94 protein-coding genes, 2 tRNA genes, 1 pseudogene and 1 riboswitch (2 of these 98 only partly in view) are annotated in these 115,343 nt (G+C 64.1%); of the genes and pseudogenes, 46 read left to right on the top strand and 51 right to left on the bottom strand.

The annotated features are described in order from the left end of the window. Positions 1–634, bottom strand: the 5' end (the start) of a protein-coding gene (locus ACNHGR_RS16810) for a NupC/NupG family nucleoside CNT transporter (RefSeq protein ID WP_475287542.1). 680 nt of this gene lie to the left of the window's left edge; 634 of the gene's 1,314 nt are visible here — the first part of the coding sequence; its start codon is at positions 632–634; the stop codon falls past the left edge of the window. Positions 635–828: 194 nt separating this feature from the next. Here ACNHGR_RS16810 and ACNHGR_RS16805 point away from each other — a divergent pair, with 194 nt between their 5' ends. The 3 genes from ACNHGR_RS16805 to ACNHGR_RS16795 are packed head-to-tail and all read left to right on the top strand — an operon-like array spanning position 829 to position 3,828. Then, on the top strand, positions 829–1,728 hold the full coding sequence (locus tag ACNHGR_RS16805) for an intradiol ring-cleavage dioxygenase (protein ID WP_184269602.1): 900 nt from the start codon (positions 829–831) through the stop codon (positions 1,726–1,728). Positions 1,729–1,741: 13 nt separating this feature from the next. Beyond that, positions 1,742–2,509: a response regulator gene (locus ACNHGR_RS16800; protein ID WP_184269600.1), complete on the top strand. Its 768-nt coding sequence runs from the start codon at positions 1,742–1,744 to the stop codon at positions 2,507–2,509. Next, complete coding sequence (locus ACNHGR_RS16795; RefSeq protein ID WP_475287539.1) at positions 2,506–3,828, top strand: ATP-binding protein; 1,323 nt, start codon at positions 2,506–2,508, stop codon at positions 3,826–3,828. Before ACNHGR_RS16800 ends, ACNHGR_RS16795 begins: the two co-directional genes overlap by 4 nt. 11 nt (positions 3,829–3,839) lie before the next feature. Here the strand turns inward: ACNHGR_RS16795 and ACNHGR_RS16790 are convergent, their stop codons facing one another. The 7 genes from ACNHGR_RS16790 to typA all read right to left on the bottom strand — a co-directional run bounded on the left by ACNHGR_RS16790 (position 3,840) and on the right by typA (position 8,519). Next, positions 3,840–4,307, bottom strand: a complete 468-nt coding sequence (locus ACNHGR_RS16790) for a MarR family transcriptional regulator (RefSeq protein ID WP_184269598.1) — start codon at positions 4,305–4,307, stop codon at positions 3,840–3,842. Continuing rightward, positions 4,285–4,722, bottom strand: a complete 438-nt coding sequence (locus ACNHGR_RS16785; protein ID WP_475287537.1) for a hypothetical protein — start codon at positions 4,720–4,722, stop codon at positions 4,285–4,287. Before ACNHGR_RS16785 ends, ACNHGR_RS16790 begins: the two co-directional genes overlap by 23 nt. Before the next feature lie 119 nt (positions 4,723–4,841). Then, positions 4,842–5,186 (bottom strand): hypothetical protein, encoded by a 345-nt coding sequence (locus ACNHGR_RS16780; RefSeq protein ID WP_056687147.1) that lies wholly within the window; start codon positions 5,184–5,186, stop codon positions 4,842–4,844. A 67-nt stretch (positions 5,187–5,253) separates the two neighbouring features. Then, positions 5,254–5,745, bottom strand: coding sequence for a helix-turn-helix domain-containing protein (locus ACNHGR_RS16775; protein ID WP_184269594.1), 492 nt, complete (start codon positions 5,743–5,745; stop codon positions 5,254–5,256). A gap of 228 nt (positions 5,746–5,973) precedes the next feature. Next, positions 5,974–6,375 carry a DUF805 domain-containing protein gene (locus tag ACNHGR_RS16770; protein ID WP_475287534.1) on the bottom strand — a complete coding sequence of 134 codons (402 nt, stop codon included), beginning with the start codon at positions 6,373–6,375 and terminating at the stop codon, positions 5,974–5,976. A 79-nt stretch (positions 6,376–6,454) separates the two neighbouring features. After that, positions 6,455–6,622 (bottom strand): hypothetical protein, encoded by a 168-nt coding sequence (locus ACNHGR_RS16765; RefSeq protein WP_184269590.1) that lies wholly within the window; start codon positions 6,620–6,622, stop codon positions 6,455–6,457. Positions 6,623–6,701: 79 nt separating this feature from the next. Beyond that, positions 6,702–8,519: a translational GTPase TypA gene (gene typA, locus ACNHGR_RS16760; RefSeq protein WP_475287532.1), complete on the bottom strand. Its 1,818-nt coding sequence runs from the start codon at positions 8,517–8,519 to the stop codon at positions 6,702–6,704. A gap of 160 nt (positions 8,520–8,679) precedes the next feature. Here typA and ACNHGR_RS16755 point away from each other — a divergent pair, with 160 nt between their 5' ends. Further along, the gene (locus ACNHGR_RS16755) at positions 8,680–9,915 is read left to right on the top strand and encodes an aminotransferase class V-fold PLP-dependent enzyme (RefSeq protein ID WP_475287530.1); all 1,236 of its coding nucleotides are present in this window, start codon (positions 8,680–8,682) and stop codon (positions 9,913–9,915) included. A 222-nt stretch (positions 9,916–10,137) separates the two neighbouring features. Continuing rightward, complete coding sequence (locus ACNHGR_RS16750) at positions 10,138–11,688, top strand: S10 family peptidase (protein WP_475287528.1); 1,551 nt, start codon at positions 10,138–10,140, stop codon at positions 11,686–11,688. A 34-nt stretch (positions 11,689–11,722) separates the two neighbouring features. Here ACNHGR_RS16750 and ACNHGR_RS16745 read toward each other — a convergent pair whose 3' ends face one another. Beyond that, entirely contained in the window at positions 11,723–12,418 is a 696-nt protein-coding gene (locus tag ACNHGR_RS16745; RefSeq protein WP_475287526.1) for a DUF899 family protein, read from the bottom strand. A gap of 165 nt (positions 12,419–12,583) precedes the next feature. Here ACNHGR_RS16745 and ACNHGR_RS16740 point away from each other — a divergent pair, with 165 nt between their 5' ends. The 3 genes from ACNHGR_RS16740 (at position 12,584) to ACNHGR_RS16730 (ending at position 14,795) form a co-directional block, all read left to right on the top strand. After that, complete coding sequence (locus ACNHGR_RS16740) at positions 12,584–13,795, top strand: toxic anion resistance protein (RefSeq protein WP_184269580.1); 1,212 nt, start codon at positions 12,584–12,586, stop codon at positions 13,793–13,795. A 115-nt stretch (positions 13,796–13,910) separates the two neighbouring features. After that, complete coding sequence (locus ACNHGR_RS16735; protein ID WP_475287524.1) at positions 13,911–14,621, top strand: hypothetical protein; 711 nt, start codon at positions 13,911–13,913, stop codon at positions 14,619–14,621. Between the two features lie 18 nt (positions 14,622–14,639). Continuing rightward, positions 14,640–14,795 (top strand): hypothetical protein, encoded by a 156-nt coding sequence (locus ACNHGR_RS16730; protein ID WP_184269576.1) that lies wholly within the window; start codon positions 14,640–14,642, stop codon positions 14,793–14,795. Between the two features lie 261 nt (positions 14,796–15,056). Here the strand turns inward: ACNHGR_RS16730 and ACNHGR_RS16725 are convergent, their stop codons facing one another. Both ACNHGR_RS16725 and ACNHGR_RS16720 read right to left on the bottom strand, forming a co-directional pair. Continuing rightward, positions 15,057–15,929 (bottom strand): SMP-30/gluconolactonase/LRE family protein, encoded by an 873-nt coding sequence (locus ACNHGR_RS16725; protein WP_475287521.1) that lies wholly within the window; start codon positions 15,927–15,929, stop codon positions 15,057–15,059. Next, positions 15,929–17,074, bottom strand: coding sequence for an aldose epimerase family protein (locus ACNHGR_RS16720; protein WP_475287520.1), 1,146 nt, complete (start codon positions 17,072–17,074; stop codon positions 15,929–15,931). Before ACNHGR_RS16720 ends, ACNHGR_RS16725 begins: the two co-directional genes overlap by 1 nt. Positions 17,075–17,198: 124 nt before the next feature. Here ACNHGR_RS16720 and ACNHGR_RS16715 point away from each other — a divergent pair, with 124 nt between their 5' ends. Beyond that, positions 17,199–18,503, top strand: coding sequence for a sugar MFS transporter (locus ACNHGR_RS16715; protein WP_184269569.1), 1,305 nt, complete (start codon positions 17,199–17,201; stop codon positions 18,501–18,503). A 271-nt stretch (positions 18,504–18,774) separates the two neighbouring features. Here ACNHGR_RS16715 and ACNHGR_RS16710 read toward each other — a convergent pair whose 3' ends face one another. Then, positions 18,775–19,539 (bottom strand): FadR/GntR family transcriptional regulator, encoded by a 765-nt coding sequence (locus ACNHGR_RS16710; protein ID WP_184269567.1) that lies wholly within the window; start codon positions 19,537–19,539, stop codon positions 18,775–18,777. 203 nt (positions 19,540–19,742) lie between these two features. On the opposite strand from ACNHGR_RS16710, the gene araD1 reads away from it, so the two are divergent. The 7 genes from araD1 (at position 19,743) to ACNHGR_RS16675 (ending at position 31,194) form a co-directional block, all read left to right on the top strand. Next, a complete protein-coding gene (gene araD1, locus ACNHGR_RS16705; RefSeq protein WP_475287517.1) occupies positions 19,743–20,735 on the top strand; it encodes an AraD1 family protein in 993 nt (330 codons plus the stop codon). Positions 20,736–20,744: 9 nt separating this feature from the next. Then, positions 20,745–21,671: a Gfo/Idh/MocA family protein gene (locus ACNHGR_RS16700; protein ID WP_475287515.1), complete on the top strand. Its 927-nt coding sequence runs from the start codon at positions 20,745–20,747 to the stop codon at positions 21,669–21,671. A 48-nt stretch (positions 21,672–21,719) separates the two neighbouring features. Continuing rightward, complete coding sequence (locus tag ACNHGR_RS16695; protein ID WP_475287513.1) at positions 21,720–23,288, top strand: alpha-N-arabinofuranosidase; 1,569 nt, start codon at positions 21,720–21,722, stop codon at positions 23,286–23,288. A gap of 147 nt (positions 23,289–23,435) precedes the next feature. Next, positions 23,436–24,470 carry an arabinan endo-1,5-alpha-L-arabinosidase gene (locus ACNHGR_RS16690; protein ID WP_475287511.1) on the top strand — a complete coding sequence of 345 codons (1,035 nt, stop codon included), beginning with the start codon at positions 23,436–23,438 and terminating at the stop codon, positions 24,468–24,470. A 38-nt stretch (positions 24,471–24,508) separates the two neighbouring features. Continuing rightward, positions 24,509–25,933, top strand: a complete 1,425-nt coding sequence (locus ACNHGR_RS16685) for a family 43 glycosylhydrolase (RefSeq protein WP_475287509.1) — start codon at positions 24,509–24,511, stop codon at positions 25,931–25,933. A gap of 253 nt (positions 25,934–26,186) precedes the next feature. Further along, positions 26,187–29,042: a TonB-dependent receptor gene (locus ACNHGR_RS16680; protein ID WP_475287508.1), complete on the top strand. Its 2,856-nt coding sequence runs from the start codon at positions 26,187–26,189 to the stop codon at positions 29,040–29,042. Positions 29,043–29,157: 115 nt separating this feature from the next. Further along, positions 29,158–31,194 (top strand): MGH1-like glycoside hydrolase domain-containing protein, encoded by a 2,037-nt coding sequence (locus ACNHGR_RS16675; protein WP_475287507.1) that lies wholly within the window; start codon positions 29,158–29,160, stop codon positions 31,192–31,194. A 136-nt stretch (positions 31,195–31,330) separates the two neighbouring features. On the opposite strand, the gene ACNHGR_RS16670 is transcribed toward ACNHGR_RS16675, so the two are convergent. After that, on the bottom strand, positions 31,331–32,086 hold the full coding sequence (locus ACNHGR_RS16670; protein WP_475287505.1) for a hypothetical protein: 756 nt from the start codon (positions 32,084–32,086) through the stop codon (positions 31,331–31,333). A 193-nt stretch (positions 32,087–32,279) separates the two neighbouring features. After that, a complete protein-coding gene (locus tag ACNHGR_RS16665; RefSeq protein WP_184269550.1) occupies positions 32,280–32,582 on the bottom strand; it encodes a hypothetical protein in 303 nt (100 codons plus the stop codon). 428 nt (positions 32,583–33,010) lie between these two features. On the opposite strand from ACNHGR_RS16665, the gene lptB reads away from it, so the two are divergent. Both lptB and rpoN read left to right on the top strand, forming a co-directional pair. Continuing rightward, complete coding sequence (gene lptB / locus ACNHGR_RS16660) at positions 33,011–33,793, top strand: LPS export ABC transporter ATP-binding protein (protein ID WP_184269548.1); 783 nt, start codon at positions 33,011–33,013, stop codon at positions 33,791–33,793. Between the two features lie 45 nt (positions 33,794–33,838). Beyond that, positions 33,839–35,374: an RNA polymerase factor sigma-54 gene (gene rpoN, locus ACNHGR_RS16655; RefSeq protein WP_475287502.1), complete on the top strand. Its 1,536-nt coding sequence runs from the start codon at positions 33,839–33,841 to the stop codon at positions 35,372–35,374. A gap of 174 nt (positions 35,375–35,548) precedes the next feature. On the opposite strand, the gene ACNHGR_RS16650 is transcribed toward rpoN, so the two are convergent. Further along, positions 35,549–35,872, bottom strand: a complete 324-nt coding sequence (locus ACNHGR_RS16650; RefSeq protein WP_475287500.1) for a hypothetical protein — start codon at positions 35,870–35,872, stop codon at positions 35,549–35,551. A 468-nt stretch (positions 35,873–36,340) separates the two neighbouring features. Between ACNHGR_RS16650 and ACNHGR_RS16645 the strand changes: the two genes are divergently transcribed. The 9 genes from ACNHGR_RS16645 to ACNHGR_RS16605 all read left to right on the top strand — a co-directional run bounded on the left by ACNHGR_RS16645 (position 36,341) and on the right by ACNHGR_RS16605 (position 43,555). Further along, positions 36,341–37,192, top strand: coding sequence for a D-amino-acid transaminase (locus ACNHGR_RS16645; protein WP_475287498.1), 852 nt, complete (start codon positions 36,341–36,343; stop codon positions 37,190–37,192). A gap of 243 nt (positions 37,193–37,435) precedes the next feature. Beyond that, positions 37,436–38,455: a MarR family transcriptional regulator gene (locus tag ACNHGR_RS16640; protein ID WP_475287496.1), complete on the top strand. Its 1,020-nt coding sequence runs from the start codon at positions 37,436–37,438 to the stop codon at positions 38,453–38,455. Between the two features lie 60 nt (positions 38,456–38,515). Then, a tRNA-Val gene (locus ACNHGR_RS16635) sits at positions 38,516–38,591 on the top strand. Positions 38,592–38,952: 361 nt separating this feature from the next. Then, a complete protein-coding gene (locus tag ACNHGR_RS16630) occupies positions 38,953–39,180 on the top strand; it encodes a zinc-finger domain-containing protein (protein ID WP_184269542.1) in 228 nt (75 codons plus the stop codon). A 43-nt stretch (positions 39,181–39,223) separates the two neighbouring features. Further along, positions 39,224–40,666 carry a metalloprotease TldD gene (gene tldD, locus ACNHGR_RS16625; RefSeq protein ID WP_475287494.1) on the top strand — a complete coding sequence of 481 codons (1,443 nt, stop codon included), beginning with the start codon at positions 39,224–39,226 and terminating at the stop codon, positions 40,664–40,666. A 92-nt stretch (positions 40,667–40,758) separates the two neighbouring features. Beyond that, a complete protein-coding gene (locus tag ACNHGR_RS16620; protein ID WP_475287492.1) occupies positions 40,759–41,334 on the top strand; it encodes a DUF924 family protein in 576 nt (191 codons plus the stop codon). A 158-nt stretch (positions 41,335–41,492) separates the two neighbouring features. Then, positions 41,493–41,831 carry a P-II family nitrogen regulator gene (locus ACNHGR_RS16615; RefSeq protein WP_004209785.1) on the top strand — a complete coding sequence of 113 codons (339 nt, stop codon included), beginning with the start codon at positions 41,493–41,495 and terminating at the stop codon, positions 41,829–41,831. A 13-nt stretch (positions 41,832–41,844) separates the two neighbouring features. Then, positions 41,845–43,191 (top strand): ammonium transporter, encoded by a 1,347-nt coding sequence (locus ACNHGR_RS16610; RefSeq protein ID WP_184269536.1) that lies wholly within the window; start codon positions 41,845–41,847, stop codon positions 43,189–43,191. A 178-nt stretch (positions 43,192–43,369) separates the two neighbouring features. After that, complete coding sequence (locus ACNHGR_RS16605; RefSeq protein ID WP_184269530.1) at positions 43,370–43,555, top strand: hypothetical protein; 186 nt, start codon at positions 43,370–43,372, stop codon at positions 43,553–43,555. Between the two features lie 26 nt (positions 43,556–43,581). On the opposite strand, the gene ACNHGR_RS16600 is transcribed toward ACNHGR_RS16605, so the two are convergent. The 4 genes from ACNHGR_RS16600 to crtY all read right to left on the bottom strand — a co-directional run bounded on the left by ACNHGR_RS16600 (position 43,582) and on the right by crtY (position 47,885). Continuing rightward, the gene (locus ACNHGR_RS16600) at positions 43,582–44,532 is read right to left on the bottom strand and encodes a phytoene/squalene synthase family protein (RefSeq protein WP_475287490.1); all 951 of its coding nucleotides are present in this window, start codon (positions 44,530–44,532) and stop codon (positions 43,582–43,584) included. 124 nt (positions 44,533–44,656) lie between these two features. Next, complete coding sequence (locus tag ACNHGR_RS16595; protein WP_475287488.1) at positions 44,657–45,238, bottom strand: LOG family protein; 582 nt, start codon at positions 45,236–45,238, stop codon at positions 44,657–44,659. A gap of 5 nt (positions 45,239–45,243) precedes the next feature. Then, a complete protein-coding gene (locus ACNHGR_RS16590) occupies positions 45,244–46,737 on the bottom strand; it encodes a phytoene desaturase (protein ID WP_475287486.1) in 1,494 nt (497 codons plus the stop codon). Then, a complete protein-coding gene (crtY, locus tag ACNHGR_RS16585; protein ID WP_475287484.1) occupies positions 46,737–47,885 on the bottom strand; it encodes a lycopene beta-cyclase CrtY in 1,149 nt (382 codons plus the stop codon). The genes ACNHGR_RS16590 and crtY overlap by 1 nt, the downstream gene beginning before the upstream one ends. Positions 47,886–47,947: 62 nt before the next feature. Here crtY and ACNHGR_RS16580 point away from each other — a divergent pair, with 62 nt between their 5' ends. Together ACNHGR_RS16580 and dmeF are read left to right on the top strand one after the other, a co-directional pair. Further along, a complete protein-coding gene (locus ACNHGR_RS16580) occupies positions 47,948–48,220 on the top strand; it encodes a metal/formaldehyde-sensitive transcriptional repressor (protein ID WP_184269519.1) in 273 nt (90 codons plus the stop codon). After that, on the top strand, positions 48,217–49,248 hold the full coding sequence (gene dmeF, locus ACNHGR_RS16575) for a CDF family Co(II)/Ni(II) efflux transporter DmeF (protein ID WP_475287482.1): 1,032 nt from the start codon (positions 48,217–48,219) through the stop codon (positions 49,246–49,248). The genes ACNHGR_RS16580 and dmeF overlap by 4 nt, the downstream gene beginning before the upstream one ends. Before the next feature lie 65 nt (positions 49,249–49,313). On the opposite strand, the gene ACNHGR_RS16570 is transcribed toward dmeF, so the two are convergent. The 4 genes from ACNHGR_RS16570 to ACNHGR_RS16555 form a co-directional block, all read right to left on the bottom strand. Continuing rightward, entirely contained in the window at positions 49,314–49,904 is a 591-nt protein-coding gene (locus ACNHGR_RS16570) for a histidine phosphatase family protein (protein ID WP_475287480.1), read from the bottom strand. An 11-nt stretch (positions 49,905–49,915) separates the two neighbouring features. Next, a complete protein-coding gene (gene kdsB / locus ACNHGR_RS16565; RefSeq protein WP_475288458.1) occupies positions 49,916–50,725 on the bottom strand; it encodes a 3-deoxy-manno-octulosonate cytidylyltransferase in 810 nt (269 codons plus the stop codon). Continuing rightward, positions 50,722–51,681: a KpsF/GutQ family sugar-phosphate isomerase gene (locus ACNHGR_RS16560; RefSeq protein ID WP_475288457.1), complete on the bottom strand. Its 960-nt coding sequence runs from the start codon at positions 51,679–51,681 to the stop codon at positions 50,722–50,724. Before ACNHGR_RS16560 ends, kdsB begins: the two co-directional genes overlap by 4 nt. Before the next feature lie 352 nt (positions 51,682–52,033). Further along, positions 52,034–53,035 carry an NAD-dependent epimerase/dehydratase family protein gene (locus tag ACNHGR_RS16555; RefSeq protein ID WP_475287478.1) on the bottom strand — a complete coding sequence of 334 codons (1,002 nt, stop codon included), beginning with the start codon at positions 53,033–53,035 and terminating at the stop codon, positions 52,034–52,036. Positions 53,036–53,219: 184 nt separating this feature from the next. Here ACNHGR_RS16555 and ACNHGR_RS16550 point away from each other — a divergent pair, with 184 nt between their 5' ends. Together ACNHGR_RS16550 and ACNHGR_RS16545 are read left to right on the top strand one after the other, a co-directional pair. After that, the gene (locus ACNHGR_RS16550) at positions 53,220–54,362 is read left to right on the top strand and encodes a GNAT family N-acetyltransferase (protein WP_475287476.1); all 1,143 of its coding nucleotides are present in this window, start codon (positions 53,220–53,222) and stop codon (positions 54,360–54,362) included. After that, on the top strand, positions 54,359–55,228 hold the full coding sequence (locus ACNHGR_RS16545; protein ID WP_475287474.1) for a cupin-like domain-containing protein: 870 nt from the start codon (positions 54,359–54,361) through the stop codon (positions 55,226–55,228). The genes ACNHGR_RS16550 and ACNHGR_RS16545 overlap by 4 nt, the downstream gene beginning before the upstream one ends. Here ACNHGR_RS16545 and ACNHGR_RS16540 read toward each other — a convergent pair. The 3 genes from ACNHGR_RS16540 to bla are packed head-to-tail and all read right to left on the bottom strand — an operon-like array spanning position 55,206 to position 57,802. After that, a complete protein-coding gene (locus ACNHGR_RS16540) occupies positions 55,206–56,273 on the bottom strand; it encodes a GNAT family N-acetyltransferase (RefSeq protein ID WP_475287472.1) in 1,068 nt (355 codons plus the stop codon). The genes ACNHGR_RS16545 and ACNHGR_RS16540 overlap by 23 nt on opposite strands. A gap of 51 nt (positions 56,274–56,324) precedes the next feature. Continuing rightward, complete coding sequence (locus tag ACNHGR_RS16535) at positions 56,325–56,690, bottom strand: DUF962 domain-containing protein (protein ID WP_184269510.1); 366 nt, start codon at positions 56,688–56,690, stop codon at positions 56,325–56,327. 56 nt (positions 56,691–56,746) lie between these two features. Further along, positions 56,747–57,802: a class A beta-lactamase gene (gene bla / locus ACNHGR_RS16530; RefSeq protein WP_184272364.1), complete on the bottom strand. Its 1,056-nt coding sequence runs from the start codon at positions 57,800–57,802 to the stop codon at positions 56,747–56,749. Positions 57,803–57,924: 122 nt separating this feature from the next. Here bla and ung point away from each other — a divergent pair, with 122 nt between their 5' ends. Further along, a complete protein-coding gene (gene ung / locus ACNHGR_RS16525; RefSeq protein ID WP_475287470.1) occupies positions 57,925–58,638 on the top strand; it encodes a uracil-DNA glycosylase in 714 nt (237 codons plus the stop codon). Positions 58,639–58,752: 114 nt separating this feature from the next. Next, positions 58,753–59,106: a glycine zipper 2TM domain-containing protein gene (locus tag ACNHGR_RS16520; RefSeq protein ID WP_184269508.1), complete on the top strand. Its 354-nt coding sequence runs from the start codon at positions 58,753–58,755 to the stop codon at positions 59,104–59,106. A 183-nt stretch (positions 59,107–59,289) separates the two neighbouring features. Here ACNHGR_RS16520 and rpoZ read toward each other — a convergent pair whose 3' ends face one another. Next, positions 59,290–59,634 (bottom strand): DNA-directed RNA polymerase subunit omega, encoded by a 345-nt coding sequence (gene rpoZ, locus ACNHGR_RS16515; RefSeq protein WP_007708529.1) that lies wholly within the window; start codon positions 59,632–59,634, stop codon positions 59,290–59,292. A gap of 126 nt (positions 59,635–59,760) precedes the next feature. Here rpoZ and ACNHGR_RS16510 point away from each other — a divergent pair, with 126 nt between their 5' ends. Continuing rightward, entirely contained in the window at positions 59,761–60,963 is a 1,203-nt protein-coding gene (locus ACNHGR_RS16510) for a phospholipase D-like domain-containing protein (RefSeq protein WP_475287468.1), read from the top strand. A gap of 41 nt (positions 60,964–61,004) precedes the next feature. Here the strand turns inward: ACNHGR_RS16510 and ACNHGR_RS16505 are convergent, their stop codons facing one another. The 7 genes from ACNHGR_RS16505 to ACNHGR_RS16475 form a co-directional block, all read right to left on the bottom strand. Beyond that, positions 61,005–61,370, bottom strand: coding sequence for a hypothetical protein (locus ACNHGR_RS16505; protein ID WP_184269505.1), 366 nt, complete (start codon positions 61,368–61,370; stop codon positions 61,005–61,007). 172 nt (positions 61,371–61,542) lie between these two features. Continuing rightward, entirely contained in the window at positions 61,543–62,103 is a 561-nt protein-coding gene (locus ACNHGR_RS16500) for a hypothetical protein (RefSeq protein ID WP_184269503.1), read from the bottom strand. Beyond that, on the bottom strand, positions 62,096–63,448 hold the full coding sequence (locus ACNHGR_RS16495; protein ID WP_475287466.1) for a sensor histidine kinase: 1,353 nt from the start codon (positions 63,446–63,448) through the stop codon (positions 62,096–62,098). Before ACNHGR_RS16495 ends, ACNHGR_RS16500 begins: the two co-directional genes overlap by 8 nt. Beyond that, positions 63,441–64,151 carry a response regulator transcription factor gene (locus ACNHGR_RS16490; RefSeq protein WP_184272362.1) on the bottom strand — a complete coding sequence of 237 codons (711 nt, stop codon included), beginning with the start codon at positions 64,149–64,151 and terminating at the stop codon, positions 63,441–63,443. The genes ACNHGR_RS16495 and ACNHGR_RS16490 overlap by 8 nt, the downstream gene beginning before the upstream one ends. 254 nt (positions 64,152–64,405) lie before the next feature. Then, positions 64,406–65,236 (bottom strand): sulfite exporter TauE/SafE family protein, encoded by an 831-nt coding sequence (locus ACNHGR_RS16485; protein ID WP_184269499.1) that lies wholly within the window; start codon positions 65,234–65,236, stop codon positions 64,406–64,408. A gap of 324 nt (positions 65,237–65,560) precedes the next feature. After that, positions 65,561–66,676, bottom strand: coding sequence for an alanine dehydrogenase (gene ald / locus ACNHGR_RS16480; RefSeq protein ID WP_184272360.1), 1,116 nt, complete (start codon positions 66,674–66,676; stop codon positions 65,561–65,563). A gap of 111 nt (positions 66,677–66,787) precedes the next feature. Beyond that, a complete protein-coding gene (locus tag ACNHGR_RS16475) occupies positions 66,788–67,678 on the bottom strand; it encodes a peptidylprolyl isomerase (protein WP_475287463.1) in 891 nt (296 codons plus the stop codon). A gap of 151 nt (positions 67,679–67,829) precedes the next feature. Between ACNHGR_RS16475 and ACNHGR_RS16470 the strand changes: the two genes are divergently transcribed. Continuing rightward, positions 67,830–67,920: transfer RNA gene (locus ACNHGR_RS16470), tRNA-Ser, on the top strand. A gap of 54 nt (positions 67,921–67,974) precedes the next feature. Here ACNHGR_RS16470 and ACNHGR_RS16465 read toward each other — a convergent pair. Next, entirely contained in the window at positions 67,975–68,460 is a 486-nt protein-coding gene (locus ACNHGR_RS16465; protein ID WP_475287461.1) for a group I truncated hemoglobin, read from the bottom strand. A 20-nt stretch (positions 68,461–68,480) separates the two neighbouring features. Further along, positions 68,481–69,353: a DUF3034 family protein gene (locus ACNHGR_RS16460; RefSeq protein ID WP_184269493.1), complete on the bottom strand. Its 873-nt coding sequence runs from the start codon at positions 69,351–69,353 to the stop codon at positions 68,481–68,483. A gap of 126 nt (positions 69,354–69,479) precedes the next feature. Here ACNHGR_RS16460 and ACNHGR_RS16455 point away from each other — a divergent pair, with 126 nt between their 5' ends. After that, the gene (locus tag ACNHGR_RS16455) at positions 69,480–70,103 is read left to right on the top strand and encodes a cupredoxin domain-containing protein (protein ID WP_475287459.1); all 624 of its coding nucleotides are present in this window, start codon (positions 69,480–69,482) and stop codon (positions 70,101–70,103) included. 47 nt (positions 70,104–70,150) lie between these two features. Beyond that, complete coding sequence (locus tag ACNHGR_RS16450; protein ID WP_475287457.1) at positions 70,151–72,424, top strand: putative bifunctional diguanylate cyclase/phosphodiesterase; 2,274 nt, start codon at positions 70,151–70,153, stop codon at positions 72,422–72,424. Between the two features lie 21 nt (positions 72,425–72,445). On the opposite strand, the gene ACNHGR_RS16445 is transcribed toward ACNHGR_RS16450, so the two are convergent. Both ACNHGR_RS16445 and ACNHGR_RS16440 read right to left on the bottom strand, forming a co-directional pair. Further along, complete coding sequence (locus ACNHGR_RS16445) at positions 72,446–72,760, bottom strand: hypothetical protein (RefSeq protein WP_184269491.1); 315 nt, start codon at positions 72,758–72,760, stop codon at positions 72,446–72,448. Positions 72,761–72,935: 175 nt separating this feature from the next. Next, the gene (locus ACNHGR_RS16440; RefSeq protein ID WP_184269489.1) at positions 72,936–74,288 is read right to left on the bottom strand and encodes a hypothetical protein; all 1,353 of its coding nucleotides are present in this window, start codon (positions 74,286–74,288) and stop codon (positions 72,936–72,938) included. A 258-nt stretch (positions 74,289–74,546) separates the two neighbouring features. Between ACNHGR_RS16440 and ACNHGR_RS16435 the strand changes: the two genes are divergently transcribed. The 5 genes from ACNHGR_RS16435 to ACNHGR_RS16415 all read left to right on the top strand — a co-directional run bounded on the left by ACNHGR_RS16435 (position 74,547) and on the right by ACNHGR_RS16415 (position 84,172). Next, complete coding sequence (locus tag ACNHGR_RS16435; protein WP_184269487.1) at positions 74,547–75,548, top strand: hypothetical protein; 1,002 nt, start codon at positions 74,547–74,549, stop codon at positions 75,546–75,548. Positions 75,549–75,646: 98 nt separating this feature from the next. Continuing rightward, the gene (locus tag ACNHGR_RS16430) at positions 75,647–79,507 is read left to right on the top strand and encodes a glycosyltransferase family 2 protein (RefSeq protein WP_475287455.1); all 3,861 of its coding nucleotides are present in this window, start codon (positions 75,647–75,649) and stop codon (positions 79,505–79,507) included. Further along, positions 79,504–80,286 carry a glycosyltransferase family A protein gene (locus ACNHGR_RS16425; RefSeq protein ID WP_184269483.1) on the top strand — a complete coding sequence of 261 codons (783 nt, stop codon included), beginning with the start codon at positions 79,504–79,506 and terminating at the stop codon, positions 80,284–80,286. The genes ACNHGR_RS16430 and ACNHGR_RS16425 overlap by 4 nt, the downstream gene beginning before the upstream one ends. Before the next feature lie 68 nt (positions 80,287–80,354). Further along, positions 80,355–81,293, top strand: coding sequence for a hypothetical protein (locus ACNHGR_RS16420; RefSeq protein ID WP_475287453.1), 939 nt, complete (start codon positions 80,355–80,357; stop codon positions 81,291–81,293). Positions 81,294–81,631: 338 nt separating this feature from the next. Next, on the top strand, positions 81,632–84,172 hold the full coding sequence (locus tag ACNHGR_RS16415; protein WP_475287451.1) for a TonB-dependent receptor: 2,541 nt from the start codon (positions 81,632–81,634) through the stop codon (positions 84,170–84,172). A gap of 59 nt (positions 84,173–84,231) precedes the next feature. Here the strand turns inward: ACNHGR_RS16415 and ACNHGR_RS16410 are convergent, their stop codons facing one another. The 4 genes from ACNHGR_RS16410 to ACNHGR_RS16395 form a co-directional block, all read right to left on the bottom strand. Continuing rightward, complete coding sequence (locus ACNHGR_RS16410) at positions 84,232–85,572, bottom strand: sensor histidine kinase (RefSeq protein ID WP_475287449.1); 1,341 nt, start codon at positions 85,570–85,572, stop codon at positions 84,232–84,234. Further along, positions 85,569–86,240, bottom strand: a complete 672-nt coding sequence (locus tag ACNHGR_RS16405) for a response regulator transcription factor (protein WP_475287447.1) — start codon at positions 86,238–86,240, stop codon at positions 85,569–85,571. Before ACNHGR_RS16405 ends, ACNHGR_RS16410 begins: the two co-directional genes overlap by 4 nt. Before the next feature lie 103 nt (positions 86,241–86,343). Next, entirely contained in the window at positions 86,344–87,060 is a 717-nt protein-coding gene (locus ACNHGR_RS16400) for a CbtA family protein (protein WP_184269473.1), read from the bottom strand. A gap of 9 nt (positions 87,061–87,069) precedes the next feature. Continuing rightward, a complete protein-coding gene (locus ACNHGR_RS16395; protein WP_475287445.1) occupies positions 87,070–87,297 on the bottom strand; it encodes a CbtB domain-containing protein in 228 nt (75 codons plus the stop codon). A gap of 196 nt (positions 87,298–87,493) precedes the next feature. Between ACNHGR_RS16395 and ACNHGR_RS16390 the strand changes: the two genes are divergently transcribed. The 4 genes from ACNHGR_RS16390 (at position 87,494) to cobO (ending at position 94,005) form a co-directional block, all read left to right on the top strand. Next, positions 87,494–88,060: a histidine phosphatase family protein gene (locus ACNHGR_RS16390; RefSeq protein WP_475287443.1), complete on the top strand. Its 567-nt coding sequence runs from the start codon at positions 87,494–87,496 to the stop codon at positions 88,058–88,060. A gap of 69 nt (positions 88,061–88,129) precedes the next feature. Continuing rightward, a riboswitch (cobalamin riboswitch) is annotated at positions 88,130–88,374 on the top strand. Positions 88,375–88,561: 187 nt separating this feature from the next. Next, positions 88,562–89,596 (top strand): cobalamin biosynthesis protein CobW, encoded by a 1,035-nt coding sequence (cobW, locus tag ACNHGR_RS16385; RefSeq protein WP_475287441.1) that lies wholly within the window; start codon positions 88,562–88,564, stop codon positions 89,594–89,596. Beyond that, on the top strand, positions 89,596–93,333 hold the full coding sequence (cobN, locus tag ACNHGR_RS16380; RefSeq protein ID WP_475287439.1) for a cobaltochelatase subunit CobN: 3,738 nt from the start codon (positions 89,596–89,598) through the stop codon (positions 93,331–93,333). Before cobW ends, cobN begins: the two co-directional genes overlap by 1 nt. Before the next feature lie 63 nt (positions 93,334–93,396). Then, positions 93,397–94,005, top strand: a complete 609-nt coding sequence (gene cobO / locus ACNHGR_RS16375; protein WP_475287437.1) for a cob(I)yrinic acid a,c-diamide adenosyltransferase — start codon at positions 93,397–93,399, stop codon at positions 94,003–94,005. Here the strand turns inward: cobO and ACNHGR_RS16370 are convergent. From ACNHGR_RS16370 to ACNHGR_RS16330, 9 genes and pseudogenes are all read right to left on the bottom strand, one after another. Further along, positions 94,002–94,850, bottom strand: coding sequence for an ABC transporter substrate-binding protein (locus ACNHGR_RS16370; RefSeq protein ID WP_475287436.1), 849 nt, complete (start codon positions 94,848–94,850; stop codon positions 94,002–94,004). The genes cobO and ACNHGR_RS16370 overlap by 4 nt on opposite strands. Before the next feature lie 286 nt (positions 94,851–95,136). Further along, positions 95,137–95,766, bottom strand: a pseudogene (locus ACNHGR_RS16365) (cell wall hydrolase); the annotation flags it as partial. A gap of 166 nt (positions 95,767–95,932) precedes the next feature. After that, positions 95,933–96,412: a MarR family transcriptional regulator gene (locus tag ACNHGR_RS16360; RefSeq protein ID WP_475287434.1), complete on the bottom strand. Its 480-nt coding sequence runs from the start codon at positions 96,410–96,412 to the stop codon at positions 95,933–95,935. A gap of 90 nt (positions 96,413–96,502) precedes the next feature. After that, on the bottom strand, positions 96,503–99,598 hold the full coding sequence (locus tag ACNHGR_RS16355) for a UDP-N-acetylmuramoyl-tripeptide--D-alanyl-D-alanine ligase (RefSeq protein WP_475287433.1): 3,096 nt from the start codon (positions 99,596–99,598) through the stop codon (positions 96,503–96,505). Further along, complete coding sequence (locus ACNHGR_RS16350; RefSeq protein ID WP_475287431.1) at positions 99,595–100,785, bottom strand: beta-barrel domain-containing protein; 1,191 nt, start codon at positions 100,783–100,785, stop codon at positions 99,595–99,597. Before ACNHGR_RS16350 ends, ACNHGR_RS16355 begins: the two co-directional genes overlap by 4 nt. Next, a complete protein-coding gene (locus tag ACNHGR_RS16345) occupies positions 100,782–102,965 on the bottom strand; it encodes a type I secretion system permease/ATPase (protein ID WP_475287429.1) in 2,184 nt (727 codons plus the stop codon). Before ACNHGR_RS16345 ends, ACNHGR_RS16350 begins: the two co-directional genes overlap by 4 nt. After that, on the bottom strand, positions 102,962–104,293 hold the full coding sequence (locus ACNHGR_RS16340; protein ID WP_475287427.1) for a TolC family protein: 1,332 nt from the start codon (positions 104,291–104,293) through the stop codon (positions 102,962–102,964). Before ACNHGR_RS16340 ends, ACNHGR_RS16345 begins: the two co-directional genes overlap by 4 nt. Positions 104,294–104,413: 120 nt before the next feature. After that, entirely contained in the window at positions 104,414–115,303 is a 10,890-nt protein-coding gene (locus ACNHGR_RS16335; protein WP_475288455.1) for a BapA/Bap/LapF family large adhesin, read from the bottom strand. After that, a protein-coding gene (locus ACNHGR_RS16330) for a hypothetical protein (protein WP_475288497.1) crosses the window boundary here: on the bottom strand, positions 115,300–115,343 show its final stretch. The gene runs 4,279 nt beyond the window's last position; only the last 44 of its 4,323 coding nucleotides appear in the window; its start codon lies beyond the right edge, outside the window; the stop codon is at positions 115,300–115,302. The genes ACNHGR_RS16335 and ACNHGR_RS16330 overlap by 4 nt, the downstream gene beginning before the upstream one ends.

Here is a 115,343-nt window from a genome sequence, read left to right as displayed (position 1 = left end):
TGGCCATCAACAGGCCGCCGGGCGCCGCCATGAAGCTGGCCGCGAGCAGATAGTCGATCTTGATCCCCATCGAGGCATAAGCGGCGAGGATGGTGCCCGCGACGCCGGCCATGCCGCTGGTCATCACGGTGAAGAGCTGCGGCGGGGTGAGGCCGGCGAGATAAGGGCGGATGACGAGCGGGCTTTCGCTCTGTCCCACGAAGATATTGGCGGCGGCGCAGAGGCTTTCGACCTTCGACACGCCCGTCACCTTCTCGATCGCGCCGCCGACCCAGCGGACGATGAACTGCATGATGCCCAGATAATAGAGGATCGACACCAGGCTGGCGAAGAAGATGATGACCGGCAGCGCCGCGATGGCGAAGCTGGCCCCGCCGATTTCCGGCTTGGCCAGCGGGCCGAAGATGAAGTCGGTGCCCGCCTGCGCATAGCTCAAGAGATTGGCGACGCCGTGCGACATGCCGCCGATGATCGCCCGGCCGGCCGGGACATAGAGGACCAGCACCGCGATCCCCGCCTGCAACAGGAAGGCCGCGCCGACGACGCGCGGACGGATGGCGCGGCGATCGGACGAGAGGGCGAAAGCGATGGCAAGAATGAGAAGAATGCCGGCGAGGCCGATAAGAAGATGCATGAAGCGCTTTCGCGGGAAATGACAAACCGCGCGACTATATGGCCCCCGACGCCTGGAGGCCAGCCCCGTTTGCCTTCCCTTTCCTACCCGTCCTACTGCTACAAAGCCGCTACATTGGGCAATCGGCCGGAGACATGGCGCGCCTAGGGACGGTCCTTGAGGGTCTTTACACAAGACAAGAGGGACTAGGGTAGATGGCTGACATGGATGACGCGCACGACCATGGGTTGATGCACGATCTGGAACAGATGCGCGCACTGGCGCGGGAGAAGATCGGGCGGCGGCGGACCTTGCGGCTGCTCTTTTCGGCGAGCGGCGCGGCGCTGATCGGCGCCTGTGGCGGCGGATCGGGGTCTTCGAGCGATTCGACCGCGACTCCGACACCCACGCCGACCCCGACGCCTACCCCCACGCCGACGCCAACCCCGACACCCACCGGCACCTGCATCGCCGATCCGGAAGAAACCAACGGCCCCTATCCGGCCGACGGATCGAACAGCAGCAATGGCAGCGTGGTCAATGTGCTGGACGACACCGGCATCGTGCGCACCGACATCCGGTCGAGCTTCGGATCGTCCAGCGGCACGGCGGCGGGCATCACCATGACGCTGACCCTGACGGTCGTAAATGTGAACAGCGGCTGCGCCGCGCTGGAAGGCTATGCCGTCTATATCTGGCACTGCACCCGCGACGGCCTCTATTCGCTCTATACTGTGCCGGGCGAAAATTATCTGCGCGGCGTAGGCGTGACCGATGCCAATGGGCAGGTGACCTTCACCAGCATCTTCCCCGGCTGCTATGACGGGCGCTACCCGCATATCCATTTCGAGGTCTATCCCAGCCTGGCGCGCGCGACCAGCTATGCCAACCGGGTGCTGACGTCGCAGTTCGCGATGCCGACCGACGCCTGCAACACGGTCTATGCCACCAGCGGCTATAGCAGCAGCAAGACCAATTTCGCCAAGATCACCACCAGCAGCGACAATGTGTTCGGCGACAACACATCGGCGCAGGTCGCGGCGATGACGCCGACGATGACCGGCGACATCACCAACGGCTTCACCGGCACCGTCACGGTGGGTCTGGCAATCTGAAGGAAGGAGCGGGATGACTTTGCAGGAGGCGCTTTGTGCCGATATGCTGGCCGTCATGGACGGTTCACGCATATTGGTTGTCGACGACGATGCGGATATCCGCACGCTCCTGTCGGATTTCCTGGAGCAGCACGGCTTTGCCGTGACGGCGGTGCCGGACGGCGCCAGCATGGATCAGGCGATGGCGACGCAGGAGTTCGACATCGCCGTTCTGGACGTGATGATGCCGGGCGAGGATGGCCTGTCGATCCTGCGCCGCCTGTCGGCGCGGGGCGGCCTGCCCGTCATCATGCTGTCGGCGATCGGCAGCGACATCGACCGGATCGTCGGCCTGGAAATGGGGGCGGAGGATTATCTGCCCAAGCCCTGCAACCCGCGCGAGCTGCTGGCGCGCGTACGCACGGTGCTGCGCCGTCACCGGCGGCAGGTGGCCGAAACGCCGGACGCCAACGGCAAGCGCCTGCGCTTTGCCGGCTGGCAGGTCGACATGGGCGCGCGCCTGCTGACCGATCCCGACAATGTCGTCGTGACCCTGACCGATGGCGAGTTCCGCCTGCTGCGCGCCTTTATCGAGCATCCGCGCCGGGTGCTGAGCCGCGACCAGCTGCTCGACTATTCGGCCGGCAGCGAGAGCGAAAGCTATGATCGGGCGATCGACGTGCAGGTCAGCCGCCTGCGCCGCAAGCTGGAGCGGGGCGCACGGACGGAAGGGACGGACGAACTGGTCCGCACCATCCGCAACGAAGGCTATATGTTCACGGCCGAGGTCCGCCCGGTTTGACGCCGCCCAACCCGTCCATCCTGACGCGCATCGTCGCGCTGGTCGCGGCGACGCTGCTGCTGGCGCTGGGCGCGATGATGCTGGTCGCCTTTCGCGGCCCCCCGCCCCATGCCCGACCGATGATGCTGGGCGAGGCCGCCGCGCTGATGCAGGGCGGCACCGTCCCGACCGGCAGCTGGACCGTGACGCGCTACCGGTCCGATCCGCCGCCGCTGATGGAGGCGGGCCAGATGGAGGATCGGGCCATGGCAGCGCAGATTGCCGGCCTGATCGGCGCGCGTGCCGCAGATGTCCGCGTGCTGCGCGAACAGCCACCGATGCGTATGCCCGACCCCGACCGGAAATCCTGGCCCCAGCCGGGCTTCAACCCTGAACGGATGATGCTGCACGGGTCGGCCCTGCTGGCGCACCGCACGAACGATGGCTGGCAGGTGGTGCAGGCGCGCCAGGGCGCCAACCTGCACTGGTACGCCATCACCCTGTCGCTGATGGCAGGTATCTTCATCCTGCTGCTGCTTCCGGCCTATTGGGTAGCGCGGCGCATCACCCTGCCGATCCGCCGACTGGCCGAGGGCGCAGCGACCGAGCGGCCGGAGCGGGCCGATCCGCTGCCGCTGACCGGCCCGCCGGAGGTGCGCGCGGTCGGCGCCGCCTATAATCATATGCGCGCCCGGATCGCCGACTATCTCAATGAACGCACGGCAATGCTGGTTGCAATTGCGCATGACCTGCGCACGCCGATGACCCGGCTTTCCTTCCGGCTGGAGGCATTGCCCGACGGCCCGCGCGCCAAGGCGCAGGCGGATGTCGAGGAAATGCGGGCAATGGTTACCGACCTGCTCGACTTTATGCGCGGTCAGGGCGACGCCGCCGCCCATGTGCGGGTGGACCTGAGCGCGATCGTGGAAACGCTGGCGGACGATCTGGCCGATATGGGGCAGGATGTGGCGGTCACGCGCAGCACCCGCGCGGTGATCCGCGGCGATGCCGTTGCGCTGCGCCGCTGCGTGGCCAATCTGGTGGAAAATGCGGTGCGCTATGGCGGTTCGGCGCGGATCGCGCTGGATGTCGCCGGGGGGCGGGTGACGGTGGCGGTCGAGGATGACGGGCCGGGTGTGCCTGACGAGGCAATCGAGCGGTTGTGCGAGCCCTTCTATCGCGGCGAGGCATCGCGCAACCGGGAAACCGGCGGGGTCGGACTGGGCCTGGCGATCGCCCGGCGGATTGCAGACGATCATGGCGGGCGGCTGGACTTTGCCAACCGGGCCGAGGGCGGGCTGCGCGCGAGCGTGACCCTGCCGCTGGCACGGCAGGGCTAAGGCGCCCCGCCTCACTCCTCGAAGGCGAGCGAGAACCAGGAGGCCATGGCGTCCATCGCGAGCGGCGACAGGCGGATCGCGCGACGACGGCGACTGTTGGGGGAACTGCGATGCTCATCCAGCAGGCCGCGCCGTTCCATCGTGCCGACCTGCCCCACGACGACGCTGAGCGACAGGCGCAGCGTCTCGCTCAATTGCTCCAGCGTCAGCGCCCCGCCCTCCAGTTCCGCCTGATAGAGGGCCAGCAATATGTCCCAGGCCGGGTCCGAAAAGAGATTCTGCCCGAACAGCATCGCCCGCACGCGGCGGGCCTCCAGATAGCGGGCAAGGGCGGGAAGCTGGTCATTGCCGTCCCCGTCCAGGATGGCGGGTTCTTCCTTGCGGGCGTGGAAGTTGGTCAGGCAGCGTTGCAGCGCGACCACCAGGTCCACCGCTTCCTGGCTCGGCAGGTGGCGGTCAGGCGGGATATGCGCGGTCATTGATCTTTTTCCGGTCGAGTTCGATACCGATGATGGTGAAGAGCAGTAGCGGGATCACCCAGACGGTGCTGAGCCCGGCATAGATGCGCTCCGAAAAGCCGGGCAGCATCATCGTCACCACATGGGTCAATACAGTCATCAGCTGGCTGGCCGTCGCCCAGATCGGCCAGTAGCGATTGCTGCGCATCATCAGCCAGATGAGGCAGCCCAGCAGCAGGGCGTCGACCAGCATCAGCCATATCTGGGTCGCGTGCCACGACCCGGCCAGTTGCGCCGGGATGGTGAGCAGGACGCAGCCCAGAAAGGCGGCGGTGAACCACCGGCCGTCCCGGCCGCCGAAGACAACAGCAAAGACGCAGCCGAAACCGGTCAGCATCCAGAAGAAAAGGGTCAGCCAGAAGGAAGCCACCGTCATCCACATTTCCGATTGAGAGGGGGGGCAAAGGTCATGCGGACGCGGTGGCCTCCACCTGAGCAGGGGCGATGCGATTGCACCGGACCACCTGCTCGGGTCTGTTGATTAGCGGGTTTTCGTCAGGCGACCAGGGTCAGGTGGCGCGCCGTTTCCTGCTGTTCCAGTTCCAGGCCGATCGGGCAGCCGACCGACGTGACCGGAATGGCGCTATGTTCGAGGCAGCGGGTCAGCAGCGCGGTGGCGCGGATCATGTCGCTGCGGCCCTCGATGATCTTGGTCGCGCTGTCGTGAATTTGCTTCAGGATGCGCTGGCTTTCGCTGGCGGTCAGGCCCGAACCCTGCGACGCGGTGAGGAAGGCCGTGGTCAGTTGCGCGGCATCGACCAGCGCGCTGTCGAAAGCGGCGAAAGCCTGGCGGGTCTGATCGGCGACGGCCTGGGTCTTGATGGGGTCGAGGTTGAGCACAAGTCTTCTCCTTCGCACCAACCCTAGCCCGGCGGTGCGTTGTTCGGCGTAGCGATGTTCGGATGGATCAGCCCAGGACCGTAAAGGCCCCGGCAATGAGCAGCAGCAGAGTGACGACACCGACCCCGGTGAGTACCGCGGCACGGATCATCGCCAATATGCGGCCATCTTTACTCAGTTCATTGGTCGATCCCCCGAGCGGCGGGCCGAAGGCGAGGATGCGGCGCAGAAGCGTATCAGGCTCCGTCTGCGCATCCGGCCTGTCCGGCTGAACAAGGGATGACGCAGGTTCGGGATCGGAGGCAAGCGGCTCCGGTTGATATATCAAAGGCTGATATGTGTCACTTTGGGGCGGCTGTTCCACGACCGAAACGAACAGGCGCGCGGCTTCCTTGCGCGATGGCACGCCGAATTTGCGCAAACTGGTGCGGACGCGCTGGTCGACCGTATGCTCCGACACTTCGAGCTTGCGCGCGATTTCCTTGGAATTGAAGCCCTGCGCCACCAGCCGCAGGCACTGCTTTTCCCCCTCGCTCAAGGCCGGAAGGGTTTCCGCCACGTCTTCATTCCTCCTGCGTGCGCCTCCGGTCTGCGACATCGACCGGCATCGAAAGGCCCCACGCCTTCCCTTAGCTTGCGAACCAGCCGTTATGATTCGGTTCACGCTGGACATGAATTCGCACGATATGGGCGACAGGTGCAATGCAGATGGCCGGCGCGGTTGTCCACCGCGCCGGCCATGGCAGAATGATAATGTGCGGGACGCGCCCGTACGGATGGCGAAGGCTTAGGTGAATATGTCGGCGACATCGGCCGCCGTCTGCTTGGGGTCCGGGCCGAAACGGTTTTCGCCACGTGTCCCGTCCAGACACATGAAGACCAGCACGATCAACCCGCCGACATAGGGAATGAAGTTCAGCAGGACGAACCAGCCGCTCTTGTCCTGATCGTGGAACCGACGGACCTGCACCGCCAGCGAGGGAATGATGAGCCCCAGCATCAGCAGCATCAGCAACCAGAAGAAGGGGCCGGACGGCGAGCCTTCGCTGAAACCACCCGTCGCGGCGGCCAGAACACCGATAATGATCGCGAGCAGAATATAACCAAGGGCGAACATCCAATATTCCTTGCGCCGCGAGCGGCCCGAAAAGTCGGCATAGCGCTTCAATGGCAAGAGCATATATTCCATCGGCATTCCCCTGAATGGTGAGGGGAAGCAGGATAGGAAGGCTTATTGCGTCTGTCTTGCAAAAATCGCTGTTAGGATTTCAGCCGCCCTTCTTGCCGTCCTGCTTCGCCTTATGCGCGGCGAGCAGAGCGTCGATTTCGACGATGCGCTGGCGCTGGGGCGTGTCCTTGGCCAGGCCCTTGAGGCGGCATTCGGCCCAGAGCGCCTTGCGCTCGCTGTTGAGCGCCTTGAAATAGAGATCGGCCATGGTGATGGCTCCTGTTCAAAAGCAAAGGGCCGGCGCCTTTGCGACACCGGCCCTTTCATACATTGTCAGTCCTGAAAAATCAGGCGCTCTTGGCGCGGCTCATGCGCTTGCGCTCGTTCGGGTCGAGGAAGCGCTTGCGCAGGCGGATGGTCTTGGGCGTCACTTCGACCATTTCATCATCGTCGATATAGGCGATGGCCTGTTCCAGCGTCGCCTTCTTCGGCGGGGTCAGGCGGACGGCGTCGTCCTTGCCGCTGGCGCGGAAGTTGGTCAGCGCCTTCGACTTCATCGGGTTGACTTCGAGGTCTTCCGGCTTGGCATTTTCGCCGATGATCATGCCTTCGTACAGCGTTTCGCCCACGCCGACGAACAGAATGCCGCGTTCTTCCAGCGGACCCAGTGCATAGGCATTGGCTTCGCCCGCGCCGTTCGAGATCAGCACGCCATTCTTGCGGCCTTCGATCTTGCCCTTGTGGGGGCCGTACTTTTCGAACAGGCGGTTCATGATGCCGGTGCCGCGCGTGTCGGACAGGAATTCGCCATGATAGCCGATCAGGCCGCGCGAGGGCGCCGAGAAGGTGATGCGGGTCTTGCCGCCGCCCGACGGGCGCATGTCGGTCATTTCCGCCTTACGGATGTTCATCTTGTCGACGACCGTACCGGAGAATTCATCGTCCACGTCGATGACGACGGTTTCATAGGGTTCGGTCTTGCCGCCATTTTCGTCTTCGCCGAACAGCACGCGCGGACGCGAGATGCCGAGTTCAAAGCCTTCGCGGCGCATGGTTTCGATCAGAACGCCAAGCTGGAGTTCGCCACGGCCGGCGACTTCGAAGCTGTCCTTGTCGTCCGATTCCGTCACCTTGATGGCGACGTTGGATTCGGCTTCGCGGGCCAGACGATCGCGGATCATGCGGCTCGTCACCTTGCTGCCTTCACGGCCCGCCATCGGCGAATCGTTCACGGCAAAGCGCATCGACAGGGTCGGCGGATCGATCGGCTGCGCCTTGATCGGCGTGTTGACCTGCGGATCGGCGATGGTGTTCGACACGGTCGCGACGGTCAGGCCGGCAAGGCTGATGATATCGCCAGCCTTGGCTTCATCCACGGGCACGCGGTCCAGGCCCTGAAAGGACATGATCTTCGACGCGCGGCCGGTTTCGATCACATTGCCTTCGGCGTCGAGCGCGTGGATCGGCTGGTTGACCTTCACCACGCCCGACTGGACGCGGCCGGTCAGGATACGGCCGAGGAAATTGTCGCGGTCGAGCAAAGTCACGAGGAAGCTGAACGGCGCATCCTGATCCAGCGACGGCGCGGGCACATGGTCTACGATCTTCTGGAACAGCGGCTCCAGCGTGCCTTCGCGGCGCTGCGGATCTTCGCTGGCATAGCCATTGCGGCCCGACGCGTAGAGGACGGGGAAGTCGAGCTGTTCGTCATTGGCATCCAGCGTCACGAACAGGTCGAACACTTCGTCCAGCACTTCCTGGATGCGCTCGTCGGGGCGGTCGACCTTGTTGACGACGACGATGGGCTTCAGACCCAGCGCCAGCGCCTTGCCGGTCACGAACTTCGTCTGCGGCATCGCGCCTTCCGACGAGTCGACCAGCAGGATCACGCCGTCGACCATCGAAAGGATGCGCTCCACTTCGCCGCCAAAGTCGGCGTGGCCGGGCGTATCGACGATGTTGATGCGCGTGCCGTTCCATTCGACCGAGGTGGGCTTCGCCAGAATGGTGATGCCGCGTTCCTTTTCCAGGTCGTTCGAGTCCATCGCGCGTTCCTCGACGCGCTGGTTCTCACGGAAGGTACCGGACTGACGGAAAAGCTGGTCGACAAGGGTGGTCTTGCCATGGTCGACGTGCGCGATGATCGCGATATTACGCAGGGACATGAATCTGCCTTTGGGATCGGGTTTCCCGGCCGGCACCGTGCCTGTCCAGGACTATCGGGCGCGCCCCTACAGGAAATGATGCGTTGCGGCAAGGGTAACGGGCAGATGGCGGATCGCCCTGCCCGATCCGTCCATCCTTCTGCCCAAGAAGGAGACATGCGTGACCGACAGCCCGCTCATCAGCCGCCGGACCCTTATGCAGGCCGCTGCGATCGCCGCCCCCTTGGCGCTGACGCCCGATATGCTGAGCGCAGCGGGCAAACCCGCGCTGCGCGAGGCGATGATCCTCGATCCGGCGATCCGCTATTTCAACGCGGCGAACATCGCGCCGACCTTCCGCAGCGTGGCGGCGATCCATGAACGCGAAACCCGCGCGTTCCAGACGGACCCGTCGGTCGAGCGGCGCGCGCTTTATCCCAGGGCCGCCGACGCGCTGCGCGAACGGCTGGCCAAGCGGCTCGCCGTCACGGCGCAGGAAATCGCGCTGGTCCGCAATAGTAGCGAGGCGAACACGGTCGCGGTGCGCGGACTGGCGCTGAAGGCCGGCGACCGGATCATCCTGACCGACCATAATCATCCGTCCACCTGGGACAGCTGGAAGCTGCGGGCGGAGCGCGAGGGGCTGGACCTGCATGTCGTGCCGGTCCCGGTCGAGGCGCAGTCGGCGCAGGAACTGTTCGACAGCATCGCCGCCGCCGTGACGCCCAATACCAGGGCGATCTTCCTGTCGCACATGAGCAATATCAGCGGCATCGTCTATCCGGTGGCCGAGATCGCGAAGCTGGCGCGGTCGAAGAATATCTGGCTCCACGCCGATGGCGCGCAGACCTTTGGCTGGATGCAGCTCGACCTCGCCGCGCTGGGCGTCGACAGCTATTCGGGCAGCACGCATAAATGGCTGATGGGGCCGCTGGAGGGCGGGATGCTCTATGTCCGGCGCGAGCGACAGGCGGAACTCCAGCCGATCATGATGAGCCATGGTTATTGGCTGACCGATCCGGCGAACCTCAACACCGCGCAGAAATATGAGATATTGGGCCAGCGCGACGATCCGCGCCTGATGGCCTTCGCCGCGACGCTGGATGTGCTGGACGGTGTGGGACAGCCGGCGATCGAGCAGGCGGCGCGGCAGCGGGCGGCATCGATGCGGCAGGCATTGGCCGCCGTGCCGGGGGCGAAACCGTTCGGCAGCGGCGTGGATGCAATCACCGGCCCGGTCATCACGGTCGCCTTCCCCGGCCGCGATGTGCCGGCCCTGCGTGCGAAACTGTGGCAGGCGAAGATCGCGACCGCTGCGTCCAAGATCGGCGGCGGCGCGGCGATCCGCTTTTCGCCCCATGTCTATAATAGCGATGACGATGTGGCGGCGGTGATCGAAGGGCTGCGCGTGGGGTAAAGGGGGTGCTGCCACCATCCGTCACCCCAGCGAAGGCTGGGATCGCACGCGGCGTAGCGCTACGTGGCCTGAGATCCCAGCCTTCGCTGGGATGACGGTAACAGCATGGTTCACCCCCTTGCTTTACAACAGCGCAATATCTCCTTGCCCCACCGGCCGACCTTTCTATGGTGCGCGCCGTCGCCAACAATATACCATATCCTAGCAAGGAGCTTTTACCCCATGCGGTTTGCCGCCACGCTTTGCTTCGCCTCCCTGATCGCCCTCGCCTCCCCTGCGCTCGCGCAGAAGGATGGCCCCGACGCCGCCAAGCAGCATGCCGACAAGGTCGCCGAAGAGGTCGCGGCCAACTGGGCCAGTGCGCCGGTCGAGGAAGTGACCCAGAGCAGCAAGGGCACCGCCCGCGTCGATGGGAAAGCCATCCCCTATACCCAGACCGCCGGTACGCTCACCATCCGCGACGAGAAAGGCAAGCCGGTCGCGAGCATGTTCTACACCGCCTATACGGCGGCGGGTAAGAACCGCCCCGTCACCTTCTTCTATAATGGCGGCCCCGGCTCCTCCTCGCTGTGGCTGCGCATGGGCAGCTTTGCGCCGGAGCATGTGCGCACCGGCAATCCCGAAGCCGTGAAGCCCGCTCCGTTCGACGTCGGCCCGAACAATGACAGCCTGATCGGCAGCACCGACATGGTGTTCCTCGACACGATCGGGTCGGGCTATTCGCGCATCCTAGGCGACGCCAAGCCGTCCGATTTCTACAGCGTCGATGGCGATGTGGATGCCTTTGCCAAGGCAATCATCCGCTACACGACGAAGAATGCCCGCTGGGCGTCGCCCAAATATATTTTCGGCGAAAGCTATGGCACGACCCGGTCGGGCGCGCTCGCCTATCAGCTCGAGGATCGCGGGCTGACGCTGAACGGCGTGGTGCTGCTGTCGTCGATCATGAATTACGGCATCCGCCAGTCGGGCTTCGACGCGATCCATGTCGGCTATCTGCCGAGCTATGCAGCGACCGCCTGGTATCATAATCGCGTCCCCGGCGGCCGTCCCGAAAGCCTGGAAGCCTTTGTCGAGGAAGCCCGCGTCTTTGCCAACGGCGCCTATGCCACGGCGCTGCTCAAGGGGTCGGACATCAGCGCGCAGGAAACCGACCAGATCGCCCAGCAACTGAGCCGCTTCACCGGCCTGTCGGTCGATTATCTGAAGCGCGCCAATCTGCGCGTCAGCCTGTCCCGCTTCCGCAAGGAATTGCTACGCGACGGGCATGAGACGATCGGCCGCTTCGACAGCCGCTACAAGGGCATCGACGCCGACGCGGCGGGCGAGGAACCGGAATATGATCCGTCCAGCACCGGCATCACCGGCCTCTATGTCGGCAGCTTCCTGGATCAGGTGACGAACAAGATCGGCTACAAGACCGACCTGTCCTACCGCCTGAGCGCGCGCGAAGGCGGCGACTTCAAATGGGACTGGAGCCATTCGCCCCCGGAAGGCGGGAAGCAGAATGTCGCGGACGTGACCGCCGACCTCAGCGCCGCGATGCGCACCAACCCGCATATGCGCGTGTTGTCCCTGAACGGCTGGTACGACATGGCGACGCCCTTCTTCTCGACCGAGCGTGACCTCAAGCACATGATGCTGGAGCCGCAACTGCGTCAGAACCTCCAGTTCAAATATTATCCGGCGGGCCACATGGTCTATCTGAACCCGGAGGCGCTGCACCAGATGCGCCTCGACATGGAGCGTTACTACGCCGAGGGCGCGCGCTGAACGATGAAGGGGGCGGTGGCGACACCGCCTCTTTTCAATAGCGTAGTTTCGGATACCAGTCCGCCGGCCGGCCTTCGGGCGTCAGGTCGAGGATCGACCAGAGCGCGGCGATATCAGGCGAATCGCGCGGGTCTTGCCCCGGATCGGCCATCTCGCCCGTCATCTCGCTCATCCAGAAAAGGCGGATGCCCTCGCCATCCTTCCGGAACACGACCAGCGCAGGATATTCGCCGTCGGGCGTCAGCAGGCCCAGATCATTGGCATAATCGTCGCCGATCGTCTGGACGAAGTCGGTGTTGCGCCAGCCCCGCTCCTGCGCGAAGGCGAATTGCCGCTCGACCGGACTGCGGCCGAAAATCTTGTAGGCGACCCGCTGCTTGATATCGGCGGCATTACCATCGACCGATCCGATCCAGTTGGTACACATGGGGCAAGGCCGCTCGCGTTCCGGCCCGTACATCCAGAAATAGGCGACCAATACGTCCTTGTCGCCGAACAGGTCGGACAGGCCGACTTCGAACCCCTGTTCATCCTTGAAGCGATAGTCTTTTTCGATCAGCGGGCCGGGTGGCAGCGCCTGCCGCTGCTCCACCAGCCAGGTCATGTGACGGCGAAATTCTATCTCTTGCCCCAGCAAGGCCATGCGAGCGTCGCGATAGGCAGCGCTTTCGCCGGGAAAGCGGGGCTTGCGATGGGTGACGAGGTCGGCGACGGGTTTCAGACTGGCCATGACAGCTTCCTCTCCGGTCAAGATTGCCAAGCAATCGCCTTCTTTATTGCCAGCGATTGTCAAGCAATCGCCGGAGGCCCTATATCGTTCCCCGGACCAAGGCTTGCGCCCCAGTGTATTATTACCATATTACACAGCAAGCCGCTCATGGCGACTGGAGACGATATGGCCACCACTGCGCCCACCACGACTGCTGATACGCTGAATCTGACGCCGCCCGATCCGGTGCCGACTGTCGCGCCCGAAAAGGCGGCGGGCCTCGTCCCGATCGAGGATGAGAAGAAGTCGAAGCTGGACGAGAAGGTCGATGCTTTCATCGCGGACCTCGTCGCGCAGGACGCCAATTCGCCCGAATTCGGCGCGCGGGTCGATCAGTTGACCAATATGGGCCGCAAGGAAATCGCCGAAGCGGCGGGCCACTCCAACCGCTTCCTCGATCGCCCGGTGCGCGCGATGGACAGCGATACCAAGGTCGGCGCCGACCTCGCCGAACTGCGCCGCACGGTGGAAGACCTCGATCCGGGCAAGCGCGGCAATCTGCTGGCGCCCAAGAAGCTGTTCGGGATCATTCCGTTCGGCAACAAGATGCGCGACTATTTCGACGGCTATAAGAGCGCGCAGGGCCATATCAATTCGATCCTGGGATCGCTGGCCAGCGGCAAAGACGTCCTTATCAAGGATAATGCCGCGATCGACGTCGAGCGCCAGAATATGTGGGCCACCATGGGTCGTCTGGAACAGATGATCCATATCAGCAAGACGATGGACGCGCGGCTGGAATCCAAGGCGCTGGAGCTGGATTCGACCGACCCGGCCAAGGCCAAGGCGATCCGCGAAAGCGCGCTGTTCTACATTCGCCAGCGCACGCAGGATCTGCTGACGCAGATGGCGGTGACGGTGCAGGGCTATCTGGCGCTGGATCTGGTGAAGAAGAATAATGTCGAACTGGTCAAGGGCGTGGACCGCGCCAGCACCACGACGGTCGCGGCGCTGCGCACGGCAGTGACGGTGGCGCAGGCGCTGGCAGGGCAGCGGCTGGTGCTGGAGCAGATCAGCGCGCTCAACACCACCACCGCGAACATGATCGACCGGACCGGCGAGTTGCTCAAGAGCCAGACCGCGCAGATTCACGAGCAGGCGGCCAGCAGCACGATCCCGATCGAAACGCTCCAGCGCGCCTTCCAGAATATCTATGATACGATGGACAATATCGACGCCTTCAAGCTGAAGGCGCTGGAGAATATGAAGACCACGGTGAACACGCTGTCGGGCGAGGTGGAAAAGTCCAAGGGCTATATCGCCCGCGCAGAGGGCCAGGCGCAGGCCGCCAAGGAAGTGCGCGCGGACAACCCCCTGCTGAGCGCGATCGAGGGGTGAACCAAATGTATCCCCTCCTTTCGTTCGGGCTGAGCCTGTCGAAGCCCTACCCTTCTTGCAGAAAAGAAGAGGCCCTTCGACAAGCTCAGGGCGAACGGATTTTGGAGAAAGACCTGTGAGCCGGTCCGACCGCGTGCTGGCCGATGCGGAGGCGGTGCTGCGCCGCCATAGCGAGCGAGGGCAGAGCCTGTCCACGCGCGCGCGGGCGCGGCGCAATGCCGGGCTGATGCGGAAGGTCAAATATGCCTTCTGGGCGGTGCTGGCGATCCTGTTGGGCAGCGCGGTGGCGGGCTTCGTCCTGCCGCTGGGTACGACCGGCGTCATGGTCGTGCTGGCCGTCATGATCGCGGCCGTGTTGCTGATCGCCCTCGCGCCGACGGAAGGCCGGGTGAAGACCGAAGCGCTCGCGCAGACCGAACTCGCCGCCCTGCCGCTCAAGACCGAAATCTGGCTGGAAAACCAGCGCAAGGCCCTGCCCGCCCCCGCCGTCACGCTGGTCGACAGCATCGGCGTAAAGCTGGAAACGCTCGCGCCGCAACTGGAGCGGTTGGGGGAGCAGGAGCCGGCCGCGCAGGAAATCCGCCGGCTGCTGGCCGACCATCTGCCCGAACTGGTGACCGGCTATCAGTCGATCCCCGAACCGCTGCGCCGGGAAGAACGCAATGGCCGCGTGCCCGAAAAGCAGCTGGTCGAGGGCCTGTCCGTCATCGACGCTGAGATCAGCCGGATGAGCGAGAGCCTGGCCAGCGGCGACCTTGACAAATTGGCCACACAGAACCGCTTTCTTGAACTGAAATATCAGGAAGCCAAGGAACTCGGGGCTTAGCGCCGTCTTGTCCCTATCATGATCCATCTGACGCTCATCATCGTCGATTTCCTGACGGGCCTGCTGGCGGCCGGTGCCTGGGCGCTGGCCTCCGCCGGCGGGGCGATTGCGGCCGTGGTCGGCGGCGGCTTTCTGGGCGTGTCGCTGCTGCGCCGCCTGCGCCGCAAAAGCTGACGCCTTGCGGGAGCGCCCGTCGCGCTACTGATCTATCGATATCGGAAAAAATCGTCCCGGACGACTGATGACGCGTGCAGTTCGCCAGCGGGCCGTCCGGGATCGCAACATCGCATGACTTTGGAGAGGGCATGACAACGTTGTCCCGGCGCTCTAGCCGATTCGTCGGGAGCGTGCAACCGGATTTGCATGCGGCCGATATGCGAAGGGCGCGGCTGCCTGATGACAGCCGCGCCCCGATCGACACGATGATGATGAAGGTCAGCCCGCGTAGAGGTTGGTCGGCAGACCGCGTACGCCGCTGTCCACCTCGAAGAAGCCGCCGTCAAATTCGGTCGGATCGTCGAGGCCCACGGTCGCGCTGCTGACGAACATGCGGTCGAGGTTGGGGCCGGCGAAGGTGATGTTCGTGACCTGCCGCGCCGGCATGGCGATGGCGCGGTCCAGCTTCCCTTGAGGCGTGAAGCGGCTGATCCGGCTGCCGCCCCAATGGGCGACCCAGATATGCCCTTCCGCATCCACGGTCATGCCGTCGGGATAGCCATCCTCCTCGCCGAACTGGATGAACGGCTCGCGCTCGATCGCGCCATCCTGTGTCCGGCGGAAACGGTACATCTGCTTCTTGGCCGTATCGCTATGATAGAGCCACTGGCCACAGGGGGAGAAGCAGGGGCCGTTGGGCACGCGATAGTCGCTGTCCACTACGGTCCAGCGCCGATCGGGCGCGAGGCGATAGAGCGCGCCGCGATCATGCTCTTCGGCCATGTCCATCGTGCCGCACCAGATGGCGCCCTGCGCATCCGCCTTGCCGTCATTCATCCGGTTGCCGGGGAAATGCGGTTCGGGGTCGCCAAAGGGGGTGATGGTCAGCGGATCGAGGCTGATCTCGGCAAAACCGCTCTGGAAGCCGCCGATGAAGCCGCCCGCCTCACGCTCCGCGACCCAGCCCAGCGGTTCGGGCATGGCAAAGCGCTCGACCGCGCCGCTTGCCAGCGCCCCATCCTTCAACGAAAGCCGGTTGAGCGCCGGGGCGAGGATGTCGACCCAGTAGACGGCGTTGCCGCGCGCCGACCAGAGCGTCCCCTCCCCCAGCGTATCCGCAACGTCACGGTCGATCAGCCGCCATTCGGGCATCAGCGGGCCACCGACAGGCGATAGATCATTTCATGATGATAGGGCTTGCCGGGATCGACGCGGGCCGACAGGAAATTGGGCTTGTTGGGCGCATCGGGGAATTTCTGCGGCTCCAGCGCGATGCCGTCGCCCATGCGATAGACATGGCTCTGCTTGCCGATGAAGGTGCCGTCGAGGAAATTGCCGGTATAGAATTGCACGCCCGGTTCGGTCGTCAGCACTTCCAGCACGCGGCCCGACACCGGGTCTTCCAGACGCGCGGCCAGTTCCGGGGTCTTTGTCGCGCCCTTGTCCAGCGCCCAATTATGGTCGTAGCCACGGCCGGCGACGATCTGCGCATCGCGGCCGTCGCGCAGCCCATCCGCCACGCGGCGGGGTGCGCGGAAATCGAACACGCCGCCTTCGACGGGCTTGAGTTCACCGGTGGGGATCAGGTTCGCGTCGACCGGCGTATAGGCCTTGGCCGGGATCGTCAGCAGATGGCCCATGGCGCCATCTGGCGATCCTTCGCCCGCCAGATTGAAGATCGCATGGTTGGTCATGTTGACGATGGTCGGCTTGTCGGTCTTCGCGTCGAAGGCTATGCCAAGGTTGCCGGCCTCGTCCAGCGTGTAGGTGACGGTCACGTCCAGCTTGCCGGGATAGCCCGAATCGCCGTCCGGGCTGGTCAGGCCCAGCACCAGGCTGGCCTTCGGCCCGCTCTTGATCGACACGACCTTCCACAATTGCTTGTCGAAGCCCTTGCCGCCGCCATGCAGCGTATTGACCTTGTCGTTCAGGGGAAGCTGATAGGATTTGCCGTCGAGGCTGAACTTACCGCCGGCGATGCGGTTGGCATAGCGACCCACCGTCACCCCGAAATAATTGGGGAAATCGACATAGCCCTTGAGGTCGTCATAGCCGAGTAGCACGTCCGCTTGTCGGCCGTCCTTGCCGGGGCCGGACAGCGACTGGAGCGTCGCGCCATAGGTCAGGATCTTTGCGGAGACGCCTGCGCCATTTTTCAGCGTGATCGCCTCGACTGCGGCGCCGTTGACGTCGCCGGCCGGTGCGCGGCTGGCCTCTGCCGCCATCGCGGTTCCGCTTGCCATGGCGACAGCCAGAGCGCATGACAACGCTGTTTTAAAATCGACGACCTTTCGCATGGACTTCCTCCCGATAAGCTGCGCCCATTGACGGGCGGTTGAGGGGGATATACTCCGACAAAATAAGCAGGCGCAACCCTTGATCGGATCGGCCTGCTACTGGAACTGCACTGGAGAAGGATGAATGGCAGGACCGATCTCGTCTGGCGCTGCGCCTGTCGCAACGCATAACCCCGGCACGCGCTACGGCCCTGCGCTCGCGCTGCTCGCCAGCCTCTTCTTCATGTGGGGCTTCATCACCGTCATCAACAACACGCTGCTGCCCCACCTGCGCAGCGTGTTCGACCTCAGCTACACCCAGACGACACTGATCGAATCAGTCTGGTTCATCGCCTATTTCTTCGCCTCCATCCCCTCAGCCAAGCTAATCGAGCGCGTGGGCTATCAAAAGTCGATGGTCATCGGCCTGCTCGTCATGGCGGCGGGCGCGCTGGGCATGACGGTCGCGGCGTCGATCCCCTCCTATGGTGTAACTCTGGTCATGCTGTTCGTGATCGCCAGCGGCATCACCCTGCTTCAGGTTGCGGCCAACCCCTATGTGGCGGTCGTCGGCAAGCCCGAAACCGCCTCCTCGCGCCTGAATCTGGTGCAGGCGATGAACTCGGCCGGCACCATGCTGGCGCCCATGTTCGGCGCCTATCTGATCCTCGGCCGGTCGAAGGGCGGCACGGCGCAGGGCGAAGTCGTCCTGACGCAGGCCGAACGTTTGGCCGACGCGCAGTCGGTGGTCCTGCCCTATGTGATCGTCGCCGTCGTGCTGGCGGTGCTTGCCATCGTCATCGCCCGCTTCCCGCTGCCCGCCATGGGCAATGCGACGCAGCGCCACAACAAGGAAGAGCGCAAGAAACATTCGCTGTGGAACCACCGCAATCTGGTGTTCGGCATCCCGGCGATCTTCATCTATCTGATCGCGGAAATCGGCGTCGCCAACCTTTTCATCAACTTCGTCAGCCAGCCGACCATTGCCAACCTGACCCACGAGCAGGCAGGCAATTATCTGACCCTGCTCTGGGGCGGGATGATGGTCGGCCGCTTCGCCGGTTCGGCGATCATGCAGAAGTTCGATGCGGGCCATGTCCTCGCCGCCTTCTCGATCGGCGCCTTCATCGTGATGCTGGTCACGGTCTTCACCACCGGCCCGGTCGCCATGTGGTCGCTGATCCTGGTCGGCCTGTTCCACTCGATCATGTTCCCGACCATCTTCACGCTCGGCATCAAGGGGCTTGGCCCGCTGACCGAAGAAGGATCTGGCCTGCTCATCATGGCGATCGCTGGTGGTGCGCTGGTGGTGGTGCAGGGCTGGCTGGCGGACCATTATGGGTTGCAGACCAGCTTCCTGCTGACCGCCGCCTGCGAACTCTACATCCTCTTCTACGCGCTGTGGGGGTCGAAGACGACCCACGCGCTGCCGGATCAGGTGATCGAATAAAGCGCCGGGGTCACATCCCGATGCCTGAGAAAAGGCCGGAGCGGACACACCGCTCCGGCCTTTTTCCTTTGCGGCCACCGCGCATCGGCCTATCGGCAAGGCGTCCGCCCACGATATTGGGTGGCGAGCAGACGTAGCCGTTTCCCAAACTCCATTCGCCCTGAGTTTGTCGAAGGGCTCTACTTCTTTTTCAAAAGGCAAGGCCTGAAAGAAAAGCAAGGGGCTTCGACAGGCTCAGCCCGAACGGATTTCTTATGGCTAATTCTGCCCGTCAGCCGCCCATCGCGCTGGCCGTATCCTCCAGCGCGAGGTCGACCAGAACGCCCATCGCTTCGGCCGCCGCGACCGGGTCGCCCGCCGCGATCGCATCATAGACGCGGACATGATCGGGGATCGGGTTGCGCGGCAGGGCGCGGGCGCGCTGCTTGAACTGCGTGGTCCAGTTGACCGCCGCGCCGATGCTGGCGGTCAGGGTCAGCAGCGCGTCGTTGCGGGTGGCGTTAAGGATCGCATTGTGGAAATCGCGGTCGGCCGCACGCCCCGCCTCGGTCGCCAGCGTGTGCCGGCGCATCGCGGCGAGCGCATCCTTCATGATCTTGAGGTCGTCCTTGTCGCGCCGCTGCGCCGCCAGCCGGGCGGCCGCCGGCTCGACGATGGCGCGCAGTTCGAATAGGTCGCGCACGAACTGCACGTCCGGCTCCCCGGCAAAGGCCCAGGCCAGCACTTCGGGGTCGAGCAGGTTCCAGCGGTTGCGCGGCAGCACGCGCGTCCCCGCCTTGGGCCGGCTTTCGACCAGCCCCTTGGCGGTCAGCACCTGAATCGCCTCACGATAGGCGCTGCGCGACACTTCCAGTTCCTCGGCAAAGGCGACTTCGCCGGACAGCGTATCGCCGGGCGCATATTGGCCGGACAAGATCGCCATGCCCAGCTTGTGCGCAATCGCGCCGTGCAGCCGACGCCCCGGCCCCCGCACTGCCTTGGCGCTGCCTTCCTTGTCCGTCTCACCATCCTGCAAAGACGGATTTTCCTGTCCCATTCCTGTTCCTCTCGCCTTTCCCCAATCAGGCATATCCGTCCCTATAATACAAGCATTGCCATTACCATCATCCTGTAATATGTCGGAGTAATTACCGGATTCACCGCCGCCGCCCTCGCCACCATGGCGATAGCGGGCGCGCGGCGAACCGTCTTGCAATTTGGATTGGGCGCCATGGTCAGGCGCGCGGGAGGAGAGTTTTCATGACATTGCGCCTGTTGCAGCACCGTTCGGACAATGGCGAACGGTCGGTCATCGCCGCTCAGGGCGACGCTGCCTGGTTCGTGCCCGGTTTCACCACCATCCGCGCGCTGGCGCTGCATGCAATCGCGCAGGGCATCGATCTTTCCGCCGCCGTCGACGCCGCCGGCAAGGGCGACACCATCGACATCGCCGCCGAATTTGAAGCCAACCGCCTGCTTGCTCCCATCGATCATGAAGATGGCGCGCATGTCCAGCTGACCGGCACCGGCCTCACCCATCTTGGCTCCGCCGAAGGCCGCGACAAGATGCACCGCGAAGCTGCCGCCGTCGAAAAGCAGACCGATTCGATGCGCATGTTCCTGGAAGGGCTGGAAGGCGGCAAGCCTGCTGCGGGCGAAACCGGCCAGCAGCCCGAATGGTTCTACAAGGGCGACGGGTCGCAGTTGGTCGGCCCGACCGACGCGCTCACCATGCCCGCCTTCGCCAAGGATGGCGGCGAGGAACCGGAGCTGGCCGGCATCTACCTGATCGGCGAAGACGGCACCCCCTATCGCCTCGGCCTCTCGCTCGCCAACGAGTTCAGCGACCATGTGACCGAGCGCCATAACTATCTGTGGCTCGCGCACAGCAAGTTGCGTCAGGCCGCGCTCGGCCCGGAACTGCTGGTCGGCACCCCGCCCGAGCATATCGAGGGCGCCAGCCGCATCATCCGCAACGGCGAAACCATCTGGGAAAAGCCGTTCCTGTCGGGCGAAGGCAATATGTCGCACAGCTTCGCAAACCTCGAACATCATCATTTCAAATATGATCTGTTCCGCCGCGCGGGCGATGTGCATGTCCATTTCTTCGGCACCGCGACCCTATCGTTCAGCGACGGCATCGTGCCGGAAGAAGGCGATGTGTTCGAAATCATCGCCGCGCCCTTCACCCTGCCGGTGCGCAATGCGCTCAAGCGCGCGGCTCCCGTTCAGGTCGCCGTCAAGCAGCTCTGACCGCATAGCATGGACCCGATCCGTATCGCGATCGTCGGCATAGGCAAGATCGCCCGCGATCAACATGTGCCGGCGATCAGGGGCAATAATGCCTTCAGCCTGGCGGCCACCGTCAGCCCGCATGATGCGGGCCTGGACGGCGTGCCGCACCATGCCAGCCTGGATGATCTGCTCGCCCAGGGCCCGGCGGTGGACGCCATCGCGCTCTGCACCCCGCCGCAGGTTCGTTATGACCTGGCGACGCAGGCGTTGAAGAAGGGCATCCACCTCTTCCTCGAAAAGCCGCCCGGCGCGACCTTGGCGGAAGTGGAAGCCTTGAAGGCGCAGGCCGACAAGGTCGGCGTCAGCCTGTTCGCCGCCTGGCACAGCCGCTTCGCCGCCGGGGTTGCCCCGGCGCGGGCATGGCTGGCCGAACGGCGGATCGACAAAGTGTCGATCGTCTGGCGCGAGGATGTACGCGTCTGGCATCCGGGTCAGGCATGGATCTGGCAGCCCGGCGGGCTTGGCGTGTTCGATCCGGGCATCAACGCCCTGTCGATCGTCACCCATATATTGCCGCGCCCCTTCTTCCTGAAGGACGCGGCTCTGGTGCTACCGGAAAACCGCGCCGCGCCGATCGCCGCCGACCTTGCCTTCCGCGACACGGCAGGCGCACCGATCCACATGGATCTCGACTGGCGCCAGACCGGCCCGCAAAGCTGGGACATCGTCGTCGAAACCGACGCGGGCACGTTGAAGCTGTCCCATGGCGGCGCGGTGCTGACTCTGCCCAGCGGCACCGAACATGGCGAAGATGTCGAATATGCCGGCCTCTATGCCCGTTTCGCGACGCTGATCCGGGGCGGTCGGTCGGATGTCGATACCAGCCCGTTGCGGCTGGTCGCCGACGCCTTCCTGCGCGGCACGCGAGAGACGACCGACGCCTTTCACGACTGACTTATCCACAATTTCATTCACAATTTTATCCACGGGGAGAGGACGGACATGACAAAAACCTTGCGCCGCACCGCCGCTGCGTTGCTGCTCTGCGCCAGCGCGCTGACGACCACCACCGCTGTCGCCGACACCAACGGCAAGCCGACCACCGCGACCATCCATGCCGACAAGCCCGGCGCGGTCTATGACAAGGCGATCTTCACCCAGTTCGCCGAGCATCTGGGCACCGGCATCTATGGCGGCCTCTATGTCGGCAACGACAAGTCGATCCCCAACACCAACGGTTTCCGCAACGACGTGATCTCCGCGCTGAAGGCGCTGTCGGTGCCGATCATCCGCTGGCCCGGCGGCTGCTTCGCCGACGAATATCACTGGCGTGAAGGCATCGGCGCGAAGAACAAGCGCCCGGTCAAGATCAACACGCATTGGGGCGGCGTGACCGAGCCCAACAGCGTCGGCACGCACGAATTTTTCGAACTGATCCGTCAGGTCGGGGCGCAGGCCTATATCGCCGGCAATGTCGGCAATGGCACGCCGCAGGAAATGGCGGAATGGGTCGAATATATGACCTCGCCCGCCGGCTCGTTGGCCGACGAGCGTGCGAAGAACGGCCATAAGGAACCCTGGGCCGTGCCCTATTTCGGCGTCGGCAATGAACTGTGGGGCTGCGGCGGCAATATGCGGCCTGAGTTCGCGGCGGACGAAACCCGTCGCTACGCCACCTTCGTCAAGGCGCCCGCCGGCACCAGGATCATGAAGATCGCCGCTGGCGCCAATGTCGACGATTATAACTGGACCGAAACGATGATGCGGGTCGCGGGCAGCCAGCTCGACGGTCTGTCGCTCCATTATTATGTCCACCCCGCCGGTGGCTGGCCGCCGCGTGCGCCCGCCGTCAATTTCGATGAAAATGGCTGGGCCGATGCGCTGAACGGCGCGCGCAAGATGGACGAGCTGATTACCAGGCACAGCGCGATCATGGACAAATATGATCCGGCCAAGCGCGTCTTCCTGGCGGTGGACGAATGGGGCAGCTGGTATGCGCAGGATGAAGGCACCCATCCGGGCTTCCTGCGTCAGCAGAACACGCTGCGCGATGCGCTGATCGCGTCGATCCACCTCGACATCTTCGCCAAGCATGCCGACCGCGTCCGCATGACCGCGATCGCGCAGATGGTGAACGTGCTTCAGGCGATGATCCTGACCGAAGGCAAGAAGATGGTGCTGACGCCCACCTATCATGTCTTCGAAATGTACAAGCCCTGGCAGGATGCGACGGTGCTGCCGATCGACATCCAGACGCCCTGGTATGCCAAGGATCAGTTCACCATGCCGGCGGTCAGCGGATCGGCGGTGAAGGGCAAGGATGGCAAGGTCCATGTCGGCCTGTCCAACCTCGACCCGAACCAGTCCAATACCGTCACGGTGAAGCTGGACGGCCTGAATGCCGCCACCGTTACCGGCCGCGTCCTGACCGCGGCGGCCATCAATTCGCACAACACGTTCGACGCGCCCGAAACCGTCAAGCCCGCCGCCTTCACCGGGGCGCAGGTCAGCGGCGGCACGCTGACCGTGACGCTGCCGGCCAAGTCGGTGGTCGTGCTCGAACTGAACTAACCTGTTTGGAGCGGGCGGTGGGTGGAATTACCGTCCGCTCCATCCCTTGTCAGCAAGTGCTCCTGCGAAAGCAGGAGCCCAGTTGAGACGTCAGAACTGGGCTCCTGCTTTCGCAGGAGCACGGCGTTTGTATATGGAGAGGTCACAATGGCCCGACAGATCATCTCTGCGTTGACCGGCATTATCCTGTCCGTAGCCGCCTTTCCCGCCATCGGTCAGCCAGCCACCACCCCTGCCGCCGGGACGCTGAACGACCGGCTGACCGGCGACCTTGTCCCCACCCATGACCCGGTCATCGCCCGCGAAGGCGATATCTATCATGTGTTCAGCACCGGCCATGGCAAGCGACTGATCGAAACGCGCACATCCGCGGACCTGATCCACTGGACCGCTGGCGACCCGATCTTCACCGCGCTGCCAGCATGGGCGAAGGACGCGATCCCCGGCAGCGACGGCATGTGGGCGCCCGACATCAGCTACGTCAACGGCCGCTATCGCCTTTATTACAGCGTCTCCACCTTCGGCTCCAACCGTTCGGCCATCGGCCTCGCCACCAGCCCGACGCTGGACCCCAAGGCGAAAAATTACGGCTGGCGCGACGAGGGGCTGGTCGTCCTGTCCACCAGGGACGATGATTACAACGCCATCGATCCCAATTTCATCATCGACCGGGACGGCCGCCACTGGCTGAGCCTCGGCAGTTTCTGGACCGGCATCAAGCTGTTCGAACTGGACCCGAAGACCGGCAAGCCCAAGAACGCAAAGCATCCCGTCTCCATCGCCCGCCGCCCCGCGCCCGCCGGCGGCCCCGCCCCGGTCGAGGCGCCCTTCATCATCGACCATGGCGGCTATTACTGGCTGATGGTCAGCTACGACTATTGCTGCAAGGGCGCGAACAGCACCTATTATACCGTCATGGGCCGTTCGAAGGACATCACCGGTCCCTATCTGGGCAAGGATGGCAGCCCGTTGATGGAGGGCGGCGGCAGCATCTTCCTGCGCGCCGATCTCCAGGAACAGCAGCGCTTCCGTGGCCCCGGCCATGCCGGCTGGCTGCACGATAAGGACGGCAAGGATTATGTCGTCTACCACGCCTATGACAAACAGGCGAACGGCGCCCCTACCCTGCGCATCGCCCCGGTGCATTGGGGGGCTGACGGCTGGCCCCAGGCCGAATATTGACCGCTTTTAGTCCGACTAACCCCCTCGGAGAGATTCTGATGCCCTTCCACCTGTCCCGCCGCGGCTTCATCGGCACCGCCGCCGCCCTCTCTGCCGTACCCGGCATTGCCCGCGCCGCGTCGGACACCGCCGTGCCCGCGCCGATCAACCCGCTGGTCAAGCAGCGCGCCGACGCGCAGGTCTTTCGTCATGACGATGGCTATTATTATCTGACCGGCTCCGTGCCGGAATATGATCGCCTCGTCCTGCGCCGCTCCAGGACGCTGGCCGGCCTTTCCACCGCCAAGGAAGCGGTGCTGTGGCGCCATGAAGCCAGCGGCCCCCGTTCCGGCTTCCTCTGGGCGCCCGAACTGCACCAGATCGACGGCCAGTGGATCATGTATTTCGCCGCTGGCCCCAGCGGTGGGGGCGACGATGTGTTCCGCATCCGCACCTATGCCATCGTTTGCGACGGCCCCGATCCGATGACCGGCAAATGGAGCGTGCTGGGCGAACTGCAAACCCCCTGGGACAGCTTCAACCTCGATTCGACCAGCTTCGTGCACAAGGGCGTGCGCTATTTCGCCTGGGCACAGCGCGAGCCGGGGATCGAGACGAACAGCAACCTCTATATCGCCAGACTGGAGTCGCCGCTGAAGCTGGGCGAAAAGGTCACGCGCCTGACCGTCCCCACGCTCGACTGGGAAGTGCGCGGCTACAAGGTCGCCGAGGCGCCCGCCGTGCTGCACCGCAACGGCCGCCTGTTCATGACCTATTCGGCCAGCGCCACCGACGCGCGCTATTGCCTCGGCCTGCTGACGGCGGACGAGAATGCCGACCTGCTGGACGCGAAGAGCTGGACCAAGTCGCCCCAGCCGGTGTTCGTCACCAACACAGCCACCAGCGTCTATGGCCCCGGTCATAACAGCTTCACCGTGGACGAGCAGGGCCGCGACATCCTCGTCTATCATGGCCGCGACTATGAGGCGATCCAGGGCGATCCGCTGTTCAACCCGGACCGCCACACCCGCATCCAGCGCCTCTATTATACCGCCGACGGCACCCCCGATTTCGGCGTGCCGGTGGGCAATGGCCCGCTGCCGGAACGTTTCATTTCGTCCACCGACCCGACGCGGCTGATGGCGCATGACGGCGCCAGCCTGATGCTGGGCAATCCGTCGCTGGCGCAGACCCAGTTCCGCCAGACGCCGGGCCGCGCCGGCGCGCGCAGCGTCATGCTCTCCCCGATCCTGATGCCGGATCATTATCTGGTCGCGGGCAAGGACGGATCGCTGAGCCTGCAACCCGACAGCAAGAGCGCGGACTTCGCCCTGCGCAGCCAGTTCGTGCGCTTCGATGAAAAGACTCTGCACGCCGCACGCTTCGTGTCGATCGCCGTGCCGGGCAAGGCGATCGGCATTTCCGCAGACCAGCTGACGCTGGTGGCGAGCCGCGATCCGAGCGCTTGGTGGCATCTCGACTGACCACATAAGTCTGACTATTCAAAGGCAAACGGGCGTCCCGCAACCAGCGAGGCGCCCGTTTTTCATGGCTAACGTAACGGAAACAGACCGGAAACTGCCGGATTATCGGGCTGCGGCATTAATATCACATCGCTGAAATTTCGCTGCAATGAAGTGTAAAATTCCGCTTGCGATTCATTTGTCGGAGCAATAATTAGTCCGAGTAATTCATGCATGGCATAGATATGCCAGCTCAAATGGGGAGGATATCCAAATGGCTTTCAAGCCGGTCGCACTCGCTTCCGCTTCGATCTTCGCACTGATGCTGTCGGGCGCCGCCCACGCACAGGACGCCGCCGCCGCACCGCAGGCCGCCGAAGATGACGCCGCCGACATCGTCGTCACCGGCGTCCGCGCTTCGATCGTCGGCGCATTGAACGTCCGCAAACAGTCCACCCAGATCGTCGATTCGATCGTGTCGGAAGACGTCGGCAAGCTGCCCGACAATAACGTCGTCGAAGCATTGCAGCGCGTGACCGGCATTCAGGTGACGGACCGCGCCGGTGGTGAAACCGCCGGCATCACCATCCGTGGCCTGACCGATCCGCTGACCACGCTGAACGGCCGCAATATCTTCACCGCCGCCGGCACGTCCTTCGCCTTGCAGGATATTTCCGCGAACCTCGTCAAGCAGATCGACGTCTACAAGACCCGTTCGGCCGATCAGTTGGAAACCGGCCTCGCCGGCCAGATCGATGTCCAGACCCGCCGCCCGCTCGACTTTGACGGCTTCACCATTTCTGGTCTGGCGCGTGGCGTCTATTCGGAACTGGCCGACAAATATAATCCCAACATCTCCATGCTGGTCAGCAACCGCTGGGAAACCGGCATCGGCGACATCGGCTTCCTGGTGAATGCCAGCTACACCAAAGCCCAATATCGCAACCAGAATCTTCAGGCCGGCGCGATGATCCCGTTCGCCACTGAAAATCCGCCGGAAGGTTCGGGCCTGACCCCGTTGCAGCGCATCTTCCCCGGCGCTACCAACGAAAACTGGACGCCCGGCCTCGATGCCGGCCTGCCGACCGCGCCCGGATCGACCCTGAATATCAATGGCGTCGAAACCCCTTATTATCTGTCGCGTGACGCCGTCATCGCATCCGATCTGTACGGCAAGCGTGAGCGTCCCTCGATCAACGCCGCCCTCCAATGGGCGCCCAATGACAGCTCGGTTTACACCGCCGAAGTCTTCTATACCGGTTTCCGTGGCGAAACCTTCAACAGCCTGCATTTCAGCTTTGCCGACTGGTGGGGTGATCTGCCGACCGACGTCGCCAACAGCTTCGAACTGTATGAAGGCACGAACATCATCAAGTCGCGCCAGATGGGGTCGGTTGCCGGCTTCAATAGCGGCGACATGGCCACTAACAAGACCGACAGCTATGTCTATGCGCTGAACGCCAAGTGGGACGTTGGCAGCAACGGCAAGATCGTGGCCGACATCGCCTATCAAGACAGCAAGAACGAAACCTCTTTCTTCGCTATCCGCACCGATCGCGGCCCGCTCGACCTCGACATCGACTTCAACGCTGGCGGCGGCCTGCCTTCTTACAGCTTCGGCAATCAGGGCGTTCTGACCGATGCGTCGGCCTGGACTGTCGGCAACCTGTTCGACAGCGGCACGAAGAATACCGGCAACGCGCTGACCATGATGCTGGACGGCGAATATAAGTGGGACGATGGCTTCCTGCGCCGCATCAAGGCGGGCTTCCGCTATGACAACCGCAACGCCGACAGCTATGTCCGCGATCAGGGCGCCGGCGCGCTGACAGTGGCTATCCCCGGCACCGACCAGCGCCGCGCTGTGACGCTTGCCGAATTGAGCCAGGGCAGCCCCTTCACCAACAGCGGTTTCTTCGACGGTCGCGCCGACATTCCCACAAGCTGGGTGCTGGCCGATCCGCGCAGCATGGACAAGGATGCCGTCCGCCAGTTGTACCGTGCCGTCGCGCCCGGCCTGCTGCTGTCGGATGAAATGACCTTCGGCCATGTCTTCGGCATCAACGAAAGCAATCTGGCCGCGTACATCATGGCCGACGGCGAACTCGAAATCTTCGGCCGCCCGCTTCAGTTGCAGGCCGGCGTGCGCTTTGTGGCGATCGACACGCTCTACGACTATTTCGATCGCGGCAACAATTTCGCCCGCACCACCGTGTCGACCGGGTCGGAAAAGTTCCTGCCGTCCTTCACGGCACGCTACAACATCACCGACAATCTGCGTATCCGCTTCAACTATGGCGAAACGCTGCGCCGTCCGGCATTCGGCGACCTGAATCCCAATCTGGCGCTCGGTGGCGATCTGTCGCGCGTCGGCTTCGGCACGGGTTCGTCGGGCAATCCTAATCTGCGGGCGACCCATTCGAAGAATATGGACCTTGCGATCGAATGGTATTTCGAACGCAACAGCGCCATCTACGCGACGCTTTTCCAGCGGAAGATCAACGGTCTGGTCGTTCCTTTGACCGTGCGCGAGTTCATTCCGAACAATTATCTGCCGCGCAACGAAACCTACACCGAATATTTCAACATCACCCGTCCGGAAAACGCCTCCAACGGCACGCTCAAGGGTCTGGAACTGGGGCTGACCTACTTCCCGTCCTACCTGCCCACCTTCCTGGACGGTCTGGGCTTCACCGGCAGCGCGACGATCCTGGATTCCGAACAGACCATCCCGGTCGTCAACAATGAAGGCGAAATCACCGGCACGGCAAAGTCGGCCTTCTTCGGCGTTTCGAAGCTGTCTTACAACGCGACCCTCGCTTATGATAAGGGTCCGGTTGGCGCTCGCCTCTCCTACATCTGGCGCAAGGGCTTCCTGAACAACAACGAAGCGCGGGCTTTCGCCAACCCGATCGGCATGTGGCGCGCACCGGAAAAGAGCCTGGACTTCCAGCTGACCCTGAACGTCAACGAGGACATCGGCATCACCTTCGACGCGGTGAACATCACCAAGGCGAAGCAGCAGAACTATTACAAGTTCGGCGATGTCGGCAATCCGACAGAGTTCAACTCCAGCACGCTGCTGATCGACCGCACCTTTGCTCTGGGTGTCCGTTTCAAGTTCGACTGAGTGCCCATGGGGTGCGGCGTCTCCTCGCCGGGCCCCATAGATGGCGGCCGTATCGGGATGCTCTCCAGTCCCGCTACGGCCGCCATTCTTTTTGTGATGCAAGGGAGGACGAGCGATGCGCGCGATGAAGATGATCCTGCTGGCCGGGGCCGCGCTGATGGGCATCGGGGCCGCGTCGGCGCCGCAATCCACGATGGACACGCGCGCCATCGCAACCCAACGCTTCGGTAACGACGCCCCCTGGTATCGGGACCGCATCCCCTTCTTCGAATCCGCCGACCCGCAGCTTGACGCGGTCTATTATTATCGCTGGGCGCTCTATCGCGGGCATCAGCGTGATCTGGGCGAAGAAGGCTATATCACCACCGAATTTTTCGACGATGTCGACTGGCAACGCCAGCCCTATGCCAGCCTGAACGACGCCAGCGGCTTCCATATCGGCGAAGGACGCTGGCTCAATGATCGGCGCTTCGCCGACGACTATATCAATTTCATGTATCGCAGCGGCGGCAACGACCGGCATTTCACCGATCATATGGCCGACAGCGTCTGGGGCCGCTATCTGGTCGATGGCGACCGGGCGGACGCGATCGAACATCTGCCGGTGATGAACCATATCTATCGCCTGTGGGACGATAAATATGACTTCGCCAAGGGGCTGTATTTCGTCGAGCCGCTGCTGGACGCCACCGAATATACCGTCTCCTCGATCGACGCATCGGGCGGCAAGGACGGCTTTAGGGGCGGCGATGCCTTCCGTCCTTCGGTCAACAGCTATATGTTCGCCAATGCCCGCGCCTTGTCGAAGATGGCGGAGATGGCCGGCGACAAGGGCCTGTCCGCCGACTATACCGCCCGCGCCGACGCCCTGCAAAAGCGCGTCCTCAATGACCTGTGGAGCGACAGGCTCGGCCATTTCATCGACCGCCACCAGTCGAAGACCGACTTCGTCAATTACTGGGAGCCGATCCGCAATCGCGAACTGGTCGGCTACCTGCCCTGGATGTTTGACCTCGTCCCCGACGACGCCAAATATGCGCGGGCCTGGGCGCATCTGCTCGACCCCGCCTCGCTCGCCGGCAAGGCGGGGATGCGCACGGTCGAGGCCAGCTACGAATATTATATGCGGCAATATCGCTATCTGGGCGATGCGCCGGAATGCCAGTGGAACGGCCCGGTCTGGCCGTACCAGACGACGCAGGTGCTGCACGGCATGGCCAACCTGCTGGACCATTATAAGGACAACGGCCCGGTCACGCGCAGCGCCTATATGCGGCTGCTGCGCCAATATGCCGCGCTCCACTATCAGGGCGCTGGCCAGCATAGGCGCCTCGATATCGAGGAGGATTATCATCCCGAAACCGGCAAGCCGATCGTCGGCCTCGACCGCAGCCACCATTATTTCCATTCGGGTTTCAACGACCTGATCCTGACCGGTCTGGTCGGCATCCGCCCGCGCGCCGACGATGTGCTGGAGGTGAACCCGCTGCTGCCCGACAATGGCGATCCGCAGGCGCTCGCCTGGTTCCGGGTGCAGGACGTCCCCTATCATGGCCACAAGGTCGCGGTGACATGGGATGCGGACGGCAGCCATTACAAGCGCGGCAAGGGCCTCTTCATCGAAGTGGACGGCCGGCAGGTCGCCCATCGCGATACGCTGGGCCGGGTGGAAGTCCCGGTGACGCGCGCCGCCACGCCCCCTATCCAGCGCCCGATCAACCGGGCGGTGCAGTTGCTGCGCGGGCAATTCCCGGTCGGCTCTGCCTCCAGCAATAGCGATATCGAAAATGTCCATGACGCGATCGACGGGCGCGTCTGGTTCTTCCCGGAACTGCCGAATGGCTGGTCCTCTGCCCCTTCGCCCGCCGACCAATGGTATGCGATCGACATCGGCAAGCCCACCGACCTGTCCCGCGCCGAACTCGCCTTCTTCGCTAATGGCAAGGTCTTTGCCGTGCCGCAACGCTACCGGCTTCAGGCCTGGGTGGATGGCGACTGGCGCGACATTGCCGTGCCGAATGGCAGCCCGGTCGCCAACGGCATCACCGACGTCCGCTGGCCCCGGCTCCAGACAAGCAAGGTCCGCCTGCTCTTCACCCAGCCGCGCGGCAAGGCGACCCGCCTCGCCGAATTCAAGCTGTTCGCGGAGTGATAGAGAGCAAAAAGCCCGGTACGCTTGCACGCACCGGGCCAGTCGTGAAGTCTCACCTGATAAGGCAATTCTTCGGGTCGCAGAATCGCTTTATCACGGGCGAACTCCGCTTGAATAACCCGATGGGGTTATGCCCTCACCCCGCCTCGGTCGCGCGGCTGGCGTTCAGGAAGGGCTGGACCCGCAGGCGGGGAAATACCTCTTCGATCGGCTTGCTGTCGGGCAGGATGTAGACATAGCCGCCCTTGCGCCGGAATAGCGGGCTGACCTTGGCATAGAAAAGCTTTGGCACGTTGATGCAGCCAAATGTGATGCGATTATCCTCGATCTCCGGCGAGAGCATGCGCTCCGTGCGTTTCTCCTTGGAGTTTCCCGGCGGAATGGTGTGCAACGCGACCGACGTGGCATAATCGACCCACAGCACCCGCTGCTTGCCCGCCGCCATGCCGAATTTCGCCAGATAGCGCCCGGCCGGCGTCGTCTTTTCCGCGGGGCCGATCTCCGCCAGGCTCTTGGCGCCGATCCCCGGCGTCGCATCGTCGCCCGGCGCGATGCCGATCAGCACCGGGGCATGGCCCAGCATCTTGCCCTTGCCATCATAGAGATAGGCGACCGCGCCCGGCTTATCGATGACGATATAGGGCAGCGCATGATTGTCCTTCGCCGACCCCACCCAGTCGACCACGCGGGTCGCGCCGTCCGACAGGACAGGCGGTGGCTCCTCCGGCTCTGCCTTCGCGGCAGCGGCCGGCTTCTTCTTCGCCGCGGCTTTCTTCTTGGCAGCGGCAGATTTGGCGACGGGCTTCTTGACGGCGGCCTCGGCCGGAACGGCGGTGACGAGCGCAAATCCCGCCAGCGCCAGAAAAGCACGGATCATCTTGTCTACACTCATAAATGGGGTCTGGCACAAAAGGGCCGGCGCCTAGGGGGAAGCGCCGGCCGGAAAGGTCATGATCTTATGGCACGGACGCACACCGACGGGGGTCGGTCGCAAGGGAAGCCGCGCGTCCGCTTTATGGGTGCATCGTCATGGGCGGACGGGCATGCCGCGCCGTCCATGCGATGCTTGGGGTCTGCCCGCAGCGTCAGTTGCGCGCGCGCTTGCGCTGGGCGGCCTGCATCTGCTGCTCCACGCCATCGACGCGGCCGTTCAGCTGGTCGAGACGCTGGCTGTTCTGCTGCGCCTGGCCGGACGCCGACTGCGCCTCTGCCAGCGCCTGCTGGGCGGTGCCATCGGTGGTCTGCAATTTCGCATCGAGCGCATCGACACGCTGGTTCACGGTCGCGACCTGCTCGCGGACGAACCCCTTCGTGGCACAGCCACCCAGGCCCAGCGAACCGATCAGAACCACGGCCAGCGGGGCCATTTTCGTCAGGGACAGCGACATGTTTTTCTCCTTATTGGTAACACAGCCGCAACAGTCGAAGCTGAGCGCGGAAAGTCCGACAACGCAATTCTGACCGGCCGTGCGTCCCGCCAGTCGAATGGAAGGGTTGAGTGAAACCACGCTATTCCGCCAAAAACCGACATGAATTGCGGATTAACCCGGATGGAAATACACCCTTCTGCTGGTCCCGTGACAGCAACGGCCCGTCGAGGGGGCGCATCCCCCATGCGACGGAATGCAGCGATTCGGGCGCGTAGTGGCGGCCCCGGTCCCGGCCACCGGAAAAGACCGTCCGCCCACCCCCTCTGCGGCCCATGCCGCCATTTTCCCCTTGCCCCGGCGGCGATCCCATGCACAAAGCTTGCCAACTGCCGTGCGCGCTCCAGTTTTTAAGGGGTGCTTAGTCAAACGGCTGCAAGGATAGACGCATGGACGACGTGATGACCCCGGACCGGACGGCGCAACGCCCGCAAATCCCGCAGGAGGTGGGGGAAGGCCTGTCCGTTATCTCGATCGCCAAAAGCTATGACAAGCGGGTCGTCCTGTCGGACGTGTCGCTGACCGTAGGCAAGGGCGAAGTGGTCGGCCTGCTCGGCCCCAACGGCGCGGGCAAGACGACCTGCTTCTATTCGGTGATGGGCCTCGTCCGCCCCGATCATGGCCGCATCGTGCTGGACGGGCAGGACATCACCAACCTGCCCATGTATCGCCGCGCGATCCTGGGCCTGGGCTATCTGCCGCAGGAAACCTCCATCTTTCGCGGCATGACCGTCGCGCAGAATATCGGCGCCGTGCTGGAACAGGCGGAGCCGGACAAGGGCGCCCGCGCCGCGCGCCTCGAACAATTGCTGTCCGAATTCGGCCTCACCCGCCTGCGCGATTCCGCCGCGATGGCGCTGTCGGGCGGTGAACGCCGCCGCTGCGAAATCGCCCGCGCGCTGGCCGCCAATCCGTCGATCGTGCTGCTGGACGAGCCCTTTGCCGGCATCGACCCGCTGTCGATCGCCGACATTCGCGATCTGGTGAAGGATTTGAAGACGCGCGGCATCGGCGTGCTCATCACCGACCATAATGTCCGCGAGACGCTGGAAATCGTCGATCGCGCCTGCATCATCTATGGCGGCCAGGTGCTCTTTGCCGGCAATCCGACCGAACTGGTCGCCAATGCCGACGTCCGCCGCCTCTATCTGGGCGAGAATTTCCAGCTTTGATATGATGACCGCGCGCGCCCTTCTTCATGATCGGAGCGGCGGCTGATGGCGCTCGGCCCACGGCTGGACATTCGCCAGAGCCAGTCTCTGGTGATGACGCCGCAATTGCAGCAGGCGATCAAGCTGCTCGCGCTCTCCAATCTGGAGATCGACGCTTTCGTCGCGGGCGAACTGGAAAAGAATCCGCTGCTGGAATCGGGCGGCGGCGATGACGGCCCGCCAGCGCCCGACGGTATCGACCAGGTGATCGAGGCGCCAACCCTGTCCGCCGAGACCGGCGGCGCGGACGATCTGATCGCGCAGGGGCTGGGCGCGGCGGACAGCCCGCTCGATGTCGATCATGGCGCGGACAGTTTCATCGACGATGGTCCCGGCGACCGGATGGCAGAAGGCATGGCCGAAGCGCATGGCGCCAGCGGCGGCGGCACGGATGCACTGTCGGGCAGCTATGCCGAGGATGCGCCGGACTTCGACAGTTTCGCCGCGCCCGATATCGGCTTGCAGGAACATTTGATGGGGCAGGCCCGCGCCACGCTGTCGGGCATAGACCTGCTGATCGCCACCCAGTTGATCGGCCAGATCAGCGAGGCCGGCTATCTGGAGGCGAATTTGCTCCAGACCGCCCATGGCCTTGGCCTGCCGCTGTTCGACGTGGAGCGGGTGCTGGGCGTCATCCACACATTCGATCCCACCGGCGTCGGCGCGCGCAGCCTGTCCGAATGCCTTGCCCTGCAAGCGAAGGACGCCGACCGCTACGACCCCTGCATGGCGCGGCTGCTCGCCAATCTCGACCTGCTGGCCAAGGGCGCCCTGCCCCAGCTGCGCCGCATCTGCGGCGTGGATGAGGAGGATATGGCGGACATGATCGCCGAACTGCGCGGTTATGATCCCAAGCCGGGCCTGCAATTTTCCAGCGACCGGGCCGCGCCGGTGACGCCCGATCTGTTCGTGCGGCCGACGCGCGAAGGCTGGGCGATCGAGGTGAACAGCGCCACTTTGCCCCGCCTGCTTATCAACCGCAGTTACTATGTCGAACTGGCAAGCGGCCCGCAGGACAAGACGGCAAAGGCCTGGCTCGCCGACTGCCTCGCCAGCGCCAACTGGCTGGTGAAGGCGCTGGACCAGCGGCAGAAGACCATCATCAAGGTGGCGAGCGAAATCGTCCGCCAGCAGGAAGCCTTCTTCCAGCAGGGCGTCGCCCATCTGAAACCGCTGACGCTCAAAGCCGTGGCGGACACGATCGGCATGCACGAAAGCACCGTCAGCCGCGTCACCTCCAACAAATATCTGTCCTGCCCGCGCGGCCTCTACGAACTCAAATATTTCTTCACCAGCGGCGTTGCCTCATCGGGTGGCGACGGCGGCGCCGTTTCGGCCGAGGCGGTCAAGAGCCATATCAAGGCGCTGATCGGCGCCGAAGACCCGCAGGCGATCCTGTCCGACGACACGCTGGTCGACCTGCTCCGCGCCAAGGGCATGGACATAGCCCGCCGCACCGTCGCCAAATATCGCGAGGCGCTGGGCATCGGCTCATCGGTGCAAAGGCGGCGGCAGAAAGCGCTGAAGGGCAAGGCGGCGTGAGCATCGCTTGGGCTGATTTCGACCATTTGAGGACACCCAACATCCGTTCGGGCTGAGCCTGTCGAAGCCCTGCTCTTTCTTCTGGGCTTATGTTGGAAGAAAAGTGCGGCCCTTCGACAGGCTCAGGGCGAACGGATGTTTGGGTCTGGAAGTGACCATTTCTCGCCATTAGGATTAGCGAAAAATACCTTTAAAAGCAGACCACAGGCTGGGAGATTTGGGCGGTAAGACAATGGGATATTTGAAATCCCAACTACGGTCCTTAGCAGGCACATCATTGACGTAATATTCTATGGCGTCGATGTTGCCTTCCGGCCAAACGACGATCTCCCTATCGCTGATCAATTCAATTTGTGCAGCGTCGCCAGTTTCGGGAGCATCCCACGCCAATGTCAGCTTCTCACTTGGCAGCAGTTCAAAACAATGCGGCCATGGCTCCACTGAAATGTAGATGGGCCAAGGCTTTTCATTAAGGAACGTTTGCTGGATTCGCGCCATGGATATGGCCTAGCGTATTACTTTGAGCACGCCAAACGTCTGGATCGACGATGGCCTGACTATAAAGCCGCCATTCCGCTTTCCACCCGTTGTCGTCATTCCCGCGAAAGCGGGAACCCATCTCCTGACCTTTCGTCAAGTACAACGCTAAGGAGATGCCCCCGCCTTCGCTGGGATGACGGTATGGGTTTGGTGCGTTCGCTACCCACCCAAGTCCATCAATTCTGTCCTACTTCGCCACCACCCGCTATGATCCCCCTGGCGCTTTCCAACCCCTACTCGGAGACGGAAGGCGTCCTGCGCAACAAAATGTCCAACATAGGAAATGCAATGTCGGAATGTGCGGGAAATGTGCGAAGTTAAGCGGGCGCAATCCTATTTTCGGGCCGCGCCGGCCTGCCCCTTGACCCCGCCGGCATGACCGGCAAAAGCGGCGCCCTGAACCACCCGATAAGGATCGCGCCCATCATGTCCGTCGCCTATCTGAACGGCAGCTTCCTGCCCCTCGAAGAGGCCCGCATCTCTCCGCTCGATCGCGGCTTCCTCTTCGCCGACGGCATTTATGAAGTCGCCGCCGTGATCGACGGCAAGCTGGTCGACAGCGCCAGCCATCTCGCCCGGCTGGAACGCTCCACCGCCGCGATCGGCATTGCCCTGCCCCTGTCGCTCGACGCGATCGAGGCGGCGCAGAAGGAACTGGTGGTACGCAGCGGCCTGACCGAGGGCCTCGTCTATCTCCAGATCACCCGTGGCGCGGACGCCAGCCGCGACTTCATCCCCGCGCCCGGTACCCAGCCGACCCTGTTCATGTTCATGCAGGACAAGGCCGTGGTCGACCTGCCCGGCGTAAAGACCGGCATATCCGTCGCCACCATGCCCGACCTGCGCTGGGCACGGCGCGACATCAAGAGCGTCGGGCTGCTGGCGCAGGCCATGGCCAAGCAGGCCGCCAAGGAAGCGGGCGCGCAGGAAGCCTGGATGATCGAGGATGGCTTCGTCACCGAAGGTGCCTCCTCGACCGCCTTCATCGTCACCGACGAAGGCATCGTCACCCGCCCCTACAGCCAGTCGGTGCTGGCCGGCTGCACCGGCGCGGCGCTGACCGCGCTGGCGGAGGAAAGCGGCCTTGCCGTCATCCGCCGCCCCTTCACCGTCGAGGAAGCGCTCGCCGCAAAGGAGGCCTTCATCACCAGCGCCTCCACCCTCTGCCTGCCGGTGGTGCGGATCGACGGCCAGCCGATCGGCGACGGCACGCCCGGCCCGGTCGCCACCCGGATGCGCAGCCTCTATGTCGACTTTGCGCGCCGCACCGGGGTCTGACATCGGACGCGGGAAATGACTCCATAATGGAGGAAGTGTCATCCTTTCTTGAGAGATAGGAAACTTGCTTCATTGTGGCGCCGAAATGGCGGCAAGCTGGACGCAATGACTTGCCCACCTGCCGCTGGATCGCGACCAGACGTCGGCTTTGCTCCAGAGCCGCTCCATTATGGCCGATTTGCCGGCTGAAACGATCCGTTCTTGCTTTATTCTCCGGAACGAAGATAGAACGGGAGTCGGACCATGATGGAAGATTTTTCCTACGCCCTGCCCCAGACGGGTTCTGCCGTGCCGCTGGCGCCGCGCGACGAGCGCGCCAGCCTGCTGGTGGTGGCGGACCGGATGGAGGCGGCCGACCTGGAACCGGTGGCCAACGCGGCGGGTCTGCGCCTGCTGGGTGTCACGCCGCTGGCCGACGCGCCGATCCGGCTCGATCTTCAGGCGCAGTGCGATACCGTCCTGCTCTTCTGCCCGACCCTGACGCCGCTACTGGAACGGCTGCTGGTACAGGTCGAAACACAGGCGATCCAGAACGGCATGGCGGTGATTCTGGTCGCCGGACTTGAAACGGTCGACCTCGCCTTCGCCTGCCTGCGCAGCCCGCATAGCCAGTTGCTGTGCGACCCCGACCGGACCGAACTCGCCGCGGCGCTGGTGGCGGCGGCCGAACATCGGCCGGCCGCCGGGCAAGTGCATGAAGTCGATCGCGAAGGCGCCCGGCTCCAGCAATTGAGCGAGGAGGTCGGCCGCCTCGCCCGCACGCTCGACGCGCTGACGGAACGGACGCGGATGGCCGTGCCCAGCTTCGACCTTGGCCCGCGCATTTCCGACCGGCCCAGCGATTATATCGGCATGCCGGCCCTCGCGCCGATCGGTGCCCCCGCCGACATCGTGGCGCCGTCAGCGGACAAGGCGGCCCCGGCCATCACCGCCACCCAGGTCCGCGACCTGCTGCGCGCCCGGCGGATTCGCGCCGACTTCCTGCCCGGCGACCTGTTCGCCGATCCGGCATGGGACATGATGCTGGACCTGCTGGCCGCGCGGCTGGAACATGAGCGGGTGTCCGTCTCCAGCCTCTGCATCGCCGCCGCCGTCCCGCCGACCACGGCGCTGCGCTGGATTCGCACCCTGACCGACAAGGGGCTGGTCGAGCGCCAGGCCGATCCGCATGACGGCCGCCGCGTCTTCATCGCCCTGGCGCAGGAGGCTACCGACGCGCTGACCCGCTGGTTCGGCGCCAGCCGCCGCCTGCTCGCCAGCTGACAGGCGAAAGCCGGCTTGACGGCCCGACTTTTTCCCGTAGATAGGCGCTCTCCCGAACGGGGGCGATTAGCTCAGTTGGTAGAGCGTCTCGTTTACACCGAGAATGTCGGCGGTTCGAGCCCGTCATCGCCCACCAGTTTCGCCGATAACGAAGCCATCCGGGGGATGGCTTCCGGCGAAACTCCCGAGCGAAGCGACGGGTGTTCTAGCCCCGCCACGGCATCATCCAGTTCGCCCCCGTAACGTTCATCGTGCAGCAAGCATCGCCATAGCATTGTTACTGCATGCCATTCGCAGCCCTTTTCAACGGGACGATCCTGCCGCTCCTGCTGATGCTGTCCCCGCTTGCGGTGATGGTCGCGGTGCCTTGCGATGGATGGCATCCGGTCGCCAGGGCATCCGGATCACCCTCACAAAAGCCCTGCAACCGGCATCAACTGCCTTTGATGTAATCGCGGATATTGCAGCGCAGCGGCACCGCTGCTAACCGCTGGACCATGATCCAGCCGCCCGAAACCATCCGAGTCTCCAAGTCCCGCGTGTCCTGCGATGGCAGCGGCGACATTCCCGCCGCACTCGGCCACCCGCGCGTCTTTCTGGAAATCGACGAACATGGCTATGTCGACTGCGGCTATTGCGATCGGCGCTTCGTGCTGATCGGCGGCGTGGCTGACCATGGCGACGTCGCGACGAAGCCGGATATCGCTTCGGGCGCCAGCCTCTAAAATTTCCGTTGGGCTTGGGTCGTGCCGCCCCTATATCGGGCGCATGACCGAACTCGCTCCCCTCTTCACCGATGCCCGCGGCCTGCTCTATCGCCCGGGCCTGCTCGATCCCGACGGCGCGCGCCGCCTGACCGCACAGGCGCTGGGCGCCTGCGACGATGGCGAACTCTATCTGCAATATCGGGCGAGCGAGAGCTTCGGCTTCGACGATGGTCGCCTCAAGACCGCCGATTATTCGACCGACGCGGGCTTTGGCCTGCGCGGCGTATCGGGCGAGATGACCGGCTTTGCCCATGCCAATGACATCAGCGAGGCCGCGATCGCCAAGGCGGCGCAGACGCTGACGCTGCTGGACCCGGCCAAGGGCCAGCCGGCGCCCCCGCCCCAGCGCACCAATCGCCATCTTTATACCGATGCCAATCCGCTGGAGATCGTCCCCTTCGCCGAGAAGGTGAAGCTGTGCGGCGAAGTGGATGCTGCCGCCCGCGCCCGCGACCCGCGCGTGGCGCAGGTATCGGTCAGCCTGGCCGGCAGCTGGTCGGTGGTCGAGATCGTCCGTGCCGACGGCTTCACCGCGACTGACATCCGCCCGCTGGTGCGTCTCAACGTCTCCATCATTCTGGAGGAAAATGGCCGACGCGAAACCGGCGTGTTCGGCATTGGCGGCCGCTATCTCTATGACGAGGTGATGGACCCCGCGATCTGGAACCGCGCCATCGACGAGGCGCTGGCCCAGGCGCAGGTCAATCTGCGCTCCATCGCCGCCCCCGCCGGCGAAATGACCGTGCTGCTCGGCCCCGGCTGGCCCGGCGTGCTGGTGCATGAGGCGATCGGTCATGGCCTGGAAGGCGATTTCAATCGCAAGGGCACCAGCGCCTTTTCCGGTCGCGTCGGTCAGCGTGTCGCGGCACCCGGCGTGACCGTCGTGGACGATGGCAGCATCCTCAATCGGCGCGGTTCGCTTTCGATCGATGATGAAGGCACGCCAACACAGGAAAATATCCTGATCGAGGACGGCATCCTCAAGGGCTATATGCAGGATCGCCTGAATGCCCGGCTGATGGGCGTCGCGCCGACCGGCAATGGCCGCCGCGAAAGCTATGCCCATGCCCCGATGCCGCGCATGACCAATACCTTCATCAAGGGTGGCCATGACGATCCCGAGGAACTGCTGAGCCGCATGAAGTCCGGCATCTTCGCCAAAAGCTTCGGCGGCGGGCAGGTCGATATCGTATCGGGCAAGTTCGTCTTTTCCTGCACCGAGGCCTATAAGGTCGAGAATGGCAAGATCGGTGATCCGATCAAGGGCGCGACCCTGATCGGCGACGGACCGACCGCGCTGACCAAGGTGATCGGCATCGGCAATGACTGGGCTTTGGACGAAGGCATCGGCATGTGCGGCAAGGGCGGGCAGAGCGTGCCGGCCGGCGTGGGTCAGCCCACTTTGCTCATGGATGGCCTGACCGTGGGCGGCACGGCGACCTGAACGAGCGATGGTCGCCGGGCCGCGGCACGGCGACCCGAGCCTGCGACGGCATGAATGGCGGAACGCGGCCCGGCGTCCGTTGTTGATCGGGTATGAACATGCTGACCGACAGCCATGACGCAGTGACGGACGACTGGGCCGCTGCCTTGCTCGATTTCTGGTTCAACCAGGTGGGCGAAGAGGGCTGGTATAGCCATGACCGCGAACTGGACCGGTTATGCACCACCCGCTTCCGGACGCTTTGGCTGGAAAAGCAGGCACTGCCTGCCGAAGGCTTTCTCGATCGCGCCGACGATGCCCTGGCGGCAATCCTGTTGTTCGACCAACTGCCCCGCAACATGTTCCGGGGCACGGCGAACGCCTTCGCCACCGATGCGCTGGCGAGGGATGTGGCGCGGGGCGCCATCGCCCAAGGCTATGACATCCAGATTGGCGGCGCCGGGCGACTCTTCTTTTACATGCCGTTCCAGCATAGCGAAGCGATCGAGGATCAGGACTTGTCGCTTACGCTGTTCGAAGGGGCCGGCGACGAGCGTTCGCTCAATTTTGCCCGCCAGCATCATGCAACCATCGCGCGTTTCGGGCATTTCCCCCATCGCAACGCCGCAATGGGACGCCCCACTCCAGCCGAAGAAGCGGCCGCGGTCGCAGAGGGTGCACGGTGGTAGGCACATGCTGCCCATTTTTTAGGCAGCAAAGTCGCGCTGCACAATTTTTTGGCGCCAGTTGCGACCGGCTGGTCGCATAACCCCGCATTAACGCGTCTTTAGCGTTTTGGCACGCCTCTTGCTGAGTATGTCCCTGCACACCAGTAACAGGGGGCGACATGAAACTTGTCATGGCTATCATCAAGCCGTTCAAGCTTGACGATGTCCGCGAGGCACTCTCCTCGCTCGGCATCGCAGGAATGACGGTCAGCGAAGTGAAGGGCTTCGGCCGCCAGAAGGGGCAGACCGAAATCTACCGCGGCGCCGAATATTCGACGAACATGGTCCCGAAGATCAAGATCGAGGTGGTCTGCGACGACGATCTTGCGCCGCGCGTCGTGGAAGCGACCCAGGCGGCCGCCAATTCGGGCGCCATCGGCGATGGCAAGATCTTCGTCCTCGATGTCGGTCAGGCCGTGCGCATCCGCACCGGCGAGACCGGCGAAACCGCGCTGTAAGAAGGGGGGAATAATGACCTTTTCCAAGAAAATTGGCGGCGTGGCGGGGGCAGCGGCCCTTTCGCTCTTCACCGCCCTGCCCGCCTGGGCGCAGGACGCTGCGGCGCCCGCGGCCACGGTCGACAAGGGCGACGTCGCCTGGATGATGACCTCCACCGTCCTGGTGCTGGCCATGATCCTGCCGGGCCTGGCCCTCTTCTACGGCGGCCTGGTCCGCACCAAGAACATGCTGTCGGTCATGACGCAGATCGGCGCGGTGGCCTGCCTCGCGATGCTGATCTGGGTGATGTATGGCTATTCGATGGCCTTTGGCCCCGACTATACCAGCGGCGTAAGCAACTTCATCTCGACTTTCGACAAGGCCTTCCTGAAGGGCATCACCCCGGCCTCGCAGGCCGCGACCTTCACCGCCGGCGTTGAAATTCCCGAATATGTCTTCGTCTGCTTCCAGATGACCTTTGCCGCGATCACCGTGGCGCTGGTGCTGGGTTCGGTCGTGGAACGCATCAAATTCTCGGCCGTCATGGTGTTCGCCGCCATCTGGCTGACGATCGTCTACTTCCCGATCGCGCACATGGTCTGGGCGGCGAGCGGCCTGTTCTTCAAGGCGGGCGCGCTGGACTTCGCCGGCGGCACCGTGGTGCATATCAATGCCGGCGTTTCGGCACTGGTCGCCGCGCTGATCCTGGGCAAGCGCATCGGCTATCCCAAGGAGCCCATGCCGCCGCACAGCCTGACGCTGACCGGCGTCGGCACCGGCCTGCTGTGGGTCGGCTGGTTCGGCTTCAACGCCGGTTCGGCGCTGGAAGCCAATGGCTCCGCCGCGCTTGCGATGATCAACACCTTCGTCGCCACCGCTTCGGCCGCTCTGTTCTGGATGCTCGCCGAGCGCATCAACGGCCACAAGGGTTCGGCCCTGGGCTTCTGCTCGGGCATCATCGCCGGCCTGGTCGCCGTCACCCCGGCCGCCGGCAACTCCGGTCCGTTCGGCGCGATCATCCTGGGCGCCGTCGCCTCGATCGTCTGCTTCTACGCCGTTACCGTCCTCAAGCCGAAGCTCGGCTATGACGACAGCCTGGACGCCTTCGGCATTCACGGCATCGGCGGCATGATCGGCGCCATCGGCACCGCCATCGTCTACTCGCCTGCCTTCGGTGGCCCCGGCGCCGAAGACTATGAGATCGGCGCCAAGCTGATCGTACAGATCGAAGCGGTCCTGACCACTATCGTCTGGGCATCGATCGGTACCGTCATCGCCATCTTCATCGCCAAGGCCGTCACCGGTCTGCGGGTCAGCCAGGAGGTCGAATATGAAGGCCTCGACCTCGGCGAACATGGCGAGCGCGCCTACAACCAATAAGTTTTACCAATTGGCCGGGCGGCATGTTCCGCCGCCCCGCCCTCCGATGTTCCTCCTGCGAACATGCCTTGGGGCCGGTACGAAAGTATCGGCCCTTTTTTGTGGGCGGGTAAACCTTGACGGTGAAGGCGGACATGCCACCGTTGCAACCACTGCCGCTCATGCCGAGGATACGATAATGGCTGACCTGCCTAAAATGATGCGCTGGTTACTCCTGCTTGCTTATGCAGGACTGTTCGCAAGCCTCGGACTGCAACGCCTTGAGGGCGGATTTTCAGGGAACTGGTCGCTTGTTCTGATGAGTTTCGTGGTTTTCAATCTGGCACTTGGATGGGAACATATCATCCGCCTTGTTAGAAAATAGCAGACGATTCGTTTCTCTCGGACACCTCAACCCGGCCGCGTCCATAGCCCCTCGGCGCGCGCCGCATCCGCCGGCCAGCGACGGCCGCGACCGATGACCTGAACCGCCGCGCGCACGACCCAGCCCAGTTTCTCGCGCCTGGGAGTCACGACGCGATGGTCCCAGGCATGCTCACCGCGACGGGCGACATCGCGGGCGATGTCGCCATAGATGCCCGCCGCCGCCAGCACCGCCCAGGCCGCGCGCGGCGGCAGGGCGCCGGTGCCGTGGCGAGCGCTCGCCTCATAGGCGGCGGCCATGTCGGCGAGGCGCCGCGACAGGATTGCCAGACGCGGCCGGACCCACGGCTTCATATGCTCGCCGGGCGGGATATCCATTTCGACCAGCCATTCGACCGGGAGATAGCAGCGGTCGGCAATTTCATCCTCGCTGATGTCGCGCGCGATGTTGGCAAGCTGGAAGGCCAGGCCAAGATCGCATGCCCGATCGAGCGTCGCCTGATCCTCCGGGTCGACACCCATCAGCACCGCCATCATGCAGCCGACCGCACCGGCGACATGATAGCAATAGCGCAGCATGTCGTCCTGGCTGCGCGGTCGCCAGTCGCGAGCGTCGAGCGCGAAGCCTTCGATCAGATCATGGGCATAGCGGGCGGGGATCGCACATTCGCGCATCACCACGCCAAAGCCGTCAAAGGCTGGGTCGCCGGTCGGCTCGCCACGCAGCGCCTTGTCGGTCAACACCCGCATCATCGACAGCCGGGCCTGCGCATCGGACACGCTGGTCATTGCGCCGCCATGATCCTGTCCGTCAGCGATATCGTCGCACTTGCGGCACCAGGCGTAGAGCAGCCAGGCCCGCTCGCGGGTCACGCGGTCGAACAGCGTCGAGGCCATGGCAAAGGATTTGGAGCCGCGCGCGATACTGTCGCGGGCGTGGGCGACGAGAGCGGAACGGTCTAAAAGATCGGATGGCATATCAGGGACATGCCCTGCCTCGCTCCGAATGTCACCCGACCTCCGTTCGTTTCGAGCGTATCAAGAAACATATGCCGCTCCGCCAGCGTGTCTCGGCTTCGCTCGAAACGAACGGATGATATGTTTAGAGCCGCGCTGCCTTCATTGCGAAGATCGTTTCGTGCGGTTGATAGGCGGCCATTGCGTTGAGCAGCGCTTCGATACTGTCCTCATGGATCAGGATGCCGGCATGCTGGGCGCGGATGAAGCCCGCCTCCACCATCTGCCGGTTGAAGCCGATCAACTGGTCGTAGAAACCCGCGACGTTCAGCAGACCCACCGGCTTGCTATGATAGCCCAGTTGCGCCCAGCTGATCGCTTCCCACAATTCGTCCATCGTGCCGACACCGCCCGGCAGGGTCACGAAACCATCCGACAGGTCGGTGAAGAGCTGCTTGCGCTGGTGCATGGTCTGCACGACATGCAGTTCGGTACAGCCGCGATGCGCGACTTCGGCGCCAACCAGCGCTTCGGGAATCACGCCAATCACCTCGCCGCCGGCTTCCAGCGCCGCATCCGCCACCGCGCCCATCAGGCCGAGCCGGCCGCCGCCATAGATGACGCCAATGCCGCGCTCCGCCAGCGTGCGGCCCACATGGCGCGCCGCATCGATATAGGTGAGGTCGGCCGGCGTCGCCGAACCACAATAAACCGCCAGTCTCTTCATTATGCTCAACCCAAATCCTGTAACATCAGCGCCGCGGTCGCCTTGGCGCTACCCACCACGCCAGGGATGCCTGCCCCCGGATGGGTGCCGGCCCCTACCAGATACAGGTTGGGAATGACATCATCGCGATTATGCGCGCGGAACCAGGCGCTCTGGGTCAGCAACGGCTCCAGGCTGAAGGCGCTGCCCATATGGGCATTGAGATCGCGGCCGAAATCGCTCGGCGCATAATGGAAGCGGGTGACGATCCGCGACCGAATATCGGGGATCAGCCGATGCTGGATCTCGTCCAATATGCGTTCGGCATAGGCGTGGCCGAACTGGTCCCAGTCGATCGGCAGCTTGCCCATATGCGGCACGGGAGCGAGTGCATAGAAGGTCGAATGCCCCTCCGGCGCCATCGACGGATCAGTGACGGTCGGATGGTGCAGATAGAGCGAGAAGTCCTGCGGCAGCACGCCATGATCGTAAATGTCGGTCAGCAGCCCTTCATAGCGGGGTCCGAACAGGATCATGTGATGCGGAATGCCGGGCCAACTGCCCTTGATCCCGAAATGGAGCACGAACAGACTGGGCGACCAGCGCTTCTGCGCCAGCTTGTCCCCCTGCTTCTGGCCGCGGGGATGATGGCCGAGCAGGTCGCGATAGCTGTGCATCAGATCGGCATTGGTGGCGATCGCATCCGCCTCCCCGCGCCAGCCGGATGCGGTATGAACCGCCGTCACCTTGTCACCATAGGTTTCAATCCGGGTGACGGCGTCCCCCAGGCGCATGGTGCCGCCCAGCCTTTCGAAATGGGTCGCCATCGCCTGCACCAGCCGATTGGTGCCGCCTTTCGCGAACCAGACGCCGCCATCCTTTTCCAGCTTGTGAATGAGCGCGTAGATGGCGCTGGTCTTCATCGGGTTGCCGCCGACGAGAAGCGTATGGAAGGAGAGCGCCTCACGCAGCTTTTCATTCTTCACATGGGATGCGACGACCGAATAGACCGAACGCCAAGCCTGATATTTGGCAAGACTGGGCGCAGCCTTTATCATCGAGGCGAAGTCGAGGAAGGCGACCGCGCCAAGCTTGCGATAGCCCTCTTCATAGACGCCAGCGGCATAATCGCAGAAGCGGTCATAGCCGGCCACGTCATTCGGATCGAGCTTGGCGATCTCCGCCCGCAGCGCCGCTTCATTGTTGGAATAATCGAAATTGGTGCCGTCGCGCCAGTTGAGCCGGTAAAAGGGCGACACCGGGACCAGCCCGATATCCTGCGCCATGTCATGACCCGACAGCCGCCACAATTCGGCCAGGCAATCGGGATCGGTAATGACGGTCGGGCCGGCATCGAACGTGAAGCCGTCCTTTTCCCACATATAGGCCCGGCCGCCGGGCCGGTCGCGCGCTTCGACCAAGGTCGTGTCGACACCCGCCGATTGCAGCCGGATGGCCAGCGCCAGGCCGCCAAAGCCCGCGCCAATGACGATCACGCGTTTGGGATTTGGCCTGTTCATCAGGCGGGCGGGTTCCACAATGTTCGCATGGCATCCCTTATGGGCACGGGGGGCCGCCCGCACAAGATGCGGATGCGGTCTGCCATGGTCGAACGGCCGGCATAGAAGCGCTGGATGAGCGCCGGGCGCAGTTGATAGAAGCGGGCGAAGATGCGCCAGCGCTGGTCGGGGCGGGCCGCGCCGAACAGCATTTTTCCGAGCAGGCGATAATAGCCGCCGCGCCGCCAATGCGCCCTGGCATAGGCGCGGGTCGCAGCCGGCAGTCCGTCCAGCGGCTGATTGGCGAGCCACAGCGCGAATCGCACGGCATCCGGCAAGGAATAGCCCGTCATCGGCTGGAACAGGCCGGCCCGCACCCCGGCGCGGGCAACAGGATCGTCCTTTGGCCAATATTGATCGAAATCACCGCCATGGACGACCGGCAGCACGCCCTGTTCGCGATGCACCACTGCACCCTGCCACCCCTTCGCCTGCGCATAGGCGGCGATGCGTGCGTCAAGGGCAGCGACGTCGAGTTCCGACCCGTCGCTATAATAGGTATCCTCAATGAAGATGGTCCGATCGTCCCAGGGCAGCAGATAGACGAAGCGATAGCCGTCATGCTGGTCGACCGTCGCGTCCATGATGACCGGGCGGTCTATGCCATGGGGCATGTCGAGTCGGAGGGCGTGACCGACGAACTTCTGCCAGCCGCAACGCAAGGCGGTCAGGTCGCCCGCGCCCCGGGCATCGATCACTGCCCGTGCCCGGATCGTCCGGCCGTCGGTCAGCGCGACATGGTCGGGGGCAAGTGTCGTGACCGGCGCGCTGGCAAGCAGCCGGTCGCCAAGCGCGCGTTCCAGTGCGACAGCGAGTTGGACAGTATTTACGCTGTTATAGGGCGTGTCCATATCCCGGCTGTAGCCCGGAAAATCGACATGATGGCCCTGCGGCCAGCGATGGGCGATCAGCGGATCGACCAGCCAGCGATCGGCCGGTGCGACATCGCCGTCGAAGAAGGACCAGATATGGTTGCCGCCGGGCCGGGCGCCCTGTTCCACCAGCGACAGCCGAACCTCCGGGCGCAGGGCGGCAAAGGCCAGCGCGATCAGGCCGCCGGCCAGGCCGCCGCCGATGATCGCAAGGTCACAGTCGAGGTCGTTGGTCATGCCCCCTGTTAGGCGAAAGGAGGGCTAGGCGTCTCCGGAAATATAGTATAGGGGGGTATCCTATGCACATCATCGCGGATCGAGACAAATTGCTGGCGCGGGTGCGCCGCATCGCGGGCCAGGTCGCCGCCGTCGAACGGCAACTGACCGGCGACGCGGGCTGTTCGGAAACGTTGCAACTGGTCGCGTCGGTGCGCGGCGCCGTGGGCAGCCTGATGGAAGAACTGATCGAGCAGCATATGCGCGAGCATGTTGCCCGGCCGGGCCTGTCCGATGACGCACGCGCCGCCGCAACCGAGGAAATGCTGGCGCTGATCCGCCGCTACGGGAAATGACAATGCACGACGATCATAATCATTCCGGCGGCCATCATCATGGGCACGGCCATGATCATGGCGACCATAGCCATGATGCGCCTGCCCTGCCCGCATCGGACGATGGCGAGGAAAGCCATTATTTCGATCATATCTATCTGTCCGCCGGGCATGACCAGAATGCGAAGCGGACCCTGTGGGTCGTCTGGCTGACCGCCGCGACAATGGTGGTGGAGATCGTCTTCGGATGGATCACCGGATCGATGGCGCTGCTGGCTGACGGTTTCCACATGGCGACCCATGCGGGCGCGCTGGCGGTCGCGGCGGCAGCCTATGGCTATGCCAAGCGCCATGCTCGCAACCCGCGATACACCTTCGGCACGGGCAAGGTCGGCGATCTCGCCGGCTTCGCCTCCGCGCTGCTGCTGATGGGCACCGCCCTGTTCATTGCCATCGAATCGGGCATGCGCTTTTTCCAGCCGATCCATGTCGCCTTTGGCGAGGCGACGCTGGTGGCGGCGGTTGGCCTCATCATCAACATCATCAGCGCCTTCCTGCTGGGGCATGACCATAGCCACGATCACGGGCATGGGCACCATGGGCATGAGCATGGCGATCATGACGGGCACGATCATGAGCAGGGGCATGGCGACAATAATCTGCGCGCCGCTTATGTGCACGTGCTGACCGACGCGCTGACATCGGTGCTGGCGATCGCCGCACTGCTGGCCGGACGTTATCTGGGCTGGTGGTGGATGGACCCGGCGGTCGGGCTGCTGGGCGCGGTCGTCATCGCGCGCTGGGCCTGGGGGCTGATGAAGGATACCGCAGCGATCCTGCTCGACACCGCCGAGCCAGCCCTGATGGCGCGGGTGCGCGGGTTGGTGGAGGCGGAAGGCGCAACCATCCGCGATTTGCATGTGTGGCGCATCGGGCCGCATGCCCATGCCGCGATCATCAGCCTGGCCCCCGGCGCCGACGCGCCCAGAGTGCGGGCGCGGGTGCGGGCGCTGCCGCGGATGGAGCATGTCACGGTGGAGTGCGGCTGAGCGCGTGCCCCTTCGACAGGCTCTGGGCGAACGGATCTTGTGGAAGAAACCACCTTTCAGAGTGGCTAGGGTCGCTCGTCCCAGCGGATCAGCGTGACTGTGCCGTTATCATCGACGGCCAGTTCGCCAAAGGCCCCGGTCCGCAATTTGAGCGTACCGAGCGGCAGGCCGGCGGCTAGCAGGGCGAAGCGGGCGGCGCCGTTGCTGGTCACCAGCAAGTCGATGCCCGCCCTGCCCTCCGCGAAGAAGGCGCGCCAGGCGGTGATGCGCCGGTCGGCGTCGACGATCCAGCCATCTGGCGCGATGCCTCGCTCATCCCAGTCGGCCAGCGCCTGCACCCCGATCCGGGCCAGCACTTCGGCCTCCGGCCGCCCCTCGTCCGGGCCATGATCGATCTCCCCCAGCCAGTCGAGACTAGCGTCGCGCGCATGGCCTGTCGCGGTCGCGATATGATCCGCCGTTTCGCGGGCGCGCAGCAAAGGGCTGGAATAGAGACGGTCGATCGGCAGCGCCTGCACAGCGAACCAGTCCCCGAGGCGGTCGGCCTGGGCATGGCCGCTTTCCACCAGCGGAATGTCGGTGCGGGCACCAACGCGCCGCGCCTCGACGCTGCTGGCGAAGGTGTTGCCGTGGCGAATGATGAAGATACGGCGCATGATGACTGGGCTCAGAGCGGCGGCGTCGGATCGCCATGCAGCGCGATCAGCGCCTCGACCCGGCTGATGTCCGCTTCGGTATCGATACCGCTGCTGTCGAAACGCGGCGGATCGACGGCGACGGTCACGACCGGGATGCCGAGTTCGAGTAGACGCAGCTGCTCCAGCCCCTCCAGATTTTCGAGCGCCGTGGGCGGGCAGGCCTCGAACCGCCGGAGCGCATCCAGCGCATAGCCATAAAGGCCCACATGCCGCCAGACCGGCGAGCGGGGCGTCGTTTCGCGCAGTTTTTCCTCGCCGCGAATGGCGGGGATGATCGTCTTGGAAAACCAGTGGGCATGGCCATCTGGCGCACGGGCGCAGGTAGTGCCGCTGAACGGCGAACGGGTCTTGTGGTCGCGCAGCGCATCGAGCGCCGGCCAGTCGAGTTGGATGACCGGCGTCGCGACCGGCGCGCCCGCCTGCAACGCGGCGATCACCGCGCCCAGCGCACCTTCCGGCTGAAAGGGCGAATCCCCCTGAAGGTTGACGATGAAACGGGGTGGCTCCGGCTGCGCCAGCGCGGCGGCGAGCGCACGCCCCGATCCGGTGGCAATGGCACTGTCCGTCATCACCGCATCGCACCCGACAGCGCGGGCGTGATCGGCGATGGCATCATCATCGGTGGCGACGGTCAGCGCCACATCGGCGCGCGCACCGATCGCGGCGCGCGCCATGGCGATGGTGCGATGAAGCAAAGTCCGCCCGGCGATCAGGCGAAGCGGCTTGCGCGGCAGGCGGGACGATCCGGCCCGCGCGGGAATGACGACGAGAAGGCTCAGGCAACCCCGGCGTGCAGCAGATCATGCATGTGGACGGCGCCGATCAGCCGACCATTGTCGCAGACGAAGAGCAACATGATGTTCCGTTCGTGCATCAGGTGCAACGCTTCGGACGCCAGTTCGTCCGGGCTGACAGCCAGCGGCGTCATGGTCATGAAACGGCCGACCGCTTCAGTCAGGTTCTGCTTGCCTGTGACCGTGCGGCGCAGATCACCATCGGTGAAGGCGCCGATCAGCCGGCCGTTGCGATCGACGATCGCCGTACCGCCAAGGCGGGCACGGGTCATTTCAATGGTGGCGTCCAGCAGCGAGGCATCCTCGCGCACCATCGGCACATCGTCACCCTGCGCCATCAGTTCGCGTACCTTGAGCAATTGCGCACCGAGTCGGCCATTGGGGTGGAACTTATGGAAGTCGTCGGCCGAAAAGCCGCGCATTTCCATCAGCGAGATAGCGAGCGCGTCGCCCAGTGCCATCTGCACCGTAGTCGAGGTGGTGGGCGCCAGCGAATTGGGGCAGGCCTCTTCCACTTCGGGCATCAGCAGCGACATGTCGGCCGCCATCGCCACCGTGCTCTGTTCCTGTGCGGTAATGGCGACCAGCGGGATCGCGAAGCGCTTGCAATAATGAATGATCGGGCCGAGTTCGGTCGATTCGCCGGAATGCGACAGCATCAGCACGACATCGTCCGGGGTAATCATGCCCAGATCGCCGTGGCCCGCATCGGCCGGATGCAGGAAAATGGCGGGGGTGCCAGTGGAGGTGAGCGTCGCCGTCATCTTGCGCGCGACGATGCCGCTCTTGCCGATGCCAGTCACGATCACGCGACCACGCACCTTCATGATGACGCCGATGACTCGCAAAAAGGTCGCAGCAAAATCGCGCTCAGCGAACTTCGCCTCCAGCGCATTGAGCCCGAAGGCTGCAATGGACAGACTGCGGCAGGCAGTCTCCACGATACGGCTACCGGAGCCGAACGGGACGATCTTCGAAGCTGGTGTCGACACGCGTTTGCCCTTTTATCCGTTTCAACCGACCGGAAGACCCCGATCGGATCCACGGCGACGAACCATCGTATTCGATGTGTCGTCTTTCCCTCGTTCCGCGACCCCTAGCCGGTTTCACAACCAGCATGGGATGATGGCTTACGCCGTTTCAGGCACTTATGGCAATATATTTTGCAGGTGCGAAAGAAAATTTGAAGCGATCAAATCACTAAGAACCAGAATGGCGCAAGATGAAGCGACTTTTTTCAGCGGTGAGCCGTGGAACTTTTTATCGTTTCACGAATATGCCCAGTCATTAACGTCATGATGCAGCATGATAGTCGCGATACCATTGCACGAATCGCGGTACACCCGACTCGATTCCGGTCGTCGGCGCGAAGCCGATATCCTGTGAAATGGCGCTGATGTCGGCATAGGTGGCATGGACGTCACCCGGCTGCATCGGCTGAAAGTCGATCTCCGCCTTTTTGCCGATCGCGTCCTCCAATATGGCGATGAGGTGCATCAGCTCTTCGGGCTGATTATTGCCGATATTATAGAGGCGATGCGGCGCGCGGCTGCCGCCGGCCTTGATCGCGCCGTCATCTGCGGGCGGATGATCAAGGCAGCCGATGATGCCGCTGACGATATCGTCGATATAGGTGAAGTCGCGCTGCATCCGGCCATGGTTGAAGACGGGGATCGGTGCGCCGGCAAGAATCTTCGAGGTAAAAATCCACATCGCCATGTCCGGCCGCCCCCAAGGGCCATAAACCGTGAAAAAACGCAGCCCGGTCATAGGGATACGGAAGAGATGGGCGTAGGTCTCGCTCATCAGTTCATCGGCCCGCTTGGTCGCGGCATAGAGGGAGACGGGATGCTCGACCCGGTCCTCGACCCGGAACGGCAGGGTGTCGTTGCCGCCATAGACGGAGGAAGAGGAGGCATAGACCAGGTGCCGCACCCGCCGCTCCCGCGCCAGTTCCAGCATGTTGACATGGCCGGCCAGATTGGAGCGGACATAGGCATGAGGATTGATGAGCGAATAGCGCACCCCTGCCTGGGCACCGAGATGGATGATCGACTCAATCACCTGGTCGGCAAGCGCAGCATGCAGCGCATCCAGATCGGCAAAATCCAGCTCGTGAAAGGTGAAGAGCCGGCCATGGGTCGCCTGTAGCCGTGCGATGCGATCGCGCTTCAGCGAAACGGGGTAATAATCGTTCATATTGTCGATGCCGACGACGGCATGGCCCTGCGCCATCAGCCGATCGGCAACATGCATGCCGATGAATCCGGCAGCTCCGGTAACGAGGATCGTCATGCATCTCCCTCTCGGCATGGGTGCAGTTGGGCGGCCATCGCGCCCGTTTCGTCCCATTCCTCTCGGACAATCGGCGGCGGCTTGTAAAGCCCCTTCGGCTATCAGCCCGCCATGACCGGTGCACGACAGGCAGGCTTTCCGGCATCTTTACCGCACCCTAATCTTTGTCGCCTATGGCAGGGCCATGGACATGGCATCCCATCCTACGCTCCCGACCATCGCCCCTGCCCCCGACACCAGCGGGCCAGGCGAGCGTGCGCGCTGGCAGGCGTTGGCGCAGGAGGCAGCGGAGGCCAATGCCTTTTACGCGCCCGACATGCTGGGCGCAGCAATCGACCATCTGGCCGCCGGGCAGGATGTGCATCTGATCGAGGCACGGGATGGCGAGGAGACGATCGGCTTGTTTCCGGTGGTGCGCCGGACGCGGCATGGCCGCCTGCCGATCAGTTGCGTTTCCAACTGGATGCACGATCATTGCTTCTTCGGCGCCCCGATCATTCGCCGGGGCAAGGAGATTGCGGCATGGCGCGGGTTTCTGGCCCAATTGGACGCAGCGCCCTGGGCTGGGCGCTTCCTGCATCTGGAGGGGCTGGATGCGGCCGGCGCCAATGCCGCCGCGCTGGAGGCGCTGTGCGTCGAGCAGCGGCGCGGAAGGCTGGAAATCCATCGGTACGACCGGGCGATGCTGCGGTCGGACCTGAGCGCGGACGCCTATTGGGACACGCATGTCCGGTCGAAGAAGCGCAAGGAATTGCGGCGCCTGCAAAAGCGGCTGGCAGAACTTGGCACGGTCGAGACACGAATGCTGAGCCAGCGAGATGATCTCGGGCCATGGTGCGACGATTTCCTGGCGCTGGAGGCATCCGGATGGAAAGGACAGGAAGGCACGGCGCTCAGTTGCAAGCCGGCCGACGCCGCTTTCTTCCGCGCGGCTTGCGCCGCCGCCTTCGATGCAGGGCGCCTGCACATGCTGCGGATCGATCTGGACGATCGGGCGATCGCGATGCTGGTCAATTTCCGCCATGGCGACGGCGCCTTTTCCTTCAAGATCGCTTTCGACGAAGCGCTGGGTCGCTTCTCGCCGGGCGTACTGATCGAGATCGCCAACCTCCACGCAGTGCAGGCCGACCCGACGATCGGCTGGATGGACAGTTGCGCCGCCGCCGACCACCCGATGATCGACAGCCTGTGGGCCGAACGACGGACCATCGTACAATATCGTATCGCGCTGCACGGCAGCGGCATGGCACGGATGCAGCGCAGCGCCGCCTTCGCCATCGCCAACGGCGTCGAAGCGCTCGCCCGAAGACTGAAAGGACAGGCATGACCGCCCATAGCCCGATCGCGCCGGCCGCCGGCGCCACCTTCCCCGATGCCGCGCGCGCCATCTTCGCCGCCGCCTATCCCGACCAGTCGACCAAGCTGAGCCACGGCCTTACAGGCCATGGGCTGCTGACGCTGGACGCACTGGCGACGCTGGCCGAACGGATGCCGGCCAGTTCGGTCGAATATAATCTGGGCAAGCTACCGTTGGGCGTGACGGCCGAAGAAACGCCGTCCAACGGGCTGACCTTGGGCGAAACGATCCGCACGATCGACACGAATGGCAGCTGGGCGGTGCTGAAGAATGTGGAGCGTGACCCGGCCTATGCGGCGCTGCTGGACGATGCGCTCGCGGAACTGGAGCCGATCGTCACGCAGAAGACGGGGCCGATGCTGCACCGGGAAGCCTTCATCTTCCTGTCCTCCCCCGGCAGTGTGACGCCGTTCCACATGGACCCGGAGCATAATATCCTGCTTCAGATCATGGGGCAGAAAACGATGACCGTCTTCCCCGCGCGCGACGAGGATCTGGTTCCCGCGCAGAAGAGCGAGGATTTCCATGGCGGCGGCCATCGCAACCTTATCTGGCAGGACGGGTTCAAGGCGCGCGGCACGGCGGTGCGACTGGAGCCGGGCGACGCCATCCATGTGCCGGTGAAGGCGCCCCATTTCGTCGAGAATGGCCCGACCGTATCGGTCAGCCTGTCGGTGACATGGCGATCGGAACGCAGCGTGGCCGAAGGCGAACTGCACAGCTTCAACGCCCTGTTGCGCAAGCGTCACCTGCCGGTCGGGAAGGTCAGCGCCAAGCCCGAGACGCAGGGTATCCGTCGCCTCGTCTACCGCATCATGCGGAAGCTGGGCGCCTGAGCAGACGGCGGAGCAGGGCTTCGGCTTCGAGCCGGGGACTGAACCGTTCCAGCACCCACCATTCGAGGGCTTCCTCGCAGGTGGCGAGGCTCTGCTTGTAGCGATCCTTGCCTGCGAGCAGCGAATATCGGTTGAGGTCGCGCGCGGCATAATGGCCGACGGCTGCGGCATGGCAGAGCAGCCCCGGCTTGTCCTTGGCCGTGCGCGGCGCCGCAAAGGCTGACTGATAATTCATCGCCACGCCGCGATGGACGAAATTGACCAGCAGCCCCACCACGCCGCCGGCATCGGTAAAGCGCAGCAGTTCGACCGCGCCGCTGGGCAGGCCCCGCGCAGCGATCGCGCCGACGAAGCCGCGGAAGCCGGCATCGTCCCACGCATTGTCGGCATGGCGACCGCCGTTCAGCGCCGCCATCTCGTCCAGCCAGGGCGCGATATCGTCCAGGCCACCGACGGTAACATCAGGGAGCGGGCCGCCATGATCCTTCATCGCGCGCCGGATCTGGCTGCGCGTATTGCTGCTGAGCAGGGAGAGATAATCGCCGTCGGCGGCACGCACGGCGTCGAGATCGACCTGATAGACCGGCGACTGATCGACGCGGGTGCGACGGCGGGCCGGCAGGGCGAGCAAGGGCGAATCGGGCATGACGCCGCTGAGGCGCAGCGCACGCCAGTCGCGGCGACGCGTGAGCGCGGCCAGCGCAGCGGCAGTGGCTTCCACTTCCCGCCCCCTTTCCATCAGCAGTCCATTATATTCGACATAAGGCCGGTCCGCCTGGCGATCGCCCGACTGGTTCAGGCTGAGCGTCGCAGCCGGCCCCAGCAGGCGCGGCTGCATCGCATGGCCGACCAGCGCCAGCGCGACATCGGTTCCCGATGCGTCGGTAACGGCCAGCAGGTCGGGCCGGACGCCATAGCTGTCGAGCCAGGCCGAAACCCAAGTCCAGCCGAGGAAGAAGCTGCCGTCCGACCGCGCCTCCAGCGCCTGCCAGCGCTGCGCCAGGGTCGCCCGATCAGGCTGCGAGAAGGTCGCGGACAATGTCATCGCGCCCCTTGTGGCAGAGCGCGGGGACGGGTCAAGCCGGTCGGCGCGGGTTCAGGCCGAAAGGCGCCGGGCAGGATCGACCGTGCCGTCCGGACGCACGCCGGCGCGAGCCAGATCGCGCCCCATGCGGCCGGTAAGGAAGCGATACCACATCACGAAGTCGGCGCGCAGCGACCAGATAGGATAGCGGAAGGTCGCGGGGCGATTGCGCTCGATCAGGCCATGGCCGGCCCAGGCGAAGCCATAGCCGGCCAGCGGCACGGCCGCCGCCATCCACCAGCCGCCGGCAAAGGGCAGGCTCGCGAGCAGGCCCACGACCAGACTGGTGCCGGCATAGTGCAGCGCGCGGGTACCCGGCCTGGCATGTTCCTGGAGATAATAGGGCCAAAAATCCCGAAAACGGGTGATGCTGCTCATGCTCTTCTCTTTCGGCATCCTCTATGTAGGCAGACTAACGGTCGGATTGATCCATGTTAACCGTTATGCGCCAGACCGTGCGCCCGATCGGGAGCGTAGAGGAAATAGTCGTAGGCAGCACGCGATGCCTCCGCGATGATCCGGTCACGCGAGACATGGCCCTTGCTGTCCTTCATGACGAAGGCGACGACGGCGAAGCGGCGACCGTCAGGCAGGCGGACGATGCCAACGTCATTGCCGGTGCCGTTGAGCGATCCGGTCTTGTGCGCGACCGCCGTGCCGGGCGGCAACATGCCCATGATCCGCTTCTTGCCCGTCTCGCAATGGGCCATGATGGTGAAGAGGCGCTGGGTGCTGGCCGCCGACAGGGCGCGGCCCGATTCATAAGCGGTGATGAGATCGAGCATCGCCGTCGGCGTCGACGTATCTTCCTGCTCCATCGCAAAGGCCAGATTGGGCAGGTCGCGAATATCGCGCGTCACCAGTTGCGGATTGGCCCGGCGGGCCGCGTCGGCGTTCTGGCGGAAGCTGCCCGAAAGCGGATGAATGCCCATGGCGCGATAGAGAAGATGCGCGGTATCATTATCGACGCGCAGGCCGGTGACGCCCAGCTTCTGCACGAAGGCGGTGATCGCCTGTGGCCCGCCTGCGCGCGCGACCAGCACGTCGGTCGCATTATTGTCGCTCTTTTGCAGCATCAGTTCGAGCAACCGGTCGACCGACAGGGTCGCGCCGGGGCGGTTGAACATCCAGGCGATGCCACCTTCGCTGGCCAGCGCGGGATCGAGCGCAAGCTGGTCGTCCAGTCGCACTTGACCGGCATCGACCAGCGCGAAGATGCGGCCAGCCACGGCGACCTTGTAGGCGCTGGCCATGGGGAAGAGCGTGTCGCCGTTGAAGCTCTGCGTCTCGCCGGTCTGGAGATCGCGCACGGCAATGCCGACGGTCCCGTCGGACAGGGTGGCGAATCGGGTGAATTCGGCCAGCAGCTTGGCTTCAGCCGTCTGCTGGATCAGCGACTTGGGCGGCGGGCCGAAGGCGTCGGCACTGGGCAGAGGGGCGAAGAACAGGCCAAAGGCGGCCAGCAGGCTGAGTGAACGGTGAAGCGGCATGGTTCTGCTGTTACGGATCACGGCGCGCGAGGCAAGGCCGTTTACCGCGATCCAGCCCCGCATATGCGCCCAGTTGATGACCCAAGTTGACAGGGCTCTGCGCCGCGCGCCATCTGGCGGGCATGAGCGATACCATCAAGCTGGACGAAAGCTGGCGCGCGCCGCTGGCCGAACAATTTGCCGCCCCGCATATGCAGGGGCTGAAAGGCTTTCTTCAGGCCGAAAAGGCGGCCGGGAAGCGCATCTTTCCCAAGGGCAGCGAATATTTCCGCGCGCTGGACCTGACGCCGCTGGATCAGGTAAAGGCGGTGATATTGGGCCAGGACCCCTATCATGGCGAGGGGCAGGCGCATGGCCTGTGCTTTTCGGTGCAGCCGGGGGTGCGGACGCCGCCGTCGCTGGTCAACATCTACAAGGAGATGGAGACCGACCTGGGTATTCCGCGGGCGCGCCACGGTTTTCTGGAACATTGGGCGAGACAGGGCGTGCTGCTGCTGAACAGCGTGCTGACGGTGGAAATGGGCCGCGCCGCATCGCATCAGGGCAAGGGCTGGGAACTGTTCACCGACGCGATCGTCCGCCTCGTCGCACAGAAGGAGGAGCCGGTCGTTTTCCTTTTGTGGGGCGCCTATGCGCAGCGCAAGGCGGGCTTTGTCGACCAGAGCCGGCATCTGGTCATCAAGTCCGCTCACCCCTCTCCCTTGTCCGCACATAACGGTTTTCTGGGATCGCGGCCCTTTTCCAAGGCCAACGCCTTTCTGGAAGCGAAGGGACGCGGGGCGATCGACTGGGCCTTGCCGGACCAGGGCGCAGGGCAGCAGGCGCTGTCGCTATAAGTGTCTATATTGCTTAGCTGAACAGTAGATAACAGGCCGGTTCAGGATCGTAACAAGCCGCGCGTGCCATAACTTCAATCACAGACACACAGTGCAGGTTCGAGGAGAAGCACCATGTTCATTCGTAAGGCCATCATGGCCGCCGCTATGGCCGCCGCCACCATGACCGCCGTGGTCCCGTCGGCCTCCTATGCCCGCGATCATGATCGTCGCGGCTATCATCGCGACTATCGCGGCGACCATCATTATCGTGGCTATCGCTATGCCGACCGCCGCGATTATCGCGACGACCGCCGCTATCGCTGCCGCAAGTCGGGCGGCACCACCGGGCTGCTGCTGGGCGGTGTAGCGGGCGCTCTGCTGGGCCGCGCAGTCGACACCCGCGGCGACCGCGCACCGGGCACGATCATCGGCGCAGGCGCAGGCGCGCTGGCCGGCCGAGCAATCGATCGCAATTCGAGCTGCTAAAGGCGTTATAAAGTCATCTGGACAGGATGCGGTTCAATCCAACCGCATCCTGTTTCAGGAGCGCAAATATAGAAAAGGCGCGGAGGAGATATCCCCCGCGCCTTTCTTCCTGTCCAAAAAGGTCGAGGCCCGGTCCCGCTTGCGCAGGCCGAGCCTCATTCCCTCTCCAAACTCTTCAGGCGATCAGCCGTCGTAGTCGCCGCCAATATTCTGGTTACGCGGCGGCGCGGCAGCGGTGAGGCGCAGGGCCTCCGCCGACTGGGCGATCGAGCCGATTTCGTCCGGCGTATCATCATCGTCAATCTGCACCTTCTGCAGCGACGCGACGACCGAATCATGAAGATCGGCAGGCAATACGGTTTCTTCGGCGATCTCACGCAGGGCAACGACCGGATTCTTGTCACGGTCGCGGTCGAGCGTCAGCTCGGCACCGCCGGAAATTTCCCGCGCGCGCTGGGCGGCGAGAAGGACGAGATCAAAGCGGTTGGTAACCTTGTCGACGCAATCTTCGACTGTAACGCGGGCCAAACAGGGCCTCCTGCTCACAAGGAATGGAAAATTCAGAACTGGCGGCCTAGCAGCGCCCCTCCCAAGAGTCAATGAAAAGGCCATAAAGCCATGGCGGGCCGCCATTAAAAGGGGCATGAAGAGGCCATGGCGACCGTCGAGCCTGCTGCTGCCTGCACCGATGCGGATGATATCCGCCTTGCCCTGCATGGCAATCACCTGCGCCTGATCGCCAACGGGCCTGCACTGCGCGATACCCTGATCACGCTGATCGACGGCGCCCGCCACAGGCTGAAGCTCTATTATTATATTTTCGCGGCCGATGGCAGCGGGACGCTGGTGCGCGATGCGCTGATCGCTGCGCGCCGGCGCGGCGTGGCGGTGACGCTGATGGTCGACGGCTTCGGATCGTCGCACACGCCCGACAGCTTCTTCGCGCCACTGATCGAGGCCGGCGCCCATTTCGCGCGATTCGGGACCAGCCGCACCACCCGCTATCTGATCCGCAACCATCAGAAGATGGCAATCGCCGACGACAGGCGATTGATGATCGGCGGCTTCAATGTCGAAGACGGCTATTTCGGCATTCCCGCCGGCGATTGCTGGCGCGATGTCGGCCTGCTGATCGAGGGCGAGCAGGTCGAGGCGATGACGCGCTGGTATGGCCAGCTATGGCGCTGGACATCGACGCACAGGCAGCGTTTCCGCACGCTGCGGCATATGGTGCGACAATGGCATCCCTCGCTGCATCATGAGGCGGCGGACCCGTTCCGCTGGCTGATCGGCGGACCGACCCGACGCCTGAGCCCTTGGGCGCAGGTGGTGAAACATGATCTGGAGCAGGCCGGCCAGGTCGACATGATCGCCGCCTATTTCTCGCCGGGGCGGGGCATGCTGAAGCGCATTGCGCGCGCGGCGCGGCGCAGGGGTGCGCGCCTTATCCTGCCCGCCAGATCCGACAATGGTGCCACCGTGGCGGCGGCCCGGCTGCTTTATGGGCCGTTACTCAAGCGCGGCGTGGAGATTTTCGAATATCAGGCCTGCAAGCTGCACATGAAGCTGATCGTCATCGACGATGCCGTCTATGTGGGATCGGCCAATTTCGACATGCGCAGCTTGTTCATCAACCTGGAGGTGATGCTGCGGATCGAGGATGCCGGCTTTGCGGCGCAGGTACGCGACTTTATCGGGCGGGAGGCCGGGGCGAGCCGGCAGATCGAACTGGAGGCCTATCGCGCCGGGCGGAGCGGCCTGACCCTGCTGAAACAATGGATCAGCTATCTGCTGGTGGGCGTGCTGGACTATACGGTCACGCGACGGCTGAATTTCCGCGACCCCGGAGACGATTGAGGGGGCAGGCCGCGCCTGCCCCTTCGATTATCGATTATCGATCAGCGTCCATTATCCGTCAGAACTCGCACTTCGCCGACCGGATAGCCCTTTTCGGCCATTTCCTTGGCATAGTCGCCCCGGGCATCGGCCAGTTCGGCGCGATATTCCTCCCAGGCGTCGCGATTGTCCTCCGCATCGGAGGAATGACGCAGATCCTTGGTCAATTCCTTGCGCGCCTCGGCCAGGTCGGTCTGATAGTTGAACCAATAATTGTTTTCGACCCCGGCGATCGGGGCTTGATAGACCAGCTGGGTTTCGACCTGCGCCAGTTGCTCCTCATAGCTGACCGGGCCTTCCTGCGCGATTGCGGCCGCGGGCACCATGGCCAGTGCGACGGCGGCGGCGAGAATCTTCGAACGAGTCATGGGCTCTTCTCCTCTTTCGATCTGAACCATGACCATCACAACGCCCCACCCCCCGGTCTTTTCGCCTGAACGGATGTGCAGAATGGATGAAGTGAGCAGAGGAGACGACGGAGCGTTGCGCGAAAAATGCTCGAAAACCCGTTTTTATGCCGTCATATCAGCCAGGTAGAGTTCAGCGCACGACCAGATAGAAGGCCGCGGGCGCGGTGCCGCCATTTTCGATGACGATATCATAGCGATCGGTGAAAAGCGGCAGCCAGGCACAATCCGCCTGGACCCCGCCGATCGGCTTGGCGCAAAGCGTATTGCCGTCCGCCCCCTGCACCCGCAGCGACAGGTTGGCAGCCCCCCGCGCCGGCGCGACCGATATCTGGGCGCGTTGTCCGGCAAGGAAGAGCTGGCGCACGGTCATGCTGCCGCGGGCGCCGATCGATCCGTGGCGATAGGCCGGTCCCAGCGCGCGGCCGCGAAAGCCGAGGCCGGAACGGGTGACGCCATGGTCGCTGGCCTCCTGCGTCCATTGGGTCGCGAGATCGGCCTGCCCGTCGGCGGGTGTCGCCCCCAGCGCCTTCAGAATCTGCGCGGTGTCGAGCAGGGCCGCATGATTGCCGGCGCCTTCGGCCGCCTCCCCCTCCAGCAGGGTGCGCAGCACCGGATCGGACGGAGACAGGTCCGCAGCCGGCGCAGCGGGGCCGGTAGCGAGCAGCAATCCTGGCAAGAGCAGCCTAATCATCGCGGTCCTCCGGCTGGAGCACGAAGCGCGCGCCGGGCGCGGCGTCCTCCACATGCAGCGACAACTGGTGCCGCTCTGCGATCGCCCTGGCGAGCGCAAGGCCAAGGCCATGCCCCCCGCCCCGCGCGCCGTCAAGCCGGACATAGCGTTCGAACACCCGCTCGCGGTCGGCGGCCGGGATGCCCGGCCCGTTATCCTGTACCACGATATGCGGTCCGGGCGCCAGTTCGAGGATGATCGATCCCCCGCTCGGCACATATTTGAACGCATTGTCGAGCAGGTTGGACATGAGCCGCGTCATCTGCATCGGGTCAGCGCGGCTGCGCACGCCCGGCGCGATCCGCGCATGAAAACCAATGCCCAGATCCTCGGCGCTGGCGCCATAAAGGTCGGCCAGGCTTTCGGCGATATCACTGAGGTCGACTTCGGCCAGGCCGCGCGGGTCGCCCCGCATCGCCTGGGTGCCGGCAATGTCCAGCAGCGAATCGAGCAGACGGACGACGCCACGAATTTCCGCCCGCGACTGGTCCAGCGTGCGCAGCAGGGCGACGTCCTGCGTACTTTCCATCGCCTTGAGGATGCGGGTATCGAGATGCATTAACGGGGTGCGAATCTCGTGCGCGGTCTGGTCCGACACGGCGCGCTGCGCCTCCACCAGCCGCTGGACCTGATCGAGCATGTCGTTGGTATTGGCCGCCAGTTCCGCCAGTTCGTCGTTGGACCCGGCACCGGGCGCGCGCGCGGCAATCCGCCCGGCCCGTACCGCGGCGAAGATGGCATTCACCACCTCCACCCGGGCGCGCAGCCGCCGGGCGGCGAAATGACCCGCCACCAGGCTGAGCAACGCGATCCCCGCCCCAGCAACGGCGAAGGCAGTAGCGAGGCGACCGAGCAGCGCCTGCCCACGATAGCTGCTGCGCCCCACCAGCAGGCGGGCGCCGGTGCCCAATTGGGTGGCGCGGGCGAACATGCGATCGCCGTCCGGCAGGGTGATATAGCGCGCCTCCGACACTTCAGAGGCGATGACGGGCCAGCGATCAAGATTACCCGCGAGGCGTCGGCCAGCCGGATCGGTCAGCAGATACCAGCTGCGTTCGCCATCCTCCCGGTTCATCGCGAGACGATCGGCGATTCGTTCGCGCAGTTCCACCACGTCGCTGCTGAGATAGATATCGGCCAGACCGGCCAGATCGGTATCGACTTCGCGCGCCAGCATGGCCCGACCGTCATCATCGACGATCTTCTGCACCACCAGGAACAGCGCCAGGGTAGACAGCAGGCTGACCAGCAGCGCCGACAGGGTGACCCGCCCGAAGACCGAGCGGAACAGATCGGGTCTAGGCAAGGCCCGGTCCCGTCGCCGCGATCAGCCGATAGCCGGTACCCCAGACGGTTTCCAGCACCGGCCCGTCAAACCCGTCCTCCAGCTTGCGGCGCAGGCGACCGACATTGACGTCGACCACATTGGTCTGGGGATCGAAGCTGAGTTTCCAGACTTGGCGCAGCAGCATTTCGCGCGTCACCACCTCACCGGCATGTTCCATAAGATAGCGGAACAGCTCGAATTCCTTGGGCGAGAGCGGCAGATGCTTGCCCTGGCGGAAAGCCGTCCGCGCCTTCACATGGCATTCCAGATCGCCGAACAGCAGCACCGGCTCATGGCTGCGGCGGCTGGCGCGGCGCCACAGTGCGCGGACGCGGGCGACCAGTTCGTCCGGCTCGAAGGGCTTGGCGAGATAATCGTCGACGCCGCTTTCCAGCCCCTCCACCCGATGCTCGCTACGTCCGAGTGCGGACAGCATCAGGACCGGCGCACCGACGCCCGCAACGCGCAGGCGGGTAACGATGTCGATGCCCGACAGATGGGGCAGCATGCGATCAAGGATGATGACGTCGTGGCTGCCGCCGCCGGCGCGATTGAGGCCGGTGGCCCCGTCTATCGCCTGTTCCACCACCATGCCGGCGCCACCGAGGATGGCGGCGATATTGGCACGCGCCGCTTCGTCATCCTCCACCAGCAATACAGAAATTGCGTCCGCCTGCGCCATCATGGTCCCCCCGCTCGCAGATAACGCGAAAGGCCGCCAGTGACAAAGCCTGTTAAAGCGTGTCGCTGGCGGCCTTCCGCACTATCAGATTTGGGGAGTTTAGAATCTGTTTGGAAATGCGCCTCTGGCGCATCCGCACCGGCCCGCCCCCCCACCCGACTGCCCAGACATGGTACCTGATGGGCGGTCGCGTGGGGGGGCGGGCCGGTGCAGCGTCGAAAATGCGCGCTCTCGCGCATTTTCCAAACAGACTCTTAGAACTTCAGGCCAGCGCGCAGCATGAGGGCGCCGATAATGAGGAGATAGATGCCAAAGATCTTCTTGAGCGGGCCGGCCGGCAAGCTGTGCGCGGCGGCGACGCCGAGCGGTGCGGTCAGCATCGACATGGACGCGATCGCCAGCGTCGCGGGGATGTTGATATAGCCGAACGATCCCCAGGGCAGGCCGCCTTCCTTGAGGCCGATGATGGCAAAACCGATGGTGGTCGGGATGGCGATCAGCGTGCCGATGCCCGAGGCGGTGGCGATGGCGCGGTGGATGGTGCGGCCGCACAAAGTCATCACCATGATCGCGATGGTGCCGCCGCCGATGCCCAGCAGCGACGAGAAGGTACCAAGGCCGCCCGCGATGCCGACGCGCAGGATGCCCGAAGGCATATGGTCGCTGACCACCTTGCCGCTGACCTTAGGCAGCAGGAAGTTGAGCGACATGAGGATGACGCCGCCGCCGAAGATCATCTTGAGCGTGGTGCCGTCGACATGGCTGGCGAGCATGACGCCCGCGCCGCAGCCCAGCACGATCCAGGGCGCCCAGGTCTTGAGCACTTCGAACTCCACCGCGCCGCGCTTGGCATGGCTGAGCAGCGAGCGGATCGAGGTGACGATGATGGTCGCGGCCGAAGTGCCGATCGCGACATGGGCAATGGCATCATGGGTGCCGCCCAGCAGCGGCAGAACGACCAGCAGCGCCGGCACGACGACGAAGCCGCCCCCGATTCCGAAGATGCCGGCGGCAAAGCCCGCCAGCAGGCCCGCAGCCAGCATCGAGACGAGCGGGACAAGCCAGGTCATGACATCAGCGTGCATCAGCGTGCCCCCTCCTGACCAATGCGGCCAGCGCGCATGTTGCTGCGTTCGCCTTTGCGGATCAAGGCGGCGAAAGTGGGGTAATCGACCATGATGTTAGACCATGCCTCTCTTCGGCGGAATCAAGCTGCATGGGGGGCATGTGGTCATGTCCCCCTGCCCCGCTCAACGAACGAAGGTCGCTAACCCGCAAGCCCCTCTTCCAAAGTAGGAGACACAGGAGAAACAATTTCGCTCCGATGATCTATGAGAAAGAGCAGCACCATAGTCGTCGGGAGTGGCGCTCCCCGGCCCAGCGCGCGCAACGCAGCGCATGGCGCTGCCTCAGTTCAGCGCATCCTCCGCCGGCGTGTAGGGCAGGCCCAGATCCTCCGCCACCGCCCGGTAGGTGACCTTGCCGTCCCACACATTGAGGCCCGCGCGCAGGTGCGGATCGCGCCGCAACGCATCCTTCCAGCCCAGTTCGGCGATGTGCAACGCATGGGGTAAGGTCACATTGTTGAGCGCATAGGTGCTGGTGCGCGCGACCGCGCCGGGCATATTGGCAACGCAATAATGGACGATGCCATCGATGATATAGGTGGGATCGGCATGGGTGGTGGCATGACTGGTTTCAAAACAGCCGCCCTGATCGATCGCCACATCGACCAGCACCGCCCCCTTCTTCATCGTCCTGAGCATGTCGGCGCTCACCAGCTTGGGTGCTGCGGCACCGGGGATCAGCACTGCCCCGATCACCAGATCCGCCTCCGCCACGCATTCGGCGAGGTTGGCGCGATTGGAAAAGCGCGTCTTGGCCCGCGCCTCGAAATACATGCCGAGCTTTTCCAGCACTTCGGGGCTGCGATCGAGGATAGTCACGTCGGCGCCCAGCCCCGCCGCCATCTGCGCCGCGTTGAAGCCGACCACGCCACCGCCGATAACCACAACCTTGGCCGGGAGTACGCCCGGCACGCCACCCAGCAGCACGCCGCGCCCGCCATGCGCCTTTTCCAGCGCTGTGGCACCCGCCTGGATCGCCATGCGACCGGCGACCTGGCTCATGGGCTTGAGCAGCGGCAGGCCGCCATGACTATCCGTCACCGTTTCATACGCGATGCAGGTCGCGCCCGATGCGATCAGATCACGGGTCTGCTCCGGGTCCGGTGCGAGATGCAGATAGGTATAGAGGATCTGGCCGGGACGCAGCATGGCACGCTCCTGCGGCTGCGGTTCCTTCACCTTCACGATCATCTCCGCCGTGGCGAAGATATCGGCAGCGGCCGCGACGATCTCCGCCCCTGCCCGCTCATAGAGCGCGTCGCTGGCGCCGATCCCTTCACCGGCGCCGCTTTCGACCAGCACCCGGTGGCCATGCGCAGTCAGTTCATGCACGCTCTCCGGGGTCAGGCCGACGCGATATTCGTGATTCTTGATCTCCTTGACGGTGCCTGCGATCATCATGCCTCTCCACATCGGGGCGCGGTTGGCCCGCACCATTCCGGCCCGACCATAGCGCAGGCCGGGCGGCGAATGTTCCCCGATTTGTTGACGTGCGGGACGATAGTCCCGTCAGGGCAGCGACTTGACCGGCACCGGTGCATTGCAGATGTCGACACCACCGGCGGGCCGATCGTAGAAATCATCCTTCCGATTGGCGCGCAGCCGCAGATAATCCGCAAAGCTGGACGACAGCGTGTCCATCATCGCGAAGCGGGGCCGCTGTGCTTCGGGCAATTCGCTGGCGAGGCGGACGCTCAGGATCGGCACCTGATGCTCCTGCGGCGTATAGAAGGCCAGTTCGCCCGATCCGCGCGGCAGGCTGGACAGCACTGCCATCCCCTCGATCACCCGTCCGACGACGGCGATGTTGCGATCCAGTTGGCGCGGCGCCTGCCCGATCACGGCGTAAAGCTCCGCTCCCGTGCCGGCATCGGGCGACAGGTTGCGCCCCACGCCGACATAGCCGTAGCAATGCGGCAGCCAGGCCGCAGTGCCATCCATCGCGACCGGCCATCCGCCGACGAAACCGGTCGAAGGCGCGTAAGGATCGGGATAGGGCAAAGGCGTGATCGCCAGCCGGCGGTTCGCCAGCGGCAGGCCATAATCGTCCGGGCTGGTCGCGGACAGGCCGGGCGGCATCGGCTTCTTCTCGGTCGCATCGCCCCACTGCACGACATAATTGTCCTGCACCCGGTTGATGCTGGTGCCGTCCCACCAATGCGCCCTGGCCAATTTGACGATGTTGGCGACATGGCGCGGCGACAGGCCGGGCGCGAGCTGGATCACCACGCGCCGCCCTCCCTCTACCGTCATGACCAGCAATTCGTCGGCGGGGATGGGCTGCCAGGCGGCAGCCGGCGCCTGCGCCACCACGGCCGCAGGCGTGGTCGGCGGGTCGGCGGCAAAAACAGGGGTTGCGGCAGCAGCGGCGAGCAGCAAAGCGCTAAGACGATGGATCATGCCGCGATCAAACAGGGCGCGCGCGATAATGTAAAGCCTTGGCGCCAATGCCCCTTGCCTAGCGCGACGCGCCACGATAGGGAGCCGCCTCCAGTGCGATTGGAATAAGAACCCGATTCACGCCGCTTACAGCGACGGCAGGGGTTCATGCGGAGCGGTGGCCGAGTGGTCGAAGGCGCTCGCCTGGAAAGTGAGTATACGTCAAAAGCGTATCGAGGGTTCGAATCCCTCCCGCTCCGCCATTTCACACCCCGGACTATCTGCCGTCGACACTGTCCGGCGATCGGGCATGGCTGCTATTTTTGCAGCACATCATGGCGCATCTGCGCCAGTTTCGACAGGAAGCGGTTCTGCGCCTGGAAATCGACGCCTTCGGCCGTCATGGCGCCTTGCAACACTTCGACCAGACGGTTCATGTCGGCCTTCTGGATGCCCATATCCTTGTGGGCGGTCGCCATGTCGCGGCCGGTATAGGAACAGCCCGCATTCAATATATAGCAAAACTGTTCGAAGATCGTACGCTTCAGCCGAACCTTGTCCTGATTGGCGAAAATCTCGCCGATGACCGGGTCCGCAAAGTTGGTGTCGACCATCCGATCGACGATACGGCGGATACCGTCCTGCCCATGAAAGGCCCCGGCCATGGCAGTGCCAGTGAAGGGCATCGCGCCGGCATTGCGGTTGTCGACGGTATAGGGATCGACCACCTCCTCACCGGGCATGGCGTTGGGCGCGGCGGCGGGTGCGGTCTGGAGCAGGAGCAGGGACAGAAGGATGGACATGGATGTTTATCCTGGAAAGATCAGAAGGCGGCCTGGAGTTGCAGGAAGACCCCGCGCTGATTCCTGACCGTCGCGATAGAGCCAAGGTCGACATAGGCGACCGACGCGGTCACATGACGATTGACCGCATAGGCCACGAAGCCGTCGAACCAGTCATCTTCGCGCGCGATGCCCAGATTGTCGGGCTTGGAGCGATATTCGCCGCCGATGGCCAGCTTGCGCGACAATTGCCACGCCGCAGACCCTTCGAACTGAAGGCTGTAATGGTCATGCTTGTCGCCGCCGAACCCCAATATGCCAAGCTGGTTCGCCTTGGTCAGCCGCGCCGTGCCTGACAACAGGATCGACCGGGACAGGAACAGCCGGCTGACCGAGGCATAATAATCGACGCCTTCGTCATGCTGCGCACCGATTGCCCGAACGATGGTGGCATTGTTGTTCTTCTTATACTGGACGCCCACGGCAATGGCGGGCAGCGCGTCATAGACCAGGTCGCCCGCCACCCGCAGCTTCGCGCCGATCACGTCCTGCGAAAAGGCGTAATCCTTGCCCAGACCGAGCGCCAGGCCGATCTCGTTGGTGTTGAAATCCTGATGGGCGTAGCTGATCTCGACCCTATCGCGCCAGCCGATCGCGGCGCCGGCGCTCTGATAGTCATAATCCTTGACCTCGACCAATGTGCCATGGGCCGACAGGCCGATGCCATCGCTGGTTTCATTGCCGGCAATCACCGCCCAGGGAGTAAGGCCGCCGCCGCTGGCCCCTTCCAGCGAGGATATACCGTTGGTAAGCAACAGCTTGCCACCATTGCGAAGCGGTCGGGCATCGACGGCTGCCGGCACAAAAGCGGTTAATGCAAGTGCGGCAATCAGGGCATGTCTGGTCAGGTCCATGCCCGGCGTCTAGCGCAACAAGATTAATGTGAAGTTAGATCGGACCTTTTTCGACCTCCAAACACCAAGACACGCGCCAAATTGGACTAAGCATTTATTTATCCTTCTCCTTTACCGCGGTGCCTCATGCGCACCCTCCATTTCCTGATTCTGTCCGGCTTCGCCCTGCTGCTGGGCACTTCTGCCGCCCATGCCGGCGATCTCGACCTCAAGATCGTCGATGCCACGGGCAAACCGGTCAGCGATGCCGTCGTCACCGTGCGGCCGGCCGGTGGTGTGCCGGACGGGCCGATCCGCTTCCCCTGGGGCACGACCATGGTGCAGGAAAATATCGCTTTCTCCCCCCATGTGCTGATCGTGCCGGTGGGGGCGACCGTGCGCTTCCCCAATCATGACAAGGTGCGGCACCACATCTATTCCTTCTCCAAACCGGCCAAGTTCGAGATCAAGCTGTTCGGCAAGGACGAGACGCGCAGCTACACGTTCAAGTCGGCGGGCGCGGTCGCGTTGGGGTGCAATATCCATGACCAGATGAGCGGCTTCATCAAGGTGGTGGACACCCCCTTCGCGGCCAAGAGTAGCGCGAACGGACAGGTGCGAATCCCCGGCCTGGCCGCTGGCACGGCGCAGGTCACGATCTGGCATCCGTTAATGAAGGCCAAGAATAACGAGCAACTGCTGCTGGTGCCTATTCCGGGCAGCGGCTCTGTCGGACGGAGCGCCAGCGTGGCGCTGCGCGCGAGCCTCTGATGAATAGCGCCGTCCTTCGGCGGCGATGGCGGCGCGGGCTGCTGCGCATGCGGTCGGCCCTGACGGTCAAGATGACGTTGCTCTACGGCGCGCTGTTCGTCGCGGTGATGGGCGTATCGGTCTATGCCACCCGCAATGCGATCGAAGCCTATGCCGATCGCGCCGTCCGTCAGGAAATGGCGGCGGGCAGCGCCCTGTTCGCGCGCATGGCGACCCTGCAATTCCGCCAACTCGACCAGAGCGCCACCGTGCTTGCCAGCGACTTCGGCTTCCGCACGGCGGTGGGCACCAACGACGCACCCACCATCGCGTCGGCGCTGGACAGCCTGAAAGGGCGGTTCGGTATCGATCACGCGCTGTTCGTGTCGGTCGACGGCTCATTGTCCGGCGACACGGGCGAATTGTCGGAGACGGAATCCAGCCAGCTTTACGATGCGCTCGACAACGGCCAGTTGCAGGGCATCGTCGGCTGGGGCACCCACAGCCATATGGTCGCCGCCTCGCCGGTACGGGCACCCAATCTGATCGGATGGGTGGTCTTTTCCAAGAATATGGGTCCGGCCGAATTACAGCAGTTGGCGCAGCTCTCGACGGCCGACCTTCATCCCAAATTGCTGCCGATCGCGGCATTGCCCGCCAGCCTGCGCGCGGCGAAGAGCGGGGAAATCACCACGCGCGAATGGAAGCGCGGATCGGAAGACATGCTGGTCCAGGCGCGACCGGTGGAAAATCTGGTGCCCTCCGCACCGCAGATGCTGGTGCTGGAATATAGCCTGACCGATGCGATGGCCGCCTATTCGCCGATCCTGACCGCGCTGATGGCGTTCGGACTGATCGGCACGGTGCTGGCGATCTGGGGTGCCTTTGCCATGTCCCGCAACCTCGCCCGGCCGATCATCGCCCTGGAAAGCGCCGCCCGCAAGGTCAGCTCAGGCGAACATGCCGAGGTAAAGGTCGAGACGCGCGACGAAATCGGGCGACTGGCGCGCAGTTTCAACCGGATGGTCAACGCCGTCGAGACGCGCGAGCGGCAGATCGCCCATATGGCGTTCCACGACGATCTGACGGGTCTGGCCAACCGGACTCTGCTGCGGGAACAGATTGCCGTCTTCCTGCAACGTGCCGGCAAGGACGGATTCGCGCTCTTCTGCATCGACCTCGACAATTTCAAGGCGGTGAACGACACGCTGGGGCATCCGATGGGCGACGCGTTGCTGTGCGAGGTCGCGGCGCGGCTGGCACAGGTCTGCCCGACCGGCTTCGTCGCACGGCTCGGCGGCGACGAATTTGCGATCGTGGTGGAGGATGGCGCCGGCAATGCCGACCAGATCGGCCGCGCCATCGTCAACGGTCTGACCCTGCCCTTCCAGGTCAACGGCCATCGCATCGTCACGGGAACCAGCGTCGGCATCGCGCTCACGCCGCAAGACGGGGCGGATGCAACCACATTGCTGAAAAATGCCGACCTCGCCCTCTATCGCGCCAAGCAGGATGGCAAGGGGAGTCACCGCTTTTTCGAAGCGGCGATGGATGCGGAGGCGCAGGCGCGCCGGGCGATGGAAGTCGATCTGCACGACGCGCTGCGCAACGGCGAACTGGAATTGCATTTCCAGCCGCTGTTCGGCCTGTCGCAGAACCGGGTAACCGCGTTCGAGGCACTGCTGCGCTGGAACCATCCGGTTCGCGGCACCGTCTCCCCGCTCCAGTTCATCCCGCTGGCGGAGGAAACCGGGCTTATCATCCCTATCGGCGAATGGGTAATTCACGAAGCCTGCCGGGTGGCATCGTCATGGCCCGACCATATTCGCGTCGCGGTGAACGTGTCCCCGGTGCAGTTCCGCAGTTCCACCCTCAACAGCATCGTGTTGCAGGGCCTGTCGCGATCGGGGCTGGAGCCGCAGCGGCTGGAGCTGGAAATCACCGAGAGCCTGTTCATCGACAATGTGGAAGCGACATTGGCGTCGCTTCATTCGCTCCGTGCCCTGGGCGTGCGCGTGGCGCTGGACGATTTCGGCACCGGCTATTCGTCGCTCAGCTATCTGCGCAGCTTCCCCTTCGACAAGCTGAAGATCGACCGCAGTTTTATCGTCGATCTGCTCGCACACAAGGGGGCCACCGCCATCATCCGGGCCATCACCACCCTGGCCGACGCGCTGGGCATGGAAACCACCGCGGAAGGGGTGGAGAATAGCGACCAGCTGGACATATTGCGCGCCGAGGGTTGCGGGCAAATCCAGGGCTATCTGTTCAGCAAGCCGATTCCGGCCAGGGACGTCGACAGATTGCTGCAAAAACTGGATCAGAACCGCCTGGTGGCGTGACGCCGGCACATGCTGGCGCCATCAGATTCGCGCGCTCAGGCCGCCGGATGCGTCGCGTCGGGACAGCCTACGCTGGTTCTTCCGTACCGCCTTGCGATAATGTGCCACCGATGCGTTCAGCATGGCGGGAGCCGACGTGCCCAGCCCACCCGTCATCATCTTCCATTGCAGCATGGCGGCGGCTTCGACCTTCTCGCTGACCATCAAATGCGCTTCCGCCATCGCCGCCGCATTGCCGACCATCAGCCGCGGCAGGCGCATGCCGATCACCGAACAGGCCTCAAGACCAAGGCTCCAGCAATCGAAGGTGAGGGACAGGGAGGTTGGATTGCGCATGTCTGTGAAAGGCTCCTTGATGTTGCGCTGCCCCGCCGATCCGGGCTTTCCTTGACTGGCCTGAACCCGGCTCAGCCCTGCCACTTGGCTCCGGCAGGGCTATTTTATCCCGATGGCGGCACAGGCGCAATCGGCCACGCCCAGCAGATGTACGAAAAGAGCCGCCCGCGCCCGCTCAGCGCGCCAGGCCGCAACTCGAAAAAGCCTTGTTGTAGAAGCTGTTGGACGGCGATCCTTCATAACGCCCCTGCCCGGCGCATTGCATCTCGGCGCTGGACATCCGCTTTGGGCCGGCAAAGGCGGTCAAGGTCTGGTTCGCCTGCATCAACGGCGAACCGCATGACAGGGCCTGTCCCTTGACGAGGCCGTCGCCATAATTTTTGTTCGTCAGAATAGCGTAAGCCAGATTCATGCTGTGCATGGCGTAATGGCAATTCTTTCCCTTGTTAGGGAGAAAATATCCGTTGAACTTACTCTGCTTGTTAAAGAAGCCATAATAAAGTAACCGGCTTCCGTCATTTTGCTTCACCACAAAATTCGAAAATGACGGCGCCCGATTGGTATCGCCAGCGCCGATGAACAATTGGGCCATGCCGCTATAGGCATAGTCCCGCAGATAGGCGAGATCGTTCGACGACGCGGACAGGTTCAGCAAGTCCCTGATAATGTGCAGATCCTGATTGAGCGCGCCGCTGTTGGATGGATCGGCGTTCATATTCGTGACGGAATGGAACCAGGCGCATTTGCGGGATTTGTCCCGACATTGCGACTGGGTCATCAGCCCACCCTGCCCCACAGGCGCGATAACCACATTGATGAAGCTTCGCGACAATTTGTAGAAAAGGTCAAACGTCTTTCGGTCCATCGCTTTGGCCGATGGCAGATTCACCATCCCCACCATCGAATTGGCCATGTCCATCTGGCTCATGCCGTTGAATGAACGACCGCCGTTATTCAGTATCGCGACCTTTGACTTGGTATCGATCGGCACGTTGCCAATGGGGACATATTTGCGGCCGGACGGATCCCATATGCCAACATCCGGCTTGGTCAATTCGTTGATGAGGCTGTTTCTGGCGAGGTCCATGGCGGGATAGGCGCGGCCGTTGCCGACGGATACCTGGGCGTTCAGCCCACCCTTTCGCATCGCCTCGCGCAACTCGCGAAAGCAAAGGCCCAGCCCATGCCAGCGTCGACGATGTTCAATGGCCATGCCGTTGGCGCAGACGCCGCCCACACAGGCCTTAACCGGTTTGACGGGGCCGGAGCAATTGGACCTGGCCGGCGCGGCGGGCTTGGCAAGGGCACCGGCGGGTAAGGCAAGTGCGAACATCATTCCAACATAGGCTGCCTTGCGACGCATCCTTGATTCTCCGTTCCTGTCGACCACCGTCGGGACATTGAGCAATACGCTTCCGGCGCCATGGGTATCCCGGCAGGCTGAAATAGCATAGCAAGGCCAAGACGGATGGCGAAAGCGCGCCCGCAGACAAGCACCGATCGCCTCGACCAAAGAGCGCCCGATCATAAAACTGCCTTGGAAGAGGCGTTCACAGCTTTACCCCAAGCCGATCAATGGGTAGCGACTTCACAAGATCAGATGGGAGGCCAGTAAATTGGTAACGCATGATTGTCGTCCTGCTTGCCCGACAGGGAGCACAGCCAGAATGTACCTATCCTGAAGGCGAACCTTTGACGCCTGCCCTTCCGCCCCCTTGGCACTCTGTCCTCGATCGCGGGGAAGCGGACTTCATCATGCTATTCCTGAAATGCTCGGAAGGTAGAAATGGGAAAGATTCATCTTCATATCGGAACGCACAAGACCGGCACGACTACCATCCAGCGATCCCTTTCCGCCAGCAGGGTGCATTTGCGCGAAATGGGCATCTGCTACCCGGATTATAGCGTGATCAACGCGCCACCCCATTATGCTCATCTGGGTGCCGCCAACGCACTGGCAGGCGGTCATGATTCCATCACGCAGGCCCAGGCCGAGAAGTTCTTCCGCGACACGCAACGGCTGAGCGCGGAATTCGACCATGTCATCATCAGCGCCGAACCCATGTGGCGTCAGGTTCTGGGTGGCGGCCGCCCTTCATCCATGCGTTCGCCGGATCAATATTGGGACGCCCGGAACGCCTATATCGCGCACCTCAAGGACTGCGTCGGCGATGCGCAAATCATATTGGTGCTCCGCAACCAGGCGGATTTCGCTCAGTCCATGTACCAGGAGCATGTCAAGGTAACGAAATATACGTCGGATTTCGAAACCTTCACCAAGGAATTCTGGTTTCATTTCGATTATTACGGCCAATATTGCGCATGGAAAGCATATTTCCCGGATATCAAGGTCATCCGATTTTCGGACATCATCGGCCCTGAGATAACCAAGAAATTTCTCAACAGAGTGGGACTAAAGCCGGGTCGCATAAGATCAGTCGGCGCCACCAACGTCGGAATTTCAGTCGATGCGGTAATTGCCAAGAGATTTGCCAATCAATCTTCGAAAAGTAAGAACGAACTAAATAATTTTATCAAGAATCTTGATCGCGCCATTGCCGAAAAATCTCCGTCCGGTCGGCGGTCTTTTTTCCGTAACTGGAATCATTTAATGGATTTTCAGAATTCATTTTCTGATGCAAATGACAATTTGGCGCTAGAGGCTGGTTATGATCGATTGTTCGATCCCTTCATTCTTGACGATGACGAACGCGTTTATGGCGATCTCCTCCGTCCGGAAGTCGCGGATATAATCATCAACCACCTTGACAAAGAGCTGGCCGTTTAGCTTTTTCAAATGCCGTGCGGGACGGGGCATGCCGATCCCGCGGGCCTGTTGGCGATTAGCGGAAATACCCGACATTCGGTGCTTTGGGGGATAGAATAATGCTTGATACGGACGAAGGAACAGCGAGCGTCAGCCCGCCAGTCACATCTGCCACGCCCGATGTGACCGGCGCAGATGTCCGTCGTTGGTTCGACCACCCCATTCGCGGCGGCAACCGGGTATTGTTCCGCGAAGGCCTGGCCGTCGAATGGAAGATGCTGGATACCGCAACAGCAGAAGACGAGGCAGTGGAGGCCAAGCTGTTCTGGCATGACGACGGCGCGGTCATGACCGTCCATGCCCCGCTCAGCACCAAATGGTGCCGCATATCGGGTTCCGCTCCCGCCCCCAAGGCCGCCAGCAATGCCCTTGTCGTGCAGGTTCTCATTCATGTCGACAGTTTCGAAGGGCAGCAATGCTGGGTCGAACCCAAAATGGCGTCGCGCGGGCAGGACGGCGGACGGCATAAGGTCGGCATTGAAGGCACCGCTGCGCGCCTGTCGCTGGAAGCGGGTCGCTGGTATGCCGTAGAGGGCGTATTTCAGGTCGCGGGCGACAGTCTCGCCGATATCGACTATGATTTCCTTCTCCTGCTCTCGCGCGGCAGCCGGATCAAGATTGCGCAACTCGACGTTAGCACCGTTCCCCTGGGCGAATGCGCCCCGGATACTGGCCATCTTACTGCGATTAAAGAATTTTCGGCTCGTGAAGTCGCGTTGATAGACGATGCGAGTCGCATGGACGTGACCTCCCCGTCCGACGCGGTCCGGAGCGCCGGCCTGGCGCTGTCTGCCATGCCCTGCAATCCGGTGGATCTGGCCACGCAGCTCATCCTGTCCCAATCATTGCCCTGGTCCGGCCATTTCCTGCGCGCGCTCATCACCATGATGGGCTTTGGCGGTGAGTTTGCGCAGGACGCGCACAAATTCTCACACACGCTTTCGAACGATCTCGTCACCAGCCTGCTCAAATGCCACCTGAGCCAGACGCTTGGGACGCTAAGCGGTGCCGATCGGCTGGCGTTCGTCCATCTGGCGCAATATGTCGCGGACGGCGGCAGGCTTCAGGCCGAGCCGGCAACCCCGCTCCACATCCAGCTGACGTCCAGCACCCCGACAGAGGCTGACGCAGCCTTCTGGCAGAGCCTGGGCGATCGCGACTTCGTCACACTATCTTCCAGCAAGGAGGACGGCACCGATCTGCGCAGCCTGTCCATAGCTGCCAATGTCCGCGTCTCGCCGGTGACCCTGGCTATGCTCTGCGCTATGCCGGAGGCCGCCAACGGCATCAATCTGGGCGCCTATCAGGTCAACACGCAATCCACATGGCGATCCAAGGTCGTCGGCTTCCCGAGCGGCGAGGCACTGGTTCAGGTAGGAACGCTGAGCGGTGACGACGGCAAGGGTTCTCCCAATCCGCCGTTGCCGCTTGCGGAATATGTCACGGACCGCTCCCGCAGCCAGCTGCCCCAGTCCAATGTGGACATGGAGCACAGCTACGCGCTGGTCTGCCTCAACGGCATGAGCGTTCAGAATGCGTCCCAGCTGGTCAACATCGAAAACTGCATCGTCTTCGAATCCATCGATGACGTCCGCAAGGCGCTCGACCGTCTTTCCTATCCCGACCTGAACAAGCCGATCATATTCCTGCGGCCCTGGGCAGGCGATGACGAACAATATCTGCTGCGCGCGGTGGCGCGCCACTGGACCTATGGTGGACGCTATCCGGTCAGCCCCATCCAATGCAAATATCTAGCCGATAGCGGTGCGATGGATATCTCGGTTGGCAGCCGGGACGATATCAGTCGTTTCACACTGACCGGCGCACTTGCATCCGTGCCTGCGTCCGAAATTCGCGATGGCGATTTCGGCAGCGACTATTTCATTCCCTCCTCCGGCATTTGCATCACGCATGCGGAGCAGACGCTGGAGGCGGAAGCCTTCCACCGCCTCTATCGCCCCGCCGCCCTGGCCGCCGCCGATTTCGAAAAACTGACCGCTAACGGTGACGTCGACGCCCAATATATCAATGGGCTGGATAGCAATATCCATTGGCCGATCGCTCACATCATCTCGCGGCACCGTCGCAAATATGTCCAACTGGTAAGCCAGATCCGGATCGCCCTGAACCGGCAGGATGTCAGCGCCTATGAGATGGTGTTCGAGGCGCTGAAGGACGATAGCCTGGACCGGTTCTTCCTGCGTGATGAAGTCGATCGCTTCCTGCTGGCCGCCAGCTTGCGCAACGATATCCTGCTCGAAATCCGTCCGAGCTTCCTGATCGATTATCTGGGTTATGTCCGCCAGTCGCGTCATTGCGATATGATCGCCCAGAATATTGCCGCCGCTGCCGACAAATTCTGCCAGCGCGACTTTGCGGTCATCTTTCCCTTCTTCGACCTTCTGGCCTTCAGTCTCGACGGACTGGAACTGAGTGCGGTTCTGGCCTTCTGCGCCGCGCGCTGCGCCGGCGCGTCTGACCGCTACACTTTCCGCATCGCCGAATGCCTACGCAAATTCGGAGAGCCGGTGGTGCAATCACTGCTGTTGACGAGCCTGGCCCGCGAGGCCCCCGCCAAATTGCAGAAGCGAGAACTGCTGCGCAGCTTCGTCCCGCTCATCAATTCCTACCTCAAGGACAGCGTCGTCCATCAGGTCGGACGCGATATCGTGCGCGCCATCGAGGCGACGGCTGAAGGCGTCGATGTTATCGAGCGGAATATTCGTGCCCTCGAAAGAGACGATCTGGTCCGCAATCTGCAGGATCCGCTGAAGCTGTCGCGGATCAACCTGTACAAATGGCTGCATCAACTGCGCGGCCTCTCCAACGAACTGCGGGAACTGTCGATACCGATCGGCACGATCGGTCTTGAGGGACTCGATCGACAGCCCAATCAGGTGCTGGCCGCCGCCATCTTCTCGGATAAGGCGGTCATCAGCGATTTGTACGGGAAAGGGCTGCTCGACTATAATAACGACGTCAATGCGGTCGCCCGAAACATCATGGGCGACAATGTGATGCTCAATACGGTCATCGCCCGCCGATTTGACGATGTGGATGCCCGGGCCTTCACGATCGAAGGCGACGATGTCAGCCAGATCTTCTCCAACGCCAGCCGCATTGAGGGCACGCCCAGCGACGATAACCGGGTGGTGACGGTCATCATGTCCGCGTTCAACCCGGACATCTCATTGATGGAAATCGCTGCGGCGTCGGTGATGCAGCAGTCGCATCGCAACGTCGAACTCATCATTGTCGATGATGCCAGCAACGACGATCTCGCGAAGGAAATCAAGCGCATCGCCGATTCCTACGAAAAGTGCAAACTCATCCGGCTGGACCAGAATTGCGGTCCCTATGTCGGCCGCAATCTGGCCATCGAAATTGCGGCAGGCGAATATATCGCGATCCAGGATGCCGACGACTGGGCGCATCCCGATCGGCTTCGCCTGCAACTCGCCGCATTCGACGCGCATCCCCACGCCCGTTTGTTGTCCTCCGACCATATCCGTATCGACCGCGCCGGCAAAGTACAGTTCGAAGCCGATTTCGCGATCTTCGGCGACGGGCCCATGACTTCCATGTTCAAGAAGTCCGTGTTCGATGAGGTCGGCACCTTCTCGCATGTCCGCTCGCGCGGCGACGTGGAAATGCGGGAGCGCATCCGTGGCTTCTACGGCCATCATGCGATCACGGTCCTGCCCCTGCCGTTGCTGCTTTGTCTGGCCGATTCGGGCACCCTGTCGCAGCGCACGCTGCTGAACGACGGGGAGCATCTGCAACTGTTCCGGACCAATATCGCCAAGCGCAACTCGCTGGGTGCGATCAAGCGCACGACCGACCGTCTGCTGGAAGACAATATGATATTGGTGCCGCGTAAATTGCGGGCGCCGGTGCCGTTCAAGGAGAATGCAGCGTGAACCTCGGCCGCATCGACATTTCGCTCACCACGATCAGTTCGCGCATCGACTGCGTGGTCGACACGATCCAGTCGCTCCTGTCGCAATCCTACAAGGATGTGCATGTGCGACTCTATATCTCGCGCGAGCCCTATCTTCTGGATGAAGGCATTCCGGAAATCCCCAAGGGCATCGCCGAACTCGCGCGCAAGAATGCAGGGCGGTTTTCCGTTTCCTATTGCCCCAATATCGGTCCCTACCGGAAGCTTCTGCCCTTCCTTTACGAATTTTGGGGCCAGTCGCGAAACGTCGTCACCGTTGACGACGATACCATCTACCCAAGCTATTGGCTGGAAACGCTGCTCGATGCCTATGCCCGCTATCGCTGCCAGATCGCCTATCGCGGCCACCGGATCGCGGTATCCGAAAATGGCTTCGCGCCCTATCGCGCATGGATGAAGAGCAAGCTGGAAGAAAATCCCGGCCTGCTGATCCTGCCCACGGGCAAGGACGGGGTGCTGTACAACACCTCCTTCTTCCCGCTTGAGGTGCTGAATATCGATGCTGCCATGAAACTGGCCCCCACAGCGGACGATCTGTGGTTCCGCTGGCATCTGATGCGTAACGGGATTCCCGTCTTCATGATCAAGACGGACTATCGCGACGCCTTCCTGGAAGGCGACTATAGCAGCAGCCTGTACCTGAACTTCAACCGGGGCGGCAATAATGACCGCGCCATCCAGGATCTGGATGAATATTTCAATTCCAGCTTCGGATTTTCGGCCATAGCGGCCCGCTGACACGGACATGGCCGGCAGCCATCCGCAGGCCCGCCGGTCATATCTGACGCAGCCAACAAGGCGGGCGAATGCAAAATTTTTGCGATTTCATCCAGGATACTGGCAACCATCGACTCGAATTCGAACGGCGCGGCGATACGCTGATCGTGTCGTTCGACAATGCCGGTACGCCGCACAGCGAACCGCGAGACAGAAGAGGCTGGGGCCACAAATTCTTCTCTGAAGAAGGCCATTCAACGCTGGGCGTGATCGCCTATGGTTCGGACTGGTATCGATGCCCGGCCGTGATTGATGCGCTGGTTACGCTGCAGCGGTCCGGCTTCTTCGAAAGCTTCGCCCGTGTCGTGATGACGGGCAGTTCGATGGGCGGATTTGCGGCCACGGCCTTTGCCAGCCTGGCGCCGGGGTGCATCGTCATCAGCTTCAACCCGCAAAGCACGCTGAATGCCGGCCTCGTCCCATGGGAAACCGGGCACGAAAATGGACGCAAGCAGGACTGGATCGGCCCTTTTCATGATGGAGCCGTCGAATGCCGGTCCGCAAGCCGCGCCTACATCCTCTTCGATCCCTATCATCGCGATGATGCGCGGCATGCCGCACGCTATCAGTGGGACAATATCGTCTATTTGCGCGCGCCCTTCCTGGGGCATGGCCTGCCGGTGTCCTTCGTCGAACTGCGCATATTGAAATCCATCATGCGCACCGCGATCAGCGGCGACCTGACGGAAATATCCTTCCGATCCATGCTGTCTCACCGGCGGTCGCTCGGGAAATATTTCAAGATCATGATACCGCTGCTGGGCACGGAGCGGCATCGCAGGATGGGGTTATCCCTGTGCGAAAAGGCCGTAGCCACATTTCCGGAAGATATCTGGTTCAGGCAACGGCTGGCCCTGTTTCTCGCCGCCAATGCCCGTATCGGGGAAGCGATGGAGCATCTGGCGCAACTGGACAAGGAACGACGGCGTCGTCAAAAAGCCAAGCGGAAGGCCAAGTTGCAGGCGTGAAAGGCTTTTATCACCAGGATTGACCGAACTGACAAAGTCCGTCCAGCGGCTCATATCCCGCTCTCGCTGGCGGCACGGCGCACATTTCCCGCTTGCCCTGCGCGCCCCTGTTACGGCATGCAACAGCCGGACACGACCCGCCAGGCACCGCCTGAAATTTATTTCGCGCAGCATAGATGCCGAAATATCCGGTAAAATCAAATAGATGTATCTTAAATGATCCGAAGATGAAGATCTGCCGTCGCGCCTGTCTTCAATCTTGCATCCAACTGTCTTGTTCGCGCCATATCAGCCTTTTCGACGCATAAAGAATCGTTGAAAAGGGGTTTGTTTTCATCATGTTAAACCGATTCACTCGGGCGACCTTGCTCGCCGGGGCCGCACTCGCTTGCCTCAGCGCGCCGATGGCTTTTGCCCAGACCGCCACGCCCGATGCCACCGCCGCCGCCGAAACGCCCGGCGACGCTGGCCTGGGCGAAATCGTCGTCACCGCGACCAAGCGCGAGACGAACCTTCAGGAAACGCCGATCTCCATGGCGGTGATGAGCACGGAGGCGCTCAAGGACCGCCACGTCGCCAGCCTGTATGACCTCGCCGATGGCGCCGTGCCCTCGCTGCGCATCGCGACCTTCGAAGCGCGCCAGTCTGCGCTCACCATCGGTATCCGTGGCATCGTGCCGCTCGACGCCAACCAGCCTGCCCGCGAGCAGGGCGTGGGCATCTATGTCGACGGCGTCTATATGGGCCGCCAGCATGGCCTGAACGCCGCGCTGTTCGACATCGAGCGCGTCGAAGTTCTGAAGGGCCCGCAGGGCACGCTGTTCGGTCGCAACACCGAAGGCGGCGCGCTCAGCATCGTCAGCAAGGCACCGACCGGCGAATGGGGTGGCCGCGTGGAAGCGGGCGCCGGCAATTATGGCGGCCGCACCGCCAATGCCCATATCAACCTGCCCTCGATCGCCGGCTTCTCGATCAAGCTGGACGGCGTGATCCAGCATCAGGACGCCACCACCAAGAACCCGATGGAGGGTCAGGCCGGCTGGAACTATTATAACCGCAAGGGGATGCGCGCCGCGGTTCGCTGGCAGCCGACCAGCAATATTACCAACGACTTCTCCTATGATGTCGCGAAGGACGAGAATACGCCCTTCTACAGCCAGTTGCTGAACTACAACCCCAATGGTTGCGCCACCGGCACCCAGGCATCGCAGCCCGCCTGCACCCTGCCCGGCACCGCCTACACCAACCTGACCGGCGGTCCGGTCAAGTCGCTCCTGCCTGGCGTCACCGTGAACGGCAGCAGCCGCATGAGCGAAGCCGATATCGGCGTGCCGCAGCAGGTCAGCGTCGACAAGACCCATGGTTTCACCAACTCGCTGAAGTGGGAAATCTCGCCCCAGATCGAGTTGCGCTCCATCACTGCATGGCGCGGCGTCGATGCGACCCAGTGGGACAATAGCGGTGGCGCCCACCGTCCGCCGCTGGTGAACCTGGGCCTTGGCACCGCCACCAGCGCCTGCACCGCAACCTCCCCCTGCGCCTTCAGCCGCTACAGCCTGGCCGACCTGCGCCAGCGCCAGTTCAGCCAGGAATTCCAGGCTGTCGGCACCTTCGGCAATATCGACTATGTCGCCGGCCTGTTCTACTTCAATGAACATGTGAGCGACGACGCTGCGACCCCCAGCTCGATGGGCGCTGTCGCCACCTACACCAATGGCATCGTTACCGGTGCAAACTATGTGACCATTCCCTTCTGCACCGCCTCTACCCCGGCGTTCGCGGGCAAGGCTGTGAATGGCTGCTCGATCGACCGTGCTTCGGAGGTCTGGTCGAAAAGCTATGCCGGCTATGGCCAGCTGACCTGGAACGCCACCGATGCGCTGCACATCACCGTCGGCGGTCGCTACACGCATGACGAGAAGAAGGGCGTGCTGCACTATTCGCGCAATGTGAATTACGACACGAACCCGCCCGCCGCCAGCGTCGGCTACAAGCCGCTGGATGCCAGCTGGAACCGCTTCAACCCGATGGCGACCGTCGCCTATGACGTCAGCAATGACCTGCACGTCTATGCCAAATATGCGACCGGCTATCGCGCCGGTGGCGCCAGCTCGCGCACGTCCAACTATCAGGCGTTCGATCCTGAAGATGTGAAGTCTTACGAAGTCGGCCTGAAGTCGGACTTCTGGAACAGCCGCGCCCGCTTCAACCTGGCCGGCTACATCATGGACCGCAAGGACAGCCAGGTGGACATCAGCTCCATCCAGTTCGTCGGCACCAGCAGCTTCAACAACCTGGTCACGATCAATGCGCCCGGCACCACCAAGATCCGCGGGATCGAAGCGGACCTGACGCTGAACCCGGTCGAAGGACTGACGCTGAACGCCTCCTACGCCTATACTTATACGAAAATCCCACCGGTGCTGATCACCGCTACCGACACGACCGGTGCGTCGACCAGCGTTTATCAGAATTTCTACATCGTGTTCACGCCGCGCAACGCCGCGAGCGGGTCAATCGACTATGCCGTGCCCGTCGGCGGTGGCGACACGAAGCTGAAATTCCACTTCGACGGCAATTATTCGCAGGCCACCCAGGCCTTCGACCAGTTCGCCACGAAGAATGACAGTTCGCTGATCTTCAACGGCCGCATTTCGCTGGCAGATATCGAGGCCGGCAATGGCCGCAACCTGACGCTCAGCCTGTGGGGTCGCAACCTGTTCAACGAACAATATGTGTTCCGCCGCGATCCGTCGAACAGCCTGCCGGCCGCGCCGACCAGCAGCGTGTCTACCGGCAGCATTGCCAACGTGCTGGGCGACTATGGCAACTTCAACGCGCCGCGCACCTACGGCGTGGAAGCCAGCTTCAAATTCTGATCTTTCAGGACTATATCCTGGTCTGAACCGGTGTGGCGGACATCCGCCACGCCGGTTTTTTATGCGGGAAAGGTCATGACGATGCGCAGGCCCGGCTCCGCATCCTCCAGCGTCAACTTGCCCCGATGCAGCCGCACGATCGCGTCGGCCAGCGGCAGGCCAAGCCCATATCCCCCGCCATTGCGGCTGGCATCGGCCCGGCCGAAACGCCGCATTACCAATGATCGCTGCTCGGCCGGGATGCCGGGACCATTGTCGGCGATCGCCAGCCTGATCCCTCCGCTGCCCCGCTCCAGCGATAGCCGGACATCCGCGCCCGCCGGCGTATGGCGCACCGCATTTTCCAGCAGATTGACCAGCATTTGCGACAGCAACTGACGGTCGCCCTCCAGCCGTACCGGCTCGTTCAGAATGATAGCGATGCGCTGGTCCCGTTCCGCCGCCAGCGGCCGGACCATCTCGACCATTTCCTCGGTCAGCCTCTCCAGCGCAATCGACTGGAAGCCAGCCCGACGCGCGCCACTCTCTATTTCCGCGATGCGCAGCATGGCTGCGAACATGGCGAGCAGATCGTCCGCTTGCCCGATCGCGCGTTGCAGTGCATCCCGCACAGGCTCCGCCGCCGGCTGTCGCTCCAGCAATGCCAGTTCATTGCGTAGCCGCGCCAGTGGCGTGCGCATGTCGTGCGAGATGTCGTTCGATACGTTTCGCACTTCGGCCATCAGTTGCCCCATGCGATCCAGCATGCGGTTGAGCACGGCCGCCTGCTGGTCGAATTCTCCACCGTCCCCTGCCAACGGCACCCGGCGGGCGATATCTCCGTCGATGATTGATTCCGCCGTCGTGCGCATCTGTTCGATTCGCTCGCCGATCAGGCGCCGAAACAGCAGAAGACCGGCCAGCACCACAATCACGATCGCACCGAATCCGGCGATATAGATGCGCCGGCGCATCGCGAAATAATCGTCAATCGGCTCGGTTTCGGCGAACACCGCCAGCCGCACCCCCTGCCCCAGGTCGCGGACCAGCACCCGTCCGGCGCTCAGTCCCTCGATCCGGTCGCGCCGGTCGAGCGAGGAAAAGCCCAGCGGCAATGGCCGGGTGAAGCGGACATTGCCAGCGATCCGCCGCCCCTGCGCATCGGTCAGCAACATGCCAAGGTCCGCCGTGTCGCGTTGCCGCGCCATCAGGGTGATGCGCTCCTGCCATTCGTCCCGGTCGAATGCAGCGCCGATCGGGGCGATGGCATGGCTTTCCGCCTCGACCCGCTCGTCCACCAGCGCGATGACCATCGACAAGGTCGCAAAGAAGGTGCCGAGTCCCGCCGCCATCGTCACGGTCAGGAACAGGGCGAGAAAGGCGATGGTCAGCCCGCGCAGCGATTGCGGACGCCATGTCATGCGCGCAGCAGATAGCCCATGCCGCGCTGCGTGCTGATCGGATCGTCACCATGTTCGGTCAGCTTGACTCGCAAATGGCGGATATGGGCATCGACCAGATTGGTCGTCGGCATGAAGTCCAGACCCCAGATGCGCTCGATCAGCATCGGCCGGGTCACGATCGAGCCGGCATCGCGTGCCAGTTCCAGCAGCAGCTTGAATTCGGTCTGCGACAGGTTGAGCGGTCGGCCGTTGCGCCAGGCACGCAAGCGGGACGGGCTGATCGTGATATCCCCCGCGCTCACCGTGTCGGATGGCTGGTCATTGGTACGACGTGCGCGGACCAGCGCGTTCAGCCGCGCATTCAATTCCAGCGGATCGACCGGCTTTACGACATAATCGTCAGCGCCGGCCTCAAATCCCTCGACCTTGTCGAACACCTGCCCCAGCGCGGTCAGCATCAGCACCGGGACATGCATCCCCCCTTCGCGCAACTGGCGCAGCACCGTGACGCCGTCGACGCCCGGCATCATCCAGTCGAGGATGACGACATCGAACGCCTTCTGGCCGATGATCGCCAGCGCCGCCAGCCCATCATCCGCCGTTTCCACCTGATGCCCGAACTGCGACAATTGCTCGGCCAGTTGCCGTTGCAGCGGCTTGTCATCCTCGACCAGAAATATCTGCATGGCCATGTCTGCGTCGAGCCCGTTTCCACCCTATTTTCAAAGGTGAGAAGATAATGCCGTCGCCGGTCGATGGCCATAGCTAAGAGCGCGCTGCCATAGTCAGCTAGGCCTGTCTGAGCGCCTGTTCCGCCCAACGGCCAAAGACGATTCCGATCGTCGCCCACAGCACGGCCTGGCTGGCGATCGACGCGATGCGGAAATTCCATAACAGGGTCGCCGGGAAATCGGCCGGCACCTCATTGATGGCCGGCAGCAGATATTGGCCGATGCCCACGACCAGCCCGTAGACACCGACGGCGAGCAACGTCGCGTCAAGCGGGCGCAAGGATCGCAGCAGCGCGGTGCGGACATGGGCGGCGATCACCGCCGCCGCAATCGACAGGCCGGTCATCATGAAATAGGCGGCGGTGCGAATGCCCACCGTTTCATGCTGGCCCACGGCCGGCGGGGTCTGGGGATATTTGATCCCCGGCACGATCACGATCAGCAGGAAGGCGAGACCGGCGAGCAGCAGCGCGAAACTGCGCGGCCCCACACGGCCGAACCGACCATAGCCATAGGCGAAGACCAGCGCGAATATGCCGCCCACCGCCGCGCCATAGAGGGCGAGCGCCGTGAACAGGCCCGCCCCCTTCTGCGTGTCGCGACTGACCAGTTCCGGCTCACCACCCGGCGCCGGGGCATGATGCGCGGCATGCGACGCCTCATAACCGATCGCCAGATCGATCTGCGGTTCAGCGATCGCGCGCGCGACCAGCGTGGCAAGCAGGGCCGCGAGGATGCCGGCCAGCATCCCGCGCCACAATAATGTCCGGGTCATGACCGGGCGTCAGTGGCAGGGAAAGCCGAGCAGGTGCCGGCCGTCATGCACATATTCATGCACATACATGCCGTCGAACAGAGCGAAGGCGCCCTGTTCGGTGCTGACGAAATAGAGGAAGATGAGCGCGATCAACGTGCCCAGCACGGCCCAGGGCGCGATATCCGCGATCGGAATGGCGGCATCGCCGCGTACGGGGATGAAAGGATCGTCGAACAGAACGGCGCTAATCGCCATGGCCTGATACTCCTGCACGGGATTGCGCGTCCCCGGGATATTGTCGCAGTCCGGGAGGAAGGTCTGGCTCTCGACGTCGGCAATCGACGGCGATAACAGTGGCGCGACCGCGCCGGAATTGCACCGGCTTCTTCATCCTGAACGATCCGTCCTTTAGGCTGAGCGAAGGGATGGCGTCAATCATCTGCTGGAGGCCGTGCTGACGACATCGCTGCTGCTGCTCTGCGCCGGTGCGACGCGCTCCAGCCGGCAGGGGGGCTTTCCCGCCCCTGGCGAATCGCTGGACGATCACGGCCGGCGCGATGCCGCCGCGCTCGCCCTACCGACCCACTTTCGCGAGATAGTGGAGGTCAGCCCTTGCCTCTCCGCCATCGAAACGGCGCAGGCGATGGGCGTCACCCCCCTGCCCCAGCCGGCATTGCGCGACGTCAGCCATGGCCGCTGGGCCGGGCGCAGCTTCACCCGGCTATCGGCGGAGGAACCCGATGCTCTTGCGCAATGGCTGGCCGATCCGGCGCGGGGCAGCCCGGACGGCGAGAGCCTGCATGGCTGCCAGTTGCGCATCGGTGTCTGGCTCGATGCCCTTGCCGGCACGAGCGCGCGCATCTGCGCCTTGTCCCATCCTATGCCGATCCGTGCTGCCATCGCCCATGCGCTCGACATGCCACTACATGCCAGTCTCGGGATCGACATCGCCCCGCTGTCGCGCACGATGCTGTCCTTCAACGGCCGCTGGCGGCTACAGAGCCTCACCCCTTTGTGAAAAGAGTTGCGGACCGGCATTGCCGTCTCTATCCGCAATCCCGTCCATGCATCTTATGATGCGCGGGCGAAAAGATCGCGCCGGTGCCTCGCAAGAGGCTTAAAATGGGAACGCGGTGCGGACGGCGAGAAGCCGTCCTAATCCGAGGCTGTCCCTGCAACTGTAAGTGGCGAGCGCGATACACAAAAGCGGCGGGGCAAGGCGCCCCGTGCCGCAGCCACTGGGCCGGACGCTGCAACATGCGAGGCCCGGGAAGGCCGTGTATCAAGCGATGACCCATGAGCCAGGAGACCTGCCGGCGTCTGGTCGCTCTTGCTTTGGTCCAGGGGATGACCGGGGCACGGTCCAACCCGTCTGAGCGACGAACGAAGCGGCAGGGGCCGCACGATGCGCGAGGCCGGCTGTCCTGATGCGGGCGCCCGACCGCTCCCGCGCATCGGCCGTTCGCGAACGGTACGTCCCTGCCTCGTTGTTTTGAGGCGCGCGACAAGGGACAAGATCATGAGCAAAGTGCCAACCACCGTCATCACCGGCTTTCTGGGCGCGGGCAAGACCACGCTGATCCGCCATCTGCTGCAAAATGCCCAAGGGCGCCGGCTGGCGCTGGTCATCAACGAGTTCGGCGATGTCGGCGTCGATGGCGAACTGGTGAAGGGCTGCAATGACGCGGCTTGCCCGGAAGAGGATATTGTCGAGCTGGCCAATGGCTGCATCTGCTGCACCGTGGCCGACGATTTCCTGCCGACCATGCAGAAGCTGCTCGACCGGCCCAATCCGCCCGAACATATCATCATCGAAACCAGCGGCCTCGCTTTGCCCAAGCCGCTGGTCAAGGCGTTCCAGTGGCCCGATATCCGCACCCGCGCCACGGTGGACGGGGTAATCGCGCTGATCGACGCGGACGCGGTGGCGGCCGGCCGCTTCGCCACGGATGAGGCGGCGCTGGCGGCGGCGCGCGCGGCGGACCCGAACCTCGATCATGACAGCCCGTTGGAGGAGTTGTTCGAGGAACAGCTGGTCTGTGCCGACATGGTGGTGCTGAACAAGACCGACCTTGTCGACGCCGATACGCTGATCGCGGTCGAAGCGCAGGTGAAGGCGGAAACCCGCCCCGGCGTGGCGATCATCCACAGCGCGCAGGGGGCAGTCGATCCCGGCGCGCTGCTGGGCCTCACCGCTGCCGCTGAGGATGATCTGGATGCCCGCCCATCACATATCGACGGGATGGAGGAGCATGACCATGATGATTTCGACAGCTTCACCCTGTCGGGCGGCGACATTGCCAACGTCGATGCGCTGATCGCGCAGTTGAACGCGACCATCGCCGCGCACGACATTTTGCGCATCAAGGGCATGGTGGCGGTAGCGGGCAAGCCCTCGCGGCTGGTGGTGCAGGCGGTCGGCCCGCGCATCCAGCATTATTTCGACCGTGGCTGGAAGGCGGACGAAGTCCGGCGCACCCAGTTGGTCGTGATCGGCCAGAAGGGGCTGGATCACGCCGCAATCGAGGATGCACTGAAGCCGGTCATCGGCTGATGCATCTTCTGTCCGCCACGCCCGGCACGATCTCCAATGGCGAGGAGGCGATCGACCTCGACCAGTCGCCAGGCGATATCGTGATTCTGACGGTGGCGGACAGCGAACTGGCCTGTTTCGCCAAGGCGGCGGCGCGCCTGATCGACGAGGCGCCGGCAGCCGGCGCGCCCAGCGTGCGCCTCGCCAATCTGCTCCAGCTGCGGCACCCCTATTCGGTCGACCTCTATGTCGAAAAGGTGATCGCCCACGCAAAATTCGTCTGCGTCATCCTGCTCGGCGGCAAAAGCTACTGGCCCTATGGCATAGACGAGATCGCACAGCTGGCGCGGGAGCGGGGCATCGCCTTCGCCGCGATCGCCGACGGGCGGGAGGATGATCCCGCGCTCGACCGGGCATCGACCGTGCCGGCCGACCTGATCGCCCGGCTGCGCGACTATCTGCGGCAGGGCGGCATGGCCAATGCGCTGGGCTTCCTGCGAACCGCCGCGCGCACGATCGGGCGGGATGCGGGCATGCCCGATGATCCGGTGCCGGTGGCAGATGCGGGCCTGTATCTGCCGGGCATCGATCGCCCTGCACTGTCGGACCTGCGCGCGCGCTGGAAACCGGATGCGCCGGTCGCCTGCCTGATCTTCTACCGCGCGTTGATGGTGGCCGGGACGCTGGACGCAGTCGATGCGATGATCGCGGCACTGGAGGCGCGCGGCTTCAATGTCGTGCCGGTTCATGTCCGGGCCTTGCGCGAGCCTTTTGCGATGGACTGGCTGACGGGCGTGTTGGCGCAGGTGCGGCCGGACGTGATCCTGAACGTGACCAGCTTTGCTGCCTCCACCTCGTCTGAACCCCGCACGCCGAGCGTGCTGGAGCAGGCCGATTGCCCGATCCTCCAACTGGCCTTTGCCGGCGTCGAGGAAAGCGAATGGCAGGATGCTGCACGCGGCCTTGGCCCGCGCGACCTGGCCATGAATGTCGTGCTGCCCGAAGTGGACGGGCGCATCTTCACCCGCGCCGTCGCCTTCAAGGCGGCCGAGCGGTTCGATCATCTGACCCAGTGCGGCATCATCGTCCCGCGCGTGGCGCCCGGCCGCGTCGCCTTCGTCGCCGACTTGGCCGCGAACTGGGCGCGGTTGCGCCGGACCCCGGTGGACGAACGGCGGGTGGCGCTGGTGCTGGCCAATTATCCCAATCGCGACGGGCGGATCGGCAATGGCGTGGGGCTGGATACGCCGGCCAGCGCGGCGGCCATCCTCGCCGGACTGGCGGCAGCGGGCTATGCTATTGGCCATGCGCCCACGAGCGGCGTGGGGCTGATGCGCCTGCTGACCGGTGGCGTCACCAATGCGCTCGATTCGCTCGATCGACCCGGTGAGGTCGCGCTGTCGCTGACCGACTATCGTGCCGCTTTCGCCACCATTCCGGCAGTAGCGCGCGCCGCCATGCTGGAGCGCTGGGGAGATCCGCAGGCCGATCCCTTTGTACGCGACGGTGCCTTTCGTCTGGCGGTACACAGATTTGGCCATATCGCCCTCGCCGTCCAGCCGGCGCGCGGTTACAATATCGACCCCAAGGCCAGCTATCACGATCCCGCGCTGCCGCCGCCACACGCTTATCTGGCCTTTCACATCTGGCTGGACCGGCATTTCGGCGCGCAGGCGGTGGTGCATGTCGGCAAGCATGGCAATCTGGAATGGCTGCCGGGCAAGGCGGTGTCCTTGTCGGAGTCCTGTTTCCCGGAAATCTGCGCCGGACCGGTGCCGCAACTCTATCCCTTCATCGTCAATGATCCGGGGGAAGGCACGCAGGCGAAGCGGCGGATCGGCGCGGTGATCGTGGACCATCTCACCCCGCCGCTGACCCGCGCCGAAACCTATGGGCCACTCAAGCAGCTCGAAGCGCTGGTCGACGAATATTATCTCGCCGCTGGCATGGACCCGCGCAGGCTCAACCGGCTGCGCCGCGACATTATCGACCTCGCCCGCAGTCAGGGGCTGGACAAGGATGCGGACGCGCAGGGCGATGACGAGGACGCGCTGTCGGCGATCGACAATTATCTCTGCGAACTGAAGGAATTGCAGATTCGTGACGGGCTGCACGTCTTCGGCCGGTCGCCGGAGGGGCGGTTGCGGCGCGACCTGCTGATCGCGCTCGCACGGACGCCGCGCGGATATGATCATGGCGGGCAGGCGTCGCTGCTGCGGGCAATGGCGCAGGATCTGGGGCTCGACTTCGATCCGCTCGATTGCCGGATGGGGGATCGCTGGACCGGGGTGCGGCCGGACGCGCTGGCAGGCGTGTCGGACGAACCCTGGCGCACCCATGGCGATATGGTGGAACGGCTGGAGTTGCTGGCGGCAACGCTGGTGGACAGCGATCAGCGGCCGGCGTGGGGAAAGGCGACGGCCAGCGTGCTGGACATGATCGCCGGCGATCTCGCGCCCCGCATCGATGCCTGCGGCGAGCGGGAAATGGCGGCGCTGCTGCGCGGCCTCAATGGGCGTTTCGTCATGCCCGGCCCATCCGGCGCGCCCACGCGCGGGCGGCCCGATGTGCTGCCGACCGGGCGCAATTTCTTTTCGATCGATACCCGCGCCGTGCCCACCGCCGTCGCCTGGGAATTGGGCAGGAAATCGGCGCAGTTGCTGGTCGACGATTATTTCCAGCGGCAGGGCGACTATCCCCGCGCCATGGCGCTGTCCGCCTGGGGCACGGCGAACATGCGCACGGGTGGCGATGATATTGCGCAGGCGCTGGCATTGATGGGCGTGCGGCCGCGCTGGGACTGGACATCCGGCCGGGTCGTCGGGTTCGAGATGATGACCCTGGCGGAACTGGGCCGGCCGCGCGTAGACGTAACCTTGCGCGTGTCGGGCTTCTTCCGCGATGCCTTCCCCGAACAGATGGACCTGATCGACAGCGCCGCCCGCGCCGTGATGGCGCTGGACGAGCCGGAAGAGGATAATCCTGCCGCCGCCCGCCACCGGCGCGAAACGGCCGCGTTGCTGGAACAGGGGCAGGAAGCCGCCACCGCCGCCCGGCGTGCGGGCGCGCGGGTCTTCGGGTCGAAGCCTGGCGCCTATGGTGCGGGGTTGCAGGCGATGATCGACGAAAGACTGTGGCACAGCCGTGCCGACCTGGCCGATGTCTATCTCGACTGGGGCAGCTATGCCTATGGTGCCGGGGTGGAGGGTGACGCCGAACGCAGCCTGTTCGCCACGCGGCTTGGCCAGGCGGACGCGGTCGTCCAGAATCAGGATAATCGCGAGCATGACCTGCTGGACAGCGACGATTATTATCAGTTCGAAGGCGGCATCGCCGCGGCGGTCGAACATCTGAAGGGCGCAAGGCCGGTCAGCTACCATAATAACCATAGCCGCCCCGAACGCCCGGTCATCCGCACGCTGGAGGATGAAATCGGCCGCATCGTGCGCGGGCGCGTGACCAATCCCAAATGGATCGCCGGGGTCATGCGCCACGGCTACAAGGGCGCGTTCGAGATCGCCGCGTCCGTCGATTATCTCTTCGCCTTCGCCGCCACCACCCATGCGGTGCGCGACCATCATTTCGACGCCGTCCACGCCGCCTTCATCGAGGATGAGGCCGTGCGCGCCTTCATGGCGGATGCCAATCCCGCCGCGCTACGCGAAACTGCCGCGCGCCTGAACGAGGCGCTGGAGCGCGGCCTGTGGAAACCCAAGTCCAACAGTGCGGGCCTGCTGCTCGCCAGCCTTTTGATTTAACGCGTTTTCTTAACCAGCAGATGAAGCCATCTGCTTGGAAAACGCTCTAGCAGGAGCATGAAGATGGTGGAACGCACCGAGGAACAGCATAAGGCCAAGATGCAGAAAAAGCAGGCCGCGCATGACCGCATCATCGCCGGCAAGACGGTGGAGAAGGGTCTGCTGATCGTCCATACCGGCAAGGGCAAGGGCAAGACCACGGCCGCGCTCGGCATGGTGGTCCGCGCCATCGGCCATGGCAAGAAGGTCGGCATCGTCCAGTTCGTGAAGGGGGCGATGACCACCGGCGAAAGGCAAGTTTTCGACGCTTTCCCCGATCAGGTCGAATTCAAGCCGATGGGTGAAGGCTTCACCTGGAACACGCAGGACCGCAGCCGCGATATCGCGCTGGCGCGGGAGGCGTGGGCGGAGGTGAAGCGGATGATCGCAGACCCCGCTTACGCCATGGTGCTGGCCGACGAACTCAATATCGTGCTGCGCTACGACTATCTGCCGCTGGACGAGGTGCTGGCGGTGCTGACCGCGCGACCCGAGATGAAGCATGTCATCGTCACCGGCCGCAACGCGCCCGAAGCGCTGATCGAGCAGGCCGATCTGGCCACCGAGATGACGCTGCTGAAGCATCCGTTCCGCGAACAGGGCGTCAAGGCGCAGCCCGGCATCGAATTTTAGGAGGAAGTCGCCGCCGCCAGCGCGCGCGCGGCCTTCACATAGGCCGGGCCGCCGCACACGGTCCAGGCCTGCGGGATGCCGATCCGCCGGATGCTCCGGAGCGCGGGATGATGCATCATTTCCGTGCCCTGATCGGTCACCCGGTCGGTCGCGCTGTCCACGATCAGATAATCCGGGCGGGCCGCGACAACCTCCTCCAGCCGCATCTGCGACAGGGACGGCCTGCCCAGCTTTCCGGCCAGATTGGTAAGGCCCACCCGCTGCATCAGGTCATCGATCAGCGTACCGGTCCCGGTCAGATAGCCGCGCCGCTGATAATAGGCCGCCACCCGGCCGGCACCGGCCCTGCCGATGGCCCGCATGTCGGCATCCATCTGCGCGATCAGCGCTTCGCCGCGTGCCGGTTGGCCCACCGCCTTCGCCACGTCGCGGATGGAGGCGACGATCGCGTCGTAGCTGTCGGCGCCTTTGAGGTCCATCGCCGGATAATGGCGCGCCTTGAGCACCGCGATCGCCGGATTGCGCCGCACCGGCATGCCGATCATCAGGTCGGGATCGGCCGCTAGCACCGCTTCGGCCGAGCCGTTCAATATGGGCAGCCCCCCCACCTGCGCGGCCACGGCGGACATATGGGGATCGGCCGCATTATGGGTCAGCCCGGCAATCTGATCGCGATCGGCCAGCGCCACGACCAGCTGGTCCGCGCACAGGTTGAGCGAGACGATGCGGCGCGGCACGGCTGGCGCCTTGCGCACCGGCGCGGCCGCCATGGCCCAGCCCGCAATGCCCGCCGCCACAGCAAGGATCAGGCCGCCCAGCAGCCGGGGTGACGGGATAGGCTTCATCGCACCAGCCCCATAGCGTGCCGTTTCGACGGCGCAACCGTGACGATGCGATGGCGCGCTATCCGCCGGCCGGCGCGAGCGCGATCAGCGCTGCTTCCCGTCTTGGTCCGATCTCCACCGTCTCGACGTGCGGGTCGCGTCGCACGCCGCCCGGCAAAGGCATCTCCGGTGCCGGGGTCCAGCTTTTGTTGGCGGGCGGCATGACCTGTCCCACGATCGGCCGGGAGGCGGCGCGGAGCTGATCTTCGGACCTGTCCGCCGCCGCCATTACCGGCCGCGCACTGTCCCGATGCGCCAGCGACAGGCGCGCGATCCGACCGACCAGCGGCTCGGCGCCACCGGCCGATGCCTGGAAGGCCGGCGGCGTTCCCCACCAGCCGGTCCAGCGGAAGAAGAGATGGGTGCCGACCTTCGCCGTCTTGTCCAGACTGGCGCTCCAATAGGGTAGGACCCAGTCGGTATGATAATGGGTGGCAAGGCCCACCGGCCGGAACACCGCGCCTGACAACGCGCCCTTTGCGATCGTCCGCGCACGCTGCCAGGCGGCCGGCGACGGCGTCCGGGCCAGGGCGCCATCACAGGTGAAGGTGAACTGGCAGCCGGTGCGCCGTTCCTGTCCCTGAAAGACGACGCCGCACACCGATTTGGGAAAGGCGGGATGGCGCACGCGGTTGAGCACCACTTGCGCCACTGCCTGTTCGCCGACCCTATCGTCGCCCGCCTCGTATATTTGCGCGGCGGCCAGACAATCGGTGGCGCGTGCCAGATCGTCCGCCCCGCCGGCGAAGCGGAAGGGGCTGGCCGCCGGATTTGGGCGCGGCGACATGGGAATGGCGGCGTTCACCGTCCGCGCCTTGCCCATAGGCAGCGCATAGAGCTGCGACGGCTCCACTCTGGGGAGGGAAGGCGGTTTTCGGTCAAGGGCCGTCTGGTCCACTGCCTGCATTCTGTCCGGCACCTGCGCCATCGTCGGCGCTGGCGCCTTTTGCCCCTGCGACAGCGCCAACGCGGCCAGCAGGAAGGCCAGCCCCATCAGGACGGTCCCCGCCACCCGGCGCGAGGCGAAGGCCGTGGCCATCGCGTCAGCTATTGTCGCGCAGGCCGGTGCCGGGCCGGCGCGTGGCCAGCGGCACGAAGGAAACCGGCTTGATCGGCACACCACCATGCGAAGCGGCCTCGCCAACCTCGAACAGATGGTAGAGGAAGGATATCATCGCCTCCCGCCCCTTGTCGCTCAGTTCCACCAGCATGCGGCGATGATCCCGCGGGTCATACCGGCGGACGACCAGGTCGGCATCCTCCAGGCTTTCTATCCGCCGGATCGTGCCAGTGGCGCTCTCGCCGGAGATCGCCATCGTATCCTTGACGCACAGGGTCCGCCCCTCTTCCGCAACGACGAACAATTCCAGCATGATGTCCCAGGCGGAATCGCGGAACACATGTTTGGGGAAATGCTGGGAGCAATGAATCCGCGCCTGCTGCGTTTGCCGGGCGAGGGCAAGCAGCGACATGCCGGACATATCCGGTGTCGATGATCCCTCTCTGCGTTCGCGCGAAGCCATGCTTACATCCTTGCACTGCATTCTCTTCGATCGAGTCAAAGGCTGACCCCGCCACCTTAACGAACCCTAAACAGCGTAATTTTCTTGCGGTCACGCGACCGAAACTGTCTCCATTTCCGACCGATCCGGTCCCTGCGCCTCGGCCTTCAACTGGTCGACCAAAGCGTGCAGCCCACTGCCATGCGACCCTTTGACCAGGATGATATCGCCCTCGCGCATCGTCTGCTTCAGATGCGCGTATAATTGCCCGACATGGTCCGCGTGCAGGCCATGGCAATCGGGCGGCAAGCCGGCCCATAATGGCGCGTACAGCGAGCCAAGGGCATGGACGCAGTCAAGCTTATGACGCCCTATCCGGGGCGCCAGCGCGGCATGATAGCGCGCCGCATCCGGCCCCAGTTCCAGCATTTCGCCCAATATCGCGATGCGCCGACCGCCCGATCGCGCGCCCAGCAGGTCCAGCGCAGCGGCCATGGAGGCGGGATTGGCGTTATAGGCTTCGTCGATCAGCGCGATCCGCCGGCCATCAATGGTCAGCGCCAGTTCCTCGCCGCGCCCGGCCAGCGGACGGAAAGCGGCCAGCGCCTCCAGCCCCCGCCCGAAATCCCGGCTTGCGTCCAGCGACAAAGCGGACAGGGTCGCCAGCACCGCCAGGCTGTTGAGGGCCATATGGCGCCCCGGCGCCTGCAAGCGATAATGGAGCATGCCCATGGGGGTCTTCGCCTGCATATGGTCGCCCTGCCGCCCGACCAGCCGGAAGTCCGCCTCCGCAGCCTCGCCATAGCTGATGATGCGCAGATCATGTGCCAGCGCCAGCGCGCGCACGCGCGGCAGTTCCGCCATGTCGGCGTTCAATATGGCCACGCCACCGGGCGCCATTCCTGCGAAGATCGCGCTCTTGCGCCGCGCCACAGTGGCCAGATCATGATGAAATTCCAGATGCGCCGGTGCGATATTGGTGAATACCGCAATGTCGGGCCGGGTAAGCGCTGCATTCTGCTGCATCCGGCCGATCGCCAGTTCCATCACGATATGCGGCGTATTCCACGGGATAGAGGCGAGATTCCAGGCAATGCCGTGCGGCAAATTGGCGTTCAGCCGGGTTTCGCCCACCGCACCCCATGGCCGCAACGTCCGCGCCAGCATCGCGACCATGGTGGTCTTGCCCGCGCTGCCGGTCACGCCGATCAGCTTGCCGGTCATCGCCGCGCGGGCATGCCGGCCGAGCGCCAATATCGCCTCGTCATTATCGGGCACCGCCAGCACCGGCAGGCCGGCACCGGCAAAGCGTTCGGGCGCGCTGGTGATGATCGCCGATGCCTGCGGCTTCAGGCGATCGATCAGGCGCGGGGGGATACCGCGCTCCCCCTCCCTGCCCCGCATCACGACCATCTCGCCATCGCGCAGGCTGGGTGGGAAGATGCACAGCCCCTCCGCTTGCCAGTCGGCAGGCGGCGGCACGGTCCAGCGTCCGCCCGTCGCCTGGCAGACACTGCGCGCGGTCCATCCGGTTTCGGCGGGGAGCGCTGCCTCTTCCGCCTGTGTCTCCAGCAAGTGCCGGCGATAGGCGACGAGGCCCGACAGATAATGTTCGACGTCATCGATGCGCACGCGAAAGGCATGGTGGCGGATGAAGAAGCTGCCGACGATCCGACGCGGGTTGGCGAAGAACATCGCCAGTTCGGGCCAGAAATGACCGTTCAGCAGATAATGGGCACGGGCATGCAGCGCGCGGTGGAATTTGCCGAGGTCGATCGTGTCGAGCAGGTGGCGGTGGTCTGGGTCGGCGGACAGGCGCGCGATCATATGCTGCGCCGCCATCATAAGTTCCAGCAGCGTCGGGAAGGTAGTGATGCGATTTTCCACGAAATCCAGATGGTCGCGGACATTGTCTAGCCCGAAGCGGAACCAGGCCTCGTCCGCGCGGTAACGGGTCAGTTCATTGACGCAATAGCTCAGCCAATGGTCGTGCGCCGCCGCATGGCCCGCCGCGATGAAATGGGTGAAGGCCCGCGCCACCGCTTCGATCCAGCGCGGATCGCCGGTCAGGCCATAGAGGCGCATCAGCCCGAAGGCGGCCTCCCCATCATAATAGATGATGCGGAAGTCCTGCTTCACCGTCAGCGTCGGATAGTCGAGTATATGAACGAAGCGCCCGCTCACCTTGTCCTGCATATGCAGGATGCCGGCGGCGAGTTGATCGAGCAGCGGGCGATAGCGGTCGGTCGCCATCAACTCGCTATATTTGACCAGGGCGAGCAGGCAGACGGCGTTGCCACCCAGCTTCGCCTCATTACCGGGATCGACCAGGAAAGCGGCCTGCGTGCCGTCCGGCAGGGTGGCCGGGCGGATCAACTCGTGCTCCAGACAGGCCAGCGCCCGTTCGATCGCGGCGAGCAGCGTGGGCGATCGCGTCACCTCCCAGCTTTCCAGCATGGCATAGGTGCTGCTGGCGTGGCGCAGGCTGTTATAGGCGGCGATCGGCCGGTCGAAACAGGGGTGCCAGCCATAATGGAAGCGGCCGTCCGGCTGCACCTGCGACGCGAGATAGGCGCTGCCGTCATCGATCAGGTGCAGCAGCAGATCGGGGTCCAGCCGCTCCACCGTCCGCCGCCCGGCATTGCGGCCCTGCTCGCGGATCGCGTGGAGGACGCCATCGGCGCCCATGAACAGGCCGGCGGTGGAAAAGAGCCAGACCGGCGTTTCATCGCCGAAGTCGATCGCCCGGATGCCATGGCGCAGCCGGGCGTAGCGCCGGATGTTGCCTTCATTGACGATGGCGGTGGGATGGCCATTGCCACCGTAAAGCATGGCGTTGGCGTTGATTTCCGTTTCCAGAAAGGCCTGTTCCAGCGCCGCGTCGAGCGAAATGCCGAGGCGGAAATAGTTGCGTTTCGTGACATCCAGTCTCTGCCGCAGGCTTTGCCAATCGGCCTTTTCGACCGCGCGGACCCAATCGACGCGCAGCCAGTCCAGCCGGTCCGCCGCCGCGCGGAGCAGTGGTAATGCCTTTTCCCAGCACCGCGTCGCATCCGGCGCGCTGACGCTGATGGTCTGCGCCCGCGTCGCGCCATCGGTGAAGGACAGGAACAACACGACCGTCGGCGCGCCATCAACCGGCACCGCCGCCACCTGCCGCACCCGATCGCCGATTGCGGCCAGCCTTTCTTCCAGCGGTCGGCTCATCGTTCGCGCAACGCTTCACGGGCGCGGTTCAAAGGCTTCAGCAGATATTGCATCACCGTCTTGCTGCCGGTGTGGATATCCACCGTGGCGATCATGCCCGGCACGATCGGGAAGCGCTTGCCCGCCTTGTTGACGACGGCAACCGATTTGGTCCTGACGAAGACCCGGTAATAATAGATTTCCGGGTTCACCTCATCCTTGATCGTGTCCGGCGATATGCTCGACACCGTCCCTTCCAGCCCGCCGTAAATGGCATAATCATAAGCGGTGATCTTGACCGTCGCCCGCTGGTTGGGATGGATGAAGGCGATGTCGCGCGGCGAAATACGCGCCTCGATCAGCAACTGGTCGTCCAGCGGCACGATCTGCATGATCTCGCCATTGGGCGACACCACGCCGCCGATGGTGGACACCTCGATACTCTTCACCACGCCGCGCACCGGGGATCGCAGGGTCAGGCGCTTGAGCGTATCGGACCGGCCACGCACCACCGGCGCCAGTGCCTCCACCTCCTCGCTGACCTTGGCCAGATCCTGCTGTGCCTCGACCAGATATTGCGATCGCAGATCGGATTTCTTGAGCGCCAGTTCGGCCTGCTGCCGCTTCAGCCGGAGCACTTCCACGCTGCTGGCAGCACCAACGGCGATCAGGGATTCGCCGATCTTCACTTCCTTGCTGATGAGGGTCAGGGATTCGTCGATCAGCCGGTCGGAACTCATCAGGCTGTCGCGCCGGTCGCGATAGAGGCGCGTTTCAGCGGCCTTCGATTCAGGATAGCGGTCGAGTTCTGCGGGGAAGACGATGGCGGTACCGCCAACCTCGGCCCGCAATCGTGCGGCGCTGGCCAAGGCGGCGCGATATTTGGCCGCGCTTTCATCCACTGTCGATCCGGCCTGGGTGGGGTCCAGTTGCGCCAGGATTTGCCCCGGCTTCACGATATCATCCTGCTTGACCATCAGCCGGGCCAATATGCCGCCTTCCAGCGACTGAATGACCTGTTCCCGGCTGGTAGGAACGACACGTCCGCTGCCGCTGGCGACCTCGTCCAGCTTGGCGAACCAGGCCCAGGTGAAGGCGGCAACGAACAATGCCGTGACCAGCCACAATAGCCGCTTCGCGCCGGCGATGCGGCTGCGCCCTTCATCGTCGAACTGCCATTCGTCATCGATGACCGCGACGCCGCTCATGCTACCCTCGCCCGATTGGCCTGCATGGTGCGGAGCGCCGCATCCTTGGGCTGGTCCAGCAAGATGCCGCCGTTGTCGATCACGATCACCCGGTCGACCAGTTCCAGCACCCGCATCCGGTGGGTCGCGATCACCATCGTGCGTCCCTGCCCCCAGTTCTTGAGGCCGTCGATGAAATGGCGTTCCGACACTTCGTCCATCGCGGCGGTCGGCTCGTCCAGCAGCGCGACGGTCGGGTGCCGCAGCAACAGCCGGGCCAGCAGCAGCGACTGGATCTGCCCACCCGACAGGCCGTTCCCGCCCTCCAGGATGACATGTTCCAGCCCGCTGCGCAGGCGCCGGACGAACTGAATCGCGCCGGTCATCGCCAGCATGGACAATATCTCCTCATTGGACACGTCCGGCGCGCCCAGCGTCAGATTTTCGCGGATGGTGCCGTGGAACAGCCGGCTGTTCTGCGACAGGAAGCTGACGTCGCGGCGCAGGTCGTTGGGGTCGATATGGTGGAGCGCCAGATTGTCGACCAGCACTTCGCCCGACACCGGCTGCATCATGCCCGACAGCGCCTGCAACAGGGTCGATTTACCCGCGCCGTTGCGGCCCAGCAGCGCCACTTTCTCGCCGGCCTTGATCTCCAATTCCGGAATCGTGAGCGCCGGCGGGCTGTTCGGGTCGGCATAGCTGAACACCCCACCATGGATGGTCATCGTGCCGGCGATCGCATGCACGGAAATACGATGTTCCGCATCGGGCCGGTCTACCGGCAGGCTCATGATCTGATTGAGGCTGCCGATCGCCACGCGCGACTGTTGGAAGCGGCTGAGCAGCGACGTCACCTGCGACATGGGTGCCATCATCCGCGACCCCAATATCGAGGAAGCGACCAGCGCGCCGGTCGTGATATCGCCCGCAATCACCATCGGCGCGCCGACGCACACGATCCCGGCATAGACGCCATTCTGCACATTCTGCGTCCAGACGGTCAGGCTGTTGGTCAGGCCGCGCAGTTTCAACTGCTGCTCCCCCGCTTCGGAATTGTAGCGGTTCCAATGCTGCTGAAACCGCTCCTCGGCCTGTAACGCCTTGATATCCTCTATCCCCTGCACGGCCTCCACCAGCATGGCGTTGCGCAGCGAGGCTTCCCGCATCGACGCGGTGGCATAGGCGCGCAGCTTGCGCTGGGCGAGCAGGCCCGGCACCAGCAGCAGTACCAAAGCGGCCAGCGGCACCAGCACCAGCGGCCCGCCGATAAACCACAGGATCACAAGGAAGATGAGGAAGAAGGGCAGATCCGCCATCGCCGCCACGGTGGTGGAGGTCAGCAGTTCGCGCACCTGATCCAGATCGCGCAACTGGGCGATGAACGTGCCGGTGGACGTCGGCCGCGCCCGGTTGCGCACGCGCAGCGCATGGCCGAACACCTTGTCCGACATGCGCAGGTCCGCGCGCTTGCCCAGCACATCGACGATGTTCATGCGCAGCCGGCGCAGCAGGAAGTCGAAGCCGATCGCCATCGCCACGCCCAGCACCAGAATATAGAGCGTCGGATAGGATTCCGCCGGGACCACCCGGTCATAGACCTGCATCGAGAAGATCACGCCGGACAGGCCCAATATATTGGCGATGCAGGACGCCACCATCACATGCACATAGGACCGGCTGTCCTGATGGATGATCCGCCGCAGCCAATTTTCTTCCTGTTGATGGATATAGGGGTCGACACGGGCATCGGGGGCCGCGCGCACCGGGCGGGCGATGACCAGCAGGGTCGCGCCCCGCGCCACGTCCGCGATCGGCATATGGGCGCGCAGACCGCCCTCGCCCGCCAGAGACAGCGTCGCCTCGCCATCCTCGGCTATGGCCGTGACCAGCGCCAGTGCGCCGTCGCTCATCCGCACGATCATCGGCAGGCGCCAGCCGGACAGCTTGTCGCGCGCGTCGGGGGTGCGGAACCGGATCGACAGGCCCAGCGCGCGCGCCATGCCGCGTATCTTGGCCTGCTCGCCGTCCATCCCGGCCCACAGGCCCGCCAGCTTGGCGCCCTGCTCGCTATTGGGCAGGCCATAATGGCGCGCCACCTGCTGCAACAGGTCCAGCCAGGCGTCGATCGACACCGCGGCCGACGGCGTTGGATCGGCGGCCGCGCCTGCGACCGGCTTGATCGGCGGCATCATGTTCATAGCGTCACCCCGCGCACCACTGTGCCCGTGAGGTGAAAGGCGGCGCGGGTCCGGCCCGAATTATAGAGGCAATCCATCTGCAACCGCCGCAGGTCGTGGGCGGTATTGGCCGCCTCGAACCGGACCTGCTGGAATTCCTGCTCGGCATTGAGCAGGTCGACCAGCGTGCGCGTGCCCATTTCCAGATATTGCATGCGATAGAGCTTGCCGGTTTCGTCCATATTGCCCTCTCGCGATGCCAGCGTCTTGAGCAGCGCACCCAGACTGTCGATCTGCTGCTGCGCCTCGGACAGGCGCTGCGCCGTCTCGTTGCGCGCCCGATCGGTGGCGGCATCGGCAGCCTCCAGCGCGAAGGCCGCGCCGCGCACCCGTGCCCTGGTGATCCCGCCGCCGAACACATTGCTGCTGACGTTGAGGCCCAGCGAATAGGCGCTGCGCCGGCTGGACAGCGGATCGGACACGTCGATCGTGCTGGTGCCGGCGATGGAGATGGTGGGCATTTGCTCGGCCTTGCGGCGTTTCAGATCGGCAACGGCCTGATCCTTCTGTGCCTCTGCCACCATGACGGCCGGCACGTCGGCCCAGTCGGGCGGCGGTTGGCGGCAGGCCGCCATCAACCAGCCCGGCACATCCTCATCGACCTTGGCCGGCGGCGCCGTGCGCCCCAGCAAATAGGCCAGATTGCTGGACCAACGGCGGCGTGCCGCCTCGATCTGCGACAATGTGGCGATCGCGGCTTCCACGCGGGCCTGCGCCTGCAAGCCATCCGACCGGGTCGCCGCGCCCTTTTCCACGCGGCTGTCGACCAGATCGCTGATCGCCCTGACCCGCTCCAGTTGCTCCAGCCCGATCCGGTGCAGCGCTTCACCGCGCTGCACCTCGACCATGGCATAGCCGGTGTCGCGGATCAGTCCGTCCACCGCCAGCAGCATCTCCGCCTCGCCAACCCGCGTACCCGCGCGCGCGCCCTCTACCGCGCTCGCCACCTTGCCGAAATCATAGAGCATCTGGGAGGCATTGATCTGCGGGCGGGGGCGCCAGTCGGCGGTCAGGCGGCTATCATAGCCGGTGGCGAGGCCAGCGCTGATCTGCGGCGAATAGCCGGCGCGGGCGACATCCACTTCGGTCGTGCGGGCGTTGAGTTCGCCCGCCGCCTGGGTCAGCACCGGGTGCCAGGCGATCGCCTCCCGGGCGGCTTCTTCCAGCGTCACCGGATCGGCGAGGTTTACCGCCGGGTCGGTCTGTGCAGTTGCGGCCGAAACAAGCAGGCCGCCGGCGAGCAATAGATAGGCTCTGCCGTTATGGAACCATGTTCCCATGCCGGTCATATCCTCATCCAGTTATGACCAGCATGGGTGGCATTGGTTACGAACATGCTAACATGATGAGATTGTTATCATGTCGCTATCGCAATGGATTTCACCTTTCTCTATTCATAACAAACCCTGTCATAATGCATGACCGTTATTCATATTATGCTTTTCGATATCGTCCGATGTCGTGAGATATCCAAGCGGATCCTGAGGCACATCCACCGACGTCAGATCGACGCTTTCGGGTCCGGTAGCCGTCCCTGTATCAGCCAGTTCCACCCGTTCTGGCAGAGGCTGGCGGTCGAGATAGGCCGACAGGACATTTTCCAACACGCCCTGCCCTTCGAACATCTGATAGGCCAGTTCGCCCAGCACCTCGTTGGACACGGGCACGTCGGTCTGGTCCGTATCGGACGCAACCGGCTGATCGACGCTCGTCGCCTCGACCGGACCGGATGCCGATGCCGCCGCGACCAGATCGGTGCCCGAAGTGCTGCTTTCCTGCACCGTCGGTAAGGTCGCATCCTCGGAAGCCGCACTGACGGCCGGTTCGGACGCCTGGCTCGCGGTGTGATGCGTATCATCGCTGACGGCCGCTGACTCATCCATACGCAGGCTCGCCTCCTCGACCGACATCACCGCCGACGTCGCGCCGGAACCGACATTGATCGTCACATCCAGCGTGGCCGTGGCCGTCACGCCATTGGGCTGGACGATCTGGTAGGTGAAGCTGTCAACCAGATTGACGGTCGAATGTGGGATCGTTGTGCTGGGCGTATAGCTATAATGGCCCGTCTCGTTGACCGTCAGCTTGCCATAGGTGCCCTGGACGGTCACCGCCGTCTCGCCCACTTCCACGAAGCCACTGCCCGTCCCGACCTTCACCACCGGGAAGGCGGTGCCGGTCACGTCGTTGGCGAGCAACTCGCCCTGCGTCCCGGTCACGCTCGACACCGTATATTGGTCGAAATGGGTGATCGACTCGCTGATATAGACGGTCGATCCATAGGCCGTTCCCAACCCGTTGGTGCTGGACACCGTATAGGTATAGGTGCCGGCCGGCAGATCCTCGAACGTATGGGTGATGCCCGATCCCAGCGGCAACCCGGCGACCGATACCGCCGTATAGTTGCCCACCGTCGCGCCCGCCGCATTCTTTACCGTGATGGTGTAGCTCGGCAACAGGGCGATCGCGCCGCCGCGAATGACGGTGATGGTGACATCCGGCTGACTATTGGCGGCAACGGTGAAGCCGTCGCTGCCCGACCGGGTGCTCAGGATCGGCGTGTTGAACGAGAATTCGACCGTCGGCGCCACCGTCTCCACGACATTCTGATACTGGACCCCGGCGGTCGCGACATCATGATTGGCGATCGGAGCGGCCGTGATGTCGTCGCTGCCGATCGTGATCGACAGGTTCGCCGTCTCCGTCTCGCCATCGCTCTTGTCGATCAGCGTATATTGGAACACGTCGGTCTTGCCGATCGACGCAGCGGTCGGCGACGGGGTGTAGGTGTAGCTGCCGTCCAGATTGATGACCAGCCGGCCGAAGGCACCGTTCACCACCGTGCCATTGGCATTGACCGCCGTCGTCACCCCGTTGACGGTCACGCTCTGGATCACCGTTCGCGGACTGATGATGTCGATATGGCCGTCAGGGCTGGGATCGGTGATGACATTGCCGTGGATCTGTTGGGGCACGATGCCGCCAATGTCGGTGAAGTCCGAATCGGTCCCCGCCACATTGAGCGCCCCCAGCAGGCCGACGCCCGCCGCTCCGTCGAACGTGACGAAGGCACGATACTGGCCCGGCCCCAGCGTTTCGGTGCTGACCAGATTGCCGTTCAACAGGTTGAGTTGCAGCAGCGACGCGCCATTGCCGCCGCCCACGGCGACCCAGGCCGACCCGTTCCAGCGCTGCACCGCAACCGAATAGCCGCTGAGCACGCCGATGCTGAGCGTCGCATCATAGGTGAAGACGGCGTTCAGGCTATGGCCGTCCGCCACGGTGAAGCCGACGCTGGGGGTCGCCAGTACCTGCGCATTGAGGTTGAGCAGGCCGAGCGACACCAGCGCCAGATAATTGGCCGTGCCATGGTTCACCGCCGTCGATATCGGCAACAGGTCGATCAGGGCGACCGTGCTGTTGTCGAATGCGGCGATGTCGAACGGCGCACCCACAATACCGGGCTGCGACTGGTTGCCGGCCGCATCGGTCTGGGTCACGGTCAGATTCTGACCGCCGACCTGCGGACTGGACAGGGTGACGGAGAAGCGACCGTCCGATCCGACCTGAGCGGTGCCGATCACCGTGCCGGTTCCATCGCGGACCCGCACCGTCGCTCCGGCTTCACCAATGCCGGTCAGCGTCGTGCCGGCAGTGTTGACCGCCAGATTGACCGGCGCATTGGGCGCCGTGATGTCGGGTGCGATGGCGCTGGTCGAAGTAGACGGATTCCCGGCAACATCGGTCTGGATGACGCCGATCGTCTCGCCATTGGCCTGCGCCTGGGTCAGCGTCACCGAATAGCTGCCATTGGCCGCGACTACCGCCGTGCCGATCACGGTACCCGCGGCATTCGTGATGGTGACGGTCGCGCCGGCTTCGCCCGTGCCGGTCACCACTGTACCGGTGGCCGATACGCTGGCGGTTGGTGCGGCAGGCGGCGTATGGTCAGGCGCGGTGACGGCGGTATTGGGCGATCCGTTGCCCGCCGCGTCCGCCTGGCTCACGCTTAGCCGCTCGCCATTCAACTGCGCGGGGCTGAGTGCCACGGTGTAGCTACCATTGGCGGCTACCGTGGCGGTGCCCAGGATCGTGCCGTCGGCGGCCCGGACGGTGATCGTCGCCCCGGCCTCGCCCGTCCCCGTCACCGCCCCGCCATTGGCGGAGACGGCGGCAGTCGGCGCCACCGGCGCCGTCGTATCCGGCGCGGTCAGCGGTACGGTCGGCGAGACATTGCCTGCCGCATCGCTCTGCACCAGCGTCAGCCGCTCGCCATTGGTCTGTGGCGTCGTCAGCGTGGCGCTGTAGGTGCCGTTGGTGGCCACGACCGCCGTGCCCAGCAGCGTGCCGGTGGCATTGGTGATGCGGATGGTTGCGCCAGCCTCGCCCGTGCCACTGACCACCGCGCCATTGCCGCTGATCGTCCCGGTCGGGGCCGCCGGCGGCGTGCTGTCCGGCGCCAGCGCCGTCGCGCGGGGCGACACATTGCCTGCGGCATCCGCCTGCGTGATGCCTAGCGTCTGCCCATTGGTCTGCGGTGTCGTCAGCGTGGCACTATAGGTGCCATTGGCCGCCACCGTCGCCGTACCGATGACGGTACCGGCCGGACTGGTGATGCTGATCGTCGCACCCGCTTCGCCCGTGCCGTTCACAACCGTGCCGTCGGCGGTAACGGTGCCGGTCGGCGTGGCCGGCGGCGTGATATCCGGCGCGATCGTCGGCACACGAACCGACACATTGCCCGCCGCATCCGCCTGCGTGATGCCAAGCGTCTGCCCGTTGGTCTGCGGCGTGGTCAGGGTGACGCTATAGCTGCCATTGCCTGCCACGACCGCCGTGCCGATGACCGTGCCCGCCGGATTCGTGATGCTGATCGTCGCACCCGCCTCTCCCGTGCCGTTCACTACCGTCCCATCTCCGGTAACGGTGCCGGTCGGTGCAGCAGGCGCGGTAATGTCCGGCGCGATAGTGGGTACACGGACCGACACATTGCCCGCCGCATCCGCCTGGGTCACGCCCAGCGTTTCGCCATTCACCTGCGGCGTCGTCAGGGTCGCGCTATAGCTGCCATTGGCCGCCACCGTCGCGGTGCCGATGACCATGCCGGCCGGGCTGGTGATGCTGATCGTCGCGCCAGCCTCGCCCGTGCCGGTCACCACCGTGCCATCGGACGATACCGTACCGGTCGGCGGGGTCGGCGCCGTCGTATCGGGTGCCGTAATTGGCACGGTGGGCGACACATTGCCCGCCCCATCCGCCTGCACCAGCGTCAGTCGCTCGCCATTGGTCTGCGGCGTCGTCAGGGTGACGCTATAGCTGCCATTGCCAGCCACGACCGCCGTGCCCAGCAGCGTGCCGGTCGCATTGGTGACGCGGATGGTCGCGCCGGCCTCACCCGTACCGCTGACCACCGCACCGTCGCCGCTGATCGTCCCGTTCGGGGCGAGCGGCGCTGTGATGTCCGGCGCGATCGTCGGCACGCTTACCGACACATTACCGGCGGCATCCGCCTGAGTCACGCCCAGCGTTTCTCCATTCACCTGCGGCGTCGTCAGGGTCGCGCTGTAGCTGCCATTGCCCGCCACCGTCGCGGTGCCGATGACCGTGCCAGCCGGATTCGTGATGCTGATCGTCGCGCCAGCTTCGCCCGTGCCGGTCACGACCGTGCCGTCGGACGATACCGTCCCGGTCGGCGCGGTCGGCGCGGTCGTATCCGGCGCCGTGATCGGCACGGTGGGCGACAGATTGCCCGCCCCATCCGCCTGCACCAGCGTCAGTCGCTCGCCATTGGTCTGCGGCATATTCAGCGTCACCGAATAGCTGCCATTGCCCGCTACGACCGCCATGCCCAGCAGCGTGCCGGTCACATTGGTCACGCTGATCGTCGCTCCAGCCTCGCCGGTACCGCTGACCACCGCACCGTCGCCGCTAATCGTCCCGGTCGGGGCGAGCGGCGCTGTGATATCCGGCGCCGTCACATCGACATCGACCGAGTCATTGCCGGCTGCATCGGTCTGCACGATGCCCAGCGTCTCGCCATTTACCTGCGCCGGGGTCAGCGTCACGACATAGCTGCCATTCGCCCCCACGGTCGCGCTTCCCAGCACTGTCCCGGCGGCATTGGTGATGCTGATCGTCGCGCCAGCCTCGCCCGTGCCAGTCACGACCGTGCCATCGGACGATACCGTGCCGGTCGGCGCAGCGGGCGCCGTGATATCGGGCGCGGTGATCGCCACGGTGGGCGACACATTGCCCGCCAAGTCCGTCTGCACCAGGGTCAGCGCCTGGCCATTGGCCTGCGGCGTATCCAGCGTCACCGAATAGCTGCCATTGCCCGCTACGATGACGGTGCCCAGTACCGTACCCGCGGCATTGGTCACGCTGATCGTTGCACCGGCTTCACCCGTGCCACTGACCACTGCACCGTCGCCGCTGATCGTCCCGGTCGGGGCGACCGGCGCGGTGATATCCGGCGCCGTCACATCGACCTCGACCGAGTCATTGCCGGCTGCATCGGTCTGCACGATGCCCAGCGTCTCGCCATTTACCTGCGCCGGGGTCAGCGTCACGACATAGCTGCCATTCGCCCCCACGGTCGCGCTTCCCAGTACCGTCCCGGCCGCATTGGTAATGCTGATCGTCGCGCCAGCCTCGCCCGCGCCGGTCACGACCGTGCCATCGGACGATACCGTGCCGGTCGGCGCACCGGGCGCCGTGATATCGGGCGCGGTGATCGCCACGATGGGCGACACATTGCCCGCCAAGTCCGTCTGCACCAGGGTCAACGCCTGGCCATTGGCCTGCGGCGTATCCAGCGTCACCGAATAGCTGCCATTGTTCGCCACAACCGTGGTACCCAGCACTATTCCCATGGCATCGCTGATCGTGATGGTCGCGCCGGCTTCGCCGGTCCCGGTCACCTCCGCGCCATCGGGCGCGATCGTCCCGGTCGGAGCGAGCGGCGCAGTGATATCCGGCGCCGTCACATCGACCTCGACCGAATCATTCCCGGCCGCATCGGTCTGCACGATGCCCAGCGTCTCGCCATTCACCTGCGCCGGGGTCAGCGTCACGATATAAGCGCCATTGACGCCTACCGTCGCCGTGCCCAGCACCGTGCCGTCGGCTGCTGTGATGCTGATCGTCGCGCCAGCCTCTCCCGTGCCGGTCACCGCGGTACCATCGGACGTTACCGTGCCGGTCGGCGCATCGGGGGCCGTGATGTCGGGCGCGGCGATATCGACCTCGGGCGAAATATTGCCGGCGCCATCGGTCTGCACCAGGGTCAGCGCTTCGCCATTGGTCAGCGCCGGGTCCAGCGTCACGCTATAGCTGCCATTAATCGCCACGACCGCCGTGCCCAGCACCGTACCATCCGCGTCGATGACGCTGATGGTCGCGCCCGCTTCGCCGGTGCCCGTGACCGCACTGCCGTCAGGCGTCACCGTTCCGGTTGGGGCATCGGGCACCATCAGGTCCGGCGTCACGACGATGGTGGGGTCGGATTCATTGCCCGCCGCGTCGATTTGCGTGACGGTCAGTTCCGATCCATCGGTCTGCGGCGGGGTCAGCGTCACCGCATAATGGCCATGGCTATCGACCGTTCCGGTGCCGATCAGCGTGCCGTCAGCATCGCGCACCGCAACGGTCGCACCCTTTTCGCCTGTGCCGGTCACGACCATGCCGGTCGGATCGATCTGAGCCGTCGGGGCCGTCGGATCAGTGATATCGGGCGCAGTGATGATGACCGGGACAGAAGAATTGCCCTCTGCATCGTTCTGCACGACGACCAGTTTCTCGCCATTGGCCTGCGCCGGGTCGAGGGTAATGCTGTAATTGCCATCCCCATCCACGGTTGCAAAACCAAGCGAGGCACCGCCGGGACCGGTGATGGTCACCGTCGCGCCGCTCTCGCCCGTGCCCGATACGGTCACCCCATCCGGTGTGATCGTGGCGGTCACCGGATCGGGGGCATCCGGCCCGTTCAGATTGGGTGCGGTGACCGGCACTTCCGCCGATTCATTGCCCGCCGCATCGCTTTGCACGACGATCAACGGTTCGCCATGGACCTGCGGCGGCACGAGCGCGCTACTCCAATTGCCGTCGCCATCGACCGTGGCGATGCCGATCACCATGCCGGTCGGATCGGTAATGGTGATGGTCGCGCCATTTTCACCCGTTCCGCTCATTGACGCGCCGTCTGCGGCGATGTCGGCGGTCGGCGGTTCCGGTGCGGTCAGGTCGGGCGCGGTCACATCCGTCTCATCGGATATATTGCCGGCCGCATCCGCCTGGGTCACGACCAGCGCTTCGCTGTTCACCTGTGGCGGAGTCAGCACGACCGAATAATTGCCCTGCGCGTTGACGGTAGCGCTGCCCAGCAGCGTGCCACCCTCTGTCCGCACCTCGACCGTGGAACCGGCGACACCCGTGCCGGTCACGATCCGGCCGGTGTCGTCGATCGTCGCTGTGGGCGGAGGCGGTGCGGTAGTGTCATCGGCCGTCACCGACGCATCGGTCGATTCATTGCCAGCGGCATCACTCTGGGTGATGGTCAATGTTTCGCCATCGGTCCGGGCCGGGCTCAGCAGGAAGACGTAATTGCCATCCTGATCGACCGTTGTCGTTCCAATGACGTCTCCCGAGGCATCACGCACCGTGACGGTCGCGCCAACCTCGCCCGTCCCGCTGATCGACGCGCCATCGGTCGCGATCGTCGCCGTCGGTGCATCGGGTGCCGTCAGGTCCGGCGCGACGATGTCGGTCGGATCGGACACATTGCCTGCCGCATCCACCTGCGTCACCGCCAGCGGTTCGCCGTCGACCTGCGGCGTCGAAAGCGTGACGGTATAATTGCCCTGCGCATCGACCACGCCGCTGCCCAGCAGCGTCCCGTCCGCCGCGCGCACCTCGATCGTGGAGCCGGCAACACCGGCGCCCGTGACCACCGATCCGGTCACCACCGTGCCCGTCCCGTCGATCGTCGCGCTCGGCGCGGGCGGCGGCGTCGTATCGGGTGCCGTCACCGACACGCCGGTCGATTCGTTGCCGGCGACGTCGCTCTGGGTGATGGCCAGCAATTCGCCATCCACCAGCGCAGGGTCGAAATCGACCACATAATTGCCGTCCGCATCCACCGTCGCCGTGCCGATGATCGCACCGGACGCATCGCGCACCGTGACGGTCGCGCCAACCTCGCCTTCGCCACTAACGGACGAGCCGTCGGTTGCGATCGTCGCCGTCGGTGCATCGGGCGCCGTCAGGTCCGGCGCGACGATGTCGGTCGGATCGGACACATTGCCCGCCGCATCCACCTGCGTCACTGCCAGCGGTTCACCATCCACCTGCGGCGTCGAAAGCGTGACGGTATAATTGCCCTGCGCGTCGACCACGCCGCTACCAAGCAGCGTCCCGTCCGCCGCGCGCACCTCGATCGTGGAGCCGGCAACGCCAGCGCCCGTGACTACCGATCCGGTCACCACCGTGCCCGTCCCGTCGATCGTCGCGCTCGGCGCAGGCGGCGGCGTCGTATCGGGTGCCGTCACCGACACGCCGGTCGATTCATTGCCGGCGACGTCGCTCTGGGTGATGGCCAATATCTCGCCATCCACCAGCGCAGGGTCGAAATCGACCACATAATTGCCGTCCGCATCCACCGTCGCCGTGCCGATGATCGCACCGGACGCATCGCGCACGAGGATCGTCGCACTAATTTCGCCGGTCCCGCTGACGGATGACCCATCCATCGCGATCGTCGCCGTTGGTGCGTCGGGCGCCGTCAGGTCCGGCGCGACGATGTCGGTCGGATCGGACACATTGCCTGCCGCATCCACCTGCGTCACCGCCAGCGGTTCGCCGTCGACCTGCGGCGTCGAAAGCGTGACGGTATAATTGCCCTGCGCATCGACCACGCCGCTGCCCAGCAGCGTCCCGTCCGCCGCGCGCACCTCGATCGTGGAGCCGGCAACACCGGCGCCCGTGACCACCGATCCGGTCACCACCGTGCCCGTCCCGTCGATCGTCGCGCTCGGCGCGGGCGGCGGCGTCGTATCGGGTGCCGTCACCGACACGCCGGTCGATTCATTGCCGGCGACGTCGCTCTGGGTGATGGCCAACACTTCGCCGTCCACCAGCGCGGGGTCGAAATCGACCACATAATTGCCGTCCGCATCCACCGTCGCCGTGCCGATGATCGCACCGGACGCATCGCGCACCGTGACGGTCGCGCCAACCTCGCCTTCGCCACTGACGGACGAACCATCGGTCGCGATCGTCGCCGTCGGTGCATCGGGCGCCGTCAGGTCCGGCGCGACGATGTCGGTCGGATCGGACACATTGCCCGCCGCATCCACCTGCGTCACTGCCAGCGGTTCACCATCCACCTGCGGCGTCGAAAGCGTGACGGTATAATTGCCCTGCGCGTCGACCATGCCGCTACCCAGCAGCGTCCCGTCCGCCGCGCGCACCTCGATCGTGGAGCCGGCAACGCCAGCGCCCGTGACTACCGATCCGGTCACCACCGTGCCCGTCCCGTCGATCGTCGCGCTCGGCGCAGGCGGCGGCGTCGTATCGGGTGCCGTCACCGACACGCCGGTCGATTCATTGCCGGCGACATCGCTCTGGGTGATGGCCAGCAATTCGCCATCCACCAGCGCAGGGTCGAAATCGACCACATAATTGCCGTCCGCATCCACCGTCGCCGTGCCGATGATCGCACCGGACGCATCGCGCACCGTGACGGTCGCGCCAACCTCGCCTTCGCCACTGACGGACGAACCATCGGTCGCGATCGTCGCCGTCGGTGCATCGGGCGCCGTCAGGTCCGGCGCGACGATGTCGGTCGGATCGGACACATTGCCCGCCGCATCCACCTGCGTCACTGCCAGCGGTTCGCCGTCGACCTGCGGGGTCGAAAGCGTGACGGTATAATTGCCCTGCGCATCGACCACGCCGCTACCAAGCAGCGTCCCATCCGCCGCGCGCACTTCCACGGTCGATCCCGCAGCAGCCACACCGCTTACCACCGTGCCTGTCCCGTCGATGACCGCACTCGGTGCCGGCGGCGCCGTGATATCGGGTGCTGTTACGGAGATTCCGGGTGACACATTGCCGGCCGCATCGCTCTGGGTGACATCCAGCACTTCGCCATCCACCAGCGCAGGGTCGAAATCGACCACATAATTGCCGTCCGCATCCACCGTCGCCGTGCCGATGATCGCACCGGACGCATCGCGCACGATGATCGTCGCACTAATTTCGCCGGTCCCGCTGATGGATGACCCATCCATCGCGATCGTCGCCGTCGGTGCGTCGGGCGCCGTCAGGTCCGGCGCGGTGACCGACGCCGGGTCGGACATGTTGCCAGCCGCATCAATCTGCATCACCGTCAGTGCTTCGCCCTCGACGCGTGGCGGTGAGAGAACGACGCTATAGCTGCCGTCCGGCCGCACCACGTCGCTGCCGATCAGATTGCCGTCCGCGTCCCGTACATCGATTATGGCACCGGGCTCGCCCGTGCCGGACACGGTGGCGCCATCCGCCGAGATGCTGGCGACCGGCATGTCGGGTGCGTCCAGATCAGGCGCAGTAACGGGCACTTCTGTCGATTCATTGCCCGCCGCATCGGTCTGCGTGACGGTCAGCGCTTCACCGTTGGTCTGCGCGTCAGTCAGCGTGGCCGAATAGGTGCCGTCGCCCTGGACGACGGCCGTGCCGATCAGCGCGCCAAAGCGGCTATAGATGCGAATGGTGGCGCCGCGTTCGCCCATACCGCTGACCGATTGGCCATCGGGGGATATGCTGGCGATCGGAGCTTGCGGCGCGGTGCTATCCGGCGCCGTCAGGGTAACCGGATCAGACACATTGCCTGCCGCATCCGTCTGGCTGACGGTCAGCGTCTCGCCATTATTCTGGGGCGGACTGAGCGCGACACTGTAATTGCCGTCGATACCGACCTGCGCCGTGCCCAGAACCGTGCCGGCCGCATCATAGACCGTGATCGTCGCGCCGGGCTCGCCAGTGCCAGTGACGCTGCTGGACGTTTCCAATGTGGCATCGGGTGCGTCGGGCGCCGTCAGATCCGGCGCGATTGCCAGCGCCGGCGGCGACACATTGCCCGCAGCGTCCATCTGCGTGACCATGACCGTCTCGCCATTGGCCAGCGCCGGGTCGAGATCGATCGCATAATTGCCGTCGGCATCGGCCGTTCCGCTGCCGATCAGATTGCCGTCCGAATCCCAGACCTGAACCGTCGCATGCGCCTCCGCCGTGCCAGCGCAAACCGTCCCGGTCGCATTCAGCCTGGCCGTAGGCGGCGCAGGTTCATCAACGTCGGCATCA

The organism is Sphingobium sp. RS1 (genome assembly GCF_056156825.1).
The sequence above is the reverse complement of the archived record's forward strand: the minus strand, read 5'-3'. Positions and strand labels throughout refer to the sequence as shown.

Excerpts from the sequence above, each read along its gene's own strand:
- rpoN (WP_475287502.1), top strand. The coding sequence starts at position 33,839 with ATGGCGCTCGGCCCACGGCTGGACATTCGCCAGAGCCAGTCTCTGGTG.
- cobN (WP_475287439.1), top strand. The coding sequence starts at position 89,596 with ATGCATCTTCTGTCCGCCACGCCCGGCACGATCTCCAATGGCGAGGAG.
- dmeF (WP_475287482.1), top strand. The coding sequence starts at position 48,217 with ATGACAATGCACGACGATCATAATCATTCCGGCGGCCATCATCATGGG.
- ACNHGR_RS16465 (WP_475287461.1), bottom strand. The coding sequence starts at position 68,460 with ATGTCCATCCTTCTGTCCCTGCTCCTGCTCCAGACCGCACCCGCCGCC.
- ACNHGR_RS16690 (WP_475287511.1), top strand. The coding sequence starts at position 23,436 with ATGGCCCGACAGATCATCTCTGCGTTGACCGGCATTATCCTGTCCGTA.
- ACNHGR_RS16670 (WP_475287505.1), bottom strand. The coding sequence starts at position 32,086 with ATGAGTGTAGACAAGATGATCCGTGCTTTTCTGGCGCTGGCGGGATTT.
- ACNHGR_RS16340 (WP_475287427.1), bottom strand. The coding sequence starts at position 104,293 with ATGACCGGCATGGGAACATGGTTCCATAACGGCAGAGCCTATCTATTG.
- ACNHGR_RS16505 (WP_184269505.1), bottom strand. The coding sequence starts at position 61,370 with ATGACTCGTTCGAAGATTCTCGCCGCCGCCGTCGCACTGGCCATGGTG.
- ACNHGR_RS16410 (WP_475287449.1), bottom strand. The coding sequence starts at position 85,572 with ATGACATGGCGTCCGCAATCGCTGCGCGGGCTGACCATCGCCTTTCTC.
- ACNHGR_RS16405 (WP_475287447.1), bottom strand. The coding sequence starts at position 86,240 with ATGCAGATATTTCTGGTCGAGGATGACAAGCCGCTGCAACGGCAACTG.
- ACNHGR_RS16610 (WP_184269536.1), top strand. The coding sequence starts at position 41,845 with ATGACCTTTTCCAAGAAAATTGGCGGCGTGGCGGGGGCAGCGGCCCTT.
- ACNHGR_RS16510 (WP_475287468.1), top strand. The coding sequence starts at position 59,761 with ATGGCGACCGTCGAGCCTGCTGCTGCCTGCACCGATGCGGATGATATC.
- ACNHGR_RS16570 (WP_475287480.1), bottom strand. The coding sequence starts at position 49,904 with ATGCGCCGTATCTTCATCATTCGCCACGGCAACACCTTCGCCAGCAGC.
- ACNHGR_RS16455 (WP_475287459.1), top strand. The coding sequence starts at position 69,480 with ATGCGCACCCTCCATTTCCTGATTCTGTCCGGCTTCGCCCTGCTGCTG.
- ACNHGR_RS16675 (WP_475287507.1), top strand. The coding sequence starts at position 29,158 with ATGCGCGCGATGAAGATGATCCTGCTGGCCGGGGCCGCGCTGATGGGC.
- ACNHGR_RS16535 (WP_184269510.1), bottom strand. The coding sequence starts at position 56,690 with ATGAGCAGCATCACCCGTTTTCGGGATTTTTGGCCCTATTATCTCCAG.
- ACNHGR_RS16630 (WP_184269542.1), top strand. The coding sequence starts at position 38,953 with ATGATCCAGCCGCCCGAAACCATCCGAGTCTCCAAGTCCCGCGTGTCC.
- bla (WP_184272364.1), bottom strand. The coding sequence starts at position 57,802 with ATGCCGCTTCACCGTTCACTCAGCCTGCTGGCCGCCTTTGGCCTGTTC.
- ACNHGR_RS16715 (WP_184269569.1), top strand. The coding sequence starts at position 17,199 with ATGGCAGGACCGATCTCGTCTGGCGCTGCGCCTGTCGCAACGCATAAC.
- ACNHGR_RS16605 (WP_184269530.1), top strand. The coding sequence starts at position 43,370 with ATGGCTGACCTGCCTAAAATGATGCGCTGGTTACTCCTGCTTGCTTAT.
- ACNHGR_RS16620 (WP_475287492.1), top strand. The coding sequence starts at position 40,759 with ATGAACATGCTGACCGACAGCCATGACGCAGTGACGGACGACTGGGCC.
- ACNHGR_RS16695 (WP_475287513.1), top strand. The coding sequence starts at position 21,720 with ATGACAAAAACCTTGCGCCGCACCGCCGCTGCGTTGCTGCTCTGCGCC.
- ald (WP_184272360.1), bottom strand. The coding sequence starts at position 66,676 with ATGATCGCAGGCACCGTCAAGGAGATCAAGAATCACGAATATCGCGTC.
- ACNHGR_RS16650 (WP_475287500.1), bottom strand. The coding sequence starts at position 35,872 with ATGGCGCGAATCCAGCAAACGTTCCTTAATGAAAAGCCTTGGCCCATC.
- ACNHGR_RS16595 (WP_475287488.1), bottom strand. The coding sequence starts at position 45,238 with ATGAAGAGACTGGCGGTTTATTGTGGTTCGGCGACGCCGGCCGACCTC.
- ACNHGR_RS16805 (WP_184269602.1), top strand. The coding sequence starts at position 829 with ATGGCTGACATGGATGACGCGCACGACCATGGGTTGATGCACGATCTG.
- ACNHGR_RS16700 (WP_475287515.1), top strand. The coding sequence starts at position 20,745 with ATGGACCCGATCCGTATCGCGATCGTCGGCATAGGCAAGATCGCCCGC.
- ACNHGR_RS16490 (WP_184272362.1), bottom strand. The coding sequence starts at position 64,151 with ATGGCGCAGGCGGACGCAATTTCTGTATTGCTGGTGGAGGATGACGAA.
- ACNHGR_RS16665 (WP_184269550.1), bottom strand. The coding sequence starts at position 32,582 with ATGTCGCTGTCCCTGACGAAAATGGCCCCGCTGGCCGTGGTTCTGATC.
- ACNHGR_RS16540 (WP_475287472.1), bottom strand. The coding sequence starts at position 56,273 with ATGACATTGTCCGCGACCTTCTCGCAGCCTGATCGGGCGACCCTGGCG.
- ACNHGR_RS16350 (WP_475287431.1), bottom strand. The coding sequence starts at position 100,785 with ATGAGCGGCGTCGCGGTCATCGATGACGAATGGCAGTTCGACGATGAA.
- ACNHGR_RS16520 (WP_184269508.1), top strand. The coding sequence starts at position 58,753 with ATGTTCATTCGTAAGGCCATCATGGCCGCCGCTATGGCCGCCGCCACC.
- ACNHGR_RS16725 (WP_475287521.1), bottom strand. The coding sequence starts at position 15,929 with ATGCCCGAATGGCGGCTGATCGACCGTGACGTTGCGGATACGCTGGGG.
- tldD (WP_475287494.1), top strand. The coding sequence starts at position 39,224 with ATGACCGAACTCGCTCCCCTCTTCACCGATGCCCGCGGCCTGCTCTAT.
- ACNHGR_RS16370 (WP_475287436.1), bottom strand. The coding sequence starts at position 94,850 with ATGAAGCCTATCCCGTCACCCCGGCTGCTGGGCGGCCTGATCCTTGCT.
- ACNHGR_RS16355 (WP_475287433.1), bottom strand. The coding sequence starts at position 99,598 with ATGAGCCGACCGCTGGAAGAAAGGCTGGCCGCAATCGGCGATCGGGTG.
- ACNHGR_RS16395 (WP_475287445.1), bottom strand. The coding sequence starts at position 87,297 with ATGGCGATTAGCGCCGTTCTGTTCGACGATCCTTTCATCCCCGTACGC.
- ACNHGR_RS16435 (WP_184269487.1), top strand. The coding sequence starts at position 74,547 with ATGGGAAAGATTCATCTTCATATCGGAACGCACAAGACCGGCACGACT.
- ACNHGR_RS16615 (WP_004209785.1), top strand. The coding sequence starts at position 41,493 with ATGAAACTTGTCATGGCTATCATCAAGCCGTTCAAGCTTGACGATGTC.
- typA (WP_475287532.1), bottom strand. The coding sequence starts at position 8,519 with ATGTCCCTGCGTAATATCGCGATCATCGCGCACGTCGACCATGGCAAG.
- ACNHGR_RS16445 (WP_184269491.1), bottom strand. The coding sequence starts at position 72,760 with ATGCGCAATCCAACCTCCCTGTCCCTCACCTTCGATTGCTGGAGCCTT.
- cobO (WP_475287437.1), top strand. The coding sequence starts at position 93,397 with ATGGTGGAACGCACCGAGGAACAGCATAAGGCCAAGATGCAGAAAAAG.
- ACNHGR_RS16500 (WP_184269503.1), bottom strand. The coding sequence starts at position 62,103 with ATGATTAGGCTGCTCTTGCCAGGATTGCTGCTCGCTACCGGCCCCGCT.
- ung (WP_475287470.1), top strand. The coding sequence starts at position 57,925 with ATGAGCGATACCATCAAGCTGGACGAAAGCTGGCGCGCGCCGCTGGCC.
- ACNHGR_RS16770 (WP_475287534.1), bottom strand. The coding sequence starts at position 6,375 with ATGGAATATATGCTCTTGCCATTGAAGCGCTATGCCGACTTTTCGGGC.
- ACNHGR_RS16745 (WP_475287526.1), bottom strand. The coding sequence starts at position 12,418 with ATGGCCAGTCTGAAACCCGTCGCCGACCTCGTCACCCATCGCAAGCCC.
- ACNHGR_RS16475 (WP_475287463.1), bottom strand. The coding sequence starts at position 67,678 with ATGATCCATCGTCTTAGCGCTTTGCTGCTCGCCGCTGCTGCCGCAACC.
- ACNHGR_RS16460 (WP_184269493.1), bottom strand. The coding sequence starts at position 69,353 with ATGGACCTGACCAGACATGCCCTGATTGCCGCACTTGCATTAACCGCT.
- ACNHGR_RS16645 (WP_475287498.1), top strand. The coding sequence starts at position 36,341 with ATGTCCGTCGCCTATCTGAACGGCAGCTTCCTGCCCCTCGAAGAGGCC.
- ACNHGR_RS16450 (WP_475287457.1), top strand. The coding sequence starts at position 70,151 with ATGCGGTCGGCCCTGACGGTCAAGATGACGTTGCTCTACGGCGCGCTG.
- araD1 (WP_475287517.1), top strand. The coding sequence starts at position 19,743 with ATGACATTGCGCCTGTTGCAGCACCGTTCGGACAATGGCGAACGGTCG.
- ACNHGR_RS16685 (WP_475287509.1), top strand. The coding sequence starts at position 24,509 with ATGCCCTTCCACCTGTCCCGCCGCGGCTTCATCGGCACCGCCGCCGCC.
- ACNHGR_RS16765 (WP_184269590.1), bottom strand. The coding sequence starts at position 6,622 with ATGGCCGATCTCTATTTCAAGGCGCTCAACAGCGAGCGCAAGGCGCTC.
- ACNHGR_RS16440 (WP_184269489.1), bottom strand. The coding sequence starts at position 74,288 with ATGATCGGGCGCTCTTTGGTCGAGGCGATCGGTGCTTGTCTGCGGGCG.
- ACNHGR_RS16415 (WP_475287451.1), top strand. The coding sequence starts at position 81,632 with ATGTTAAACCGATTCACTCGGGCGACCTTGCTCGCCGGGGCCGCACTC.
- ACNHGR_RS16640 (WP_475287496.1), top strand. The coding sequence starts at position 37,436 with ATGATGGAAGATTTTTCCTACGCCCTGCCCCAGACGGGTTCTGCCGTG.
- ACNHGR_RS16800 (WP_184269600.1), top strand. The coding sequence starts at position 1,742 with ATGACTTTGCAGGAGGCGCTTTGTGCCGATATGCTGGCCGTCATGGAC.
- ACNHGR_RS16555 (WP_475287478.1), bottom strand. The coding sequence starts at position 53,035 with ATGACGATCCTCGTTACCGGAGCTGCCGGATTCATCGGCATGCATGTT.
- ACNHGR_RS16345 (WP_475287429.1), bottom strand. The coding sequence starts at position 102,965 with ATGAACATGATGCCGCCGATCAAGCCGGTCGCAGGCGCGGCCGCCGAT.
- ACNHGR_RS16750 (WP_475287528.1), top strand. The coding sequence starts at position 10,138 with ATGCGGTTTGCCGCCACGCTTTGCTTCGCCTCCCTGATCGCCCTCGCC.
- ACNHGR_RS16430 (WP_475287455.1), top strand. The coding sequence starts at position 75,647 with ATGCTTGATACGGACGAAGGAACAGCGAGCGTCAGCCCGCCAGTCACA.
- ACNHGR_RS16420 (WP_475287453.1), top strand. The coding sequence starts at position 80,355 with ATGCAAAATTTTTGCGATTTCATCCAGGATACTGGCAACCATCGACTC.
- ACNHGR_RS16790 (WP_184269598.1), bottom strand. The coding sequence starts at position 4,307 with ATGACCGCGCATATCCCGCCTGACCGCCACCTGCCGAGCCAGGAAGCG.
- ACNHGR_RS16785 (WP_475287537.1), bottom strand. The coding sequence starts at position 4,722 with ATGACGGTGGCTTCCTTCTGGCTGACCCTTTTCTTCTGGATGCTGACC.
- ACNHGR_RS16740 (WP_184269580.1), top strand. The coding sequence starts at position 12,584 with ATGGCCACCACTGCGCCCACCACGACTGCTGATACGCTGAATCTGACG.
- lptB (WP_184269548.1), top strand. The coding sequence starts at position 33,011 with ATGGACGACGTGATGACCCCGGACCGGACGGCGCAACGCCCGCAAATC.
- ACNHGR_RS16400 (WP_184269473.1), bottom strand. The coding sequence starts at position 87,060 with ATGACCCGGACATTATTGTGGCGCGGGATGCTGGCCGGCATCCTCGCG.
- ACNHGR_RS16720 (WP_475287520.1), bottom strand. The coding sequence starts at position 17,074 with ATGCGAAAGGTCGTCGATTTTAAAACAGCGTTGTCATGCGCTCTGGCT.
- ACNHGR_RS16590 (WP_475287486.1), bottom strand. The coding sequence starts at position 46,737 with ATGAACAGGCCAAATCCCAAACGCGTGATCGTCATTGGCGCGGGCTTT.
- ACNHGR_RS16600 (WP_475287490.1), bottom strand. The coding sequence starts at position 44,532 with ATGCCATCCGATCTTTTAGACCGTTCCGCTCTCGTCGCCCACGCCCGC.
- cobW (WP_475287441.1), top strand. The coding sequence starts at position 88,562 with ATGAGCAAAGTGCCAACCACCGTCATCACCGGCTTTCTGGGCGCGGGC.
- ACNHGR_RS16730 (WP_184269576.1), top strand. The coding sequence starts at position 14,640 with ATGATCCATCTGACGCTCATCATCGTCGATTTCCTGACGGGCCTGCTG.
- ACNHGR_RS16545 (WP_475287474.1), top strand. The coding sequence starts at position 54,359 with ATGACCGCCCATAGCCCGATCGCGCCGGCCGCCGGCGCCACCTTCCCC.
- ACNHGR_RS16360 (WP_475287434.1), bottom strand. The coding sequence starts at position 96,412 with ATGGCTTCGCGCGAACGCAGAGAGGGATCATCGACACCGGATATGTCC.
- ACNHGR_RS16580 (WP_184269519.1), top strand. The coding sequence starts at position 47,948 with ATGCACATCATCGCGGATCGAGACAAATTGCTGGCGCGGGTGCGCCGC.
- ACNHGR_RS16485 (WP_184269499.1), bottom strand. The coding sequence starts at position 65,236 with ATGCACGCTGATGTCATGACCTGGCTTGTCCCGCTCGTCTCGATGCTG.
- ACNHGR_RS16710 (WP_184269567.1), bottom strand. The coding sequence starts at position 19,539 with ATGGGACAGGAAAATCCGTCTTTGCAGGATGGTGAGACGGACAAGGAA.
- crtY (WP_475287484.1), bottom strand. The coding sequence starts at position 47,885 with ATGACCAACGACCTCGACTGTGACCTTGCGATCATCGGCGGCGGCCTG.
- ACNHGR_RS16680 (WP_475287508.1), top strand. The coding sequence starts at position 26,187 with ATGGCTTTCAAGCCGGTCGCACTCGCTTCCGCTTCGATCTTCGCACTG.
- ACNHGR_RS16550 (WP_475287476.1), top strand. The coding sequence starts at position 53,220 with ATGGACATGGCATCCCATCCTACGCTCCCGACCATCGCCCCTGCCCCC.